Source organism: Allobosea sp. UC22_33, assembly GCF_042700715.1.
Taxonomy (GTDB): Bacteria; Pseudomonadota; Alphaproteobacteria; order Rhizobiales; family Beijerinckiaceae; genus Allobosea.
Genome location: NZ_CP170556.1, coordinates 3,689,884 through 3,800,386, shown reverse-complemented (window position 1 = coordinate 3,800,386; position 110,503 = coordinate 3,689,884). Strand labels below are relative to the sequence as shown.

Genomic DNA, 110,503 nt, shown 5'->3' with positions numbered 1-110,503 from the left:
ACCGGCAGCTTCCTTTGTGCCCGCGAGGCGGTGAAGCGGATGTCGACCCGCCATGGCGGGCAGGGCGGCGGCATCGTCAACCTGTCCTCCGCCGCTGCGGTGCTGGCCGGCGCAGGGCAGATCTCGACTATGCCGCGGCGAAGGCCGGCATCGACATCTTCACCCTTGGCCTGGCCCGCGAGGTCGCGGCCGAGGGCATCCGGGTCAACGCGGTCCGGCCCGGGATCATCGATACGGAGATCCATGCCAGCGGCGGCATGCCCGATCGCGTCGCTGCCTTGCGCGACCAGCTTCCGATGAAGCGCGAGGGCACGGCGCGCGAGGTGGCGCAGGCGATCGCCTGGCTGCTCTCCGACGAGGCCTCCTACACCAACGGAACCGTCTTGAACGTGACCGGCGGGCGCTGAAGCGCCGCCGCATTCGAACACAGGAAAGGAAGTCACCATGGCTGCGGCCTACGATCTCGTCGTCATCGGAACCGGCCCCGGCGGCTATGTCTGCGCTATTCGCGCCGCCCAGCTCGGCCTCAAGGTCGCGGTGGTCGAGAAGCGCAAGACGCATGGCGGCACCTGCCTCAATGTCGGCTGCATCCCGTCCAAGGCGCTGCTGCATGCGTCCGAGATGTTCGAGGAGGCCGGACACACCTTCGAGAAGCTCGGCATCGTCGTCGGCAAGCCGAAGCTCGATCTCAAGGCGATGATGGCCCACAAGCAGGAGACGATCGACGCCAACGTCACCGGCGTCGGCTTCCTGCTGAAGAAAAACAAGATCGACGCCTTCCACGGCACGGCCTCGATCCCCGCCGCCGGCAAGGTCGTCGTGACCGCCGAGGACGGCAAGACGCAGGAGATCGAGACCAAAAACATCGTCATCGCGACGGGTTCGGAATCGGCGCCGCTGCCGGGTGTGACCATCGACGAGAAGACGGTGGTGACCTCGACCGGCGCGCTCGAGATCGGCTCCGTGCCGAAGGAGCTCGTCGTGGTCGGCGCCGGCGTGATCGGCCTCGAGATCGGCTCGGTCTGGAGCCGTCTCGGCGCGAAGGTCACCGTCGTCGAATTCCTCGACCGCATCCTGCCCGGCATGGACGGCGAGGTCGCCAAGCAGTTCCAGCGCATCCTGGAGAAGCAGGGCTTCACCTTCCAGCTGGGATCCAAGGTCACCAAGGTCGAGACGGCTAAGAAGGGCGGCGCGACCGTCACCGTCGAGCCGGCGGCCGGCGGCGAGGCCAAGACCCTCAACGCCGATATCGTGCTGGTCGCGATCGGCCGCCGTCCGAACACCGATGGCCTCGGCCTCGACAAGGCCGGCGTCGCGACCGAGCGCGGCCGCGTCGTCATCGACGACCATTTCAAGACCAATGTCGCCGGCATCTACGCCATCGGCGACGTGGTGCGCGGGCCGATGCTGGCGCATAAGGCCGAGGACGAGGGCGTCGCGGTCGCCGAGATCATCGCCGGCAAGGCCGGCCATGTGAACTACGACGCCATTCCGGGCATCGTCTACACCGCGCCGGAAGTCGCCGCGATCGGCAAGACCGAGGAAGAGCTGAAGGCGGCCGGCGTCGCCTACAAGATCGGCAAGTTCCCGTTCACGGCCAATGGCCGTGCCCGCGCCATCCGCCATACCGAGGGCTTCGTGAAGGTGTTGGCCGATGCGGAGACCGACCGCGTGCTCGGCTGCCACATCATCGGCCCGCATGCCGGCGACCTGATTGCCGAGGTGACCGTGCTGATGGAGTTCGGCGGTTCCTCGGAAGACCTCGCCCGCACCTGCCACGCCCATCCGACGCTGGCCGAGGCGGTGAAGGAAGCCGCGATGGCGGTGGAGAAGCGCCAGATCCATATGTGATCGGCCTTGGAAGAGCGCGCGCTCGCGCGCTCTTCATCTGCGAGCCCTCATCCTGAGGAGCAAGCCGAAGGCTTGCGTCTCGAAGGATGCTCCAGAGCGTGCTGGACCATCCTTCGAGACGCCGCTTTCGCGGCTCCTCAGGATGAGGGCTTGTTTCTTTTGGAAGCCCTTGGCTCACCTCCGCCGGGCGTGGAATGCCGTCAGCGTGTTCTTGAGCAGGCAGGCGATGGTCATCGGGCCGACGCCGCCGGGGACAGGGGTAATCGCGCCTGCGACCTTCACGGCCTCCGCGAAATCGACGTCGCCGGTGAGCTTGCCGTCGGGCAGGCGGTTGATGCCGACATCGATCACGGTCGCGCCGGGCTTGATCCAGTCGCCCTTGACCATGCGCGGGCGACCGACGGCGGCGATGACGATATCGGCGCGCTTCACCACCGCGGGCAGATCCCGCGTGCGCGAATGGGCGATGGTGACGGTGCAATCGGCCTGGAGCAGGAGCTGGGCGACCGGACGGCCGACCAGTTCGGAGCGGCCGATCACCACGGCGTCGAGCCCCGACAGCGAGGGCAGGGCCTGCTTCAGCAAGAGCATGCAGCCCAGCGGCGTGCAGGGCACGAGCCCGTTCTTGCCGCCGGCGAGCAGGCCGGCATTGATCGGGTGCAGGCCGTCGACATCCTTGGCCGGATCGATGGCATCGATGATGCGGCCGGTGTCGATATGCTTCGGCAGCGGGAGCTGCACGAGGATGCCGTCGACATTGTCGTCGCCATTGAGCTCGGCGAGCTTGGCGAGGAGCTCGGCCTCGGTGGTCTCGGCCGGCAGCCGGTGGGCGACCGAGTTCATGCCCACCTCAACCGCGAGCTTCTCCTTCGAGGCGACATAGACCTTGCTGGCGGGGTCCTCGCCGACGAGGACGACATGGAGGCCGGGCACGATGCCGCGCGCCGCCTTGATCGCCGCGACCTCGCGGCCGATCTCGGCCCGGAGCGCAGCGGCCGTGGCCTTGCCGTCGATGATGCGGGCTTCGCCGGTCATGGGTCCGACCTCGTATTGGCTGATGACGCCGCCCTCATGCGCGATCCTGCCGGCATGGACAAGCCCGAATGCGCGGCTTTTCCGGCTGCGACGTCATCGGCGGGGGAGGAGGGACTGGTGCGGCTTGCGGCTGTTCCATCGGCCCGGTATCTCCGAACCGGAGCTTGAGAGGCAGGAGAGGCGAGACAACGTGACGACTGGTTTCGCCCGCCTGCCCGCTGCGTCTGCCTTCCGCCTGACCGATCTGCGCGTTCCCGCCTGCCTGATCGAGGGCGGCGATATCCTGGCCGATCGCAATGGGCTGGCGCGGGTCGATATCGCGATCGCGGATGGCCGTATTGCTGCGATCGAGCCCGCCGGGGCGGCTACAGGAGCCGGGCCGGCTCTGAATCTCGATGGCGGTATAGCCTTGCCGCGTCTCGTCGATGTGCATGTCCATCTCGACAAGGGCCATATCTGGCCGCGCAGCCCCAATCCGGATGGCACCTTTCCCGGCGCACTGAACACGGTCGGGGCGGATCGCGAGGCGAACTGGTCGGCGCAGGATGTGCGGGCGCGGATGGATTTCTCGCTGCGCGGCGCCTTCGCGCATGGCACGGCGGCGATGCGGACGCATCTCGATTCTCTGGGCAAGCAGATCGGCATCTCGTGGCCTGTTTATGCGGAATTGCGGGCGGAGTGGGCCGGGCGCATCGCCTTGCAGGCCTCGCCGCTCTTCGGCGCCGATGCCGCGCTGGACCCTGCCCATATGCAGGCCGTGATCGCCGCCGTGAAGGCGCATGGCGATGGCCTGCTCGGCTGCGTGACCTATATGATCCCGGAGCTCGACCGGGCGCTCGACATCCTGTTCCGGGCGGCGATCGAGAACGGCTTCGATCTCGATTTCCATGTCGACGAGACCAATGATCCGGCGGCGCGCTCGCTGGAGCACATCGCCGACGCGGCGTTACGGCATCGCTTTACTGGTCGCATCCTGTGCGGGCATTGCTGCTCGCTCGCCCTTCAGGCGCCGGAGGACGAGGCGCGGATCATCGCCAAGGTTCGCGAAGCCGGCATCGCCGTGGTCTCGCTGCCGCTCTGCAACATGTATCTGCAGGACCGTCAGCCCGGCCGTACACCGCGCTGGCGCGGCGTCACGGCCTTGCATGAATTGAAGGCGGCCGGCGTGCCTGTGATGATCGCCTCCGACAACACGCGCGACCCCTTCTACGCCTATGGCGATCTCGATCTCGTCGAGGTGCTGCGCGAGGGCACGCGCATCCTCCAGCTCGATCACTCCGGGCCGGACTGGGCCAAGGCCGTGGCGCGCACGCCGGCTCAGGTGATGGGTGTTCAAGCCGGCGTCATCACTGTGGGTGCGCCGGCCGATCTCATCCTCACGCGGGCGCGCGACTGGACCGAACTCTTCTCCCGGCCGCAGGCCGACCGCAGCGTGCTGGTCTCCGGCCGGGCGATCGACCGGACCTTGCCGGACTACCGCGAACTCGACCATCTGATGGGCAGAGCATCATGACCGCACGCTACGACATCGCCGCGCTGAAGACGCGCCTCGAAGGCATCCGCACCGAGGAGAACCCGGCGCTGGTGAAGCAGAAGAGCCGCGACTTCTTCTGGTATTCGCCGATCCTGAAGCGCCAGCTCGACCATGTCGTGGCCGATATCATCGTTTCGCCGACGAGCGAGGCGGAGGTCGTGCAGGTTCTCGCCGCCTGCCACGAACTCGGCATTCCCGTGACGCCGCGCGGCACCGGCACCGGCAATTACGGGCAGGCCATGCCGCTCTCGGGCGGCGTGCTGCTCGATCTCTCCGGCTTCAACAAGGTCAAGGAAATCGCCGCCGGCCGCTATGTCGCCGAGCCCGGCGCGATCATGGCCCGGATCGACGACGAGACCCGCGCCCATTCGCGGCAGGAGCTGCGCCTGCACCCATCGACCTATCAGACGGCCTCGATCGGCGGCTTCATCGCCGGCGGTTCGGGCGGCGTCGGCTCGATCAAATGGGGCGGCTTGCGCGACTGGGGCAACATCATCCGGCTCAAGGTCGCGACGATGGAGAAAAGCCCGCGCATTCTCGAATTCTCGGGCGAGGACCTGCACAAGGTCGCCCATGCCTATGGCACCAATGGCATCATCACCGAGGTCGAGATGCCGCTCGGCCCGGCCTATGACTGGGTCGATGTGATCGTCGGGTTCGAGGACCTGCGCGCCGCGACCGAATTCGCCAACGCGGTCGGCGAGCAGGACGGGCTCGCGCTGAAGAACCTCTGCGTCGTCGCCGCGCCTGCGCCGCACGACTATTTCCTGCGCCACCGCAAGTTCCTGCCGCGCGACAGCCATCTCGTCATCGTCATGGCCGCCGATTTCGCGGTCGATGCGCTCTGCGCCTATGCGCGGCGCTTCAAGGGCACGGAACTGCTGCTGCGCACCGACAAGCTCTCGCCCGAGGATGCCAAGGGCCTGCCGCCGGCTTACGAGCTCGGCTGGAACCACACGACGCTCAGGGCGCTCCGCGTCGATCCGGCGATCACCTATCTGCAGGTGCTCTATCCCTATCCCAATCAGGTCGAGCTGGTGGACAAGATCCATGCCCGCTTTGGCGACGAGGTGACCTGCCATCTCGAATTCGTGCGCTTCGACGGCAAGATCACCTGTTTCGGCCTGCCGCTGGTGCGCTTTACCAGCGAGGAACGGCTGGAGGAGATCATGGCTATTCACGAGGAGATGGGTGCGCCGATCTTCAATCCGCATCGCTACACGCTGGAGGAGGGCGGCATGAAGCAGACCGACGAGGCGCAGCTCGCCTTCAAGCGCGAGGCCGATCCGCAAGGTCTGCTCAATCCCGGCAAGATGATCGCCTGGGAAGACCCGTCCTACGATTACCGCTCGGGCAAGACCTTCCTGTTTCGCAGCCTCAGCGAGGCCGGGGTCGGCTAAGGATGCGCGTTCTCGTCCTCTATGCCCATCCGGTGCCGGAAAGCTTCGGCGCCGCCATCCACGAGACGGTCGTCGCCAGCCTCAAGGCGGCGGGGCATGAGGTCGACGATTGCGATCTCTATGCGGAGGGCTTCGATCCGGTCCTGAGCCGGGAGGAGCGACGCGGCTATCATGACCTTGCCAGCAATACATTGCCGGTCGCCGGTTATGTCGAGCGGGTGAGGCGGGCCGAGGCGCTGGTGCTGTGCTTCCCGGTCTGGAATTTCGGCTATCCCGCGATCCTCAAGGGCTTTCTGGACCGCGTCTTCCTGCCCGGCGTCTCTTTCAAGATGGTCGATGGCAAGGCACAGCCGGCTCTGCACAATATTCGCCGGCTGGTCGCCGTGACCAGCTATGGCGGCTCGCGCTGGCGCGCCTTCCTGGTGGGCGACCCACCGCGCAAGGCGGTCTGCCGGGCGCTGCGGGCGGTCTGCCATCCGCTGACGCGCACGACCTATCTCGCCCATCATGAGATGAACCTCTCGACACCGGCCAGCCGGGCGGCATTCCTGAAAAAAGTCGCGGCGAAACTCGCGCTCTCTTAGCTCTGACATCCGATTGTCATTTGTCTGTCATGTTCGCACGCGACTACGCAGCCGGCGAAGCGTCTGCTTACCCGTCCAAGGATCGGCCCGAAGGATCGACTCCATGACCAAGGCAATCGAGAAGAGTGTCGGCCGTGCCCTGCTCGTCACCGCGCGGCTGCACCGCTCGCGGATGGGCGAGAGGCTGAACGGTCTGGGTTTGTTCCCGGGACAGGAACAGGCGCTGAAGGCGCTGCAACCGGCCCCGATGACGATGGGCGAGCTCGCCGCGCTGCTGCGCGTCAAGCCGCCGACCGTGTCGAAGACGATCGGGCGGCTTTCGCTGCAGGGCCTCGTCACCCGCGAGGGAGGCAATCGCGATGGCCGCCTCGTGCAGGTCGCCCTGACCGAAGCCGGCCAGACCACCGCGGCCGAGCTCGATGCGGTCTGGAACGAGGTCGAGGAAGAATTGCTCGACAAGCTCGACGGCAAGGAGCGCAAGCAGTTGCGCAAGCTGCTGCGCAAGGCGGCCAAGGGCCTCTCCAAGGCCGGCGCCGACCATGACGATGCTGAAGGCGATCTCGACGAGGCCGACAGCGACGCCTGATTTCCGCATGGAGCGCATGCTCCAGTGTGCTGGCGGCACTGCTTAAATCGGTTCAATCTGCTCTCGTCATTCCTCCAGAGCATGGCGAGACTCGTTGTCCTCCCCTTCAGCCGCGCCTTCCGACACGGGCCGCGCGCGCATGGCCGCGATCGGCCTGATGTGCGCGGCCGTGCTGCTGTTCTCGCTGCTGGACACCAGCGCGAAATGGCTGGGCCAGTCGATGAACCCGCTGCAGGTGGTGTTCGCGCTCTATGCCGGCAGCATGATCCTGGTGCTGGCCGTCATCAATCCGTGGACGCATCCGGGCGTGCTGCGCACCAGCCGGCCCTGGCTGCAATGGGGCCGTTCGCTCCTGCTGCTCGGCTCGACCGCGCTGAACTTCGTGGCGCTGCGCTATCTCCAGCTCGCCGAGACGATCTCGATCATGTTCGCGACGCCCTTGCTGGTGGCGCTGGCCTCGGGACCGCTGCTCGGCGAGTGGCCGGGGCCGCGCCGGCTCGCGGCCATCGGCGTCGGTTTCCTCGGCGTTCTGGTGGTGACACGGCCGGGCATCGGCGGCATGCATCCGGCGGCGCTGCTGATCGTGCTGGGCTGCCTGTGCTACGCCTTCTACTCGCTGGCGACCCGGATGCTCTCCGGCCATGATTCATCGGAAACGACGATGATCTATTCGGGCGCGGCGGGGACGCTGGCAACCATCCCGCTGCTGCCCTGGGTCTGGGAGACGCCGCAGACCCTGCTTCCCTGGCTGCTGATGTTCGCGGTCGGCGCGCTCGGAGGCTTCGGCCACTGGCTGCTGATCCTGGCGCATCGGCTGGCGCCGGCGACGGTGCTGGCGCCCTTCATCTATTCGCAGATCGTCTGGATGCTGCTGCTCGGCTGGCTGGTGTTCGACCAGCTGCCGGACCGCTGGACCTTCGTCGGCGCCGGCATCGTGATCTCGTCCGGGCTCTACCTGCTCTATCGCGAGCGGGTGCGGCATGTGCCGCAGGAAGCGGCGTCGGCGCGGCTGGATTGAGAGACTACTCGGCAACTCTACTGCGGCGGCCGACTGACGGCGCTTTCTGCGCTTCCGGTGCCCACGTACTGATGTACGCTGCGCTCCGGTTCTCGAAAACACCGCCATTCGACTCGCCGCAGCGACTTGCCAAGCAGTCTCTGCCGCGAGCTACTCGATTATTCCGTAATGACGGCTTGAACCCCTCAGACGGTGACCTGCGTGCCGACCTCGACGACGCGGCCGGTCGGGATCTGGAAGAAGTCCGTCGCGTCGGTCGCGCTCTTGGTCAGGCCGATGAAGAGATTGTCCTGCCACATCGGCATGCCCGATTGCGGCGAGGCCTTGATCGAGCGGCGCGACAGGAAGAACGAGGTCGACATGATGTCGAACTTGAAGCCCTGCTTGCGCAGCATCGCCAGGCCCTTCGGCACGTTCGGGCTTTCCATGTAGCCGTAGACCATGTCGACCCGCCAGAAATCGTCGGTGATACGGGCGAGGCGCACCCGCTCCTCCTCGACGACGCGGGGCGTGTCGGCCGAGCGCACGGTCAGGACGACGTTGCGCTCGTGCAGGACCTTGTTGTGCTTGAGGTTGTGCAGCAGCGAGGCCGGTGCCGTCTCGGGGTCGCTGGTCAGGAACACGGCCATGCCCTTGACGCGGGCGGGCGGGCTCTTCGAGAGCATGGTGACGAGCTCGAGCAGCGGCACGTCGGTCTTGCGGGTCTTGTCGAACAGGATCTTGGTGCCGCGCATCCAGGTCCACATCACCAGCGTCAGGCCCATGGCGAGCAGCACCGGCACATAGCCGCCGTGGAATAGCTTCAGCATGTTGGCCGAGAAGAACGACAGGTCGACCAGGAAGAAGGGGAGGATCAGCGCGCCAGTCGCCAGCGGGCTCCAGCCCCAGTGACGGCGGATCACGATCGCCGCCAGCATGGACGAGACCACCATCGTGCCGAAGACCGAGATGCCATAGGCATGCGACAGGCTCGACGAGGTCCGGAACGACCAGACCAGGATCAGCACCACGACCAGCAGCAGCAGGTTGACGCGCGGCACGTAGATCTGGCCGGAGGTCTGCTCGGAGGTGTGGCGGATTTCCATGCGCGGCAGGAGGCCGAGCTGGATCGCCTGCCGGGTCAGCGAGAAGGCGCCGGTGATGACCGACTGGCTGGCGATGATGGTCGCGACCGTCGCCATGATGACGAAGGGCAGCAGCAGCTCCTGCGGCGCGAGGCGGTAGAAGGGGTTGTCGATCGCGCTGGGGTCGGAGAGGATCAGCGCGCCCTGGCCGAGATAGTTGAGCCACAAGGCCGGGAAGACGATGTAGAGCCAGGCGCCGCGGATCGGGCCGCGGCCGAAATGGCCCATATCGGCATAGAGCGCTTCGGCGCCGGTCACTGCGAGACAGACCGAGCCGAGCACGGCCAGCGAGACGCCGGCATGGTCGCGGAAGAAGAGCAGCGCGTACCAGGGGTTGATCGAGCGGAAGACGCTGAGATCGTCGGCGATATGGTAGATGCCGAGCCCGGCCAGCGTCAGGAACCAGACCAGCATGATCGGGCCGAAGAAGGTCGCGACGCGATGCGTGCCGTGGCTCTGCATCACGAACAGGCCGATCAGGATCACCGAGGCGATCCAGAGGATGTAATCGTTGAGCACCGGGGTGACGAGCTTGATGCCTTCGATCGCCGAAAGCACCGAGATCGCCGGGGTGATGACGGTATCGCCGTAGAACAGGCCGGCGCCGATCATGCCCAGCAGCAGAGCGACATGGCTGCGGGCACGGCCGAGGCTGCGCTGGGCGAGCGCGACGAGGGTGAGGATACCGCCTTCGCCGTTGTTGTCGGCGCGCATCAGCAGCACGACATATTTCAGCGTGACGACGATGACGAGCGACCAGAGGATCAGCGAGAGCACACCGATGACGACCGAGGCCGGCACCGCGGCGGTGGTATCGCCGCCCGTCGCGGCGAGGATGGTCTCGCGTAGCGCGTAGAGCGGGCTGGTGCCGATATCGCCGTAGACGACGCCGAGCGCACCGAGCGCCAGCGCCCCATAGCCCATCTTGCCATGCCCGTGGCCACCGTTCTGGCCGTGCCCGGCATCCATGCCGAAGCGTGAATCCTCCGGCCGGACGGTCGCAGGATTCGGGTTCTCATGCCCCATCAGGGATCTCCGCGCATGCTGCGGTGCAGCGAAAGGCCGGGGCCTCTAGCACGTTGCGGGCGGCGCGCAAAGGCGCGATCAGCCGGTGGCGCCGAGACCGACGCCGTAGCGCCGCTCGACGTAAGTGGCGACCATGGCCTTGAACTCGGCGGCGATGCCGGCGCCGCGGAGCGTCGCGACCTTCTTGCCGTCGACGAAGACGGGGGCCGTCGGCACCTCGCCGGTGCCGGGCAGCGAGATACCGATATCGGCGTGCTTGGACTCGCCGGGGCCGTTGACGATGCAGCCCATCACCGCGACGTTGAGGTTCTCGACGCCGGGGTACTGCGTCTTCCACTCCGGCATCGACGTCGAAATCCAGTCCTGGATGTCGCGGGCGAGCTCCTGGAACACGGTCGAGGTGGTGCGCCCGCAGCCGGGGCAGGCGGCGACCAGCGGCACGAAGGCGCGGAAGCCCATGGTCTGGAGCAGTTCCTGCGCCGTCTTGACCTCGAGCGTGCGGTCGCCGCCGGGCTCGGGCGTCAGCGAGAAGCGGATGGTATCGCCGATGCCTTCCTGAAGCAGGATGCCGAGCGCGGCCGAGGAGGCGACGATGCCCTTCGAGCCCATGCCGGCCTCGGTCAGGCCGAGATGGATGGCGTAGTTCGCCCGGCTCGCCAGCATGCGGTAGACCGTGATCAAGTCCTGCACGCCCGAGACCTTGGCGGAGAGGATGATGTATTCGCGGGCGAGGCCGAGCTCCTCGGCGCGCTCGGCCGAAAGCAGGGCCGACTGGACCATCGCCTCGCGCATGATGGCGCGGGCATCGAGCGGGCGGACGGCGCGGGCGTTCTCGTCCATCAGCGCCGTCAGCAGTTCCTGATCGAGCGAGCCCCAGTTGGCGCCGATGCGCACCGGCTTGCTGTGCTTGATCGCGAGCTCGATGATCTGGCCGAACTGCTTGTCCTTCTTGTCCTTGAAGCCGACATTGCCCGGGTTGATCCGGTACTTTGCCAAGGCCTCGGCGCAGGCCGGATGGTCGGCGAGCAGCTTGTGGCCGATATAGTGGAAGTCCCCGACCAGGGGCACGTCGACGCCGATCCGGTCGAGACGCTCGCGGATCTTCGGGACGGCTGCCGCGGCCTCGTCTCGGTCGACGGTGATGCGGACGAGTTCCGAGCCCTGACGGGCGAGCGCGGCGACCTGCGCGACCGTGCCGGCGATATCGGCCGTGTCGGTATTGGTCATCGACTGCACGACGATGGGTGCGCCGCCGCCGACCGTGACATGGCCGACCTTGACGGGGACGGTGAGCTGACGGCCCAGGGGGCCCGCACGTTCCGGCGTCAGATAGGAAAAGGCGCGCTCATTCATGCGGCTGCTCTATCATGAACCGGCATTCCGGCAATGCTCGCACCGGCCGACGATCTCGACCATCTGGTGCGAGGGTGAGAATTGCCGGTTTTCGGCGATCGCCGCCACCGCTTTCTTCATCGCGGGCGAGGAATCCTCGTCGACCCCGCCGCAGGACTCGCAGATCAGGAAGGCGACGACCTCGTTCGCGCCATGGCCGTGCAGGCAGGCGATATAGGCGTTCTTCGATGACAGACGGTGGACGAAGCCCTGCTCGACCAGGAAATCGAGTGCGCGATAGATCGAGATCGGCGCGAGACGGCGCCCGCCGGCCGGCGAGATGCGGTCCGCGAGATCATAGGCGCCGACGGGGCGGTGATCGGCATGGAGCGCTTCCAGCGCCTGGCGCCGGATCGGCGTCAGGCGCAGGCCGCGCTCGCGGCAGATGCGTTCTGCCCGCGCGAGAGCGTCCGCCGCATGGCGGGCGTGATCCTCGGCATGGCGGCAAGGGCCTTCGCCATGTGCGTGCGACGCATGGTCATGTTCGCCGTGGTGATGTGGGTTCGGCTGCATTTTCGTCATGTTGCGTTGCGAAGACTCATCGGGCACCCTGCGACGATATCCTGTCGGCGCATGGCCCGTTCGACCCCGAACCTAAGCATTTTCTCCCCGATTGTCAGGAGCCTTGACGCTCATGTTCCTCAAAGACCGTACTGCTGCGATCACCGGCTCGACCTCCGGCATCGGATTGGCCTATGCCCGCGCGCTCGCGGCCGAGGGAGCCAACCTCGTCATCAACGGCATCATGCCCCCCGCCGATGCCGAGAAGCTGCGCACCGACCTGGAACAGGAATTCGGCGTCAAGGTGGTGTTCTCCGGCGCGGACATGACCAAGCCGGCCGAGATCGCCGGCTTCATCGCCGAGGGCGAGAAGGTTTTCGGCGCCATCGATATCCTGATCAACAATGCCGGCATCCAGTATGTCGCGCCGATCGACGAGTTCCCGATCGAGAAATGGGACCAGATCATCGCGATCAACCTGTCCTCTGCCTTCCACACGATCCGTGCCGCCCTGCCGAAGATGAAGGCGAAGGGCTGGGGCCGCATCATCAACACGGCTAGCGCGCATGCCTTCGTCGCTTCGCCCTTCAAATCGGCCTATGTCGCGGCCAAGCACGGCATCGCCGGCCTGACCAAGACGGTGGCGTTGGAAGTCGCGACCCAGGGCATCACCGTCAACGCCATCGCGCCGGGCTATGTCTGGACGCCGCTGGTCGAGAAGCAGATCCCGGACACGATGAAGGCGCGCAACATGACCAAGGAGCAGGTCATGAACGACGTGCTGCTCGCGGCGCAGCCGACCAAGGAATTCGTCACGGTCGAGCAGGTCGCGGCGCTCGCGCTGTTCCTCTGCACGGATTCGGCCAAGTCGATCACCGGAACGACGCTGCCGATGGATGGCGGCTGGACCGCCGCGTGAGCGGGCGCCCCTCCCGCAAGGCCGAGCCGGTCAAAGGACTGGTCGGGCCGAAGGCGGAGAAGACGGTTTCGCTCGCGCTGCAGGGCGGAGGCGCGCATGGCGCCTTCACCTGGGGCGTGCTCGACGCCGTGCTGGAAGACGGGCGCCTGGGCATCGAGGCGCTGACCGGCACGAGCGCCGGCGCGATGAACGCCGTCGTGCTGGCCGAGGGCTGGATCGACGGCGGCATCGACGGAGCGCGCGCCAAGCTCGAGGCGTTCTGGCGGGCGATCAGCGTCGACGGCAAATATGGCGGGTCGGAGCGCTCGCTGCTCGACACCATGCTCGGCGCCTGGGGCAACAATGACGGCACGCCGCCGGGCATGCTGTTCTTCGAGATGTTCGCGAAGGTGGCGAGCCCGTACGACGTCAATCCGCTGAACATCAACCCGCTGCGCGGCGTCGTTGCCGATCTCATCGATTTCGAGAAGGTCAGAGCCTGCGACGCGGTGAAGCTGTTCATCGCCGCGACCAATGTCCGCACCGGCAAGATCGCCGTGTTCGAGGGCAAGGACCTGACGCCGGACCATGTGATGGCCTCGGCCTGCCTGCCAATGGTGTTCCAGGCGGTGGAGATCGACGGCGAGGCCTATTGGGACGGCGGCTATATGGGCAATCCCGCCCTGTTTCCGCTGTTCTACAAGGCGCATTGCGACGACATCCTGCTGGTGCAGATCAACCCGATCCAGCGCCGGGAGCTGCCGACCAAGGCGCGTGAGATCCAGGACCGGCTGAACGAGATCACCTTCAACGCCTCGATGCTGCGCGAGCTCCGCGCGATCGATTTCGTCAATCGCCTGATCGACGACGGCAAGCTGCCGCGCGAGGAATACAAGCGCGTGCTGATGCACCGGATCGACGGCGGGCCGCCGCTGGCGGAGCTGACCTCCTCGTCGCGGATGAACGCAGAATGGTCGTTCCTGCTGAAGCTGCGCGACATGGGCCGCACCGCCGGCAGGCGCTGGCTGAAGCGCAATTACGAGGCGATCGGCAAGAGCGGGACGCTCGACCTGCGGGAAGCGATCGGCTGAGCGGCTGCCCGGCGCGGTATTCTGGCATCGAACCCCTCCGTCATCCCGGGCTTGCCCCGGGATCCATCGAAGGGCGTTGCGCTCTACGATGGATCCCGGATCTCCGCTGCGCTGCGTCCGGGATGACGCGCATTTCTTGACAATGGGCTGTGCAAAGCCAACCCGACAGCGCGGGCATCCTTCACGTTCCGGCGTCTCACTTGTTCCGGGAGCGCTCTTGCGCGGGTCTCGGACCTGATGTCATTCAGCGGGTTCGAAACGCTTCCAAGAAGACGGGGATTTCATGAGCAAGCTGATCGTCACCGCCGGGCCGTTCAAGTTCGACGCCAAGTTCGAGTTGGAAGCCGCGCCGAAGACCTGCGCCGCCTTCAAGAAGCAGATGCCGTTCATCAGCAAGATGGTGCATGTGCGCTGGAGCGGCGAGGGTGTCTGGATGCCGCTCGGCGATCTCGATTTCGGCGTCGGCTACGAGAACAACACCGCCTATCCGGCTCCCGGGCATATCATCCTGTATCCGGGTGGCGTCAGCGAGACCGAAATCCTGCTCGCCTATGGCGGCGTGCAGTTCGCCAGCAAGGCCGGCGTGCTCTCGGGCAACCACTTCATCACCCTGACCTCGGGGCTGGAGAACCTCTACACGCTCGGCCGCAAGACGCTCTATGAAGGCGTGCAGGACGTGCGCTTCGACCTCGTCGACTGAGCGCGGTCAGCAATAGGATATGAAAAGGGCGGGGCGCCTGGCCGTCCCGCCCTTTTCTTATGCCGCAGCCGGGGGATCGGCCGGCGGGTCTTCCGCCGGCTTGGTAGCGGGTGGCCTGGGAGCCGGCAGCGCGGCTATCGCTTCGGGCTTAGCCGCTTCGGGAGAAGCCTCCGGCTCCACCCGTGCGGGTGCGGCGGTATCCTTGAGGTTCTGGCAGAGCGAGAGCATGGCGCGAGCGATCTCGGCCTCGCCCATGATCGTCAGCGTCGCCCCGCATTTGGTGAGATGCGCGACCTCGGCATCGGAATGGGCGCGGGCGACGATCGGCAGGGCCGGATTCTCGGCGCGGGCCTGCTCGCAGACCTGGCCGGCCTCGAAGCTGCCGGGGATGGCGACGAAGAGGCGCACGGCCCGGCCGACCGCGGCGGCAGAGAGCACTTCCGGATCGGCGGCATTGCCGACCAGAAGCTCGGCGCCGTCGCGTTTGGCGGTGGCGACCGCGTCGGGATTGTCCTCGATGACCAGCAGCTTGGCACCCTGCGAGAGCAGGCCGGCGCCGAGCAGGCTGCCGACGCGGCCATAGCCGACGACGACGATATGGTTGGTGAGGCCGGTCGGGGTGATGTCGCGTTCGGGCGGGGCTTCGGCCTCAGGCTCAGGGGCCTTGGCCTCGGGCTTGCTGGCTTCTGGAGCAGCGGCCGGCTTCGGCTTTGCGGCCGGGGCTTCCGGCGCCAGGCGCTCGGCGAAGGCGAAGACCACGGGATTGAGCAGGATCGACAGGATCGCGCCGGCGAGGATCAGGTCGCGCCCCTGCGCCGGCAGGATGCCCAGCGCCGTGCCGAGGCCGGCGAGGATGAAGGAGAACTCGCCGATCTGGGCGAGCGAAGCCGAGATGGTCAGGGCCGCGGTCTGCGAGCGGCCGAAGGCGCGCATGATCAGCCAGGCCGCGACGGATTTGCCGATCAGGATGATGGCAAGCGTGGCGATCAGCGGCCCCGGCGCACGCAGGAGGATGCCGGGGTCAAAGAGCATGCCGACCGAGACGAAGAACAGCACCGCGAAGGCGTCGCGCAGCGGCAGCGTCTCCTCGGCCGCCCGCTGCGAGAGCGGCGATTCCGACAGGATCATGCCGGCGAAGAAGGCGCCGAGCGCAAAGGAGACGCCGAACAGGGTCGCGGCCGCATAGGCGACGCCGAGCGCGACGGCCAGAACCGCCAGCCGGAAGAGCTCGCGCGATCCGGTATGCGCGACCCAGTGCAGAACCCAGGGGATGACGCGGCGGCCGATGACAAGCATGAAGGCGAGGAAGCCGATCAGCTTGGCGAAGGTCAGGCCGAGCACACCCCAGACGCCGAGATCGAAACGGGTGGCGAGCGGAGCGCTGCCGCCGGACGGCGTGCCGTTGATGATCTCGGCCAGCACCGGCAGCAGCACCAGCGCCAGCACCATCGCGATGTCCTCGACGATGAGCCAGCCGACCGCGATGCGCCCGCGCTCGGTTTGGACCAGCCGCCGCTCCTGCAGCGAACGCAGCAGCACGACCGTCGAAGCGGTGGAGAGTGCCAGACCGAAGACCGCGCCCGAAAACCAGTTCCAGCCGAGCCAGGTGCCGAGCCCGAGCCCGAGCAGCGTCGCGATGCCGATCTGGACGACGGCGCCGGGCACGGCGATCGCCTTCACCGAGAGCAGGTCTTTCAGCGAGAAATGCAGGCCGACGCCGAACATCAGCAGGATGACGCCGATCTCTGCCAGTTCATTGGCGAGGTTCTGGTCCCCGACGAAACCCGGCGTGAACGGACCGGCGGCGACACCGGCGAGCAGATAGCCGACGAGAGGCGAAATCCGCAGTTTGTGAGCGATTGATCCGAAGATGAAAGCAAGGCCGAGGCCCGCGACAACGATGGCGATCAGCGGGCCGTGATGCATGGGTCTCCCCGAATCCGAAAGGTCAGTAAATCAAGATTGTTTGAACATTCGGAGCATGGGGTTTCGGGGCTACGATTTCAACCGAAAGGCGTACGACTTTTCCGGCTCCGGTGCCGAAATTTGCAGCCGTGGGACATGCGGAGCGAGAGCGATCTGCAACGGCCGCGCCACGTGCGCCGGCAGTGGCTGGCGAAGGGCTTCAGGCCTTCGGCTTTTCCAGCAGGATCTGGCCCTGCTTCTCGACGCCGATCTTGAGCTTCTCGGCGAACATCGCGAGCATCCAGGGCAGCGTCACCTCGACACGGATCAGCTTGTCCTCGATCTCGACGCGGCCATGCACGGTTTGCCCGAGCGCACCGACGCCGAAATGCAGCGCGTCGCCCTCCCAGCGCTCCTCGACCAGTTGCATCCGGACCATGCCGAGCCGGTCGCGGATTCTGTCGACGCCGCCGCGCAGCCGCGCCAGAGCCGCGTCCCGGCCGAGGTCATGCGAGATGGTGATGGAGACGGGTTTGCCCATGACTGCTCATCGGAAAGGAAGGGAGGCCGCTATATGGCCATGGCGCGGGCACTTTGCCAGCGCACATGGAAAAGCCCGCCGAACGGGCGGGCCTGATGATCCATCGCTTCGCCGGAACTGCCGGCGTTCATCCGCCTCAGTCGCGGTTGTTCAGGCGCTTCTGTCCGGTCTGGGTGACCCGCCAGATGGCGCCGTCCGGTTCGACGAGGCCACGATCCTGCAGGGCATGCAGCATCGTCTCGTCGAAGATGAAGTGGCGGGTTTCCTCCTCGATACTCTCTAGCGCGATCCATTCGGGATCGGAGAGAACGAACGGGTGAGCGATCTGGAGGTGCTGAACATCCATGCGCGTCTCCTTCTCGTTGATTGCCCCTGTTCTTTGGTGACTCGCATCCAATCATGACGCGGTCGTGGCCGAACAGGTGAAGAATTGCGACCCAGTTGTTTTGTCGCGGGCCGGAACCCGGCCGCGCCCGCTTCGTTCTTAGGCCATGACCCCTTTCAGAAATGGAGACACCGCCATGGCGATCAGCAACAGCTTCCCGCCCGACGTTCCGAAGGCCGTCGACGACGCCGCTGAGCAGGTCGGCGCCACTGTCAGCACCCTGCGTGGCAAGGCTGCCGATCTCGCTGACAAGGCGACCGAAACCGTGAGGGACGGCTACGATCGCGCCAAGGAGGTCTGGGACGAGGCCGAGCCGCTCGAAACCGTCCGTGAAGGCGGACAGGCGGTGGTCAGGAGTCTGGAGCGCCATCCCCTCGCTGCGCTCGGCCTGGGCGTGGCCGGCATCGGGCTGGTGGCTTGGGCGATGCTCCGCAACCAGCCTTCATCCGGCTGGGAGCGTTACCAGCCGGATTACAGCCGCTGGCGTGGCTGGCTTCAGGACTATGGCTCCGAGGCGGCCGATGCGGGTAATCGAGCCTTGAAGTCGGGCCGCGGTTGGTTGCGCGCGCATCGCGATGACGTGGATGATTATGCCGGTAGCGCCAGCGACTATGCGGCGATGGCACGCGACTATGCCGACAGGGGCGGGCGCATGCTGGCGAAGCGGGCCGAGCGCGAGCCGATGGCGGTCGTGGTCGGGCTTGGCCTCGCAGCCTATGTGATCGGTTCGCTGCTGAGCTCGGCTCCGGCCAGCGAGCCGGCCGCCGCGCCGGCCCGCAAGCGCGCCGCCCGGCGCTGAGGACATTGGCCGAACAGGGTTTCGGCGCATGAAAAAGCCCTGCGGCGCGAAGCGCCGCAGGGCTCGGTATTTCGAGAGGGCTTCTCCGAAGAGAGGCCCTTATCTTACCACCAGTAGCCGCGACGGCCGTAGTAGCCGCGACCGTAATACGAGCGGTTATCGGCAGCGATCAGGGCGCCACCGATGACACCGGCGGCGACGCCAGCGGCGACGGCCGAACCGGTCTCGTTCGAGGCGCGGCGGTTCTCGACATAATTGGCCGAGCGGCACTGCTGGTAGGCGCGGGTGCCGGGGCGGAAGCCCTGGGACTCACAGGTCACTTCGGCGTCGGCCATCGACTCCTGCGCGGTCTGACAACCGGCGAGGAGAGCGGCCATGGCGCCAACGATCAGAATGCTACGCATATTTTATCCCTTTTCAGCCTCCCATTGGCCTGAAACGACTTAAGAGCAGCCGCGTCGGCAGGTCAAGAATGACGCGGGCTTTGCGTTAAAGTTCGCACGGTCAAATCGCGACAATTCCGCAGCAATTGTGACGTTTCAGCCGAATGGACGAGCGGCGAGATGGTTTCGAGCCGGCGCGGGCTTGCATTTGGAGCGAAGCGGCGGAACATGCGCGCAGACCCGATCAGCCCAGCCTGGACGCGACGATGCCCCGCTTTTTCATCCTTCTGCCGGTCCTGCTGCTCGGCGCCTGCACCTATCACAATTCGCGCAGCAGCATCGTCGTCGTCACCGATACGAAGAGCGTTGTGGAGAATTGCAAGGCGCTCGGCCAGATCGACGGGCAGGACAGTTCCCAGGCGATCATGCCGCTCGACAAGACGCGCGATTCGGTGGTCGCACGCCTGAAGATCGCTGCGGCGGAGCAGGGCGGGACTCATGTCTTCGCCACCGCGGCCGACATCAAGTGGAAGGGCCCGGATACGAAGGGCACCGTCTACAAGTGCAATCCGTGAGGCGCAGGCTGGCCACGCCCTCGTTTGCCGATTGCCGTCAGCCCTTCAGCAGCCATTCGTGCTCGGCAGCGTTGTGGAATTTCCAGGTCCGCTTCGGGCCAGCCATCACGTTGAGATAATAGAGATCGTAGCCGTGGCAGGTGGCGCAGGGGTGGTAGCCCTTGGGCACCAGCACGACGTCGCCGTCCTCGATCGCCATCGCCTCGTCCAGGCTGCGGTCGTCGGTATAGACGCGCTGGAAGCCGAAACCCTGCGGCGGGTTGAGGCGGTGGTAATAGGTCTCCTCCAGATGCGACTCGCGCGGCAGGTCGTCCCGGTCGTGCTTGTGCGGCGGGTAGCTGGAGGTGTTGCTGGCCGGCGTGATCACCTCGACCACGAGCAACGAATCCGCCGGGTCGCCTTCCGGCAGGATGTTGGTGACGTGGCGGGTGTTGGAGCCCTTGCCGCGGATCTCCTGGCCGAGATCGTCCGGCCCGATGACGCGGACGGGCAGGCCGCCCTTGAGGCCGGGCGCCGTGCAGACGGCGAGTTCCAGATCGGTGGTGGCCGTGACCGACCAGTCGGAGCCCTCGGGGAGATAGACCGACCAGGGCTTGCCTTCGAAGGGGCTCATGCGTTGGCCGAGTTCGCCCAGGGACTTGCCGCCGGCCGTGGTCGTGCCCTTGCCGGTGACGAAGACCAGGCAGGTTTCGCGGCTGCCGGTCTGGGCCGAGACGGTCTCGCCAGGCTTCAGGCGGTGCAGGTCGAAGCCGACATAGATCCAGCCGGCGCTTTCCGGCGTGACATGGGTGACGCGGCCGCTCTTGCCCTGCGGCTTGACCTTGAGATGGGACATGAGGGGCTCTCCAACGCGTTCCTGATCGGCTCGTCATGCTCGGGCTCGACCCGAGCATCTCTTGCAGGAGATTCTCGGGTCTGCGCTGCGCTCCGCCCGAGAATGACGGGGGTTATGTCAGCCCGGCTTCCTTGATGAAGCGCGTGAGATTGGCGTGGCCCAGCTTGGCATAGGTCGCGGGCTCCGCCTTCTTCGGGTCCTGCTCGGCCTCGACCACGATCCAGCCGGAATAGCCCTGCAACTCGCTGAGCACGCGGACATAGTCGATCAGGCCGTCGCCCGGCACGGTGTAGACACCGGCCAGCACGGATTCGAGGAAGGACCAGTCCTCGCGGTTCGAGCGCCACATCACGGTCTCGCGGATGTCCTTGCAGTGGACATGGTGGATGCGCGCCTTCCAGTGCCGGGCAATGCGGGCCGGGTCGCCGCCGCCCCAGGTGGCGTGGCCGGTATCGAGCAGCAGGCCGACCGCTGGGCTGGTGACACCCATGAACCGGTCGATCTCGGCCTCGGTCTGCACCACCGTGCCCATATGGTGGTGATAGACGAGCTGGAGGCCGTATTCGGTCTTCAGGGCCTCGGCGAAATTGGTGTAGCGCGCGCCGAAATCGTCCCAGCGGTTCTTCGGCAGGACGGGCCGGGCCGAGAGCGGCTTGGTGATGTCGGAGTGGATCGCGTTCGAGGTCTCGGCCGCGATCAGGACCGAGCAGCCCATGTCGCGCAGCAGCGTCGCATGCGCCTTCACCGCCACCATCTCGGCGGCGACGTCGCGGACGAGCAGTTCGGTCGAGTACCAGCCCGAGACCAGCGCGTGGCCGTGAGCATCGAGGATCGGCTTCAGTTTGCCGGCCTCGCGCGGGAACTTGTTGCCGAGTTCCATGCCGGTGAAGCCGGCCTCGCGGGCCTCCTTCAGGCAGGTTTCGAGCGGGATGTCGCCGCCGATCTCCAGCATGTCGTCATTCGACCAGCCGATGGGGTTCGCGCCGATGCGGATCATGTGTCGGGTCTTTCTCGCCTATGGGAACGGCTTAGTTGCCGATGGTCTGACGCTTGCGGCGTTCGTCGTAATTCGTCCGCGCCGTGCGGACCTCGGCACGCTCGCTCACTTCCGGCACCGCGACATCCCACCAGGCGCCGCCGGCACCGGTCGAGATCAGTGGATCGGTGTCGATGACGACGACGGTCGTGCGGGTGTTGGCCTTGGCCTGTGCCAGCGCGGTTTCGAGCTCGGCGATGGAGGACGCCTTTGTGGCAATCGCGCCCATGCTGGCCGCGTGCTGGACGAAGTCGATCTCCGGCAGGGTCTCGTGCCGGCTGTCCCTGAGCAGGTTGTTGAAGCTCTGGCTGCCGGTCGCCATCTGCAGGCGATTGATGCAGCCATAACCGCGATTGTCGAGCAGCACGATGGTGAGCTTCAGCCCCAGCATCACCGAGGTCGCGATCTCGGAATTGAGCATGAGATAGGAGCCGTCGCCGACCATGACGACAACCTCCTTGTCGGGTCGCGCCATCTTGGCGCCGAGGCCGCCGGCGATCTCGTAGCCCATGCAGGAGAAGCCGTATTCGGCATGGTAGGAGCCGGGCGCGCCGGCCTGCCAGAGCTTGTGCAATTCGCCGGGCAGGCCGCCGGCGGCATGGAGCAGGATGACGTCCGAACCCAGCGTGCGCTGGACCGCGCCGATAACCTGCGCGTCCGAGGGCAGGGCGGCATTGCTGGCGGCGGTCGCCTTGGCGGCTTCTTTCTGCCACTCGGCCTTGCCGGCCTTGGCATTGTCGGTCCAGCTTTCCGGCGCTTTCCAGCCGCTGACAGCCTCTGCCAATTCGGCAAGGCCTTCGCGTGCGTCGGCGACGAGGGGCAGGGCGCGGTGCTTGCCGGCATCGAATGCTTGGACGTTGAGGCCGATGATCGACTTCCGGGCCGCGCCGAACAGCGCCCAGGAGCCGGTGGTGAAATCCTGCAGGCGGGTGCCGATGGCGAGCACGAGATCCGCCTCGGCGGCGAGCCGGTTGGCGGCCTCCGTGCCGGTGACGCCGACAGCGGCCATGTTGAGTGCGTTGTCGTCGGGCAAGGCGGACTTGCCACCTTGCGTCTCGCAGACGGGGATGCCGGTCGCGGCCGAGAAGCGGGCGAGTTCTTCGCTGGCGCCGGAATAGAGCACGCCGCCACCGGCCACGATCAGCGGCTTCTTCGCAGATTTCAGGGCGTCGGCTGCGGCCTTGAGTTCGTCGCGATCGGAGCGGGGACGGCGCGGCGTCCAGAGGCGCTCGGTGAAGAAGCTCTCGGGGTAGTCATAGGCCTCGGCCTGCACGTCCTGGCAGAGCGCGAGCGTGACCGGCCCGCATTCGGCCGGGTCGGTCAGCACCTGCATCGTGCGGGTCAGGGCCGGGATGATCTGCTCGGGCCGGGTGATGCGGTCGAAATAGCGCGAGACGGGCTTGAAGCAGTCATTGGCCGAGATCGTGCCGTCGCCGAACGTTTCGACTTGCTGGAGCACCGGATCGGGTATGCGGTTGGCGAACACGTCGCCCGGTAGCAGCAGCACCGGCAGGCGATTGACATGGGCGAGTGCGGCGGCGGTGACGAGATTGGTCGCGCCGGGGCCGATCGAGGTGGTCGCGGCCATGAAGCGGCGGCGCATGTTCGCCTTGGCATAGGCGATGGCGGCATGGGCCATGGCCTGCTCGTTATGGGCGCGGAAGGTCGGCAGGCGTTCGCGCTCGTGCCAGAGCGCCTCGCCGAGGCCTGCGACATTGCCATGGCCGAAGATCGCCCAGACGCCGCCGAAGATCGGCAGGCGCCGCCCGTCGATCTCAGTCATCTGCGCGGCGAGATAGCGCGTCAGCGCCTGCGCCATGGTGAGGCGGATCGTGCGGGTCATGATGGTCTCCAAGCCGGAAAGCTATGCCGCCTTGCGGCCGCGGGTGGCAAGCCAGAGGCCGGTCAGCGCCTCGAAACGCTTGGCCATGTCGGCGATCGCCGCCTCGTCGTCGAGCTTGCCGGACAGCCAGCCTTCGGCCGCGCTCATGAAGATGGTGCGGCCGACGGCGAAGCCCTTGACGATGGGGGCTGAGGCCGTCGCGGCGAAGCCGGCCTCCAGCTCCTCGGCCGGGGCGTCGAGCCCGAGCAGCAGCACGCCGCGGCACCAGGGATCATGCTTGGCGATGGTCTTCTCGATCGCGGCCCAGGCGGCGGGGGAGGATTGCGGCTCCAGCTTCCACCAGTCCGGCTTGATGCCGAGCGCGTAGATCTCGTCGAGCGCCCGCGAAATCGTGTCGGGGCCGAGCGGGCCGTTCTTGCCGGCGATGATCTCGATCAGCAATTCGCGGCCGACCTTGCGCGCCGCCTCGAACAGGCCGCGCAGCTTCTCCTGCTGCTCGCGCTTCAGCTCCGCGGGGTCGTCCGGATGATAGAAGCAGAGCGCCTTGATGCAGTGATCGACCGGCCATTCCGGCAGGAGCGAGCCGATATCCTGGCTTACCTCGAAGCGCAGCGGGCGCGAGCCCGGCAACTCGACCGGACGGCCGAGCCAGGCGAAGGGATGGCGGGCGAATTCGAACATCGCCTCGCGGCCATGCTTCTCGTCGAGCAGCATGCCGTAGCCGGGGCGACCATCCGCGACGCGGGCGGCGGCCTGGACCGCCAGCACCTTGAACTCGCGGATACGGGCGGGCTCGGCGCCAGCCTTTGCGGCGAGGTCTTCGAGCTGCGAGCGATGGTCGCAGGCGAGCGCCATCAAAGAGGGAATGTCGCGGCGGCGCGTCGTCGCCCAGTGGATGTGGTTGATGTCCGCGTCCTTGCGCAGGGCGCGGTGCGGGCTGCCGTTTTTGAGGAAGTATTGCAGTTCCTCGAAGGTCGGGCTTTCCGGCGAGCAGAGCAGGCGCGAAACGGCAAAGGCGCCGCAGGCATTGGCCCAGGTCGCGGCGGTCTGGAGGCTTTCGCCGCCGAGCCAGCCGCGCAGGAAGCCGGACATGAAGGCGTCGCCGGCGCCCAAGACGTTGTAGACCTCGATCGGGAAGCCCTTGCCGACGATGCCCTCCTCGAGATCGTCGGGAATCGCGCCGTCATAGACGATGCAGCCCATCGGGCCGCGCTTGAGCACGATGGTGGCCGGCGTCAGCGCGCGGATCGTCTTCAGCGCCGGCAGCAATTCGCTCTCGCCCGAGGCGATCAGGACCTCTTCCTCTGTGCCGATGATGAGGTCGCAGCCGGGCAGGACCGTCTTCATCCGCTCGGAGACGGCCTGCGAGGCGATATAGCGGTTGTCGCCGGCATCGTGCCCGGCGAGGCCCCAGAGGTTGGGGCGATAGTCGATATCGAGCACGACCTTGCCGCCGTTGCCGCGCATCAGCTTCATAGCCTTGCGCTGCGCGGCCTCGGGGCCGGGCCGGGCGAAATGGGTGCCGGTGACGACGACGGCGCGGGCCTTGGCGATGAAGGCGGGGTCGATATCGCCTTCCTCCAGCGCCATGTCGGCGCAGTTCTCGCGGTAGAACAGCAGCGGGAACGACTTGTCGCTCTCGACCGAGAGGATGGCGAGCGCGGTCAGCCGTTCCGGATCGGTCTTGAGCCCGTCGAGGTTCACGCCCTCGCGGGCGAGCTGCTCGCGCAGGAAGCGGCCGAACTGCTCGTTGCCGACGCGGGTGAGCAGGGCCGAGCGCAGGCCGAGCCGGGCGGTGCCGATCGCGATATTGGCCGGGCAGCCGCCGACCGACTTGGCGAAGGAGGTGACATCCTCCAGCCGCGAGCCGATCTGCTGGCCGTAGAGATCGACCGAGGCGCGCCCGATGGTGATGACGTCGAGCGCGTGGCTCGATCCGCCGAGCGGTCCCGCCATGTCTTCCTCCCGGCAGCGATGATCATCGAAGCCGAGTGGCTCCGGTTGCGGGAATGAAATAATAATTCCAGTATTTCGTCAATGCGGAATATCTGTTCCTAAAGTTTTAGGTGGCCCCGCCACGACGGCCCTTGCCGCGCCCGGTCCGGCGGGCCTCGCCGACGCCGACAGCCAGCGCCATCGAGAGCGCCATGGTCGAGGCCAGCGTACGGAAGCCGCCGAAATCCGCCTCGGCGACTTCGAACCAGAGCTTGGCGATGCTGGCGAGCGGTGAGAAGGCGCTGTCGGTGATGGCGACGAGCGGCACGCCGCGCTCGGCGAGGCCGCGCGCATCCTCGACCGTGGCCGGCGCATAGGGCGAGAAGCTGATGACGAGGACGGCATCCTTCGGCGTGGCGAAGGCGATGATCTCAGGATCGAGGCCGGCGGCCGACTCGACGAGCTGGTTGCGGACTTCGAGCTTGCCGAGCGCATAGGCGAGATAGCTCGCCACCGGATAGGAGCGGCGCCGGGCGAGGATGTAGATCGTCTCGGCGCGGGCGAGCACGTCGATCGCACGGTCGAGCGTGTCCTCGTCGAGCGTGCGGCTCATCACGTCCAGCGACTTGCGCGAGGCGGTCAGGAAGCCGTCGAGGATGCGGTGGTTTCCGGCTGCCGTTCCGTCGCCGACGCGCAGCGTGTTGAGGCGTTCCTCATAGCTGGAATTGCGCTCGCGCAGCCGGGCGCGGAAGACGCCCTGCAGGCTGGTGAAGCCGTCGAAGCCGAGATGCTGGGCGAAGCGGATCAGTGTGGAGGGCTGGACGCCGGCCGAGACCGCGATGCTGGCGGCGGTGCCGAAGGCGATCTCGTCGGGATTGTCGAGGGCATAGGCCGCGATCTGGGCGATGCGCTTGGGCAGGCTCTCGCGCTGGGCGAGGATCGATGCGCGCAATTCGTCGAAGTCGCGCGGCAGTTCCGCAACGGCGGTTTCGCTCATCCTGAATTCCCGTTGCCGTCCCTGTTGCGACAGTTCTGGCAGCGAAGCGGAAATGGAGCAAGCGTTCCAGGGGAGGAATGAACGGTCGACGGTTAGGGCGCGTTCCAGTCTTCCCGTCATTCCGGGGCGGGCCACTGGCCCGAGCCCGGAATCCAGAGCCGATATCGTGCGGAAAGCAGGCTTCTATCGCGCGTTCCGTTTGGAAGGCGGCATCGGTTCTGGGTTCCGGGCTCATCGCTGCGCGATGCCCCGGAATGACGACGGAGCGAAACAATCAGCCCAGCGGCGCTGTCGTGCAGCTCTGGCCGCCATCGACCGGCAGGCAGACGCCGGTGATGAATTTCGCTTCGTCGGAGGCGAGGAAGACGGCCGCGTTGGCGATGTCCCAGGCGGTGCCCATCTTGCCCATCGGCACCTGCGCGTCGCGGGCCGCGACCATCTCCTCGACCGAGCCATATTGTGAGGAGATCTGCTTGTAGATCAGCGGCGTGTCGATCAGGCCTGGCATGATGCAGTTCGCCCGGATGCCCTGCCTGGCGTATTGCATCGCCAGCGCGACCGTCGCCTGGTTCACGGCCGCCTTCGTCGCGTAATAGGCGAAGTACGGATAGCCGGTCCAGCGGATGGCGGCGAGCGAGGAGATGTTGACGATGGCGCCGCCGCCACCCTTCAGCATCTCGGGGATCACGGCCTTGGCGCAGCGATAGACCGAGCCGAGATTAAGCTGGAGCGAGGCGTTGAACTGCTCCTCGGAGAGCTCGACCGGGCCGCCCATATGGGTCACGCCGACATTGTTGTGGAGGATGTCGATGCGGCCGAAATGCCGGGCGGTTTCGGCGACGCAGGCCTCGACCGAGGCGAGATCGGTGACATTGGCGGCAAGCGCCAGTGCGTTGCCGCCTTCGCTGGCAATGATCGCGGCGGTTTCCTCGGCGGCGTCGCGGTTCAGGTCGATACAGGCGACGCCGGCGCCTTCGCGGGCGAAGGCCACGGCCGCGGCCTTGCCATTGCCCCAGCCGGGGCCGGAGGAGCCGGCGCCGAAGACGATGGCGATCTTGCCCTTCAGCCGGTCGGCCATGGTGACTGGTCTCTCAAGGTCAGAAATAGGTGAGGGTCATCCCGGACAAGCGGCGAAGCCGCGCCGATCCGGGATCCATGCCTGAACTGTTCCGGCATGGATCCCGGGTCTCCGCTTCGCTCCGCCCGGGATGACCCGCGTGTGGTGGTGGCCGTGGATCAGCTCAGCGAGCTGCCGACCGCCTTCTCCAGGATCGCCCAGGCCTCGTCGCCGTACTTCTTCTTCCACTCGGCGTAGAAGCCGGCCTTGCGCAGCGCCTCGCGGAAGGCGTCGGCCTTGGTCTCGTTGATCGTCATGCCCTTCGAGGCGAGCTCGCCCTGAAGGCCGGCATTGAGCTTGGCGACGTCGTCACGCTCCAGCAGCGCGGCGGCGTTGATGTTCTTGGCGACGATGGCGCGAAGGTCTTCCGGCAGGCGCTCCCAGGCGCGGCGGTTGGCCAGGAACCAGAAGCCGTCCCACATGTGGTTGGTCAGCGAGAGGTACTTCTGGACTTCGAAGAGCTTGGCGGTCGCGATGATCGCGAGCGGGTTCTCCTGGCCGTCGACGACCTTGGTCTGCAAGGCGGTATAGACCTCGGCAAAGTTGATCGAGGCCGGAGCCGACTGGAAGGCGGTGAACATCGAGGTCCAGAGCGGCGAGACCGGCACGCGGATCTTGAAGCCCTTGAGGTCGTCGGGCGTGGCGACCGGGCCCTTGGACGAGGTGATCTGGCGGAAGCCGTTATCCCAGATCTTGTCCATGACGACGAGATTGGCCTTGTTGATCTGGCCGCGGACATAGGCGCCGAGCTCGCCGTCCATCGCCTTCCAGACGGCGTCGTAGTTCGGGAAGGCGAAGCCGATGCCGGAGAGCGAGGCGTTGGCGACCAGCGTCGACAGGATCAGCGGCGAGAGCGTGAAGAATTCGACGCCGCCCGAGCGGACCTGGCTCAGCATGTCGGTGTCGGAGCCGAGCTGGTTGTTCGGGAAGATCTGGATGTCGACCCGGCCGTTGGTCTCCTGCTTGATCTTCGCCACCGCCTCGTTGGCGCGGGCGTTCATCGGGTGCGCGACGGGCAGGTTGTTGGCGTACTTATAAGTGAACTCGGCGGCCTGGGCATTGGCGCGACCGATATGGAAGGTGCCGATCGCGGAAGCGGCGGCCGAAGCCTGGAGCAAAGTGCGGCGCGAGATGGTCATGAGCGTTTCTCCTCGGGGATTATCTGGTTTCTTGTTGTGAGTTTCACAGCACCCAGGTCGAGAGACCGGGCACCAGGGCGATGACGATAAGGCCGACGATCAGGGCGATGAGATAGGGCCAGATCGCGCCCATCGCCTCGTCCGGCGAGACGTTGCCGATCTTGCAGGCGATGTAGAAGCCGATGCCGATCGGCGGGGCCATCAGGCCGATATTCATCGCGGTGACCACGACCATCGCATAATGCACGTCGTTGATGCCGAGATTCTTGGCGATCGGGAACATCAGCGGCGCCATCAGCACGATTGCCGGCAGGCCTTCCAGCACGCAGCCGAGGATCATGAAGACGACGATGGTGACCGCCATGAAGGTGAGCCAGCCGCCGGGCAGGTTCGCCATGAAGGTGGCGAGGTCGCGGGCGAAGCCGGTCTGCGTCAGCGCCCAGGCCATGGCGAGCGCCGTGCCGAGAATGACCAGGATCGCGCCGGAGAGCGCCGCCGTCTCGACCAGCATCTGGTAGAATTTGCGCGGGCTGATGCCGCCATAGAGCACGATGCCGATGACCAGCGCGTAGAGGACTGCGATGGTCGAGACCTCGGTCGCGGTCGCGACACCGCCGCCGACCGCGGCGCGGATGATGAAGGGCAGGACTAGGGCCGGGGCCGCGACGAGCGCGACCTTGCCGATCACCGCGAGCGGGGCGCGGCGCACGCCCTTCATGTCCTCCGCCGCCGCCTTCCAGCGGGCGAGGCCGGCAAGCGCGACGAGGAGCACGCCGGCGATGACGAAGCCGGCGTTGAACAGCCCGGCGATCGAGACGCCGGCGACGGAGCCGAGCACGATCAGGACGATCGATGGCGGCACGGTGTCGGCCATGGCTGCGCCCGTCGAGAGCAGCGCGATCAGGTCCTTGGGCTTGTAGCCGCGCCGTTTCATCTCCGGGAAGAGAGCGGGGGCGACCGTCGCCATGTCCGAGACCTTGGAGCCCGAGATGCCGGAGACGAGGTAGAGCGAGCCTAGCAGCACATAGGACATGCCGGCGCGGACATGGCCGAGCAGCGATGCCAGGAAATCCACGATCGCCTTGCCCATGCCGGTGGCGTCGAGGATGCAGCCGAGCAGCACGAAGATCGGCACCGAGAGCAGGATGAGGCTCGACATGCCCTCGTCCATGCGCCCGATCATCACGATCATCGGGACATTGGTCGAGAAGGCGAGGAAGGCGAGCGTGCCCAGGCCGAAGCAGAAGGCGATCGGAACGCCCGCCACGAGGCAGGCGGCGACGACGCAGACCAGGAAGATCAGGATGTTGTAGTAGCCGAGGGTCTTCAGCGTCGGCCCCAGCAGCCAGAAGGCAAGGCCGAGCCCGCCGATGATCAGCACGGAAGCCGCGATATCCGCCGGGCGCCCGGTCTTGAAGGCATAGCGGATCGTCAACAGCAGCATCAGGGCGATGCCAAGGGCGATGCCCGAGACCCGCCAGCTGACGGGAATGTTGAGTGCAGCCGAAGTGACGTAGCTCTCTTCCACGGCGTAATCGATGGCCGGGTAGACCATCGCCGCCAGGAAGGCGGCAACGGCGACGAGCGCCAGTGTCTCGACGAATTCGCGCAGGCGCGGCGGCATCATGCCGACGAAGAGCGTCAGGCGCAGATGCTCGTTGCGATCGACTGCGATGGCGGCGCCGAGCATGGCGAGCCAGATGAAGGAAATCGAGGCGACCTCGTCGACCCAGACGAAGGGCAGCGAGAAGACATAGCGCGAGATCACGCCGAGCAGCAGCACGCCGATGATGAAGGCGACGAGGGCCGCTGCGACGACCTCGACCGGGCGCATGATGGCGGAGCCGGGGCGCGCGCCTTCGTTCTCGCTCAGGTTCTCGGGGATATGCAGCGTATCGACGACATCGGCCATGCGGCGGGCCTCAGATGCCGGTCGCGGGGCGCGATGCGCCCGCTGTGCAGGATGCCCTGAGGGCCATCGTTCCGTTCCTCCCTCCGCGCCGATCTTGTGAGGTCGTCGGCGTCGATTGCGGTCCACACTGTGAAAAGCCGGGCAGCGGGACGGGCGGCAGATTACACGAGGAGGGCGGCATTGCAATCCGCAAAGCACCCATCTACGGTTGGGAGATAAGAATAAGGTCCACATCATGGACCATCTGGAGGCGCGCTTGCCGCAGAATTCCATGCCGGAAGCCGGGTTGTCCGGCTCGCAGAGCGTCGACCGCGCTCTGGGGCTGCTCTCGCTGATCGGGCGGGAGCCGGCCGACGGCCTGCCGCTCGGCGAGATCGTCTCCGGCAGCGGGCTCAACAAGCCGACGACCCGGCGCCTGCTCATGGCCTTGATGCGGGCCGGGCTCGTCGAGCAGGAGCCGCAGACGCGGCGCTATTGCCTCGGCGAGGAGGCTTTCGTCCTCGGCGTGCTGGCGGCGCGGCGCCATGGCCTGCTCGAGATCGCCATGGACGGCCTGCGACGGCTCTCGGCCGAGACGCAGGATACGAGTTTCCTGACGGTGCGGCGCGAGAACTACGCGATCTGCCTGCATCGCGAGGAGGGGACCTATCCGGTCCGCACTCATGCGCTTCAAGCGGGCGACCAGCATCCGCTCGGCGTCGGCGCCGGCTCGCTCGCGATGCTGGCGGCGCTGCCCGACGACGATGTGGACCGGGTGATTGCGGCCAATGAAGCTGTGCTGCTGGCGCGCTATCCGGGCTTCGCGCCGGATGCCTTGCGGGCCGATGTCGCGGCGACGCGCGTGCGCGGATTCTCGCTCAATCCCGGCCGGCTCGTCGCCAGTTCATGGGGCATCGGGCGGGCCTTCCGCTATCCGGATGGCCGGGTCGCGGGGGCGCTGTCCATCGCCGCGATCGACAGCCGGATGACGCCTGGCCGGCAGGCCGAGGTTGCGGTGCCGCTGGCCCGCGAGGCCGAGCGGCTGGAAGCGCTGCTGGCCGAGATGTTCGTATCCAAACGGGCCGGCAGGCCCATGGCGGCCGCTGTGCCGCGATCCATCGAGACAGGGAGAGCCGCACGATGAGCTCTGCAAAACCAGCCCCGACCGGGGGCGTCGTGCCGATGACGCGGCGCGTGATGAACCTCGCCCATATCGCGACGCAGAATGCGCGGCGACTGCCCGCCCATCCCGCCTTCATCTGGGGCGAGAAGACCCTCGACTGGGCCGAGATCGATGCGCAGGTTTCGGCGCTGGCCGCGGGTTTGCGGGCGCGCGGCATCGGCAAGGGCGACCGCCTGCTCGTCCATTCCAAGAATTGCGACGCGATGTTCGTCTCGATGTTCGCGACCTTCCGGCTCGGCGCCGTCTGGGTGCCCACCAATTTCCGCCTGCTGCCCGACGAGGTCGCCTATCTCGCTACGGCCTCCGGCGCCAAGGGCTTCCTCTGTCATGGCGATTTCCCTGAGCATGCGGCGGCGGTCGCGGCTGCGAGCCCGGCGCCGGAATTCACCTGGCGGATCGGGGAGGGCGCTTTCGGCGAGGACGAGGTCGGCGCGGTCATCGCGCGCCATCGCGGCGAGAAGGTCGATAACGCTGCAGTCGAACATGACGATCCCTGCTGGTTCTTCTTCACCTCCGGCACGACGGGACGCTCCAAGGCTGCGGTGCTGACCCATGGCCAGATGGGCTTCGTCATCACCAACCATCTCTGCGACCTCGTGCCGGGCTCGACCGAGAAGGACGCATCGCTGGTGGTGGCGCCGCTCTCGCATGGCGCGGGCGTGCATCAACTGATGATCTCTGCACGCGGCGCGACCTCGATCCTGCTGCCGACCGAGCGCTTCGATATCGACGAGGCCTACCGGCTGATCGCGAAGCACCGGATCAGCAACATCTTCACCGTGCCGACGATCCTGAAGATGCTGGTCGAGCATCCGGCCGTGGACCAGCACGATCATTCCAGCCTGCGCTACATCATCTATGCGGGCGCGCCGATGTATCGCGAGGACCAGAAGGCGGCGCTCAGGAAGCTCGGCAAGGTGATCGTGCAGTATTTCGGACTGGGCGAGGTGACCGGCAACATCACCGTGCTGCCGCCCGCCCTGCACGAGCCCGATGACGGGCCGAATGCCCGCATCGGTACCTGCGGCTTCGAGCGCACGGGCATGCAGGTGCAGATCCAGGACGATGAGGGGAAAGAGGTCGAGGCCGGCGTGCAGGGCGAGATCTGCGTGATCGGGCCGGCCGTCTTCGCCGGCTATTACGACAACCCGGAAGCCAATGCGAAGTCGTTCCGCAACGGCTGGTTCCGCACCGGCGACCTTGGCCACATGGACGAACAGGGCTTCGTCTACATCACCGGCCGGGCCTCGGACATGTACATCTCCGGCGGCTCGAACATCTATCCGCGCGAGATCGAGGAGAAGATCCTGACCCATCCGGCGATCGCCGAGGTCGCCGTGCTCGGCGTGCCCGATCCGGTCTGGGGCGAGATCGGCATCGCGGTCTGCGTCAACCGGCCGGGCCAGAACGCGACGGAAGGCGAGATTGCGGATTTCCTCGGGCCGAAGATCGCCCGCTACAAGATGCCGAAGCGCTTCCTGTTCTGGGATGCCTTGCCAAAATCGGGCTATGGCAAGGTGCCGAAGCGCCTCGTCAAGGACGAGCTGGAGAAGCGCGGCGAGCTCGACTTCCTGAAGGGGAAGGCGTCGTGAGGCGCATCCAGCAGCCCGGCACCGGCACGCCCGAGCGCATCCAGTGGGTGGAATGCCGTGGGCGGGCCTTCTCGCTGACGCTGCCTGGCGGCGTGCCATTGCTGGAGGCCGCGAGGAGCGGCTTCGCGGCCGAGGGTTTCGCCTCGGGCGTGGTGAAGCTCGACGGACTGAAGCTTGCTTCCTTCGCCTATGTGATGCCGGCGCTGTCGAAGACGCCGGAGCATGCGGCCTTCTACAGCGAGACGTTTCGGCCTGAGGGCGGAGCGCGGATCGAGGTCGGCGCGATGACCTTCGGCCAGCGCGACGGGGCGCCGTTCTTCCATGCGCATGCGCTTTGGGTGGAGGGCGATGGCAAGCGCAGCGGTGGGCATATCCTGCCGGACGAGACGACGGTCGCCGAGACGATCACGCTGCAGGCGGTCGGGCTCGACGGCGCGGCTTTCACGGCCGAGCCGGATAGCGAGACCCATTTCAAGCTGTTCGGACCGGTCGCGGCGGCATCGGGCGGCGCGGGAGAAGGGCGATTCTTCGCGTTGCGGGTGAAGCCGAATGTCGATTTCTGCGGAGCGCTGGAAGCGTTCTGTGCGGAGCGCGGGATTGGCGAGGCGGTCATCCATGGCGGGGTCGGCTCGACCATTGGCGCGCGGTTCGTCGATGGCGGCGTGGTCGAGAATTTTGCGACGGAGGTCGCGATCACGGACGGACGGATCGTGGCCGGCGCCGGTGGATTCGAAGCGGTGATCGATGTCGCGCTGGTCGACTATAGCGGCGCGCTGGCGAGTGGGCGGTTGGTTCGGGGCGACAACCCGGTGCTGATGACCTTCGAACTGGTGCTGGAGGCGCGCTGACGCGGCGCCGCGTCAAACCAAAAGGGCGCAGTCATCCCGGACAAGCGGCTTCAGCCGCGCCGATCCGGGATCCATGCCGGAGCCCATCCGGAATAGGTTCAGGCATCGATCCCGGGTCTGCGCTTCGCTCCGCCCGGGATGACAGGGAGGTTGAGTTTACCCGCCCTTCTGCTTCGCGATCTCCCGATTCCGCAGATCCTTGCGCATGATCTTGCCGGTTGCGGTCAGCGGCAATTCCGTCACGAACTCGACCTCGCGCGGGTACTGGTAGGCTGCCAGCCGGTCGCGGACGAAGGCCTGGATTTCGGTCGCCAGGTCCGCCGTCGGCGTCACATCCGGCTTCGGCAGGACGAAGGCCTTGACGATCTCGGTGCGGACGGGATCGGGCACGCCGACGACCGCGACCATCAGCACCGCTGGATGGCGGATGATGCAGTCCTCGATATCGCCCGGCCCGATGCGGTAGGAGCCCGAGGAGATGATGTCGTCGTCGCGGCCCTGGAACCAGAAATAGCCGTCTTCGTCGCGGGCTCCGCTGTCGCCGGTGACGAGCCAGTCGCCGATGAATTTCGCCGCCGTCGCCTCGGGCTGGTTCCAGTATTCCAGCATCATCACCGGATCGGGCCTGTTGACCGCGATCAGCCCCTGCTCGCCATCAGGCAGTTCGCGGCCCTCGGGGGAGATCACTGCGACGCGATGGCCGGGCACGGCGCGGCCCATCGAGCCGGGCTTCACGGGATAGAGGCTCGCGCAGTTGGCGACGAGCAGGTTCGCTTCGGTCTGGCCGTAGAATTCGTTGACCGGGAAGCCGAAGGTCTCGCGGCTCCAGTCGAGCATATCGGCGCCGAGCGTCTCGCCGCCGGTGCCGATCGAGCGCATCGCGTAGCCGAAGCGCTGGGGATCGCGGACCTGCCGCATCAGCTTCAGCGCGGTCGGCGGCAGGAAGGCGTTGCGGACCTTGTGCTTGTTCATCAGGGCGAAGGCGGCCTCGGGATCGAACTTGCGGGCGCGCGATGCCAGCACCGGCACGCCGCAATAGAGGCTCGGCAGCAGCACATCGAGCAGGCCGCCGATCCAGGCCCAGTCCGCTGGGGTCCAGAACAGGTCGCCCGGCTGGGGGAAGAATTCCTGCGGCAATTGCACGCCCGGCAGATGGCCGAGCAGGACGCGATGGGCATGCAGCGCGCCCTTCGGCTTTCCGGTGGTGCCGGAGGTGTAGATGATCACGGCGGGGTCGTCGGCGCGCGTATCGGCGGTGGTGAAGCTGTCGGATGCCTTCGCCATCTCCGTCTCGAAATCGAGATGGCCGGCGCCGCCGACGACGAAGATCTTGCGCAGGTTCGGGAGGGCGTCGCGGATCGCCTCGACCTTGCCGATGTTCTCCGCGTCGGTGACCAGCACGCTGGCGCCGCTATGGCCGAGGCGGTGTTCCAGCGCCTCCGGACCGAACAGGATGAAGAGCGGCAGGGCGATCGCGCCGCGCTTATAGGCCCCGAGATGGGCGATCGCGGTCTGCGGCGATTGCGGCAGCAGGATGCCGACGCGCTCGCCCGGCCCGATGCCGTGAGCGCGAAGCAGGTTGGCGAAGCGGTTCGAGGCGCGGGCGAGATCGTCGAAAGAGAGCGTCGCGACCGTGCCACCGTCCTCCTCGAAGATCAGCGCCGGCTTGCCGCTGCCGTCGGCATGGGCATCCGAGCAGGCGGTGCCGATGTTGAAGCGCTCGGGGATGCGCCAGGCGAAGCGGCGCAACGTCTCGTCATAGGTATCGCCGCGTTCGAGCATGTCCTCACCAAGGCATTGTCGCAAGCGGGAGTTAGAGCCTTCATGCGGTCGCTCGGCAAGGTGCTCGCCCATTGTTTGCATGCACCTGCCGTTGCGGGAACCCGCGCCCCGTCCGGGCGTTCAGCCGCGGCGCCTGTGAGAAAGAAACCCGATGCCCCTACCGGCCTTGAACGCGCTTAACTTCTTCATGGCCGATGTCAGGGACGGGCTCGGCCCCTTCCTCGGGGTCTATCTGCAGGAGAAGGGCTGGGGGCCGCAGGAGATCGGCTTCGTCATGACGGTCGGGGGGCTCGCCGGCATGGTGGCAACCACGCCGCTCGGTGCCTTCGTCGATGCGACGCGCGCAAAGCGCGCGGTGATGATCGTCGCTTCCATCGCCGTCATCGCGTCGAGCCTGACGATGCTCTACGTTCCGAACCTCTCCGTGACGCTCGGCGCGCAGATCGTCCAGGGCATTGCCGGCGCCATCATTGCGCCGGCCATCGCCGCGATCACGCTCGGGCTCGTCCGGCAGGCCGGGTTTGCCGAGCAACTCGGCCGCAACGAGGCTTTCAACCACGGCGGCAACATGTTCGCCGCGCTAGCGGGCGGCGGGCTCGGCTATGTCTTCGGCTTGCAGGCGGTGTTCTGGTTCATGGCGGCGATGGCGGTCGGCGCGATCGCCGCGACGCTGGCGATCCCGGCTTCGGCGATCGATCACGATGCCGCACGCGGTCGCGAGGCTGCCGATGTGGAGGCGCACGAAGGCTCGGGCTGGCGCGTGCTGCTGACCTCCGGGCCGCTGCTGGTCACTGCGCTGGTGATGCTGCTCTTTCATCTCGGCAACGGTGCCATGCTGCCGCTGCTGGGACAGGCTATCGTCGCCCGCGGCGAGGGCGACCCCAGCGCGGCGACGGCGCTGACTGTGGTCGTGGCGCAGCTCACCATGATCCCGATGGCCCTGATCGCTGCGAGGCTGGCGCAGAAGCAGGGCTACTGGATCGTCATCGTACTGGCGTTGGTGGCGCTGCCGCTGCGCGGCCTGATCGCGGCGAGCTTCGAAGGGTATTGGGTCGTTGTTCCCGTGCAGATCCTCGATGGTGTCGGCGCCGGACTTCTCGGCGTGGCGCTGCCGGGGCTGGTGGCGGGCATCCTGCGCGGCAGCGGCCATTTCAATGTCGGGCTGGGCGCCGTGATGACCGTGCAGGGCATCGGCGCATCGCTGAGCCCGACGCTCGGCGGATCGGTCGCTGAAGCCTATGGATATCCGGCGGCGTTCCTGGCGCTGGGGGGCACTGCGATTTTTGCGCTAGTCCTCTGGCTTGTGGCGACGCTGGCTTTCGATGGAAGATGGGCGCGAAGGCCAGCCGGAATCACGCCGGCGGAACCGCAGGCCTTTGCCGCATAGCCTTTCGGGCAGGGTCGATCCCGTGCGGCTTGCTGCAAGGATCATCCGAATGACCAAGCCGATCTGGGTCGAGGCCGCGATCAACGGCCCCTGGGGCAAGGAGCGCCAGCCCGGCATTCCGATCAGCATTCCCGATATCGTCGCGGACGGCATTGCCGCCGTGGAGGGGGGCGCGGCGATCGTGCACCTGCATGTCTACGACATGGCGACCGGCCGCCAGCGCGACGACTGGGAGCTCTATGCCCAGGCGATCGAAGGCATCCGTGCCAAGGTCGATGCGATCGTCTATCCGACGATCCCGATCCTGGGTTCGGGCTATGCCGGCGACATGATCGGCTCCGGCCGCTACACCCATCTCGAAGAGCTTGCGAAGCGCGGGCTTGCCGAATGGGGCGTGCTCGACCCCGGCTCGTGCAACTGGACGACTTTCGCCGGCATCCCGCAGGGCGAGGCCGGCTTCATCTACCAGAATCCCGGCGAGCATATCCGCGAGGGGATGGAGGTGGCTGAGCGCCACAAGGTCCATCCGAGCTATGCGATCTACGAGCCCGGCTTCACGCGGCTCGGCGCAGCCTTGGCCAAGGCCTATCCGGGCATACCGATGCCGATCTACCGGTTGATGTTCTCGGATGCTTTCGCCTGGGGCTTTCCGCCGCGCGAATGGGCGCTGGAGGCCCATCTCAGGCTGCTCGCCGAGGATGCGCCCGAGGCGCCGGTGATGATCGCCGGGCTCGGTGTCGATCTCAGAGAGCTGATCGGCCCGGCCGTGGCGCGGGGCGTCCATGTCCGCGGCGGGCTGGAGGATGCGCCCTTCGGCTGCGACAAGACGAATCGTGAATTGATCGCGGACACCGTCCGCCTGGTCGAGGCTGCCGGGGGAAAGCCCGCCACAGCGGCCGAGGTGCGGGACTGGCTGTCGCGACAGGCCAAGGGAGAGGCGCTGTGAGCTTGCGCGATAAACTGCTTGAACGGTTCCTGCGCTATGTTGCGATCGAGAGCCAGAGCGACATGAAGGCGACGAGCCTGCCGAGCACGCCGGGCCAGCAGGTTCTGGCGGCGCTGCTGGCGGAGGAGTTGCGCGCGCTCGGGCTGGAGAATGTCGTCATCGACGACCACGCCACGGTGACGGCGCTGAAGCGCGGCACGAAGGCGGGCGCGCCGCGCATCGGCTTCATCGCGCATGTCGATACGGTCGATGTCGGCCTGTCGCCGGTGGTCAAGGCGCAGGTGCTGCGGTTCGCGGGCGAGGATCTCTGCCTCAATGCGGAGAAGGACATCTGGCTGCGTGTCGCCGAGCATCCGGAGATTGCTCCCTACAAGGGCAACGAGATCGTCTTCAGCGACGGCACCAGCGTGCTCGGCGCCGACAACAAGGCGGCGGTCGCGATCGTGATGACGCTGCTGGCGGAGCTGCGGCCCGAGGACGAGCATGGCGACATTCTCGTCGCCTTCGTGCCGGACGAGGAGATCGGCCTGCGCGGCGCCAAGGCGCTCGATCTCGCCCGGTTCGACTGCGATTTCGCCTATACGATCGACAGCTGCGAAGTCGGCGAGGTCGTCTGGGAGAATTTCAACGCGGCCATGGCCGAGATCGTCTTCACCGGTGTCACCGCCCATCCGATGTCGGCGAAGGGCGTGCTGGTGAACCCGATCCTGATGGCGCAGGATTACATGGCCGCCTTCGACCGGGCGCAGACGCCGGAGAATACGGCCGGCCGCGATGGCTATACCTGGTTCGTCGAGATCGTCGCCAATGCGGCGGAAGCGGTGCTGCGGGCCAATATCCGCGATTTCGACAAGGCCTCCTTCGCCGCGCGCAAGCGCCGGATCGGCGAGGTCGCGGCGGAGATCGCCAAGCGCTACCCGACCGGGCGCGTCACCTCGGAGGTGACGGATGTCTACGGCAACATCGCCGATAGCCTTGGCGAGGACCGGCGCTCGGTCGACCTGCTGATGGCGGCGCTATCCGAGTTGCAGATCACGCCGAAGCTGATCCCGATGCGGGGCGGCACGGACGGCGCGGCGCTCTCGGCGCGCGGGTTGCCGACGCCGAATTTCTTCACCGGCGCGCATAATTTCCACTCGCGCTTCGAATTCCTGCCGCTGCCGGCCTTCGAGACCTCCTATGAGGTCGCGCGGCGCATCTGCCTGCTCGGGGGGCAGGGCGCCTAGCGCCACACGGTTGTCATTCCGGGGCGTGCCACAGGCACGAACCCGGAACCCACGACCGGGTGAGACATCGCGTGTGCGGTTGCCGCTCGCCCAGTCGTGGGTTCCGGGTTCTTCGCTTTGCGAAGCCCCGGAATGACAAGGAAGCGCCCAGCGCGGCTTGTCGCATTGGCGCTGGCGTGGTCAGCACCTACATGAGGGGGGCAGGAACAGCGAAAGCACGATCCGCATGTCCGAACGCGACGCCGAAGCCAACCGATTCTCCGCCCGCGCGGCGCGCTATGCCCGCGTCGGTGCCAATGTCGGCGGGGTCGCGGCCCGGATCGCGGGTGCCAGGCTCTTCGGCGTCGAGGGGCGCGATGCCTCCAATGCCGAGGCGCTGGCCAGGGCGCTGGGCGGGCTGAAGGGCCCGATCATGAAGGTGGCGCAGCTCGTCGCCACCATCCCCGATGTCGTGCCGCCGGAATACGCCGCCGAATTGCAGAAGCTGCAATCGCAGGCGCCGCCGATGGGCGCGGCCTTCGTCAAGCGGCGGATGATGGCCGAGCTCGGCGCCAACTGGCGCGAGCGCTTCGGCGAATTCGACCTGAAGCCGGCGGCGGCGGCCTCTCTCGGACAGGTCCATCGCGCGACGACGCTGGACGGCACCGCGCTCGCCTGCAAGCTGCAATATCCCGATATGGAATCGGCTGTCGAAGCCGATATCGCGCAGCTGGAGGTGCTGTTCTCGCTGCACCGGCGCATGGGCGCGGTGATCGACACCACCGAGATCGCCAAGGAGATCGGCGCCCGCATCCGCGAGGAACTCGACTATCGCCGCGAGGCCAAGCATGCCGCGCTCTATCAGGCGATCCTGTCAGACACATCAGAGGTGCGCGTGCCGGCGCTCGAGCCGGGGCTGTCGACCGGGCGGCTTTTGACGATGCACTGGCTCGACGGCAGCCCGATCCTCTCGCACAAGCAGGACGGGCAGGCGGTGCGCGACCGGATCTCGACCGCGATGTTCAAGGCATGGTGGCGCCCGTTCAGCCATCACGGCGTCATCCATGGCGATCCGCATCTCGGGAACTATACGGTGTTCTCGGAAGGCGGTGAGCCTGAAGGCATCAACCTCCTCGACTATGGCTGCATCCGCATTTTCCCGGAGAGCTTCGTCGGCGGCGTGGTCGATCTCTACAAGGGCCTGCGCGATGGCGAGGAGGCCCGCGTCGTCCACGCCTACGAGACCTGGGGCTTCAAGGGGCTGACCAAGGAGCTCGTCGACACCCTGAACATCTGGGCGCGCTTCATCTACGGGCCGCTGCTGGAGGACCGGGTCAGGCGCATCGCCGAGGGGGTCAGCCCGGCCGAGTACGGCCGCAAGCAGGCTTTCCAGGTGCATCAGGCGCTGAAGGCGCGCGGGCCGGTGACGGTGCCGCGCGAATTCGTCTTCATGGACCGCGCCGCGATCGGGCTCGGCGGCGTCTTCCTGCATCTCGACGCCGAACTCAATTTCCACCGGCTGTTCGAAGCGGAGATCGAGGGATTTTCGGTGGAGGGCGTCGCGCAGCGGCAGGGCGCGGCGCTGATCGCTGTGGGCTTGAAACCTTAACCAGCGCGGATCAGTCGTCCCCGCCGCCGCAATCTCCGCCGCCGTCGTCGCCGAAGCCCCCGCTCCCTCCGTCGCCGCTGCCGGAGCTGCGGCGCCATGCGGCGATCTCCTCATCATCGCGTTTCGTCTGCGCGCGCCTCGGCGAACCAGCGCTTTGCCTTCTCGTGAAGGGCCGGGTCCAGGTTCAGGAGGTGATCCTTCGCCGCTTGCCTGCCCCGCTCGTCCAATGGCGTCTCCTGTCGCTGATCCAAGCATAGGCGGATCCATCGAGCGGCGCTGCAGCGGGCACGAGACGGCGTTAATGGGGCGATGAATCCGCTGGTAAGAGGAAAATTCCTCTATCTAAATCGATTGAAAATCGCTTTTTCCTGCGCTAGAGACAGGTGGTGCTGGCTGCGACGCCATACTCCACGGTTGCCGCAAGCTGCCGCGTTGCCCGTGCGTCGCGGGTGCGCTACAGGCTTAGAGAGACTGTGTCTTTTTCAGGATCGAGACCATGGCCGACCACGCCCATCACGCCGAAACCCCCGCGATGGACTATCCCGAGCATGAGCGGACCTATACCGGTTTCGTGCATTTCGCCGAAGTCGGGACGGTGGCCTGCCTGGCTATCGTCACGGCGCTCGCCGTCGGCGGCACCAAGCATGCCTGGGGCACGGCGCTGATCGGCACGCTGCTCGCCGTTCTCGGCACGGGCGTCGGCATCGCCGCCCCCTCGATCTCCTGGCGCGCGCCCCTCGTCTCCCTCGTGCTGATGCTGCTGGCGCTGCTCCTGCTCTGACCGTCTCCCTATAACGCCGGAAAGGCCTGTCCTCGCCATGCGCATTGCTGTCCCAGCCGAAACGCAGGGGGCGGAAACCCGCGTCGCAGCGACGCCGGAGACCGTCCGCAAGTTCAAGGGCCTCGGGGCCGAGGTCGTGGTCGAGACGGGGGCGGGCAAAGCCTCCGGCATTCTCGATGCGGAGTATGAGGCAGCAGGCGCGGCGATCGCGAAAACGGCGGCGGAGGCGCTCGCCGGCGCGAACATCGTGCTGAAGGTTCGCCGTCCGGGCGAGGCCGAGATCGCCGGTCTGCCGGCTGGCGCGCTCGTCGCCGCGACGATGGACCCCTATGGCAACGAGGCGCAGGTCGCGGCGCTGGCCAAGGCCAATGTCGCTGCCTTCGCGATGGAATTCATGCCACGCATCACCCGCGCGCAGGTGATGGACGTGCTGTCCTCGCAGGCCAACCTCGCCGGCTATCGTGCGGTGATCGATGGTGCCGCCGAGTATGGCCGGGCGCTGCCGATGATGATGACGGCGGCCGGCACCGTGCCGGCGGCGCGCATCTTCATCATGGGCGTCGGCGTCGCCGGCCTGCAGGCGATCGCGACGGCACGCCGCCTCGGCGCGATCGTGACCGCGACCGACGTGCGCCCCGCCACCAAGGAACAGGTCGAATCGCTCGGCGCCAAATTCCTCGCCGTCGAGGACGAGGAGTTCAAGCAGGCGCAGACCGCCGGCGGCTACGCCAAGGAGATGTCCGGGGAGTACCAGGCGAAGCAGGCGGAGCTGACCGCCAGCCACATCGCCAAGCAGGACATCGTCGTCACCACCGCGCTGATTCCGGGCCGTCCGGCCCCGAAGCTGATCTCGGCGGCGATGGTCGAGAGCATGAAGCCTGGTTCCGTGATCGTCGACCTCGCGGTCGAGCGCGGCGGCAATTGCGAGCTGGCCAAGCCCGGCGAAGTCGTGATCACCGATAACGGCGTCAAGATCGTCGGCCATCTCAACGTGCCCGGCCGCCTGCCCGCGACCTCGTCGGCGCTCTATGCCAAGAACCTCTTCGCCTTCGTCGAGACGCTGATCGACAAGGCCGAGAAGAAGCTCGCGGTGAACTGGGACGACGAGCTGGTCAAGGCGACCGCCCTGACGAAGGACGGCGCCGTCATCCATCCGAATTTCGCGCCGAAGGCCTGAGCGTAAGGAATTCCGACCATGGCAACTCCCTCCACCGAACAGGCTCTCGAACAGGCCCGCAACGCGGCGGCGCTTGCCAAACAGGCGGCCGAGCTCGCCGAACGCTATGCCGACCAGGCCGCGGCCGCGGCCAGCATCGCGACCGGCGGCGTCGATCCGACGGTCTTCCGCCTCGCGATCTTCGTGCTCGCCGTCTTCGTCGGCTATTATGTCGTCTGGTCGGTGACGCCGGCGCTGCATACGCCGTTGATGTCGGTCACCAATGCGATCTCTTCCGTCATCGTCGTCGGCGCCTTGCTGGCGGTCGGCGTCGAGACCCTGCCTGCGCTCGGCGACGGGCCGATCTGGGCCAAGGTCTTCGGCTTCCTCGCGCTGATCCTGGCTTCGGTGAACATCTTCGGCGGCTTCCTTGTCACCGAGCGCATGCTCGCGATGTACAAGAAGAAGGGCTGATCGCCGTGGCCGCGAACCTGTCAGCCCTGCTCTACGTCGTCTCCGGCGTCCTCTTCATCATGGCCCTGCGTGGCCTGTCGCACCCGACGACCTCGCGGCAGGGCAACCGCTACGGCATGATCGGCATGGCGATCGCCATCGTCACGACGGTGGTGTTCTTCCCGCCGTCCGGCTTCTCCGGCTGGCTGCTCGTCATGCTCGGCATCGCGATCGGCGGCGGCATCGGCGCCTTCATGGCCAAGCGCGTGCAGATGACGCAGATGCCGCAGCTCGTCGCCTTCTTCCACTCGCTGGTCGGCCTTGCCGCCGTGCTGGTGGCGGCGGCGGCGCTCTATGCGCCCGAGGCCTTCGGCATCGGGCATACCGGCTCGATCAAGGGCGCCAGCCTGTTCGAGATGGCGCTCGGCGTCGCCATCGGCGCGGTCACCTTCACCGGCTCGATCATCGCCTTCCTCAAGCTCGACGGGCGGATGAGCGGCAAGCCGATCATGCTGCCGCAGCGTCATGGCATCAATATCGGGCTCGGCATCGCGCTCGTGGTGCTGCTCGCGGTCTTTATCAAGAGCGAGAGCCACACCGTCTTCTGGATGATCGTCGCGGTCTCGCTGGTGCTCGGCGTGCTGCTGATCATCCCGATCGGCGGCGCCGACATGCCGGTCGTCGTCTCGATGCTGAATTCCTATTCCGGCTGGGCTGCCGCCGGCATCGGCTTCACGCTCGGCAACATGGCGCTGATCATCACCGGCGCGCTGGTCGGCTCGTCTGGCGCGATCCTGTCCTACATCATGTGCAAGGCGATGAACCGGAGCTTCATCTCCGTCATCCTCGGCGGCTTCGGCGGCGACGATGCCGCGGCGGGCGCGGGCGGCGCGGTCGAGGCCCGCCCGGTCAAGCAGGGCTCGTCCGACGACGCCGCCTACATCATGAAGAACGCCGCCAAGGTCATCATCGTGCCGGGCTACGGCATGGCGGTGGCGCAGGCGCAGCACACGCTGCGCGAGATGGCGGATCTGCTCAAGAAGGAAGGCGTCGAGGTCAAATACGCGATCCATCCGGTCGCGGGCCGCATGCCCGGCCATATGAACGTGCTGCTGGCCGAGGCCAACGTGCCCTATGACGAGGTCTTCGAGCTCGAGGATATCAACTCGGAATTCGGCCAGGCCGACGTCGCCTTCGTCATCGGCGCCAACGACGTGACCAACCCGGCCGCCAAGACCGACAAGTCCTCGCCGATCTACGGCATGCCGATCCTCGATGTCGAGAAGGCCAAGACCGTGCTCTTCATCAAGCGCGGCATGGCGGCGGGCTATGCCGGCGTCGAGAACGAGCTGTTCTTTCGCCCCAACACCATGATGCTCTTCGGCGACGCCAAGAAGGTCACCGACGAGATCGTCAAGGCGATGGCGCACTGAGATCGACCCGGGCGGTTCTGCCGCCCGGAACCGGCGCTGGCTTATGGTTTGATCGCCGGTCTCAGGCCGCCAGGATCAGGCAGCCGAAGCGCCAGCCGTTCGACCAGCGGACCTCGGCGCGCACCTCGCCGCGATCGGGCAGCTCGACGCTGACGATCGAGCCGACGAGGACGGTCTCCTCCGCCTCGGCCATGAAGCCCGCATCCGAGATGTTTCCGAGCCTGGCGAAAAGCTCGCGCCCGGCATGGTCGACCACGGTGATGTCGGCCGTGCAGTCCCAGCGTGCCGGGCGGTCGACATGCTTGTACTCCGTTGCTGCCATCATCGGTGCAATCCCCCTTGCCATTGTGCGGCCAAGATTGGCGCAAGAGCTTTCCGCCGGCTTAAAGCCGGCACGAGAGTTGTCCGGACATGACGTTTCACGTCCGGAAAGGTGTTCGACTGGCGCTTCAGGTGATCTCGGGACGAAACGGCACGGGCATGTATCGGATCTTCAAGCTTCTGGCCCTGGGCTGCCTCCTGGCCTATCTCGGCGTGCTGGCGACGCTCTATGCCAGGCAGCGCGAGATGATGTATCCGCGCGATCCGGCACGGGCCAAGATCGCCTCGGCCGGGTTGGCCGCCGCCGAGGAGGTGAGCGTCGCCACGGCCGATGGCGAAAGGCTCGTCGCCTGGGTGGTGCCGCCGCGCGCCGGCAAGCCTGTCGTTCTCTACTTTCACGGCAATGCCGGCAATCTCGGGCGCACCGGGCGGATCGAGCGCTTCCGGGGGCTCACCGAGGATGGCACGGGGCTCTTCGCCGTCAGCTATCGCGGCTATGGCGGCTCCACCGGCATGCCGAGCGAGGAGGGGCTGCTGCAGGATGCAAGGGCGGCCTATGGCGCCGCCGCGGCGCGTTTCGGTGCGGGACAGCTGATCGGATATGGGGAGTCACTGGGCACCGGCGTGGTGCTGAAGCTGGCTGCGGAGGTGCCGCTCCAGGCGGTGGTTCTGGAGGCGCCCTATCGTTCGACCCTGGCGGTGGCGCAGGGGCTCTATCCCTACCTCCCGCTCGGCCTGGTGATGAAGGACCAGTTCCGTTCCGACGCGGTCATCGCCCGGGTCCGGGCGCCGCTGCTCTTCCTGCATGGCGAACGCGACCAGGTCATCCCCTTCGCGCAGGGGCTGCAGCTCTATGAGCTCGCGAATGCGCCGAAACGCTTCCTGCGCTTTCCGGCGGGGCGGCATTCGGACCTGCCGCGCTACGGATCGATCGGCGAGATCAGGCGCTTCCTGGCGGATGTCGTCGCGGGCGCCATCGCGGGAGCGGAGAGTCGGACGATCGGGGAGGGCGCGCGTTCCTGACGGCGCCCTCTGTTCGGGTCAGCTCCGGAAGAAGCCGCCGCCACCGCCACCCAGGCGTGACGATCCCGCACGGGCCTGGGCATTGTTGCCGTCGATGGCGAGCGCGCGCTGATAGGCTTCGGAGGCCTCGGCCTTCTTGCCGAGCTTCTCGAAGGCGAAGCCGCGGCCGGCCCAGGCATCGGCATTGCGATTGTCGACATTGAGCGCGGCGGTGAAGTCTTCCTGCGCGGCGTCGTACTTGCCGAGGACGTTCAGGCTCTGCCCGCGCGCGATATAGGGCGGGGCCGTGTAGGGGTTGCGATCGATCACCGAGTCGAAATCGGTGACGGCATGCTGATGCTGGCCTTCCTTCTGGTAGACGAGGCCGCGGGCATGGAAGGCTTCCGCCGATTCCGGGTTGAGGCGGATGGCGGTGTTGAGATCGGCCAGCGCCTGCTGGCTGTTGCCCTGCTGGCGCAGCAGGTTGGCGCGCGCGATATAGGCCGGTGCATAGTTCGGATTGGCGGTGGTGGCGCGGTTGAAATCGGCCAGGGCCGAATCGGCACGGCCGCTCTGTCGCAGCGCGAGGCCGCGATTCGTGTAGGCCGAGGCGAGGTTCGGATCGAGCTGCACCGCCTTGGTGAAATCCCCGATCGCATCCGAGAAGCGGCCGACGCGGGCATAGGCCGCGCCGCGGGTGTTGTAGGCGCCGGGATCGTTCGGGTTGCGCGAGATGACGTCGCTCAGCGAGCCGATATTGACGCTGGCATCGGCGGTGTCGCGCGTGTCGAGCTCGGCGACGGCGGGCTGGGAGCCGAGATTGGAGACGGTGTCGCACCCCGCGAGCGCCAGCGCGATGCCGGCTGCGGCCAACCAGTTACTGCCTCGGATCATGCTCTGCCTCATCGGTTCCGTGCCTCGCCTGCCGCGATGCCCCCCGATTTCGGGAGATGGCCGGTCTTTCGGCTGTCGCGGCGTGATCGCGCTCCCCAACCGCAGCGCCCTATCGGAGAAAACGCCCGAAACCCGCCAAAACTTGGTTAACGTCGCTGAAAACACAACGCGCCCGGAGCGGGCTCCGGGCGCGAATCGCTATCGGGCCTGTCGTGGCGGCCCTTGCGGACCGCCAGGAGGATATCAGGGGCGCTTGGGCTTCACCGGCGCGGGCAGGAGGCCCTCGCGCTGGAGCTTCTTGCGCTGGAGCTTGCGGGCGCGGCGGACGGCCTCGGCCGATTCGCGAGCGCGCTTCTCGGAAGGCTTCTCGTAATGACCACGAAGCTTCATCTCACGGAAGATGCCCTCGCGCTGCATCTTCTTCTTGAGGGCGCGGAGCGCCTGATCGACATTGTTGTCGCGAACGAGAACCTGCACGTGAAACGTCCGTCCTTAGCGGGTTGATCCAGAAATTTGGGCCGGCGATAAGGCAGAGCCCACCGCGCGAAGATGCGTGCCGATAGCAGAATTCATTTCGGCTGTCCACGCCGCGATCCCTTGAAAATGCGGGGCCGCATGCAGTTCGGGCATGGGGGCCGGCCGGATGGTCAAGCGCGCTCGTCCGTGACGCGCGTGACATGGCCCATCTTGCGGCCCGGGCGGGCGTCGCGCTTGCCGTAGAGATGCAGATGCGCGCCGGGCTCGGCCAGCAATTCGCGCCAGCGCAGCGCGCTCGCGCCGATCAGATTCTCCATCTCGACGCGGCCACGCCGGGCGGTCGAGCCGAGCGGGAAGCCGCAGACGGCGCGGACATGCTGGTGGAACTGCGAGGTCTGCGCGCCTTCGCTGGTCCAGTGCCCGGAATTATGGACGCGCGGGGCGATCTCGTTGACGACGACGCGCTCGGCGAGGTCGCCCTCGGCCTCGAGCACGAACAGTTCCACGGTGAAGACGCCGACATAGCCGAGTGCCTCGCCGATGCGGCGGGCGGCATCGATTGCCTGCCGCGAAGCGCCTTCGGAAAGATTCGCCGGGATGCGGGTAAAGGCGAGGATGTGGTCGCGGTGCTCGTTCTCGCAGACGTCGAAGGCGGCGAAGGAGCCGTCGAGCCCGCGCGCCGCGACGACCGAGACCTCGCGTACGAAGGAGACGAAGCCTTCGAGGATCGCGGGGAAGCGGCCGATCGCTGCATGGGCCTCGGCGAGGTCGCTGCCCGGCGCAATCTTGACCTGGCCTTTGCCGTCATAGCCGAAGCGGCGGGTCTTCAGCACCGAGGGACGTCCGAGCTCGGCGGCGGCGGCCTCGAGATCGGCCAGCGTGTCGACGGCGCGGAACGGCGCGACCGCAAGGCCGAGCTCGGAGACGAAGCGCTTCTCGCTGAGCCGGTCCTGCGTCACCGCAAGCGCCCGCGCGCCCGGATGCAGCGGCACCCGCGCGCCAAGGAAGGCGGCGGTCGCGGCCGGGACGTTCTCGAACTCGTAGGTGACGACGTCGACGGCATCGGCGAAGCGGGCGAGCGCCTCCTCATCCTCGTATTCCGCGACGGTGTGGCGCGCCGCGACGTCGAAGGCCGGGCTATCGGCCTCGGGCGCGAAGATATGGCAGCGGATGCCGAGATCGGCGGCGGCCAGCGCCATCATCCGGGCGAGCTGGCCGCCGCCGAGGATGCCGAGCATGGCGCCGGGCGCGAGGCCGGTCGGAACGGGAGGGTTCATGCGTCGTCCCGGTTGGGGCGCTCGGCGATGCCGGCGCTCTGGCGGGCGCGATAGGCGTCGAGCCGTTCGGCGAGCCCGGCATCGGAGAGGGCGAGGACGGCGGCGGCGAGGAGGGCGGCGTTGACGGCGCCGGCCCGGCCGATGGCGAGCGTGCCCACCGGGATGCCGGCCGGCATCTGCACGATCGAGAGCAGGCTGTCCTGTCCGGAGAGGGCTTTCGATTCGACGGGGACGCCGAAGACCGGGAGCGGCGTCAGCGAGGCCGTCATGCCCGGCAGATGCGCCGCGCCGCCGGCCCCTGCGATGACCACCTTGAAGCCCTCGGCCTTGGCGCCCTTGGCGAAGTCGAAGAGCCGCTCCGGCGTGCGGTGGGCCGAAACGATGCGGGCATCATAGGGGATGGCGAGCGTGTCGAGCGCCTCGGCCGCATGACGCATCGTCGCCCAGTCGGACTGGCTGCCCATGATGATGGCGACGGGGGGGCTGCTGGCTGCCATGGAATGCGCTCGGGCTCGGCTCCGGAAGCGCGCGATCTAGACCGGCCGGTGCTGGAGAAGCAAGGGCGAATCGGCTTCAGGCCGCCGGAAAACGCCGCGTCAGGCGATGATATCGGGCGTCAGCGCGTCCTCGATCTGGGAGATGCGGTCCTTGAGGTAGAGCTTGCGCTTCTTCAGGCGCTGGACCTGGACCTGATTGATCGAGCCGACGCGCTCCAGCGCGTCGATGGCGCTGTCGAGATCGCGGTGCTCCTCGCGCAGCCGCGCGAGTTCGGAGGTGAAGGTCTCGACCTCTTCGGGGCTGAGCTCGAATCCCATGGGCATCTCATCATCGCCTTGATCGGGGGCGACTATGCGCGTGCCGCCCGGCGTCCTGCAAGTCCAGGCGAGGCGGCGCAGGCATAGGGAAGCCATCTATTCACGGCTTTCCGGAAACGGACCGGTCACGATCACAGAATCTCATGAATGCCGTGTGACGGCACGGGGAAGACGTGAAGCCGGCTCTATGCCAGATTGAGTCGTCAACCGCTCATCAGGAGGATCCAGATGTCGTTGCAGACCCGTCTTGCGGAACTTGAGCGCAAGCATCGCCAGCTCGAGGACGCCATCGCCCAGGCAGTGGCGAGTCCGTCTTCGAGTGACCTCGGCCTTGCCGAGCTGAAGCGGAAAAAGTTGCAACTGAAGGATGAGATCGAACGCGTACGGATGACCATGCCGGAGCGAACCTTGCACTGAGCCCGGCAGGCCAAAGCGGCCTGCAGACCAGAATGAAGGTTACGGATGAACCGGCCCGAAAGGGCCGGTTTTTCGTTGGCGGGCCTGGGGAAACGCTCGGTCAACGGAATGACACAAATCAGGGGGAACTTCTGTCGCGATGGCCGGTTGAGGCCGGGCGCGCATCGCGCGGGGGAGATCGTCATGGGCATCGTCTGGACCATCATCATCGGTTTCATCGCCGGCGTCGTCGCCAAGTTCATCATGCCGGGCTCCAACGAGCCCTCCGGCTTCATCCTGACGACCATTCTCGGGATCATCGGCGCTTTCGTCGCGACTTATCTCGGCCAGTCGCTCGGCTGGTACGCGCCGGGTCAGGGCGCCGGGCTGATCGGCGCGGTTGTCGGCGCCATCGTCGTGCTCGTCGTCTGGGGCGCGATCGCCGGCCGAAACCGCGCGGTCTGACCCTGAGCTTTCCGCACCGGCCCGAACTCATCCCGCTTCTCGGGCCGGTCCTTTCTCCCAGATGGAGTGATTGCCGTGAGTGACGACAACAGCAGCGGTTTCCCATCCCTTACCGCCCTTCTCGGGCTTCTCGCCGTCGCCGGCTACCAGAACCGCGACAAGATCTCGGAATGGCTGGGCGGGCGAGGCCAACCTGAACCGGGGCAGGCGCCTGTGACGCAGCCGGGCCAGGCAGGTGCCGCACCGCAGGGCGATGGCGGGCTGCTCGGTGGCCTTGGTGGGTTGCTCGGCGCCGGCGGCGTCGGCGGCATGCTGAATGGCGGCCTCGGCGAGCTCGCCGATCGCTTCAGGCAGTCGGGCCATGGCGAAAAGGTCGATTCGTGGGTTCAACAGGGCCCGAACCAGAACGTCGCGCCCAACGACCTCGAGCAGGCACTCGGCCCGCAGGTCATCGATGCGATCGCAAGCCGGACGGGCCTGTCGCGGGATGAGCTGCTCGACAGGCTGTCGCAGGTGCTGCCGGAGGCCGTCGACCGCTTCACGCCGAACGGGCGGCTCGATCGCGCCGGGGCTTGAGGGCACTCCCGTCATTCTCGGGCGAAGCGCAGCTTCGACCCGAGAATCTCAGGACCAGAAGACACTGGTTTCCGAGATGCTCGGGTCAAGCCCGAGCATGACGCGCGGGTTCAGAGCGCCCGCGCCATCTCGCGCAGACGAAACTTCTGGATCTTGCCGGTCGAGGTCTTCGGCACCTCGGCGAAGACGATCGTGCGCGGGCACTTGAACGACGCGAGCTGCTCGCGGCACCAGGCGATGATCTCGGCCTCGGTCGCGGTCTTGCCGGGCTTCAATTCGATGAAGGCGCAGGGCGTCTCGCCCCATTTCTCGTCGGGGCGGGCGACCACGGCGGCAGCCTGCACGGCCGGATGCTTGTAGAGGGCATCCTCGACCTCGATGGACGAGATGTTCTCGCCGCCGGAGATGATGATGTCCTTCGAGCGGTCCTTGAGCTGGATATAGCCGTCGGGATAGCGCACGCCGAGATCGCCGGTGTGGAACCAGCCCCCCGCGAAGGCGGCCTCGGTCGATTTCCGGTTGCCGAGATAGCCCTTCATCACGACATTGCCGCGCATCATCACCTCGCCGAGCGTCTGGCCGTCGCGCGGGACGGGCTGCATCGTCTCGGGATCGAGCACGTCGAGCCCTTCGAGCGCCGGGTAGCGCACGCCCTGGCGGGCTTTCTTCGCGGCCTGCTCGGCCGGCGAGAGGGCGTTCCAATCGTCGTTCCAGTCGTTGACGACGGAGGGGCCGTAGCACTCGGTCAGCCCGTAGAGATGCGTCACCTCGAAGCCGGCCTGCTTCATGCCGGCGAGCACGGCCTCCGGCGGTGGGGCTGCGGCGGTGAAGAAGGAGACCGTCTGCGGGAAGTCGCGGCGCTCCTCAGGCGTGGCGTTGAGCAGCGCCGACATCACGATCGGCGCGCCGCAGAGATGGGTGACGCCATGGTCGGCGAGCGCGTCGTACATCGCCTTGGCGCGGACCTGGCGCAGGCAGACATGGGTGCCGGCGACGATCGAGATCGTCCAGGGGAAGCACCAGCCGTTGCAGTGGAACATCGGCAGCGTCCAGAGATAGACCGGGTGCCGGCCCATATTGCCGGTGATGACGTTCGAGGTCGCCAGCAGGTTGGCGCCGCGATGGTGATAGACCACGCCCTTGGGGTCTCCGGTGGTGCCGGAGGTGTAGTTGAGCGCGATCGCGTCCCACTCGTCTCCAGGCATCAGCCAGTCGAAATCCGGATCGCCCGAGGCGATGAAATCCTCGTACGCGATCTGGCCCAGCCGCTCGCCGGGGCCGTCATAGACGGGGTCGTCATAGTCGATGACGATCGGCTTCGCCTTGCAGAGCGTCAGCGCCTCCTTGATCGTCTTAGAGAACTCGCGATCGGTGATCAGAACCTTCGCGCCGCCATGGTCGAGCGAGAAGGCGATGATCGCCGCGTCGAGCCGTGTGTTCAGCGTGTTCAGGACGGCGCCCGCCATCGGCACCCCGTAATGGCATTCGAGCATGGCCGGCGTGTTCGGCAGCATCGCAGCGACCGTGTCGTTCTTACCGACGCCGTGCTTCGCCAGCGCCGAGGCGAGGCGGCGCGAGCGGGCATAGAACTCGGCATAGGAGCGGCGCAGAGGCCCGTGGATGATCGCGGTGCGGTTCGGGAAAACCGAAGCCGCACGCTCGAGGAAGGCGAGCGGCGTCAGCGGCTGATAATTCGCCGGGTTGCGGTCGAGATCGATGTCATAAGCCGAACGGGTCATCGGGAGCCTTCCTCGCAAGCGCCGGAAGCCTTAGCGGCTGGCGCGCTCCCGTGTAATCCATCCCTTTTTCCGATGCGGCGCAATCGCGTGGCCATGCAGCTTGCGGAGTGCCAGAAACGGGCCGTCATTCCGGGGCGCCCCGCAGGGGCGAGCCCGGAACCCAGAGCCGATGTCGCCAATCCAGAAGGTGGTGTCGGATCGAACGGCAAACATTCGGCGGGCGTCGGTTCTGGATTCCAGGCTCGCCCCTGCGGGGCGCCCCGGAATGACGGCGTGGTTCCTCAGCCGAGAAGATGGAGACCTTGCAGGCCGTCATAGACGAGCTTCGTGCCGACCAGCAGCAGGAGCCAGTAGACGATCCCGTAGAAGCGTTCGGGCGGTACGCGCCTGACCAGCCAGACCCCGGCGAAGGTCGCGGCGACGGCGAAGGGCAGCAGCGCGGCGGAGGCCAGCAGGTTCTGGCCGTTGAGCTGGCCGAGCGCGAGATAGGGCACGAGCTTCACCAGGTTCATTGCGGCGAAGAAGACCGCGCCGGTGCCGACGAAGACGGCAGGCTTCAGCTTCTGCGGCATGACATAGATCTGGAAGGGCGGGCCGCCGGCATGGGCGACCATGCTGGTGAAGCCGCAGAGGAAGCCCCAGAGGCTGCCGGCGCTCCAGTTCGCTCGCGTCGCGACCGCCGGCTTTCGGCCGTCGCTCAGCATGCGGCGCAAGGCGAAGCCGACCGAGATCAACCCGACTGCCAGCACGATGGCGGCGTCCGAGACCTTCGCTGCCAGGAGATAGCCGACGAGGATGCCAAGCAGGGCGCCGGGCGCCAGCGTCGCGAGGTTGCGGCGGTCGAAATCGCGCCGGTAGGACCAGACCGAGACGACATCCTGCGCGATCAGCAGCGGCAGCATGATCGCGGCGGCCGTCACCGGCGAGACCACCAGCGCCATCAAGGGCAGCGAGAGCAGGCCGATGCCCGAGAAGCCGCCTTTCGCCAGGCCGGTCAGGATGACGGCCGGCACCATGGCGGCGAAGAAGAGCAGGTCGAAGGGCATGTGGTACTGCGTCGCAGGGCCGGGAAATGCAGATCGGGATCGGCGAAAGTCTTAAGGCTGCGCGCTTGCGTCGGGCGCGGGGAAGAGCGCAGGGTTCGCGCAAAACCAGCCCCGCCATCGCCGGCTCGCCGTGGGGCTTTAGGCTGAAACCCGGCGCAGAGGAACGCTTCCGATGAATGGCTCCCATGCGGCGCCCGCCCGCTCCGAAGGCTATCGCGAGACCTATGCACGCTGGCAGGCCGATCCGGATGCCTATTGGCTCGACATGGCCAAGGCGATCGACTGGATCAAGCCGCCTGAAAAGGCCTTCGATCCGGCCGCCGGCATCTATGGCCGCTGGTTCCCGGACGCGACGTGCAACACCTGCTTCAACGCGCTCGACCGGCATGTCCGGGACGGGCGCGGCGAGCAGGTCGCGCTGATCCATGACAGCCCGGTCACCGGGACCAAGACGAGCTACACCTACGCGCAGATGCTGGAAGAGGTCGCGACGCTCGGCGCCGTCCTGCAGGATCTCGGCGTCGGCAAGGGCGACCGCGTCCTGATCTACATGCCGATGGTGCCGGAGGCGGCCTTCGCGATGCTGGCCTGCGCGCGGATCGGCGCCGTGCATTCGGTGGTGTTCGGCGGCTTCGCGGCCAAGGAGCTTGCGACCCGCATCGACGATGCCGAGCCCAAGGTCATCCTGACCGCGACCTGCGGCATCGAGCCGACGCGCGTGGTCGAATACAAGCCGCTGCTCGACGGCGCGATCGAGATGGCCAGGCACAAGCCGCAGGCCTGTGTCGTGCTGCAGAGGCCGCAGGCCGATGCCTCGATGCATGTCACCCGCGACAGGAACTGGCGCACGCTGGTCGCTGCCGCGAAGGCCGCCGGGCGCAAGGCGGAGTGCGTCGAGGTCGCCGCCACCGACCCGCTCTATATCCTCTACACATCCGGCACGACGGGTAAGCCCAAGGGCGTGGTCCGCGACAATGGCGGGCACATGGTCGTGCTCAAGGCGACGATGGACCAGCTCTTCGACGTCGGGCCGGGAGAGGTGATGTTCTGCGCCTCCGATGTCGGCTGGGTCGTCGGGCACGGCTATATCGTCTATGCGCCACTGATCCAAGGCGCGACCAGCGTGCTCTACGAGGGCAAGCCGGTCGGCACGCCCGATCCCGGCGCCTTCTGGCGCGTGATCGCCGAGCATGGGGTGAAGGTGCTGTTCACGGCGCCGACCGCCTTCCGCGCCATCCGCAAGGAGGACCCGGAGGGCAAGCACCTCGCCGGGCACGATCTCTCGCGCTTCAGGGCGCTGTTCCTCGCCGGCGAGCGGGCCGATCCCGAGACGCTGAAATGGGCCGAGGCGATGCTTGGGGTGCCCGTCATCGACCATTGGTGGCAGACCGAGAGCGGCTCGCCGATCGTCGGCGATCCCATGGGGCTCGGCCTGCTGCCGGTGAAGCATGGCTCGCCGACCGTGCCGCTGCCGGGCTGGGACGTGCAGTGCCTCGACGAGGGCGGGCGGCCGGTCGAAGCGGGCAAGATGGGCGCGATCGTGCTGAAGCTGCCCTTGCCGCCGGGCGCGCTGCCGACGTTGTGGAACGACGATGCGCGCTTCAAGGAAGCGTATCTCACGACCTATCCGGGCTATTATAACACCTCGGATGCCGGCTTCATCGATGCGGACGGCTATGTCTTCATCATGGGCCGCACCGACGACATCATCAATGTCGCCGGCCACCGGCTCTCGACCGGCGGGATGGAAGAGGTGCTGGCGGCGCATCCGGCCGTGGCGGAATGCGCGGTGGTCGGCATCCGCGACGCGCTCAAGGGCGAGCAGCCCTGCGGGTTCGTCGTGCTGAAGGCGGGAGCGACCGTGACGCCCGAGCAGGTCGAGAAGGAGCTGGTCGCACTGGTGCGCGAGCGGATCGGGCCGGTCGCGGCCTTCAAGCTCGCGCTGACGGTCGCCCGGCTGCCGAAGACGCGCTCCGGCAAGATCCTGCGGGCGACGATAAAGAAGATCGCCGATGGCGAGGATTACGCCGTGCCGGCGACGATCGAGGATATCTCGGTGCTCGGCGAGATCGGCGTTGCGCTGAAGGGCAGGGGGATCGGGTAGTTCGCGTCCATGCCGCCATTCTCGGGCGAAGCGAAGCTTCGACCCGAGAAACTCAAGGCGAGTGGGCGCTGGTTTCCGAGATGCTCGGGTCAAGCCCGAGCATGACGGCTAACGAGAGCCTCAGCCCTCGTCGTCGTCTTCGTCGGCCGGGCGCTTGAGCTGCTTCAGCTTGGCGAAGACCGAGTCGACGTCGATCGCCGCTTCTTCCTCGCGCTTCGGCCGGCTCATGTCGGCGAAGGGCTGGCTCTCGTTGCGCGCGGGCTCCGGAGCGATCGCTTCTTCCACCGTGAGCAGGGTCGAGCCGGCCTCGGCCAGCGCGGCCGGGCGGTCCTTGGAGGCGCGGCCGACTTCGAAATCGAGGTCGATCTGCGAGCACAGGCCAAGGCTGACCGGGTCGATCGGGGTCAGCGACTGGGCGTTCCAGTGGGTGCGGTCACGGATCTGCGCGATGGTCGACTTGGTCGTGCCGATCAGGCGGATGACCTGCGCGTCCTTGAGCTCGGGATGGTTGCGCAGCAGCCAGAGGATGGCGTTCGGGCGGTCCTGGCGCTTCGAGACCGGGGTGTAGCGCGGGCCCTTGGTGCGCTTGATCTCCGGCACCTTGACCTTGCGCTCGGCGAGCTTGAGGTGATGGTTCGGGTTCTTGGCGGCGCGCTCCAGCTCCTCGCGGGTGAGCTGGCCGGAGGTGATCGGGTCGAGGCCCTTGATGCCGGCGGCGACTTCGCCATCCGCGATGCCGCGCACCTCGAGCGGGTGCAGCTTGCAGAACTCGGCGATCTGCTCGAAGGTCAGCGAGGTGTTCTCGACCAGCCAGACCGCGGTGGCCTTGGGCATCAGCGGGGTTTGTGACACGGGGACGGTCTCCTCTTCGCCTTCGCGCCGCCGCTCGCTGGGGGCTCATAAAGGCAGGGTCGCGGACAATAGCTCTCATGCGCCGACCGGCCTCCCCGGCCGGCCATCCAAATCATCGACGATGAGCAGGATGGCGCGCCTTATAGGCGAGGGCAGGGCAAGTGTCCATGAAAAGCAGCGTGATCGAAGCCGGTCAGACCGTCAGCACGATCTTGCCGATATGGGCGCTCGACTCCATCAGGCGATGGGCTTCCGCAGCCTTGGCCAGCGGGAACGTAGCATGGATCAGCGGCTTGCAGCGCCCGGCTTCCAGCAGCGGCCAGACTTTGGCGTGCAGCTCGGCGGCGATGGCGGTCTTCTCGGGCACGGTGCGGGGGCGCAGGGTCGAGCCGGTATGGGTCAGGCGCTTCAGCATCAGGCGGCTGAAATTGACGGTGGCCTTCGGCCCGTTGAGGAAGGCGATCTGGACGATGCGGCCCTGATCGGCCGCCAGCTCGTAATTGCGGTCGATATAGTCGCCGCCGACCATGTCGAGGATCAGGTCGGTACCGCGCCCGCCGGTCATGGCCTTCGCAGCGGTGACGAAATCCTCGGTGCGGTAGTTGATCGCGTGGTCGGCGCCGAGCTCGCGGCAGGCGGCGCATTTCTCGTCGGAGCCGGCGGTCGCGATGACGGTCGCGCCGAAGGCCTTGGCGAGCTGGATCGCCGTCGTGCCGATGCCGGACGAACCGCCATGGACGAGGAAAGTCTCGCCGGCCTGAAGCCGGCCGCGCTGAAAGACATTGTTCCAGACCGTGAAGAAGGTCTCGGGGATCGCCCCGGCCTCGGTCAGCGTCAGCCCCTTGGGCGCGGGCAGGGCATTGCTCTCGTCGACCACGGCATATTCGGCGTAGCCGCCGCCGGCGACGAGGGCGCAGACGGCCGCGCCGACGGGAAAGCGATTGGCGCCTTCGCCTTGCGCCACCACCGTGCCGGCGAATTCGAGGCCGGGGATGTCGGAGGCGCCGGGCGGCGGGTTGTAGCCGCCCTGGCGCTGCAGGACGTCGGGACGGTTGACGCCGGCGGCAGCGATGGCGACGAGGACCTGGCCGGGGCCGGGCTTCGGGACCGGGTGCGTTTCCGGCCTGAGAACGTCGGGGCCGCCGGGCGCCGCCATGCCGATCGCCGTCATCATCTCGGGAAGGTTGGTCATGGGTTCGTCCTTGATTGGTGCGTCGCAGCGTGACTGCGGTCGAAACTGAGTGTTCGCTTGGAGCATTGCTCCCTGCGAAAAACCGGTTCCCACTTTCTCGCGCAATGCTCTAGCGTGCCGCGCGCAGTTTGAGCAGATGCGAGGCCGCCATGTCGATATTCCCGGAGGACGATCGCCCCAAGCCGAAGAGCGTGCACGAGATCGGGCAGGACCTGTCGACGCTGTCCCTGACCGAGATCGACGAGCGCATCGCGGCGCTCAAGGCCGAGATCGAGCGCCTGATCGAGACGCGATCGCGCAAGGATGCCTCGCGCTCGGCGGCGGACGCGTTCTTCCGCAAGCCGGCCTGAAAAAGCGTCAAAAAGAAACGCCCGTTTACCGGGCGTTAATGATTCCAAAGTATGAATCGCATCATCCAGTTTGTCTGGATGTCGAGTGGCTCCTGCCCACTCTGTTTGACGCCTCCCTGTTGACCTTCGAGCCGCCTTTGGCGGCTCTTTTTTTGTCTGCGCGTTCCCCTGCGTCCGGCCGGTCGCGATGTCCTGTGGACCCGCCTGCCTTGTTGTCGCCACAGCGGTTTAGCCTCGTTAAGGTTAACGGCACCTTACCGGCGCCGGAAACCATGATCGGCGTTATCCTTGCGACATCGGCGACCATATCCGTGACGCGTTCCAGAGGCGCACGGGTTTGTGCCGATGGGAGACATCCATGAACGACGCCCAGTTGCTCGATCCGCAGACGGAAGAGGGCGCGATTTCCTTCGCACGGGGTTTCGTGCGCTCCGATGCCTTCATGCTGCTGTTTCGCGAGGGCATGGGACTGGTCGAGCAGACGGCGAGCTATCTCGACGGGGACGGACGCAAGGACTCTGCTGCCCTGCCGCGCGAGGCCTCGCTGACCTACGCGACCGAGAGCATGCGCCTGACGACCCGTCTGATGCAGATCGCATCCTGGCTGCTGGTGCAGCGGGCCGTGGCGGAAGGCGAGCTCACCGCCGAGCAGGCCCGCACCGAGCATAACAAGGTCAAGATCGGCGACCCGATGCCGGCGCCGGCCGCGCATATCGTCGCGCAACTGCCGGAGCGGCTGCGCGATCTGATGGCGCATTCCTTCCGTTTGCAGGAGCGCATCCGCCATCTCGAGGGCCAGATGTCGGGCGCGCCCACCGTCCGCGAGCGCGTGAATCCCGTCCTGAACCAGCTTGCCAGCCTGGAAGCGCGGCTGGGTTTCGGGCGCTGAACAGCGTCTTCGAAGGGCTGACGTCATTCTCGGGCGGAGCGAAGCGCAGACCCGAGAATCTCAGGCCGAATGGGGCGCCTTTCCTTCCTGGGATGCTCGGGTCAGGCCCGAGCATGACGGAGCGAGAAACGAAAACAAAAAACCCGGCCGTGAGGCCGGGTTTTTTGTTCGAGATCAATGACGGCGGCGCCGGAGCGCCGCAGCATCACTTCTTGCCGATGGCGCCGATGCCGCTGAAGCGCGAGTTGAAGCGCGAGACGCGGCCGCCGCGGTCCAGCATATGCTGGGTGCCGCCGGTCCAGGCCGGGTGGGTCTTGGGGTCGATGTCAAGGTTCAGCGTGTCGCCTTCCTTGCCGTAGGTCGAGCGGGTGGCATATTCGGTGCCATCGGTCATGACGACCTTGATGGAGTGGTAATCGGGGTGGATGCCGGCCTTGGCCATGACGAAATCCTCGGAGCTACAAAAACGGGCGCATCGACAAGCAGGCGAGCCTGCCCGGCCCGTCGAAAGAATTCGGATGAGCCTGTCGTGAATTTGCGTGCACATATCGTAGCCGGCGCTTCAGCGCAAGCGCGACGCACTCCCGGAGGGCTCCCCTGCGGCGTTGCGTCGTTTGCCAAGCCCGTCCCGATCGGCTTCACCGGGGCAGATTTGATATTAGTTGAAAGAGCGCGCACGACGCGTGCGCGAGATGCAGGAGTCCCCGTGCGTGGCCGAAGCTGACAAGAACGACAAGAAGGCCCGGCCCGATTTCCGCTCGCTCGCGACCTTCTGGCCCTATGCGCGGGCGCAGAAGCGCCGGATTGCGCTCGCGCTCATCGCCCTGGTCGTCGCCTCGCTGGCGACGCTGGCGCTGCCGCTGGCGGTGCGACGCGTCATCGATGTCGGTTTCACCGGCGGCGAACAGCAGCTTGCCAACAGCTATTTCATTCTGCTGATCGGCGTCGTCGGCGTGCTGGCGCTGGCGAGCTCGGCGCGCTTTTATCTGGTGATGACGGTGGGCGAGCGCATCGTCGCCTCGCTGCGCGCCGATGTCTTCCGCCACCTGACCCGGCTGGAGCCGGCCTTCTTCGATTCGAGCCGCGCCGGCGATCTCGTCTCGCGGCTCACCGCCGATACTACGCAGATCAAGTCGACCTTCGCCTCGACCGCCTCGATCGCTTTGCGCAACGCCATCATGGCGCTGGGGGCTTTGGCGATGATGGTGGCGACGAGCCCGCGGCTTTCCGCGATCGTCATCGGCGTTATCCCGCTGATCGTGATTCCGCTGGTCCTGTCCGGCCGCTCGGTCAGGCGGCGCTCGCGGGCAGCGCAGGACCGGCTTGCCGACGCCTCGGCCTTCGCGGCGGAAGCCGTCGGCGCCATCCGCACGATGCAGTCCTTCGGCGCTGCCGGCCAGAGCTCGGCGCGGTTCGAGGCGGCCTCCGACGGCGCCTATGCGGCCTCGCGGGAGGCCACGGCCTCGCGCGCACTGCTATCCGGCGTCGCGATCTTTCTGGTCAGCGCCAGCGTGGTCTGCGTGCTCTGGGTCGGCGCGACCGAGGTCTTCGACGGGCGGATGACCGGCGGGCGGCTGTCGCAGTTCATCCTCTATGCCGTGCTGGCCGCGAGCTCGCTCGGCCAGCTCTCGGAGGTCTATGGCGATATCAGCGCCGCCGCCGGCGCCTCCAGCCGGCTCGGCGAGATCCTGGCACTGAAGCCGGCCATCGCCGCGCCGCCGCATCCCAAGTCGATGCCGGCGCCTTCGCTCGGCGAGCTCGCCTTCGAGAACGTCTCGTTCAGCTATCCCGGCCGCGTCGGCCCGGCGTTGTCGAACCTGAACTTCTCGGTTCGGCCGGGCGAGCGGATCGCGCTGGTCGGGCCGTCCGGAGCCGGCAAGAGCACGGTGCTGCAACTGGCCTTGCGCTTCTACGATCCGCAGGACGGGCGCGTCGTCGTCGACGGCGTCGCCGGGCCGGAGGCCGATCCGGAGGTCTGGCGCGAGCGTTTCGCGCTGGTGCCGCAGGAGCCGACGGTGTTCGGCGTCTCGGTGCGTGACAACATCGCCTATGGCCGCCCCGGTGCCTCGCAGGACGAGGTCGAGGCTGCGGCGAAGCTTGCGGCGGCCGACGAATTCATCCGCGCCCTGCCTGATGGCTACGAGACGGTGGTCGGCGAGCGCGGCGTGACGCTCTCCGGCGGGCAGCGCCAGCGCCTCGCCATCGCGCGGGCGATCCTGAAGGACGCGCCGATCCTGCTGCTCGACGAGGCGACCTCGGCGCTCGATTCCGAAAGCGAGCGGGCGGTGCAGGACGCGCTCGACCGGCTGATGCAGGGCCGCACCACGCTGGTGGTGGCGCATCGGCTGGCGACCATCCTCTCGGCCGACCGCATCCTCGTGATGGAGGACGGGCGCATCGTCGAGGAAGGCAGCCATGCCGAGCTCAAGGCGCGGGGCGGGCTCTATGCCCGGCTGGCGGCTCTGCAGTTCGGGCTGGAGGCCGCCTAGGTCGTCTGGCTTGCTGCGAGGCGCGGGCGCGGGCGCGGAACCCGGAACCATGAGCCGCTGGCGACGATGACGCCGTTGGCGATGCCATAGGTCACCAGTGCGGCCGCCAGCGCGACGAAAAGCCCGCCGCCGTGGCCGAGGACGATCACCGCGAACCAGCCGCCGCCGGCCGCGATCGCGACCCGCAGCGCCGCGGCCAGAACCGGCCAGCCGACGCGGCCCGCGCCTTGCGAAGCGAAATAAAGCGTCAGGCCGAAGCCGAAGAAGCCATAGGTCGGGCCGACGATGCGCAGATAGTCCGAGCCTACCGCAATCATCTGCGGATCGTCGCCGAAGAGCGAAAGCCAGGCTTCCGGCATCAGGGCAGCCGCGATGCCGATCGCCTCGGTGATCAGGCCGGCGATGATGGCGCCTGTCCAGGCAACCTTCAGGGCGCGCTCACGTTTGCCGGCGCCGATGCAGGTGCCGACCATCGCCGCCGTGGGCGCACCCAGGCCGAAGACCAGCGGCACGAGGAGATATTCCAGGCGCGCGCCGGTGCCATAGCCGGCGGCTGCCGCCGGACCGACCAAGCCGGCGAGGCCGGTCGCCATCGCGACGGTCAGGTTGGTCGAGACGCTGACCAGCGAGGACAGCGCGCCGACGCGCAGGATGTCGCGGAGCGGCGGCCACGATAGGCGCGGCGGCAGCGGCGACGGCTTGAGCACGCCGCGGCCTGACCAGATATAGGCGGCGAAGACCACCGTTCCGACGCTGTAATAGAGCAGGATCGCCGCCGCGCCGCCGGCGACGCCGAGATGGGGCAGGGGGCCATAGCCGAAGATCAGCATCGGCGAGAGCGGGATCAGCACAAAGGCGCCGACGATGATCACCGTCGCCGGGAAAGCCATGTTGCCGGTGCCGCGGATGACGGCTGCGAGCGAATTGAACAGCCAGATCGGGATCGCGCCGGCGAAGACCAGGTTCGCGTAGATCACCGCGGCAGCGAGCGAGCCGTCGCGTCCGCCCATCGCGGTAAACAGGCGAGGGGCGAAGAGAAGCGCTGCCACGGTCACGGCAGCGCCGAGCAGGATCGTGATGGCGACGGCGTGCCAGACCAGGCCGTTGGCCTCCTCGCGACTGCCGGAGCCGAGCGCTCGCGCGATTGCGGAGAGGATGCCGCCGCCCATCGCGCCGGCGGCGACCATCTGCAGGAGCATCAGGAGCGGGAAGACCAAAGCCATGCCGGTCAGCGAATCGATGCCGAGCTTGGCGACGAAATAGGTTTCGATCAGGCCGATCGAGGCCTGCACCACCATCACCGCGACATTGGGCAGGGCGAGGCGGACGATCGTCGGCCCGACCGGGGCTTCCAGCAGGAGTCTGGTACGCGCGTCCATGGCCATCTCCCGAAAGCATGCATATGCACTTGTCTTCCCGATCGATACGCGCATATGCACTTAATTCCAAGCGCCGTTCGCGGTGCTGCGGCCCATGACCGGAATGGATGCCATGCAAAAAGCGCTAATGCCGGAAAGCCCGCCGACATCCTGCAACTGCCTCGCGCTGCGCCAGGCCTCGCGCCATGTCAGCCAGATCTACGAAAGCCATCTGGCTGCGGAGGGCTTGCGCGCCTCGCAATACTCGATCCTGTCGACCTTGGGGCGAGGTGGCGCGATCGCGATCGGCGCGCTTGCCAGGACGATGGTGATGGACCGGACGACGCTGGGGCGGGCCTTGCGGCCGCTCGAGCGGGATGGATTGCTGGAGATCGCGCCGGGCCCCGACGGCCGCACGCGCAGCCTTCGCCTGACGCCGGCCGGCGAGGCCAAGCTCGCGGCGGCGGCCGTCAGATGGCGTCAGGCCCAGAAGGAGTTCGAGACGTCTTTCGGTACGCAGCCGGCAGCCGAATTGCGCGCGACCCTGCGGCAGGTCATCGCGCTCACAGGAGAGCGCGGCGCCGACGAATAGGCGCTGCGGGGCCGCGCCTCAGCGCTCCGTGATCTTGAACTCGATGCGGCGGTTGCGGCGGTGGGCCTCGTCGGTATTGGCGATGTCGAGCGGCTGGTATTCGCCGAAGCCGGTCGCGGCGACACGGTCGGTCGGCAGGCCGCGCGAGACCAGGTACTCGACAACGGCGATGGCGCGGGCCGAGGAAAGATACCAGTTCGAGGGGAACTGGGCGGACTTGATCGGGCGGTTGTCGGTATGGCCGTCGACGCGCAGGATCCAGGGCAGGTCCGGCGGCATCTCGTTGCCGAGATCGAGCAGGATGGTGGCGAGCTTGTCGAGCTCGCCCTTGCCCTCGGGCTTCAGGACGGCCTGGCCGGCATCGAAGAAGACCTCGGACTGGAAGACGAAGCGGTCGCCGACGACGCGGATATCGGGCCGCGTGCCGAGCACCTGCCGCAGGCGCCCGAAGAAGTCCGAGCGATAGCGCGCCAGTTCCTGCACGCGCTGGGCCAGCGCGACGTTGAGCCGCGAGCCGAGCTCGGAGATGCGGGCCTGCGAATCCTTGTCCTTGGCCTCGGAGGCGGAGAGAGCTTCCTCCAGCGCCGCGAGCTGGCGGCGCATGGCCTGGATCTGCTGGTTGACGAGATCGACGCTGGCCTGGGCGCGGGCAGAGAGTTGTTTCTCGGCGTCGAGCGCCTTCTGCGTTTCGGCGAGCTGGGCGCCGGCATTGTTGCCGGCCTGCGTGTCGATCAGCCCCTGCAGGCGGCTGCGCTCACCCACGGCCTGGCTCAAGGTTGACTGCATGAGCTGGAGGCTCTCCTGCGCCTGCCGGTTGGAGGAACGCTCCAGGGCGAGCAGGTCGGTCAATTCGGAAATCTGCTTGTTGAGGCGCTCCAGCGCGGTGTCCTTGCCGGTCAACTCCTGCGACAGGAAGAACTGGCCGAGCACGAAGACCGTCAGCAGGAAGACGATGCCGATCAGCATCGTCGAGAGCGCGTCGACGAAGCCCGGCCAGAAATTCGGCTCCTCGCGGCGATGGGCTCGGGAGAGGGCCATGCGTCAGGCTCCTGCCATACCTGAAAGCATCATGGCTCGGTGACTTGGTCGGCAGTGAGGCGGTCGATCAGGCGCTTCAGGTCCTTCTCGCGGGCGGCCTGCGCCTCGACCCAATCGCGGATCATCTGCTGCTCGGAACGCATGTGCTGGACGAGGCCCTGGATGCCCTCCGCCAGATTGGACAGCGCCTGCGTCGCGGCGCGGTTGTTGGAGGCGCCGTCGGCCATCGCGGCGCTAAGCTGCTCGAAGCGGTCGGCGAGGGGGTTGCCGGCCGCCAGCAAGGCGGCGGGCGCCTCGGGCGTGCCGGTGCGGCTGCCGAGCCAGCTCTCCATCTCGTTGCGGAAGCGGCGCTGCGCCTGCCCGACCTGAAGATCGAGGAAGCCGAGGATCAGCGAGCCGGCGATGCCGAAGAGCGAGGACGAGAAGGACAGGCCCATGCCCGCCAGCGGGGCGGAAAGGCCGGCCTTGAGCTCGTCGAAGAGCACGCCGGCTTCGGCGCCGGTGCGCAGCGACTTGATGACGCCGCCGACGGAGCCGACCGTGTCGAGCAGGCCCCAGAAGGTGCCGAGCAGGCCGAGGAAGACGAGCAGGCCGCCGAGATAGCGCAGCACCTCGCGACCGTCGTCGAGCCGGACCGCGACCGATTCGAGTGTCGATGCCGCCTGGGCCGGGGCCAGCGTGCCGCGCTCCAGCGCCGGCAGCACGGAGCCCAGTGGGGCGATGACCTGGCCGCGGCGGATTTCGGCGGAGGCGGGAGAGGCGGCGAGGTTTGTCGCGGCGCGCGCCTCGCTATGGAGGCGCCAGAGTTCGCGCAATGCGATCAGGCAGCCGACGAGCAAGGCGCCCAGGATGAGGCCGTTCAGCCCCGGGTTGGTCATGAAGGCCTGGATCAGCCCGGCCTGGAGGATAAAGCCGAGGAAGCCGATCAGGGCGAGGAAGAGGACCGCGCGGACGACGTAACGGAGCGGTCTGGAGAAGCGGACCTGTGTCCGCACGGTTGCGGCCGTTGCCGGCTCGGCCGCGTAATCCTCAATCGCCATGCGTCGTCTTCCGTTCGCCTCGGAGTGCGGGGAGGACTGTCGCCTCCCACGCCGCCGGGATCAAGCACGAAAGAGCAACAGTTTGGTGGCGCTAAGGTTTCAGGCTGTTGCAGTCTTCAATGCGGCGCTCAGCGCGCGCTCGCCGGCCTCGTTGCCACAGATGATGTCCTTCGCGCTGGTCACCGGCTTGCCGTCGAGCGTGCCGAAGGTGCCGCCGGCCTCGCGGATCAGCACGGCGCCGGCCGCGAAATCCCAGGTGTTGAGGCCGCGTTCCCAATAGGCATCCATGCGGCCGGCGGCGACATAGGCGATGTCGAGCGCGGCCGAGCCCATGCGGCGGACATTGGCGAAGCGCGGCATCACCGCCGCAAGCTCGCGCAGGAACTGGCCGTGGCCACCCTTGCCGATATGCGGGATGCCGGTGCCGATCAGCATGTCGGTGGGCTCGTTGCGGCCGGAGACGCGCAGGCGGCGGTTGTTGACATAGGCGCCCTTGCCCTTCTCGGCCATGAACATCTCGTCCTTGGCGGCGTCGTAGATCACGCCGGCGATGAACTGGTTGTCGCGCTCGAGCGCGACCGAGATGTTCCAGTGCGGAATGCCGCGCAGGAAGTTATGGGTGCCGTCGAGCGGGTCGATATGCCAGCGGTTGCTCTCGTCGGTGCCGTGGACGACGCCGCTCTCCTCCATGACGAAGCCATAGCCGGGGCGGGCCTTCTCCAGGGATTCGCGCAGGATCTCCTCGGCCTTGTGGTCGGCCTTGGAGACGAAATCGCCCGGGCCCTTGGCGAGGACCTGCAGGTTCTCGACCTCGCCGAAATCGCGCTTCAGCGAGCGGGACGCCTTCATCACGGCGTCGGTCATCACGGTCATCAGGGGGGAGCGGATCATCGGAAACCTCTTGCGCGCTCGCGAGCACGGCTGGAAATGAAGAAACGGTCACGCCAGCCCTCATCCTGAGGAGCTGCGAAGCGGCGTCTCGAAAGGATACTCCAGAGCGCGCTGGAACATCCTTCGAGACGCGGGCTTAGCCCGCTCCTCAGGATGAGGGCTGTGTCTCGACCGTCGTAGCCCGTCACTTGCGCGGGTCTTAGGGCGCCGTCAAGACGGCGCTGCTGATCCGGCCGGCGGCCATGCGGGCGGCGCGGGCCTGCTGTTCGGGATTGAGCCGTTCGAACAGGTCGTCGAGCGCTGCGTCCTTGAGGCCTTGCGATCGAGCCGCGAGATGCCAGGCGGCGGCCTCGATCGTGTCCGGCGCGATACCGAGCCCGAACTGGTAGAGCTTGGCGAGGCGGTTCTGGGCGATCGGGTTGCCTTGCCAGGCGGCGCGCCGAAACAGGCTGGCCGCGGCGGCCTCGTCCTTCTCCACGCCGGTGCCGTTGAACAGCATGATGGCGTAGTCGAGCTCGCCGGGAACGTTGCCGGCCGCGGAGGCCTGCTTCATCCAGCGGGCTGCAACCTCCTCGCTCGCCGGCATGCCGCGGCCCTGCTTGGCCAGCACGCCGAGCGCATACATGGCGTCGCTGACCTGGGCCTTCGCCGCGATTTCGAGGCAGGCGACGGCGCGCTTGTCCTCGTCCTGCCGGTTGGCCGCGAGCAGGGCGATGGCGAGATTGTAATTGGCGGCGGGGTGGCCGGCAGCAGCAGCCTTCTCCAGCAAGGCGCCGGCCCGGGCCGGATCGCGCTTGCCGCTCTTCTCGTCGAGAAGCTGCGTCGCCAGCGCGAAGGCGGCATTGATGTCGCCGCGCGCCTCGGCCCGCTCGTACCATTCGGTCGCGACCTTCTGGTCCGGCGGGACGCCGAGGCCCTGGCGATAAAGCTCACCCAGCAGGGTCATGGCGGCGGCATCGGAGCTGTCGGCCTCGATGCGCTTGAGCGCTTCGGCCAGCGCACGGCGGTAATGGCCGGCCTGATAGGCGCCATAGGCGGCATCCGGCGTGAGCGCCGCCTCGGCCTGGCCTGCTAGGAGGAGACCGGCGAGCAGGGCGAGCCCGGCAAGCCGCTTCATCGCGCCGTTTTCCGCGCGGCGCAGGTGGCGATCGCGCTATTGGCCTGCTCGACCAGGGCGCGGATATCCTGGCCCTCATCGAAGGCCCAGGCGCCGAGCGCGACGAATTCCGCACCGGTCTCGACCAATGCCGGGATGGATTCAGCGTCGGGAGCGTAGGCGACGCAGGGCGTCTCGAAGATCTCGGCCCACCAGCCGGCGCGCTCGACCACCGCCGCCAGCGCCGGCAGCGAGCCGTCCGGGCGCGGTTCGCCGAACATTACATAATCGACGCTGGCCTCGCCGGCGTCCATCGCGTCGTGGCGGGCGCGCAAGGCCCCGATGCCGATGATGCGCTCGCTCTTGAGGCTGGAGCGGGCCTCGGCGACGGCAGCCGGGCCGCCGGTGAGATGGACGCCGTCGGCGCCGCCGCGGGCGGCCACGAGCGCGGTGTCCTCGACGACAAGGGCGACGTTGTTGGCCTGGACCGGGCCGGCGAGGCGCTTGACGCGCTCGATCCGGCTGCGGTCGTCGCCGGGCGCAAGGCGTAGCAGCACGGCAGCGACATCGCCGCCGGCCATGGCCTGCATCAGGCGAAAGGCCATGGCCTCAGCGTCCGCGACGGGAGGAGTGACGAGCATCAGGCGGGTGGGGGAGGATTGTGTGGTCATGATTTGCTGCGCAAACGGCCCGCAGCGAAGTCCAATGTCAAGACCGCAAGACCGGCAACGAGACTCCAGAAGGCCGAGCCGATGCCGAAAAGCGAAAGGCTGGAGGCGGCGATCGCGAAGGTAACGACGGCGGCGAAGCGCTCCTTGTCGGAGGCCATGGCCTGCCCGAGCGCGCCGGTGAGCGAGCCGACCAGCCCCAGGCCAGCCACGGCGACGATCAGCGCCTTGGGCAGCGCCAGCAGCAGGGCGATCAGCAGGCCGGTGCAGGCGGCGACGACGAAATAGGCGAGACCATAGAGAACACCGGCCTTCCAGCGCTGGGCCGGGTCCGGATGAGTGTCGCCACCGGTGCAGATCGAGGCCGATATCGCGGCCATGTTGGTCATATGGGCGCCGAAGGGGGCGGTGAGCAGCGAGGTCAGGCCGGTGACGAACAGCGAGGGGGCCGTCGGCGGATTGTAGCCGGCGGCGCGCAGCACGGCGAAGCCCGGCAGGTTCTGGGCGGCCATGGTGACGAGATAGAGCGGGACGCCGATGCCGAGCATGGCGGCAATATCGAAGCGCGGCGTGACGAATTCGAGGCCGCTCAGTGTCATGGCGCCGGCAGGCCAATGCGCCAGCCCTCCCAGGAAGCTGATCGCAATGCCGGCCACCAGCGCGGCGATGACGCCGAGGAACGGGTTGAGCAGTCGCGCCACGAGGAAGACGGCGAGCAGCGGCAGCACGAGGCCGGGCGAGAGGCGCATCTCGTCGAAGACCGCGACGACGAAGCGGAAGATCACGCCGGCGAGCATGGCGGCTGCGACCGGCATCGGGATCCGCTCGATCAGCCTGCCGAGCGGGCGGAAGGCGGCGGTCAGCATCATCAGCACGGCGGCGATCAGGAAGGCGCCCACGGCAGACGCCATGTCGAAGCCGGTGACGGCCGCGATCAGGGCGGCGCCGGGCGTCGACCAGGCGCAGATCATCGGCATGCGGTAGCGCCAGGACAGGAAGAGGCTGGAGGCGCCGGTCGCGAGGCAGAGCGCGGCGATCCAGGAGATGGTCTGGCCGGGCGTGGCTCCCAGCGCCTGGGCGGCCTGGAGGATGACGGCGACGGAAGCGGCGAAGCCGACGAAGACCGCGACCAGGGCAGAGAAGACGATCGACATGGTGCGGGAAGCCGGCTGGAACGGAAGCAAGCCAGCGTTGAACCAGAAAACGCGGGGCACGGAAAGGGTGGCGGGTGCAGGGACGCGGCCAGTCTCAGGCACGAAGCTTGCCCAAAGGTGGCCGGCCGGTGGACGGGGATGTCATGCGGCTGTCAAAGCCTAAGTCTAGCTGCGCATTATTCCAATCCGAAGCGACCGAGGCCGATCATGCGCGACGACGATCACGAATCCACCTTCGGCGCCAGCATGCTGGAGCATGAGGATGCCGAGCCGCGGAACCCGACCGACAATCCGACGATGGGCGAGCTGATCTCGCAGCGCTTCTCGCGGCGCGGGCTGCTGAAGGGCGCGCTCGCCGTCTCGGCGATCTCTGCGACGGTCGGCACGCTGGCGCTGGAGAGTGCCGCCGAGGCGCAGGCGCAAGGCGCGAAATCCGCCTTCTCCTTCAAGGAGGTCGAGGTCGGCGTCGATGCCGATCACCATGTCGCCGAAGGCTACGAGGCGCAGGTGCTATTGCGCTGGGGCGACCCGCTAACGGCCGATGCGCCGGCCTTCGACCCGGCGAAGCAGAGCGCGGAGGCCCAGAGCAAGCAGTTCGGCTACAACAACGATTTCGTCGGCTATGTGCCGATGACGGGTGCCGCCGACCCCTCCGCGCATGGGCTGCTCTTCGTCAATCACGAATACACCAACCCGCATCTGATGTTCCCGGGCGTCGTCGAGATGAAGGACGGCAAGCCCGTCCTGAAGAACGCGACGCCTGAGCGCTTCGCGATCGAGGCGATGGCGCATGGCGCGACGGTCGCGGAAATCCGCAAGACCGGCAGCGCGTGGGCGCTGGTCAAGGATTCCAAGTACAACCGCCGCATCACCGCCGCGACTGAGATGCAGCTCTCCGGTCCTGTCGCAGGCCATGAGCGCGTGCAGACCAAGGCCGATGCCAGCGGCCGCAAGGTGCTGGGCACGCTCAACAACTGCTCGGGCGCGCTGACGCCCTGGGGCACCTTCGTCTCGGGCGAGGAGAACTTCCACGGCTATTTCTCCGGCAAGCTGCCGGAGGGCCATCGCGAGGAGGCGAACTACAAGCGCCTCGCCGTGCCGTCCTCGCCCTACGCCTGGGGCCGTTTCGAGGAACGCTTCGACCTCGCGAAGGAGCCGAACGAGGCCAACCGCTTCGGCTGGGTGATCGAGGTCGACCCGTTCGATCCGAACTCGGTGCCGAAAAAGCGCACCGCGCTCGGCCGCTTCAAGCATGAGGGCGCCGACATGATCGTCGCCAAAGACGGGCGCGTGGTCGCCTATCTCGGCGACGACGAGCGCTTCGACTATGTCTACAAGTTTGTCACGGCCGGCCGGTTTGATCCGAACAACCGCGCCAGCAATCTCGTCCTGCTCGATGCCGGCACGCTGCACGTCGCCAAGTTCGCGGCGGACGGCACGCATGAATGGCTGCCGCTGGTCTTCGGTCAGGGCCCGCTCACGGCGGCCAACGGCTTCCAGAGCCAAGCGGACGTGCTGATCGAGGCGCGCCGCGCCGGCGATCTGCTCGGCGCGACCAAGATGGACCGGCCGGAAGACATCACGCCGAACCCGGTGACGGGGCGCGTCTATGTGATGCTGACCAACAATACGAGCCGCAAGGATGGCGAGGTCGACGCCGCCAATCCGCGTGCCAAGAACGCCTTCGGCCATATCATCGAGATCGCCGAGGCCGATGGCGATCACACGGCGACGAAGGGGCGCTGGGAGATCCTGCTGAAATGCGGTGACCCCTCGGTCGCGGCGGTCGGCGCGAGCTTCTCGACCGAGACGACCAAGAACGGCTGGTTCGGCATGCCCGACAATGCCGTAGTCGATTCCGCCGGGCGGCTCTGGGTCGCGACCGACGGCAACGGCATCGACGTGACCGGGCGCACCGACGGGCTCTGGGCCGTCGATACCGAGGGCGGCGCGCGCCGGACCTCAAAGCTGTTTCTACCGCGTGCCACATGGCGCGGAGCTCTGCGGCCCCTGCTTCACGCCGGACGACACCACCGCCTTCGTCGCCGTGCAGCACCCCGGCGACGACGGGCCGGACTGGCCGGAATTCGGCCGCCGCTCCTATTACGAGGACCTCTCGACCCGCTGGCCGGACTTCAAGCCGGACATGCCGGTGCGCCCCTCGGTGGTGGCGGTCACCCGGAAGGGCGGGGGCAAGATCGGGGTTTGAGCGAAGCCGTCATGGTCGGGCTTGACCCGACCATCTCTTGAAAATGGAAACGCCCGGCATTGCCGGGCGTTTTTACTGGTCGGCATGAGATTCCCGGGTCCGCGCGATGCGCAGTCCGAGAATGACGTCCCAATCAGGCCGCCTTCTTGGCGCCGAAGGTCGGGTCGAGCTCGCCCTTGGCGTAGCGCTTGGCCATGTCGGCCAGCGTGATGACGCGCTTGATCTTCGAGGCCTGGCCGGCGGTGTTGAACTCCTCCAGGCGCTGCTTGCAGAGCTTGGTCATCGCCTCCATGGCGGGCTTCAGGTACTTGCGCGGATCGAACTCGCCGGGGTTCTCGGACAGGATCTTGCGGATCTGGCCGGTCATTGCCATGCGGTTGTCGGTGTCGATGTTGATCTTGCGCACGCCGTGCTTGATGCCGCGCTGGATTTCCTCGACCGGCACGCCCCAGGTCTGGGGCATCTTGCCGCCATACTGGTTGATGACGTCCTGGAGGTCCTGCGGAACGCTGGACGAGCCGTGCATGACGAGATGCGTGTTCGGCAGCAGCTTGTGGATCTCCTCGATGACGTGCATCGCCAGGATCGCGCCGTCGGGCTTGCGGGTGAACTTGTAGGCGCCATGCGAGGTGCCCATGGCGATGGCGAGCGCATCGACCTTGGTCTCGGCGACGAACTTCACGGCCTCGTCGGGATTGGTCAGGAGCTGGTCGTGGCTGAGCTTGCCCTCGAAGCCGTGGCCGTCCTCCTTCTCGCCCTCGCCGGATTCGAGCGAGCCGAGCACGCCGAGCTCGCCCTCGACCGAGATGCCGCCGAGATGGGCCATGTCGGTGACGGTCTTGGTCACGCCGACATTATAGTCCCAGTCGCCCGGGGTCTTGCCGTCGGCCTTGAGCGAGCCATCCATCATGACGGACGTAAACCCGGCCTGGATCGCGGTCATGCAGGTCGCCGGCTCGTTGCCGTGGTCGAGATGCACGCAGACCGGGATATGCGGATAGATCTCGGTGACGGCGTCCATCATGTGCTTGAGCATGATGTCGTTGGCGTAGCTGCGGGCGCCGCGCGAGGCCTGGATGATCACCGGCGCGTCGGTCGCGTCGGCCGCCGCCATGATCGCCAGCGCCTGCTCCATGTTGTTGATGTTGAAGGCGGGCACACCGTAGTCGTTCTCGGCGGCATGATCGAGCAACTGGCGAAGCGTGATACGGGCCACGATGGCACTCCCCTTTGGTTCATCGGTCTGAGGGTGGATTTAGAGCGTCAGCGCCAGCCGCGCAAAGCGAAACCGGCGAAAACCTTAAAATGCGAGCGGCCGCCTCGTTGCCGAAGCGGCCGACGGTATCGTCCTGTCGAGGATCACGCCTTCCTGAGCGCCTCGACGCCCGGCAGGGCCTTGCCTTCCATCCATTCGAGGAAGGCGCCGCCCGCCGTCGAGACATAGGAGAGGTCGTCCGCGACGCCGGCATGGTTCATGGCCGCGACGGTGTCGCCGCCGCCTGCGACCGCGACGAGCTGGCCAGCCTTGACGCGCTTGGCCGCGGCTTTGGCGACGGCCACCGTCGCGGTGTCGAAGGGCGGCAGTTCGAAGGCCCCGAAGGGGCCGTTCCAGACCAGCGTCTTGACCTTCTCCAGCCGCAGCACGACCTCGGCGATCGAGAGCGGGCCGGCGTCGAGGATCATCTCGTCGGCTTCGACCTCGCCGACCGGGACGACGCGGTAGCTGGGATGAGCCTTGAATTCGCGCGCCACCAGCGCGTCGACCGGCAGAAGGATCTCGCAGCCGGCGGCCTTGGCCTTCTCCTCGATCTCGCGGGCGGTGCCGACGAGATCATGCTCGCAGAGCGACTTGCCGACGTTGATGCCGCGCGCGGCGAGGAAGGTGTTGGCCATGCCGCCGCCGATGGCGAGCACATCGACCTTCCTGACGAGGTTGCCGAGCAGATCGAGCTTGGTCGAGACCTTGGCGCCGCCGACGATTGCCATCACCGGGCGAGCGGGGTTGTCGAGGCCGGCGGAAAGGGCTTCCAGCTCGGCCTGCATGGTACGCCCGGCATAAGCCGGCAGGACATGGGCGAGGCCCTCGGTCGAGGCGTGCGCCCGATGGGCGGCCGAGAAGGCGTCGTTGACATAGAGGTCGCCATTGGCGGCGAGCGCCTTGACGAATTCGGGGTCGTTCTTTTCGTCGCCGGCGTGGAAGCGGGTGTTCTCCAGCAGCAGCACGTCGCCGTTCCTGGCGGCCGTCAGCGCCTTGGCGACGTCATCGCCGATGCAGTCCTCGACGAAGGTGACGGGGCGGCCGAGCGCCTGCGTCAGCGCCGGCACGACCTGGCGCAGGCTGTTCTTGTCGTCGCGGCCCTTGGGGCGGCCGAAATGCGCGAGCAGCACGACCTTGCCGCCCTTGTCGGCGATCTCGCGGATCGTCGGCAGGATGCGATCGATGCGGGTGGTGTCGCTGACCTTGCCGTCTTCCATGGGAACGTTGAGGTCGACACGGACAAGCACGCGCTTTCCGGCGAGATCGGCGTCGTCGAGGGTGCGGAAGGCAGTCATCGGGCTCTCTTATCGGATGCGTTCGAACAGGCTGGGATAATCGACGACGAGACCGTCCTCGTCGACAGGCAATTCGGCCTCGAAGCTGCCATCGGCCGCCTGATAGCGGAACAGGCGCGGAGCAAGGCAGGTATAGATCTGCCGGTCGATGATCGGCACGAAATCGTCGAAGGGGATGTAGAGCATCGCGAACTCGCGGCTCTGTCCGATCTCCCAGCGCTCCCGCCGGATCGGCAGGGTGTTGGTGAAGGGCGAGCCCTGCAGGTCGATGTCGATGCAGTCGTCGAAGGCGGGAAGCCGCGTGCCGGCGGCGTCATGCCAGCGGCCGGCACGGCGCTCCATCGCGAGGCGGCGGCCATCGGTCGTCGCGATGGCGAAGCTCGTCACCGCGAAATCGGCCGTGCAGTCGATGCGGTAGGAGACACCATAGGGCGGCTCGCCGCGCTCGCCGATGACCACGCCCTCGGCGCGGATGCCTGATTGCGTGGTGGCCAGCGTCAGATGCTCAAGGCCGACGCCCTCGACCGGCCGCCAGCGCAGGCTGCGCGGCACGGCCAGGAGGGCGACGTCCCGAAAGCTCATCGGGCGAGCAGGCCTCCGAACAGGCCGGGCACGCCGAATTTCAGCACGAGGATGGTGAGGATCACGGTCAGCACGGCCGTGACGATCGCGGTCATGAACAGCGTGCCGGCGCGCGGCGTCGCATCGACGCGGTTGCGGAGCGCATTGATCTCGCCGCGGATCGCCGCGAAATCCATGGTGCCGGCTGCGGCGTCGACCTTGTGGGCGCTGCGCTCCAGCGAGGCTTCCGCGCGGGTCAGAACGGCCTCGTAGCGGGCGAACTTCTCCTCGATGCGGGCCGCCTTCTCCTCGATGCGGGAGAGCTGGTCGAGCTTGCGCGGCTCGGTGACGGGCGCGGCGGTATCGTCAGCGGGCGCCGTTGCCACGATCGTGGGGCTGAAGGCGACGGGCTGCTCGGTATTCGCCGGGGTCACGACGGTCGGCTCGATCTTGGCCATAGGCGCTCCGTAGCTGGCAAGTATGGGGCGAGGCCGGGCTTGACCAGCACGGCCTCGCATTCGTGTGTCATGCCCTCAGAGAAGGGCATAAACGTGATGGATCAGAGCAGGGCGCCCATGGCGACGGCGGTGTCGCTCATGCGGTTCGAGAAGCCCCACTCGTTGTCGTACCAGGACAGCACGCGCACGAACTTGTCATCCATGACCTTGGTCTGGTCGAGGGCGAAGGTCGAGGAGGCCGGATCGTGGTTGAAGTCGATCGAGACGTTCGGCTGGTCGGTGACGGCGAGGATGCCCTTGAGCGGGCCGCGCTTCGACGCCTTGATGATGGCTTCGTTGACCTTCTCGACCGTGGTCTTGCGCTTCGAGATGAACTTGAAGTCGACGACCGAGACGTTCGGGGTGGGAACGCGGATCGAGGTGCCGTCGAGGCGGCCCTTCAGATCGGGGATGACGAGGCCGATCGCCTTGGCGGCGCCGGTCGAGGTCGGGATCATCGAGAGCGCCGCGGCGCGGCCGCGATAGAGATCCTTGTGCATCGTGTCCAGCGTCGGCTGGTCGCCGGTATAGGCGTGGATCGTGGTCATGAAGCCCTTGTCGATGCCCACGCTGTCGTGCAGCACGCGCACGACCGGCGCGAGGCAGTTCGTGGTGCAGGAGGCGTTCGAGACGACGACGTGATCCTTGGTCAGCTCGTGATGGTTGACGCCGAAGACGACGGTGAGGTCGGCGCCATCGCAGGGAGCCGAGACCAGCACGCGCTTGGCGCCGGCCGCGAGATGGGCGGCGGCCTTGTCGCGGGTGGTGAAGATGCCGGTGCATTCGAAGGCGATGTCGACGCCGAGCGCCTTGTGCGGCAGGTCCTTGGGATCGCGGATCGCGGTGACCTTGATCGGGCCGCGGCCGACATCGATCGTGTCGCCGGAGACGGTCACCGTGCCGGGGAAGCGGCCATGGACGGAGTCGAAGCGGAAGAGATGGGCGTTGGTCTCGACCGGGCCGAGATCGTTGATCGCGACGACCTCGATGTCCTTGCGCTTCGACTCGATGATCGCGCGCAGAACGTTGCGCCCGATGCGGCCGAAGCCGTTGATCGCTACCTTCACCGTCATGTCTTCCTCTCCTTCGCCGAGCGTCCGGCGTGAGCCGTCGCTATCCACGCGGGCAATTCGGCCAAAGAATGGCCGAATGCAAGATGTCTTCCGGGAATATCAGCCCTGCCTGCGCGAAACAGGAGGTCAGGCGTTGTGTTTCTTCATCGCTGCGTCGGCGATGGCCTCCGCCGTGATGCCGAAATGCTTGTAGACCTCCTTGTAGGGGCCGCTGGCGCCGAAGGAGTTCATGCCGATGAAGGTGCCGTCATGGCCGATCACGGCATCCCAGCCGAAGCGCACGCCGGCCTCGACCGCGATCTTGATCGGGGCCGAGCCGATGATCGAGGCTTGCGTGGCCTCGTCCTGCTCCAGCAGAAGCTCCAGCGAAGGCACGGAGACGACACGGGCGCGCACGCCCTTCTCGGCGAGCAGCTTGCGCGCGGCGACGGCGAGCTCGACCTCGGAGCCCGAGGCGAAGAGCGAGACCTGGGCCTTGCCGCCCTCGGCCGCGAGCAGCTCGTAGGCGCCGGTGGCCGAGCGGTTCTTCGCGGTGGCGTCGGTGCGCAGCTGCGGCAGGTTCTGGCGCGAGAGCGCGAGCACGGTCGGGCCGTCCGTGCGCTCCAGAGCGGCCTGCCAGGCTTCCGCGGTCTCGATCGTGTCGGCCGGGCGGAAGACACGCATGTTCGGCATGGCGCGCAAGCTGGCGACCTGCTCGACCGGCTGGTGGGTCGGGCCGTCCTCGCCGAGGCCGATCGAGTCATGAGTCATGACATAGACGACCGGCAGGCCCATCAGGGCGGCGAGGCGCATCGAGGGGCGGGCATAGTCGGCGAAGACCAGGAAGGTGCCGCCGCCGGTGCGGAAGCCGCCGTGCAGCGTGATGCCGTTCATTGCGGCGGCCATGCCGTGCTCGCGGATGCCGTAGCGGACATAGCGGCCCTTCGGGGTCTTCGGGGTGAAGTCCTCGGCGGCCTTGGTGCGGGTGTTGTTCGACGGGGTCAGGTCGGCCGAGCCCATCACCAGCTCCGGCATGATTGGAGTGATGGCTTCGAGCGCCATCTCCGAGGCCTTGCGGGTGGCCACAGTCTGCGGCGCGGCGATCAGGGCCTTCTTATGGGCGAGGATCGCCTTGTCGAGCTTGGCCGGGACGGTGTGGGCGAGGCGGCGGTCGAACTCGCCGCGCTTGCGCTCGGAGAGGGCGGCGAAGCGCTCGTTCCAGTCCTTATGCGCGGCAGAGCCGGCAGCGCCGGCGGCGCGCCACGCCTTGAGCGTGTCGGCCGCGACCTCGAACGGACCGCCGGTGATGCCGAGCGCCTTCTTGGCGGCGGCAAGCTCCTCGGCGCCGAGCGGCTCGCCATGGGCCTTGGAGGTGCCGGCCTTCTTCGGCGCGCCGAACCCGATCACGGTCTTGCAGGCGATCATGGTCGGCTTGTTGGACTTCCGGGCGCGGTTGATCGCAGCCTCGATCGCCTCGGGATCGTGGCCGTCGACGCGCTCGGAGCGCCAGCCGCAGGCCTTGAAGCGCGCGACCTGGTCGACATTGTCGGTGATCGAAAGCGGGCCGTCGATCGAGATGCCGTTATCGTCCCAGAGCACGATCAGCTTGTTGAGCTTCTGGTGGCCAGCGAGCGCGATCGCCTCCTGGCTGATGCCCTCCATCAGGTCGCCGTCGGAGGCCAGCACATAGGTGTGGTGGTCGACGACCTTCTTGCCGAACTCGGCGGCGAGCATGCGCTCGGCCATCGCCATGCCGACGGCGGTGGCGAGACCCTGGCCGAGCGGGCCGGTGGTGGTCTCGACGCCGGCGGTCTCGAAATTCTCGGGGTGGCCGGGGGTGTTGGAGCCGAGCTGGCGGAACTTCTCGAGATCAGCGAGCTCCATGCCGGGCGTGCCGGTGAGATAGAGCAGGGCGTAGAGCAGCATCGAGCCGTGGCCGGCGGAGAGCACGAAGCGGTCGCGGTCCGGCCAGCGCGGGTCCGCGGCATCGTACTTCATCACGCGGGTGAACAGCACCGTGGCGACGTCGGCGGCGCCCATCGGCAGGCCGGGATGGCCGGACTTGGCCTTCTCGACGCCATCCATCGCCAGGCCGCGGATGGCATTGGCGAGCTTGTCGTGCTGGGCGCGGTCGATGGTGGTCATGATGATCTCACGGGCTTAAGTCAGGCGGGCGGAGGACCGGGCCGGCCTGCGCGACAGCGGGCCGGCGAGGGGGAAGGCAGTGTTGCCGCCGCTTGCGGCAGGCTTGGAAAGGACGGGTGGATTAGGCCCGGCCCTCCCTGCGAGTCAATTCGCGAAACCCTGCTTTCGGGGTCGCAGGCACCGCTTTCGCTCGGTTTTCCGCAGATCGCGCCTGAGCTGCTTCGGGCAAGCCGTTGCAAGGACGTGTTTACAGGCTGTGAGATCGATTCCTGTTTTCCGGCGTTCTGCTGTAAAATGTGGCACGAATCGTGTGAGCCGGCTTCGATCTGAAAGGAGAGCGACGGTGGCGAGCCTGATGCTGGACAATGCTTTGGCGCGTCTCGACACGGCGCTGGGGCAGCTGGAAGCGGCGGCGCGGCGGCGGGTCGAGGCTGAGCGTGGACATGGCAATCTCGAAACCGAACTCGCCCTGATGCAGGACGACCGGGCGCGGCTGGCGGCCGAGCTCGACGGCGCGATGGCGCGCCTCGGCCAGGTCGAGACCGCCGCGGCCGATGTCGACCAAAGGCTGGAGCGGGCGATGAACGTCGTCGGCGCCGTGATCGCGCGGGTCGAAGCGCAGCAGCCGCCGGAGCCCGAGGCTCCAGCTCTTTGATGTCGTATCGGCTTTGTCCGAAAACCGCATTCCACTTTTCGGGCCGATGCGCGGCCAAAGCTAAAGCGGAACTGGAGACCGAATGCCGCAAGTCAACGTCATGATCTCCGGGAAGGCCTACCGCATGGCCTGCGGGGAGGGCGAGGAGGGCCATCTCGAAGGGCTCGCCCGGTTCTATGACGACAAGATCGGCGAGATGCGCCAGGCCTTCGGCGAGATCGGCGACATGCGCCTGCATGTCATGGCAGCGCTGATGGTGGCCGACGAGGTCCATGAATTGAAGCAGCGGCTGGCGAAGCTGGAAGCCGATCTCGCGGCGACGCAGGGCAATGCCGGCGCCGCCGACGAGCGCCTCAGCGAGGTCGAGGACCGGGCGGCGGAAGCGCTGGTGGCGGCGGCCGAGCGGATCGAGGGCGTGGCGCGGAGCCTGATCCCGACCGCCGTGGGCTGAACCTCGGCACGTGTCGATGCAACGTTACGCGATCTTCCTGAGCGGGCCGATCGGCGCCGGCAAGACGACGCTCGGGCGGGCTCTGGCCACGCGGGTCGGCGGTAGCTTCATCGACGGCGATGACCATGCCGATCCAGATTTGCCTTGGTACGGTTCGATTCTCTGCACCAGCCGCTCGGTCGTCCGGGAGGGCTTCTCCCTGCTGGCGGAGCGGCCTTACCTGGTCGTGGCCTACCCGCTCCGCTGCAGCGACTGGATTTTCTTCCGGCGTCATTTCGGCGATGACGGTGTGCGGCCGATCTTCGTTAGTCTTCGTGCTTCCTATGAACGCATCGTCGATGCCGGCCGCGGGCGGGTGTTCGATACCGAAGAACATGACCGCATCCGCGTGATGCTGGCGGAAGGCTATGGCGAACGCGGCTTCAGCGATTTGATCGTCGATACCGATCGCGAATCCTTCGCAGAGACGCTCGACGAACTGGAGACCAAGCTCAGTGGCTTCATGGCGGCCTGAGCAGTTTTCTGCTGGCGGGTTTCCGGAACGAACAAGGCCCCGGATGTTTCCATCCGGGGCCTTTTTGTCTACCTGCGCGGCGATCAGACGCCGGGCGCGCCGCCGGCGCCGTCCAGCACCGTGACCGAGCGGCGATTCTGCGACCAGCAGGAGATGTCGTTGCAGACCGCGACCGGGCGCTCCTTGCCGTAGGAGATGGTGCGCATGCGGTTGGGCGCGATGCCGCGCGAGGCGAGATAGTCGCGCACGGTCTGGCCGCGGCGGGCGCCGAGCGAATAGTTGTACTCGCGGGTGCCGCGCTCGTCGGCATGGCCTTCGACGGTGAAGGTGTAGCGCGGATAACGCTGCAGCCAGCCGGCCTGCTTGTCGAGGGTGGCGGTCGCGGTCGAGGTCAGGTCGGTGGAGTCGGTCTCGAAGAAGACGCGGTCGCCGACATTGACGACGAAGTCCTGGGCGCTGCCGGGCGTCGCGGCGCCGCCGGCGCCGAAGCCGGAACCGTTGGCATCGGCGTTCTGGTCCTTGGCGCAGGCGCCGAGCGCGAGCGTGGCGGCAAAGGCGGCGGCGAAACGGACGGCACGGCCGCCGGGAAGGAGAGTGGTCAACATGGCTGGACTCCGGGCAATCGAATTATGTGGCGGGGCACTTCGAGGAAGGCTTCGCGATGCCTCATCAATGAAGTGTCAACCTAAACGAGACCTTGCCAAATCAGGGCGAAGTGGCGGCATTGCGGCTTATGGTTAACCAATTATGGCGAAAGGCGTTTGCGGCGCCGGCTGTTGCGTCGGGAGCACAGGGGTAGCCTGTGCTTCGGGCGGAAATGCGTCGGCCTGTATTTCGCGTGCTTGCGGTGGTGGGCGCTCGCATCTGCCGGCCGACAATTGCTCCGCCACCGGGTTGACGAATTCATAGCTGAACGGTTATGAGATGATTCATAGCCAATTGGTTATGGATTATCGATGCCCGACACACCTGACCTGCTCTTCAAGACGCTGGCCGACCCGACCAGGCGGGGCATTTTCGAACGCCTGTGCCGCGAGGGCGAGCAGACCGTGGTGGCGCTGACCGCGCAGGCCGGCGTGTCGCAGCCGGCGGTCTCGAAGCATCTGGCCGTCCTGAAGCAGGCCGGACTGGTGCGGGACCGGCATCAGGGCCGCCAGACCCATTACAGCGCGCAGCTCGCGGCGCTGGCGCCTCTCGCCGACTGGACGAACCGCATGGCCGGATACTGGGAAAGCCGGTTCGACGATCTCGAAGACCTGCTCAAGAGGATGGACCAATGACCGAAACCCGCTCCGTCATCGTCGAGCGCGAGATGCCGCATCCGCCGGAGAAGCTCTGGCGGGCGCTGACCCAGCCGCATCTGATCGCGGAATGGCTGATGAAGAACGATTTCGTGCCGCGTGTCGGCCATCGCTTCAACCTGCGTGGCGACTGGGGCGGCGTGCTCGATTGCGAGGTGCTGACGGTCGAGCCGAACCGGTCGCTCTCCTATAGCTGGGACTTCGCGCATGACGACCCGGCCTATGCCCTCAAGAGCGTGGTGACCTTCACGCTCACACCCTCAGCGAAGGGCACGCATCTGCGCATGGAGCAGATCGGCTTCCGGCCGGAGCAGAAGCAGGCTTTCGGCGGCGCCAAGGCGGGCTGGCAGCAGTTCTTCGCCAAGCTGGAAGAGGTCGCGGCGCGCGCCGACTAACGGAGCGCACCACCTCAGCTTCTTACCAAAGGAGGTCTCCGTGACCTGGAACGCCGCAATCCGGCAGGGCCATCGCTGGCTCTCGATCATCTTCACCGCGACCGTGCTTGCGAATTTCGCCGCGATGGCGCGCGGCGAGCCGCCGGCGTGGATCGTCTATTCGCCCCTGCCGCCGCTCTTCCTGCTGCTGTTTAGTGGGCTCTACATGTTCATTCTGCCTTACGCCGCGCGGTGGCGCAGCCGGCGCGAGGCATGAGGGGCTGAGCCCAGGCTTTCGGCTGAGCGCGAAAAAATTGCGCAAACGGGGTGCTAAATTGCAGCGCAACTTTCGCGCTCCCCGGTTTATCGTGATCCTATGCGGCCGGTCACTGCCTCGGTCCGCCTTCCTGTTCCGACCGGAGATCGCGATGGCTCATTCCCTCAAGTCCGGCGCTGCAAACGTGATGCCCATCCGGGGGCCGAACCAGCCCGAGCTCGATTCCGATATCGTCTGGGAGGCGCGTCGTGATCTCGCCGCGACGTTCCGGATGGCGGCGCGTTACGGCTTTGAAGAAGGCATCTGCAACCATTTCTCGGCGCTGGTGCCGGGCCATGACGACCTGTTCATCGTCAACCCCTATGGCTGGGCCTTCCGGGAGCTCACCGCCTCGAAGCTGCTGATCTGCGATTTCCACGGCAATGTCGTCTCGGGCGAGGGGCAGCCGGAGGCGACGGCCTTCTACATCCATGCCCGGATTCACAAGAACATCCCGCGTGCCAAGGTCGCGTTCCATACGCATATGCCCTATGCGACGGCGCTCTCGATGACCGAGGGCGAACCGCTGGTCTTCGCCGGGCAGACGGCGCTCAAGTTCTACGGCCGCACCGTCGTCGACCGCGACTATAACGGGCTGGCGCTGGACGAGCGGGAGGGCGATCGCATCGCCGCCGCGGTCGGCGAGGCCGATATCGTCTTCATGAAGCATCACGGCGTGATGGTGCTCGGGCCGAACATCGCCGAAGCCTGGGACGATCTCTATTATCTGGAACGGGCCTGCGAGGTGCAGGCCCTGGCGCTTTCAACAGGGCGCGAGGTCAAGCCGGTGAAGCCCGAGATCGCCGAAGCCGCCTATCGCCAGATGCGCGAGGGCGACCCGGAATCGGCGCGGCTGCACCTGGCCTCGATCCGCCGGCAGCTCGACGCCGAGGAACCGGTCTATCGCGATTGAGCGGGTCGGTCGGGGGCAAAAGCAGCCGCTCCGTGCCGCACCAAGAGAGTCTGCACGTCATCCCGGACGTAGCGAAGCGTAGATCCGGGATCCATCGGAGGGCTTAGGCGCGCTACGATGGATCCCGGGTCAAGCCCGGGATGACGGTGTGTTTCCGAGGAAAGCCTGCTGGCCTCAACGCTGAGCGCTGAGCAGGGGCGACCAGGTCGGGTCCGAGGCGAAGGCCGGGGTCGGCACCGGCACTTCGACGCGGCCGGTGATGTCCACCATGTACAGCTTTCCGCCGGACTGGCCGCCGGGATCGCGGAAGAACATGATGTATTGGCCGTTCGGCGCCCAGTTCGGGGCCTCGTTGTGGAAGCCCTCGGTCAGGATGCGCTCGCCCGAGCCGTCCGGCCGCATCACGCCGATGGCGAAGCCGCCGCCGCCCTGGCGGGTGAAGGCGATGAGATCGCCGCGCGGCGACCAGGAGGGCTGCGAATAGCGGCCCTGGCCGAAGGAGATGCGCTGGCCCTCGCCGCCGCCGGCCGGCATCACATAAAGCTGCTGCTGGCCGCCGCGGTCGCTCTCGAAGACGATGCGCGAGCCGTCCGGCGCATAGGAGGGCGAGGTGTCGATCGCCGCCGTCGAGGTCAGGCGCGTGGTCGAGCGCGAGCCGATATCGATGGCGTAGAGATTGGCGTTGCCGCCCTGCTGCAGCGAGAGCACGACGCGCTGGCCGTTCGGGGCGAAGCGCGGGCTCGAGCTCATGTCGGGGAAATTGCCGACGATCTGGCGCTGGCCGGTCTCGATATTGAGCACCTGCACGCGCGGCTGCTCGCCCTGGCGCTGCGACATGAAGGTCACGTCCTGCGAGACCGGCGAGTAGCGCGGCGTCACCACCGAGGTGTCGCCATTGGTGAGGTAGCGCACATTGGCGCCGTCCTGGTCCATGATGCCGAGGCGCTTGCGGCGCGTTTCCTTCGGGCCGGATTCGTCGACGAAGACGACGCGGGTGTCGAAGAAGCCGCCGAGCCCGGTGACCTTGCTGAAGATCGCGTCGGAGATGATGTGGCCGACGCGGCGGTTGTTGCTCGGGTCGGTGAAATATTGCTGGCCGTCGGTCTGGGTTCCCGTGGCGACGTCCCAAAGACGGAACTCGGCGCGGATGCGGCCGGCATCGCGCGAGACGCGGCCGGTGACGAGGGCCTGCACGCCCGCTGCCTGCCAGGCCTGGAACTGCGGCGCGGCATCGAAAGGCGGGTTCTTCTCGGGGTGCCGGGCCTTGTCGATCGGGGTGAAGTAGCCGCAGCGCTTGAGGTTGTTGGCGATGACGCCGGAGACCAGCACGCCGCCTTCGCCGCCGAAATCGGCGATGGCGATCGGCATCGGTTGGAAGGCCCCGCCGGTCAGGTTGATGACGAGTTCGGCCTTGGCCGCGGTGGGCAACAGCAGGGCTGCGCCGGCCGTGGCGAGGAGGCGGCGGCGCGTCGGCGTGGCCGCAAGGAAGGGGAGGGGGCTTCTGTCGATCATCGGGGTCACATGACGTCCCTGGCGTCGAAATTGACGACGACATCACGCCAGTCGTCGTAATAGGAGGCGAATTGAGCCGGGATGCGCAACGGCGCGCAGCGGCGGGTGGCGGTCAGCGCCGAATCGGCGGCGACCCTGAAAAGCGGGTCCGCGGACGAATTGATCACGCCGGGCTGGCCGATGAGCGAGCCGTCGGTGTTGAGCTTCATCCGCACGGAGGGCACGACATTGCCGCTGCCATGGGCATTGGCGAGCGCGATCGGCACGTTCCAGCACTTCAGGAGCTGTTCCTGGATGATGCCGATGAGCTGGGCCCGGAGCGACGGGCTGAGCTTCTGCGACGACCCGCGCTCGGTGCCGAGCGAGGCCGTGCGATTGACCTGCGGCGCCGAGGAGCCCGAGGACTGCGCCTTCTCCTTGGACTGGAGCAGCTTGGCGATGTCGGTGGCGTTGAAGTTCTTGGCGATCTCCGCCTCCTTCTTCGCCTTGGCCTCGGCTTCCTGTTTGGCCTTCGCTTCGGCTGCGATCTTGGCCTTCTCAACGGCTTCGGCCTTCGCCTTGGCGGCGGCTTCCGCCTTTTCCTTCGCGGCCTTCTCGGCCTCCGCCTTGGCGAGCGCCTCGGCCTTGGCCTTCGCATCGGCGGCGCGCTTGGCGGCCTGAGCATCGGCTTCCGCCTTGGCCTTGGCGGCGGCCTTCGCCTCCTCCTCGGCCTTCTTCGCCTTGGAGGCGAGCTCGGCCTCTTCCTGAAGGCGGGCCTGCTCCTCGCGCTTCTGCTCGGCCTCCCGGGCGGCGGCGGCCTCGCTCTTCTGCGGCGGCTGCTTGGCAGGCTCGGGCGGCTTGGCCTCGGGCTTGGGCTGCTCGACCGGGCCGGCCGGCGGCGGAGGCGTCGTGGCGTTGTTCTCGGCGGTCTTCAGCTCGGGCGGGCGCGAGGGCGGGGCCGGTGTATCGGCCTTGGCCTCGCCGGCTTCCTTGCGCTCGACCGTTTCGGACTGGCGCTCGGCGCGCGGGGTCGGCTGGGCCTGGACCTTCTCGGCGCTGCGCTCGCCGCGCGTCACCTGATTGAGCGCGCTGGGGTCGATCACCTCGACGGCGATCGCCTCCTCGTTATCCGGCAGCGGCGCGGGCGACGAGAACGCCAGCAGCCCCGCGACGAGGAACGTCGCGTGGCCGAGCGCCGACACCAGCATGCCAGGTTCGGAGGTCGAAAGCTTCACGCTCTGAACACCCTTACTCTCACTATCTTCAGCGGCTCGGCTCGGTGACGAGCGCGACCCGCTTGAAGCCGGCGGCGGTGATGGTCGACATCACCGAGGCGACACGGCCGTAATCGACCTGCTTGTCGCCGCGAACATAGACGCGCTCGTCGAAGCCCTGCTTCGCCAGGGCCTGGAGCTTGGCGACGAGATCGGGCTCGAGCGTCGGTTCGTCCTGCAGGAAGATCTGGCCCTTGCTGTCGATGGCGATGGTCAGGGGCTTCTGGTCGACATTGATCGGCTTGGCGCCGGTCTGCGGCAGGTCGAGCGGGACGCCGGTCGCGATCAGCGGCGCGGCGACCATGAAGATGATGAGCAACACCAACATGACGTCGATGAACGGCGTCATGTTGATCTCGGCGATGGCGCCATGACGGCGTCCGCGCCGGCCCCGGCGGCCGGAACCGCCCTTTGCGCCTGAAGCGGCTGACATACCCATCGATCAGCCCCTCACGCCGCCATGCGCTCGTCGATCTGCCGCGACAGGATCGCGGAGAACTCGTCGGCGAAGGCTTCGAGACGGCCTTGCGCCTTGGCGACCTCGGACTGGAGCTTGTTGTAGGCCATCAGGGCGGGAATGGCGGCGAAGAGGCCGATCGCCGTGGCGAAGAGCGCTTCGGCGATGCCGGGCGCGACGACCGCGAGCGAGGAATTCTTGGAGACCGCGATGGCGGTGAACGAGGTCATGATGCCCCAGACCGTGCCGAACAGGCCGATGAAGGGGGCGGCCGAGGCGATGGTCGAGAGCACGAGCAGCCCCGATTCCAGCCGCTCCGTCTCGCGCTGGATGGTGACGTCGAGCACCTTGTCGATGCGCTGCGAGAGGCTGGCGACCGAGCGCCCGCCATTCTCGAAGGAGCGCTTCCACTCGCGCATCGCCGCGACGAAGACGGCGGCCATGTCGTTGACCGGCTTGCTGGCGAGGTCGCGATAGAGCTCCTCGAGCGAGCGGCCGGACCAGAACACCTCCTCGAAGGCGTCCATGTCCTTGCGCGTGCGGCGATAGAGCAGGGTCTTGTCGACGATGATCGACCAGCACCAGACCGAGGCGCCGAGCAGGCCCATCATAACCAGCTTGACGACGATATGGGCGTGCCAGAACAGCGTCCAGAACGACATGTCGATCTGCGGCGCGGCCTGCGCGACGTCGGCGGGGTTCATCCTGTCATCCTTCTCACCCAGGCGGTACGGCCGATGCTGGACTTGAGGCTCCAGCCCGGTCCAAGCCCCGCCGCTTGCGTCGCGGGAGACCCACGCCGCCGCCCGATCCGCGATCCGGGGAAATGCCGTATCCCTCCAATCGCGCGTGAATCCGGCGAAAGATGGGCCGAAACGGGGTTTCCCACGAAACGCATGCTCCAGACCGAGTTAAGCATCCGGCAAGGTTAATGTCGGGTATACGCCGGGCCGGACGAGCAGGAAGTTTCGGGACACCGGCGGTTCGTGCCCAGGCCGTTGGTGCTTTCCGTTCAAAGCGCCGCGAGACGAAAGGCCGCGCGCTCCAAGCCTCGCGTGAAAGCAGAATGCTTGACAGAAAATTTCAATTTGCAGATCTGTGCATGCCTTCGAGACAGGAAGGCCATTCGAAAATCATGAGTTATTTTCCGTATGTGGGCTCCGGCCCCTATTGCTACGCCAATTCATTTTCGATGATGTTTGGAGAGGCTTCGCTATCGCCCGCCGTCATTGAGTTCGCGACGGGAAGTCCTTTCGGCATGCAATTGCATGGCGGGGCGATGCCGTTCTTCGATCCCTATGGCTGGACGCCGGAAGCGGGCTTCGATGACGCGCTCGCCGCCATGGGCTGGACCTCCGTCGTGACGCGGGGCGGCAGAGAAGCAGAGGCGCTTGCCCGGCTCGCGAATGCTCTCGCCGCCGGGCCGGTCTGGGTCGGCCCGGTCGAAATGGGCCACCTGCGCCATCAGCCGGGCATGCGCGGGGCGATCGGCGCCGATCACTATGTCGTCGTCCTCGCGCTGCGTGACGGCTTGGTCAAGATGCACGATCCGCAGGGCCATCCGCACGCGACATTGCCGCTCGCCGATTTCATGGCGGCGTGGCGCGGCGAGACGGTGGATTATGGCGAGCCCTTCACGATGCGCACGGATTTCCGGCGTGCCGAGGTCATCACGGAGGAGGAGGCGATCCGGCGGGCGCTTCCGGCGGCGATCCGCTGGCTCGCCATGGACCGGGACCTCCAGCCGCCGCCGGGGACGCTCGGCAACGAGGCGGCGGTGCTGGCTCTGGCGGAGCGGGTCGCGGCCGGCTGCGACGACGATCTCAGGGGGCATCTCATCCACTTCGCGGTGCGGGTCGGCGCACGCCGGGCGGCCGATGCCGCGCGCTGCCTGACGCGGATCGGGCGCGACACCGCCGCCGGGGTCATGGGGCGCCAGGCGCGCCTGATCGGCGCCCTGCAATATCCGCTGGTCGCGCGGGACGATGCGATGGCGGCGGCTCATCTGAGGGCTCTGGCGCCGACCTATCGCGAATTGCTGGCAGCGTTGGAGTCCGCCGTCACTTCGTAGCGCGGTCGGTCGAGAGCCGCTCCGCGATCGCCAGACAAGAAAAAGCCCGCCCCGGTGAGGGGCGGGCCTGGTCTGTTGATGCCGACGATCAAGCCGCGTCAGGCTGGGCCGGGGTGTTGGCCGGCGGGTTGTTGCGGCGCTCGGTCATGAACTGATCGAACTCGGCCTTGTCGCGGGCCATGCGCAGGCGACCCAGGAAGTCGTGGAACTCGCGCTGCTCGTCCTCGAGGCGGCGCAGCGTCTCCGCGCGATACTCGTCGAAGGCGCGGTTGCCGCTGGAGGGACCGCCACGACCCCAGCCGCCAAAGCCGCTGCCGAAGCCGCCTTCGCGGCCGGCCATGCGCTCGCGCAGGCGCTCCATCTTGCCCTGCAGGCGGTTCATCCGGTGCTCATACCGGTCTCCGGCATATCCACAACCCATGCGTCCACTCCAGAAAAGAAAGACCAGGGTCGCAAGACCCAGCGGCCAGAACAGGATGAAGCCGAGGACCGCGAAGGCGATCCAGGCACCCTTTCCATATTCGTCCAGCTTCTCGACGATCGGCATTGCTCCCTCACCATCCAAAACGTGAATGTAAATCACATTTACATAGATGCTCCCGACCCTGCCGCTTGTCAAGAAGCGGGCTCGCGAAAATGAATCAGTCGGGCTTGGAGGCGCCGTTGCGGCCGATGCCGAGGCCCTGGAGATAGATCAGCATGCCGGCCTCCAGCAGCTCGGCGGCCGACATCGGCAAGGGGCGGCGCCCGCCATCGGCGCGGCCGAACAGGGCGGCGACGCCATGCGACATCGCCCAGACATGCAGGGCCATCATCAGGGCCGGGGGGCGCTTGCCCTGCGGAAGCTGAGCGATCAGGGCTTCGGAGGCCTGGCGCAGGCCGGCGAAGGCGCGGTCGGCGGCATCCCGCAGTGCCGGGCTGGCATCGAGCGGCACGCCGGCTTCGAACATCGCCGAGTAATAGGCGGGCTCGTCATGGGCAAACGCGAGATAGGCGCGCCCCAGCCGGTGGAAGGCGGTTTCGGGATCGGGCCTGCCCTGGTCCCAGGCGCGCGACAGTGCCGTCTCGAAAGCCTGGAAGCCGCGGGCTGCGACATCGGCCAGCAACTCGTCGCGGTCGCGGAAATGGCGATAGGGTGCTGCCGGGCTGACGCCGGCCATGCGAGCGGCCTCGGCGAAGGTGAAGCCGTTCGGCCCCTTCTCGCCGATCAGCCCGAGCGCGGCTTTCACCAGCTCCTCCTTGAGGTTGCCATGGTGATAGCCGCGGGGTGTCTCGGGGCGGTCGCGCTTCCAGCTCATGTAACGAGCGCTAACATGCGGGTGGGGCTGCGTCGACCGTCACTCGTCGAGCATCAGCCGCTTGCGCAGGCCGTCCGGGATGCGCCGGGCGCGGCCGCCACCGACGCAGGCGACCATGACCTGCGCCGTGATCAGCACGTCCTCGCCACGCAGCACGCGCTGTTCGAGATCCATGGTGGCGCCACGGGCCGCGATCGAGCGGGTCTCGACCGTCAGCAGGTCGTCCATCACGGCGGGGCGCAGGAAATCGATGGTCATCTTGCGGACCGCGAAGCCGAGCGCCGTCTCGCCGTCGAAGAGCTCGCGCTGCTCGACGCCGAGCGCGCGGATCAGTTCCGTGCGGCCGCGCTCCATGAAGCGCAGATAGGAGGCGTGATAGACGACGCCGGAGAAATCGGTGTCCTCGTAATAGACGCGAACCTCGAGGCGATGGACCCTGCTCATGACGCTCCGGAGCGGTTTCGAACGGCTGAAGCTGCCATAGACCAGGTGGTGCGGCTTCGGAAAGGCTGGAACTGCTTTGCCGGCAGGGCGTTGCCCGTTGCGTGATCACAGCAAGGGAGGATGCATCATGGCGCAATCCAGCAAAGCGACCGCGCGGCTGCTCGACAAGGCCGAGGCCGAGCTCGTCGCCCGCAGCCAGCGTGGCGCGATCGGGGCTCTTCCGGATGACGAGCTGCGCGATCTCGCCGGCAAGCTGCGCGAACGCCGCGACAAGGCGCGCGATGGCGCGCGGCGGCAGAAGCGCGAGATGCGCGGCAAGGCCGAGCCCAAGGGCGCCAAGGCGGCCACCGACAACGCCGGCACCAAGGCGAAGGCCGATGCGCTGACCGCGGCGTTGAAGCGCGTCGGGGCCGAGCGCACGCGCCGGGAGGAGAAGGCGAAGAAGCCGAGCCAGCGCAGCCTCGCGCGCAAGGCGCTCGCCCTCAAGCAGCGGCAGCTCGCGGCCGATCGGCCCGCCAGCCGCACGGCTGGCAAGGGCATGCGGCCGGTCGAGAATCCGAAGGCGGCGAAATCAGGTGCGCTGAACGATGCCGGCGCGCGACCCGCCATGATGCGCTCGAAGATCGCGCGGCAATCGTAGCGTTGGCGAGCCCTGCGGGCGCTCAGCGCTTGCAGGGCTTGTTCATGAAGGAGCCGCAATCATAGGGCTTCGACAGCATGTCGCGGACCGAATGGTCCTTGCCCTCGACGTTGTTGATGATGTCGTCGATACGCCAGCCGCCGCTTTCCTCGACCATGCGGAAGCGCACCGTGACGAGTTGCCTCTGGATGCTGCGGAAGGCGGCGTTCACCAGCGCCCGGCCGTTCTCGGGCTCCTCGATGACGGTGACCTTCAGGAACTTCACCTCGCCGTCCTGGCCGTTGATGAAGGGATCGGCCCCGATATGGCCGATTTCGCCAGCCTCGGCCTGATAGAGATCGTCGCGGGCGAAAAGGGCTGCGAGGCTCTTGCTCATCAGCTTGTCGCGATGCGGCGGACGCCAGGGCGGCTCGCCCTCGGTCGGTGATGCCAGCGTCTTGCGCGTGACGGCATAGGCATCCATCACGGTGCCGGAGGGGGTCTTGTCGGCAGCCTGGGATAGGCCCGCCGTGAGGAAAAATGCCAGTATGGCCGGGCCGGCGAGGCGGCTGAGGGACATTTTCGGTCTCCGAAGCGCTGGTCTGCCTGGTGAGGCTCGGATGGTTAGCCGTGCATCCCCCATTTGAGCGAGGAAGTCGAACGATTTCAATCGTCATGATCCGGATCGGCAGCAAACCGGCACCTGTCGGGATCCTCAGACGGTACTCCGCTCCTTTTCGGGGCTGCATCCCGCCTAGCTGAACTCTGGCTTCAGCTCTCATCCTCCGCATCGCCGAACAGCCCGAACTGCGCCGTCTCGCGCGAAGGCTCGGGCATGCCGAGATGGCGGAAGGCGTGGGGCGTCAGCAGGCGTCCGCGCGGCGTGCGCTGGATGAAGCCCTGCTGCAGCAGGAAGGGCTCGATGATCTCCTCGATCGCGTCGCGCGGCTCGGAGAGCGAGGCGGCGATGGTTTCGATCCCGACCGGGCCGCCACCGAAATTGACCGCGACCGTGGTAAGGTAGCGCCGGTCCATCTGGTCGAGGCCGATGGCGTCGACATCGAGCAGGGAGAGCGCCTTGTCGGCGACCTTGCGGGTGACGATCGGGTCGCCGTCGACGATGGCGAAATCGCGCACGCGGCGCAGCAGCCGCCCGGCGATGCGCGGCGTCCCGCGCGAGCGCTTGGCGATCTCGTTGGCGCCGTCGTCGGACATCGGCACGCCGAGCACGCGGGCGCCGCGGGCGACGATGCCCTGCAATTCCTCGACCGTGTAGAACTGCAGCCGGATCGGGATGCCGAAGCGGTCGCGCAGCGGCGTGGTCAACAGGCCGGCGCGGGTGGTGGCGCCGACGAGCGTGAACTTGGGCAGGTCGATCTTGACCGAGCGGGCGGCCGGGCCTTCGCCGATGATCAGGTCGAGCTGGTAGTCCTCCATCGCCGGATAGAGGATTTCCTCGACCGCTGGGTTGAGGCGGTGGATCTCGTCGATGAAGAGCACGTCGCGCTCTTCGAGATTGGTCAGCTGGGCGGCGAGGTCTCCGGCCTTGGCGATGACCGGGCCGGAGGTCGAGCGGAAATTCACGCCGAGCTCGCGTGAGACGATCTGCGCCAGCGTCGTCTTGCCGAGGCCGGGCGGGCCGACGAAGAGGACATGGTCGAGCGCATCGCCCCGGCTTTTGGCAGCGTTGATGAAGACCTGGAGATTGGCGCGCGCCGCCGCCTGGCCAGTGAAATCGGACAGCGACAGCGGACGCAGCGAGGTCTCGCTGTCGTCATTGCGGCGTTCGGCCGTCATCAGGCCGGAGCGTTTGGGTTCGCTCACAGCGCGATCTCCAGCTCGATGGCGTCGTGGATCGGAATGTCCTTGTATCCCGTCTTGATGATATCGGGCACGACTGAGCGATAGGCGTCGATCGCCTCGAGATAAAGCCCCGAGAGGCGGAAGCCTTGGCGCTGGTAGAAGGTCATGCCCGGCATGTTGTCATTGGTCAGCATCGCCTTGAGCTTTTTGGCGCCGGCCTTGCGCGCCGCGAAGATGACGGCGTCGAGCATCTGGATGGCCACGCCTTCGCCCGGCTTCAGCGAATGGAGCGCGCAGAGATAGGCGCTGTCGCCCCGCACCGTCCAGCTCGCCAGCGCTGCCGTCCTGCCCGCGCTGTCGAACAGGCCGAGCGCGTCGATCTCGGCGACATCGTAGACATGGAGGTCGATCATCATGCTGTGCGAGCCCCAGCTTGCCAGCATGATGCGGCAAAGCTCGGTCTTGTCGGTGACGATGCGCAGTTCGAGCTCTTCGGGCGCTTCGCTCACTTCGCCAGTTCCTTCAGGCCCAGCTTGATGAGCTGGGCCGTGCCGGCCCCATCGCCGGCGGCCTTCGCGGCAGCCGCGACGGCGGCCACCGCCTGCGCCTGAGGATAGCCGAGATTGGCGAGCGCCGACACGGCGTCGGCGATCGGCTGCGGCAGTTTCCTGTCCTCCAGCGCGCCCGCGAGCTGCGCCACGCCCGGATCGATATGGCCGAAGGCCGGGGCCTTGTCCTTGAGCTCGGCGCAAAGGCGTTGCGCCAGCTTCGGGCCGACGCCGGGGGCGCGGGCGATCGCGGCCTTGTCGTTGGTGGCGATCGCGGTGGCGAGCCCACCTGGATCGAGCGTCGAGAGGATCGCGAGCGCGACCTTGGCGCCGACGCCCTGCACGACCTGCATCAGGCGGAACCAGTCGCGCTCGACATCCGACATGAAGCCGTAGAGGCGGATCGCATCCTCGCGGACATGGGTCTCGATCGAGAGCGCGGCGGCCTCGCCGGGCTGGGGCAGGCGCTGGAGCGTGCGCGCCGAGCACTGCACGACATAGCCGACGCCCTGCACGTCGATGATGACGTGGTCCTCGCCATAGGAATCGATCAGGCCCTTGAGCTTGCCGATCATCGTCTCGTTCCCCCGGCCGCTGTCATCAACCCGCCACGCGCATCTGCGCGACCAGCGCCTTCATGCCGCGATGCTGGGCATGGCAGATCGCGACGGCGAGCGCGTCCGCCGCATCGGCCGAGGAGGTCTCGGCCTTGGGCAGGAGCACGCGGATCATCGCCTGGACCTGCTTCTTGTCGGCATGACCGACGCCCACCACGGTCTTCTTGACGAGGTTCGCGGCATATTCGGCGACATCGAGCCCGGCGAGCGCCGGCACCACCAGCGCGATGCCGCGGGCCTGGCCGAGCTTCAGCGCCGATTGCGGGTCGCGGTTGATGAAGGTCTCCTCGACGGCGGCCTCATGCGGACGATGCGCGGCGAGGACCTTGTTCAGGCCTTCATGCAATTGCCGCAGGCGTTGGCCGAGGGAGAGAGCGCCGTCGCTCTCGATGCAGCCGCAGGCGACGAAGGAGAGCTTGCTCCCCTCCGAAATCACGATGCCCCAGCCGGTTTTGCGGAGGCCGGGATCGATGCCGAGGATGCGAATCGGAGGTGCCATGATGTCTGCAAACTAGCGGATGTTTCGGATTTGTCCCGCGCCGAGAGGGGGCGACGGAACGGGGCGGGATGAATTCCCCTGATCGATGACATCAAAAAGGAAAGTTGTTCTTGCCGTGGGCCGGCGGGCATGGTTCGCCCCATCGTTCGTCTCCAGCGGGCTCCATGTCCTCGATCCTGTCTTCCTTCATGCCGGGCCTCACGGCCGACGGCATCGCCGTCCTGCTGGCCGCGACCTTGCTCGGCGGGCTGGTGCGCGGCTTCACCGGCTTCGGCTTCGCCATGGTGTTCATGCCGCTGGCCTCGGTCGTGCTCGGGCCGGTCGCGGCGCTCGGCCTGATCTGGTTCATCGATCTGCCCTTCGCGCTGCCGATCGCAGCGCGCAGCGCCAAGCAGGCCGAATGGCGCGAGATCCTGCCGCTGCTGCTGACCGCGACGCTGGCGCTGCCGGCAGGGATCTGGCTGCTGATCTGGCTCGACCGGGAGACGATGCGCTGGGTGCTCGCCTCGCTCGTGCTGATCGCGGTCGCGCTGATGGCGTCGGGCTGGCGCTATCACGGGCGGCCGACGATCCCGCTCTCGCTCGGGGTCGGGGCGCTGTCGGGCCTGTTCAACGGCATGGCCTCGATCGGCGGCATGCCGCTCGCGGTGTTCTGGCTCGGCGCGCAGCGCAACGACCGGCACAAGACGCGGGCCAATCTGCAGGCCTTCTTCGGCGTCTCGACGCTGATCAGCGGCGCGGTGCTGTGGTGGAAGGGCATCCTGACGGTCGGTGCGCTGACGATGGCAGTGCCGCTCTTTGCGGTCTACGGCATCGGGCTCTGGGCCGGAACGCACGGCTTCCGGCTGGCGTCCGAGGAGACGTTCCGGCGCGGGGCCTATCTGGTGATCTTCCTGAGCGCGCTGATCAGCCTGCCGCTCTGGGATGTCGTGATCGGGCGGTAGGACGCGGCCAAGCCGTCATGCCCGGGCTTGACCCGGGCATCTCAAGACGAGAAGGCCCGGGAGCCTCTTCCGGCCAGATATTCTCGGGTCAAGCCCGAGAATGACGCCAGCCAAGCTCAGGCGCTGAGCTTCGCCATGATGTCGTCGGAGATCTCGAAATTGGCGAAGACGTTCTGGACGTCGTCGTCATTGTCGAGGGCTTCCATCAATCGCATCATCGAGGCGGCCTTGTCCTCGTCGAGCGGGGCCGAGGTCGTCGGCCGCCAGACGGGCTTCGCCGAGGCGGGCGCACCCAGCGAAGCTTCGAGCGCCTTGGAAACCTCGTTCAGCGCGTCGAAGGCGCAGAGGATGGTGTGGCCGTTCTCGTCCGAGATCACGTCGTCGGCGCCGGCCTCGATCGCGGCCTCCATCAGCTTGTCGGCGTCGCCCGCCTCCGGCGGATAGCTGATCTCGCCAACGCGGTTGAACATGAAGGAGACCGAGTTGCTCTCGCCCAGCGCGCCGCCCGCCTTGGTGAAGTAGGAGCGCACGGCCGAGGCGGTGCGGTTGCGGTTGTCGGTCAGCGCCTCGACGATGACGGCGGCGCCGCCCGGACCGTAGCCCTCGTAGCGGACCTCGTCATAGTTGTCGCCTTCGCCGCCGGCGGCCTTGTTGATGGCGCGCTGGATATTGTCCTTCGGCATGTTCTCGGCGCGCGCGGCGAGCACCGCCATGCGCAGGCGCGGGTTCATGTTGATGTCGGGCATGCCCAACTTGGCGGCGACGGTGATTTCGCGGGCCAGTTTCGAGAACAGTTTTGAGCGCACGGCATCCTGCTTGCCCTTGCGATGCATGATGTTCTTGAACTGTGAATGGCCGGCCATGGGAGCTCGTTACCTTCAGAGGTTGCGGCGGAATGCGCTGGAAGCCGGCCTTATAGGCGCCGGCTCCGCCCGCGTGCAAGCGCTGCGCGCGCCGGGCAGCGTCAGGAAATCCAGGCCTCGGGCACCGCCTGGCTGAGATGCGGGCCGACGCGCACGGCCCAGACCGCCCTGGCCAGGCCAGTCGCATCGTCGATATCGACCGCGACGCCGGAGAGCGTGCCTTCGCCGGTCGCCGGTTCCAGCCTTGCGCCCGGCACTTTCTGCAGGAAGCGGCGCACCGGCTCGTCCTTCTGCATGCCGAGCACGGAATCGTAGTCGCCGCACATGCCGGCATCGGACTGATAGGCCGTGCCGCCGGGCAGGATGCGGGTGTCGGATGTCGGCGCGTGGGTATGGGTGCCGACGACGAGGCTGGCGCGGCCGTCGAGGAAGTAGCCCATGGCCTGCTTCTCGCTGGTCGCCTCGGCATGGACGTCGACGATGACGGCATCGGCGACTTCGCCGAGCGGGCAGGCCGAGAGCTCGCGCTCGACCGCCGCGAAGGGATCGTCGAGCGCATCCATGAACAGCCGGCCCATGACGTTGACGACGAGGACGCGGGCGCCGTTGCGGGCCTCGATCACGGTGGCGCCGCGGCCGGGCGTGCCGGGCGGATAATTGGCCGGGCGGATGAGGCGATCCTGCCGGGCGATGAAGACGAGGGCCTCGCGCTGGTCCCATGAATGGTTGCCGAGCGTCACGACATCGGCGCCGGCGGCGAGGATCTCGTCGCAGATCGCCTCGGTGATGCCGAAGCCGCCGGCCGAGTTCTCGCCGTTGATGATGACGCAGTCGAGCTTCCAGGCCTCGCGCAGGGCGGGCAAACGCTCCTGAACCGCAATCCGGCCGGGGCGGCCGACGATGTCACCGAGGAAGAGAAGGCGCATGGGGACTCCGAACGCGTACGGCCGCTCGCCACACGAGCCCTCATCCTGAGGAGCGCCGAAGGCGCGTCTCGAAGGATGCTTCAGATGGTTCGGGAGCCTCCTGGAGCATCCTTCGAGACGCGGACTTTACGTCCGCTCCTCAGGATGAGGGTTGTGCGGCGACAGCTTTCCATCTTCCCTCGCGCGAATGCCTGACGGAATCAACCGCAGCGAATGACTTCGCGCTCGGTCACGATCCAGTCGAGGCGCCGGTCGTGCGGCTCGTCGGGCACGGCCTCGATCTCCTGCGCGGCGTAGCCGATGCCGATGCTGACGGTCGGGCCGAGTTCGCCGAGGGCGCGATCGTAATAGCCCTTGCCGTAACCGATGCGGTAGCCGCGCCGGTCGAAGGCGGCGAGCGGCACGAGCAGGATCGCGGGCTTCACCTCCGGCTGGTCGGGGGCGGGGACGAGCGTGCCGAAGCCGCCCGGCACGATCGGCTCATAGGGCGCCCAGCGCCGGAAGATCATGCGCCTGTCGACGATGGCGGGCAGGCAGAGCGGCAGGCCGCGCTCGTGTAGGGCCTCGAGGATCGGCCGGGGATCGGCTTCCGAGCGCATCGGCCAATAGGCGGAGACCGGGCCGGCGCTGCCCTTCCAGACCGGCAGGGCAAGGGCATGCGCGGCGATCTCCGCATCCCATTCCAGCCGGTTGTCGAGATCGAGCGCGTCGCGGCGGGCCAGCGCGTCCGCGCGGAGCGCCGCCTTGCGCGGGGAGGGCGTTACCTGCGTGTCGGACGTCATAGTCATGAAGGTTGCGGAGCCACCTCGGCCGTGGAGTTTTGAATTCCCGGGACACCTACAGAAGTAGGTGGGCGCCGTGTGTCCGGATCCAGGGACCCGGTCAGGGACAGCTCCCTAGGGAGTCGTATGGGCCCGGGGAATGCTGTCTCGCACGCACCAGGCAGCCCCGCCCCGCCAATGTAGGGAGGTCGCCGGCAAAGCGCCAGTGGTCTTTGCGGGACGCAGCGTGAATTCCTCAGCAGTTTGAGCCTTCACCCTGAGGAGCCATTCCCTTGGGGATGGCTCCTCGCAGGAGGTTTCTGGAGGCTCCCGATCCTGCTGGAGCATCCTTCGCGACGCGGACCTTCGGCCCGCTCCTCTGGATGAGGGCTGAAAGGCCAAGTCGAGCTCTCCGGTCGATGGCGCGCCCTGTGATCGGACCAGCCATGAAAACGTTCATATTTTGGCCGCGGTAAGCTGATGGTATAGACACAGCGCGCGACATGTAAGGAAACCGGTTTCAGCGATGCTTCGTTCTCTCCTAGCCCGCTATCTCTCCCGCTCGGGGCTGGCTGCGTTGGCGTTGTCCGCTGCGCTCGCCGGTGGTGCAGTGCCGGCCTCGGCGCAGGATGCCGCCGACCTGCTGGTCCGCACGACGCGGCTGGAGAACCAACTGCGCCAGATGTCCGGCCAGATCGAGCAGCTCCAGTTCGAGAACCGGCGGCTCTCCGAGCAGCTCCGCAAGTTCCAGGAAGACGTCGATTTCCGCCTGAACGAGAAGGGCGGCGGGCGCCCGAACACGGCTGCGCCCGGCCCGACGGGCGCGCCGCCCGCCGGTGGGGCGCCGCAGCGGCAGCGCCGCGGCGACGTCTTCGACCCGACGACGCAGCACGGCTCCGCCGGCGCTCCGCAGCAGCTCGGCGGCGGCGGCGCGATCGCCGGCATCATCGAGGACGATTATGCCGGTGGCCCGGCGACGGGGCAGCCGCTCGATCTTCAGGGCGTGGGGCGGCCCGTGCCGCAGGGCGGGATGCCGCAGGACAGGCCGCGCGGCGGCGCGAGCGTCGCTGCCGCGAGCGGCCCGCAGACGGCGAAGGAAGCCTATGAACTCGCCTTCGCTTCGCTTCAGCGCAAGGAATACGAGCAGGCCGAGATGGGCTTCCGCCAGTTCCTGCAGAGCTATCCGCGCGACCGGCAGGCGGTCGACGCCACCTACTGGCTCGGCGAGAGCTATCTCCAGCGCCAGCGCTATCGCGAGGCGGCCGAGCAGTTCCTGAAGATTTCCCAGGGTTCGCCGAAGGCCGCCAAGGCGCCGGAGAGCCTGCTCAAGCTCGGCATGTCCCTGAACGGGCTCGGGGCCAAGGAGCAGGCCTGCGCGACCTATGCCAAGGTCGGTATCGACTACCCCACGGCCTCCAATTCGGTGCGCCAGGGCATCGCCCGCGAACGCCGCCGCTCCGGCTGCGCTTGAGCGCGGCCCCGATCGTCACGCATTCCGCGCCGGTCTCGCTCGCCGAGGCCGGCGTCGCTTTTGAAGGGCTGGCGCACGAGACGGCCCTGCTCGTTGCCGTTTCCGGCGGGCCGGATTCGGTGGCGCTGCTGGCGCTTCTCGCCATCTGGGCTCAGATGCCCGGCCGCCCGCCTCTTCATGCCGCGACGGTCGATCATGGTCTACGTCCGGAATCGGCGGCGGAAGCTGCCGCTGTCGCCACGCTTTGCGCGGAGCTGGGTGTCGGTCATGCGACCTTGCGCTGGGACGGGCTGAAGCCGGCGAGCGGTTTGCAGGCCGAGGCCCGCCGGGCCCGTTACGCCCTGCTGGCGAACGAGGCGCGGCGGCGCGGCGGCGCGACGCTGGTCACGGCCCATACGCTCGACGACCAGGCCGAGACGATGCTGATGCGGCTCGCCCATGGCTCGGGGCCGTCCGGGCTCGTCGGAATGCGCGGGTGGAGCGAAATCAATGGGGTTCCGTTGGCAAGGCCCTTGCTCGGTATGTCCAAGGCACGCCTCGTCGCGACGGCAGAAGCGCGCGGACTGTCTTTCGTCCGCGATCCCAGCAATCGCGACCAGCGCTTCGAGCGGGTGCGCTGGCGGGAGGTGATGCCGGTTCTGGCGGAGCAGGGGCTGACGGCAGAGCGGCTGAGGCGACTGGCCGCGCGAATGGAGCGCCTGGACGAGGCGGCTGCGCATCGTGCCGGCAATGTCATGGCAGAGGTCGTATTGCCGAACGAGGTTGTGGAAAGCCGTCTGCGTCTGAATTTTTCAGCGCTGATCATCGAGCCGGAGGAGATCGTGCTGCGGGTTCTCGGGCTGGCGCTCGATGCGGCCATGCCGGGCAGCGGCGAATATGGCCGGCTGGAGCGGCTGGAGGCGTGTGGTGCGGCCCTGATTCAGGCGGCGCGCGCCGGCCTCGCCCTGCGACGCACCCTGTCCGGCTGCGTTCTCTCGCTCGGTCGCGATGGCGTGCTGACGCTGCAAGTGGAGCCGCCGCGCAGACGTGGCATTCACCCTTCGGCGTCATAGTGCCGCCACGCCATTGCTTTCCCTTGGCAAGGGCATGTGCGACACCTAAATTGGTAGTCGGGAAACTCTAGGCCTCATCCGGCGATCCGGGAGGCCCGATCGGACTGGGAATGAATCCGAATTTTCGCAATTTCGCCCTCTGGGTGGTGATCTTCCTGCTGGTCCTGGCTCTCGTCACTCTGTTCCAGAGCCCGAGTCAGCGGGCCAGCACCAATGAAATCCCCTATAGCCAGCTGATCAACGAGGCCGAGGCCGGACGCGTTTCGAACGTGGTCGTCGCCGGCCAGGAGATTTCCGGCTCCTTCTCGGATGGTCGCAGCTTCGTGACCTACGCGCCCTATGGCGATCCGAACCTCTTGAAGACCATGGCCCAGAAGGGCGTGCAGGTCTCGGCCAAGGCGCCTTCGGAAGGCACGCCATGGTTCATGGCGCTGTTGGTCAACTCGCTGCCCTTCGTCATCTTCATCGGCCTGTGGATCTTCATGTCCCGCCAGATGCAGAACGGCGCCGGCCGGGCGATGGGCTTCGGCAAGTCGAAGGCCAAGCTGCTCACGGAAGCGCATGGCCGCGTCACCTTCGAGGATGTCGCCGGCATCGACGAGGCCAAGGAGGACCTGCAGGAGATCGTCGAGTTCCTGCGCGATCCGCAGAAGTTCCAGCGGCTGGGCGGGCGTATTCCGCGCGGCGTGCTGCTCGTCGGTCCTCCCGGTACCGGTAAGACCCTGACGGCGCGTGCCGTCGCGGGCGAGGCGAACGTGCCGTTCTTCACGATCTCGGGTTCCGACTTCGTCGAGATGTTCGTCGGCGTCGGCGCGAGCCGTGTCCGCGATATGTTCGAGCAGGCCAAGAAGAACGCGCCCTGCATCATCTTCATCGACGAGATCGACGCGGTCGGCCGTCATCGCGGCGCCGGTCTCGGCGGCGGCAATGACGAGCGCGAGCAGACGCTGAACCAGCTCCTCGTCGAGATGGACGGCTTCGAGCCGAACGAGGGCGTGATCATCATCGCCGCGACGAACCGCCCCGACGTGCTCGACCCCGCGCTGCTGCGTCCGGGCCGCTTCGACCGCCAGATCGTCGTGCCGAATCCGGATGTCGCCGGGCGCGAGAAGATCCTGAAGGTCCATGTCCGCAAGGTGCCGATGGCGCCGGATGTCGACCTCAGGATCCTCGCTCGCGGCACCCCCGGCTTCTCGGGCGCGGACCTGATGAACCTCGTCAACGAGGCGGCGCTTCTGGCGGCCCGCCGCGGCAAGCGCATGGTCACCCATGCCGAGTTCGAGGACGCCAAGGACAAGGTCATGATGGGCGCCGAGCGCAAGTCGATGGCCATGTCCGAGGAGGAGAAGAAGCTGACCGCCTATCACGAGGCTGGTCACGCCATCGTCGGCCTCTATGTCCCGGCCGGCATCCCCGTCCACAAGGCGACGATCATCCCGCGCGGTCGTGCGCTCGGCATGGTCAAGTTCCTGCCGGAGGGCGATCGCTACTCGATGAAGTTCAAGGAGTTCACCTCGCAGCTCGCGGTCGCCATGGGCGGACGCGTGGCGGAGGAGATCACCTTCGGCCGCGAGAACGTCACCTCGGGCGCGACCGGCGACATCCAGCAGGCGACCAAGATGGCCAAGGCCATGGTCACCCAGATGGGCTATTCGGACGAGCTCGGCATGGTTGCCTATGGCGACAACCAGGAAGAGGTCTTCCTGGGCATGTCGATGGGCCGCAGCCAGTCGCTGTCGGAATCGACCGCGCAGAAGATCGACGCCGAGGTGAAGCGCCTCGTCGACGAGGGCTATGCCGATGCCAAGAAGATCCTCACCGATCACCATGAGGAGTTCGTGGCGGTGGCCGAGGCGCTGCTCGAGTTCGAAACGCTGACGGGCGAGGAAATCCGCGACCTGATCGCCGGCAAGCGCCCGGTGCGCGATGCCGACGACACGCCGCACGCCCCGCGTGGCTCGGCCGTGCCGAGCGCCGGCAAGGGCCGCAAGCGCGGCGAGCCGGATGCCGGCCTGGAGCCGCAGCCGCAGGCCTAAGGGCCGGCTTGAACGGAATGCGAAAGGGCGGCCGAGAGGCCGCCCTTTTTCTTGCGCGCGAAGGCCGTGTCACGCTCCGTCACAATTTGTGAGAAGGCGGAAAGGTTTTTTGGCTATAGAACGCCCGAAACGGGCTTGATCCGCCCCCTCGGAACGGAATCACGATGACGCGCAAATATTTTGGGACGGACGGCATTCGCGGCCGGGCGAACGGCGTCATCACGCCGGACCTTGCCTTGAAGGTCGGCCAGGCCACGGGCATCGCCTTCCGCCGCGGCGAGCACCGCCACCGGGTGGTGATCGGCAAGGATACCCGCCTCTCCGGCTACATGATCGAATACGCCATGGTCGCAGGCTTCACCTCGGTCGGCATGGATGTGATGCTGCTCGGCCCGATGCCGACTCCGGCGGTGGCGATGCTGACGCGCTCGATGCGTGCCGATCTCGGCGTGATGATCTCCGCTTCGCACAATGCCTATGAGGATAACGGCATCAAGCTGTTCGGCCCCGACGGCTACAAGCTCAGCGACGAGGTCGAGCGCGAGATCGAGGGGCTGATCGACGGCGACCTGACGTCCCGCCTCTCCGGCTCGCCGAAGCTCGGCCGGGCCAAGCGTATCGACAGCGCCCATGCACGCTATGTCGAGTTCGCCAAGCGCACCATGCCGCGCAACATGAGCCTGGAAGGCCTGCGCATCGTGCTCGATTGCGCCAATGGCGCCGGCTACAAGGTGGCGCCGGAAGCACTGTGGGAACTGGGCGCCGAGGTCATCGTCATCGGCAACGAGCCTGATGGTTTCAACATCAACCACGATGTCGGCTCGACCCATCCCGCGACCCTGGTGGCGAAGGTCCGGGAATTGCGGGCCGATGTCGGCATCGCGCTCGACGGCGACGCCGACCGGGTGCTGGTCGTCGACGAGCAGGGGCAGGTCGTCGACGGCGACCAGCTGATGGCGGTGATCGCCCGCTCCTGGCTGGAGGATGGCCGGCTTTCGGCGCCCGGCATCGTCGCGACGGTCATGTCCAATCTCGGGCTGGAGCGCTATCTCGCGGGCCTTGGCCTCACGCTGGCGCGGACTGCGGTCGGTGACCGCTACGTGCTGGAGCACATGCGCAATCACGGCTTCAACCTCGGTGGCGAGCAATCCGGCCATATCATCCTCTCGGATTTCGGCACGACCGGCGACGGGCTCGTCGCGGCGCTGCAACTGCTCGCCGTGGTCAAGCGGATGGACAAGCCGGTCTCGGAAGTCTGCCACTGCTTCGAGCCGCTGCCGCAGATCCTCAAGAACGTGCGCTACAAGAAGGGCAAGCCGCTGGAGGAAAAGGCGGTGATCAGCGCGATCGAGGCCGCCAAGCAGCTTCTCGGCGAGAGCGGCCGCTTGGTGATCCGTCCGTCCGGTACCGAGCCGGTGATCCGCGTCATGGCCGAGGGCGACGACCGCGACCTGGTCGAGCGCGCGGTCGACGATGTCGTGGACGCCGTGACCAAGGCTGCGGCCTGATTGGGGCACTTAACGAGAGCGCTGGTCATCCCGGACAAGCGGCAAAGCCGCGCCGATCCGGGATCCATGCCTGAGCCGTTCCGGAATGGATCCCGGGTCTGCGCTCCGCTGCGCCCGAGAATGACGGCGAGACCTCACACCACCGAGGTCAGGCCGCCATCGACCATCAGCAGGTGGCCGTTGACGTAGTCCGAGGCTGCCGAGGACAGGAAGATCGCGGCGCCTGCCAGTTCCTTCGTCTCGCCCCAGCGCCCGGCCGGTGTGCGGCTGCAGACCCAGCTCGAGAAGGCCTCGTCGGCGATCAGCGCGGCGTTGATCTCGGTCGCGAAATAGCCGGGGCCGATGGCGTTGGCCTGGATGTTGTGCTTGCCGAGCTCGGCGGCGAGGCCCCGCGTCATCATCTTCACCGCGCCCTTGGACGCCGTATAGGGGATGATGGTGGCGCGGCCGAGCTCGCTCATCACCGAGCCGATGCTGATGATCTTGCCGCGCTTGCGCGGCACCATGCGCTTGGTCACGGCCTGGGTGACGTAGAACACCGAATGCAGGTTGGTGTTGATCACCTCGTGCCAGCCCTCGACCGGGAATTCGGTGATCGGCGCCCGCTTCTGCATGCCGGCATTGTTGATGAGGATATCGATCGGGCCGATTTCGGCCTCGATCATGGCGATGCCGGCCTCGACCGCCGCGTGGTCGGTGACGTCGAAGGGGGCGATAGAGGCCTTGCGGCCGGCCGCGGCCAGCGCCTGCTGCGCCCGCTCCAGCTTCGCCTTGTCGCGGCCGTTCAGCACGACATGGGCGCCCGCGTCAGAGAGACCTTCGGCCAGCGCGAGGCCGATGCCCTGGCCCGAACCGGTGACGAGCGCGATCTTGCCAGTGAGACTGAACAGCGACAGCGACATGGCATATCCTCGCAAAATGCCGGATGCGGCGATTTCGATTTGCGCTCGGGGCGCTGTCTTGGGTAAGCAGGTTTCAATCGATTAGACAATGGTGCCGTGCGCCTTCGTGCGGCGATTTCGGGAGCGTCCCATGCGTGCCGTCGTCATCCATGCCGAGAAGGATCTGCGGGTCGAGCCGACGACCGCGCCCGCGCTCGGGCCGCGCGACGTCCGCGTGCGGATCGAGGCCGGCGGCATCTGCGGCTCGGACCTGCACTACTACCTGCATGGCGGCTTCGGCACGATCCGCGTGCGCGAGCCGATGATCCTGGGCCACGAGATCGCCGGCCGGGTCGAGGCGATCGGCGGCGAGGTCTCGCGGGTGCAGCCGGGCGACCGGGTCGCGGTCAATCCGAGCCGCGCCTGCGGCCATTGCCGCTATTGCCAGATGGGCTTGCAGCAGCACTGCACGGACATGCTGTTCTACGGCTCGGCGATGCGCTTCCCGCATGTGCAGGGCGGCTTCCGCGACGTGCTCGTGGTCGAGGAGCGGCAGGCGGTGAAGGTCGCGCCGCACGTCACCGCGGCGGAAGCGGCGTTCGCCGAGCCGCTCTCGGTCTGCCTCCATGCCGCCAAGCGCGCCGGGCCGCTGCTCGGCAAGCGCGTGCTGGTGACGGGTGCCGGCCCGATCGGCGCGCTCACCATCCTCGCGGCCAAGGCGGCCGGCGCGTCCGAGATCGTCGCGACCGACGTGGTCGACGGCCCGCTGCCGGTCGCGCGCAAGATGGGCGCCACCGCGACGGTCAATGTCGCGGCCGAGCCGGAGCGGCTCAAGGCCGAGTATGGCGCGGAGAAGGGGGCTTTCGACGTGATGTTCGAGGCCTCCGGCAACCAGCATGCGCTGACCGGCGCCTTCGACGTCGTCAGGCCGGGCGGCGTCATCGTCCAGATCGGCGTCGGCGGCCAGTTCACCCTGCCGATGAACGTCGTCGTCGCCAAGGAATTCGACCTGCGCGGCTCCTTCCGCTTCCATGAGGAATTCGACTGGGCGGTGGCGATGATCGGCTCGGGCTCAATCGACCTGTCGCCGCTGCTCACTGCTTCGATTCCCGTGGACCGGGCGGTCGAGGCCTTCGACCTCGCTGCCGACAAGTCGAAGGCAATCAAGGTCCAGCTCGACTTCGCCTGAGCGTGTCATCCCGTGCGCATTGCGGCGCGAAGTGCCGCGGTGCAGGCACGGGACCGTCTTCAGGAAAAGGCGCCTTCTCGTCACGCGGTCCCGTGTCTGCGCAGCGGCATTCCATGCCGCAGTGCGCACGGGATGACGCGCTTCAGCCGTTGCTGCGCCGGCGGAGTGGAAGCTCTTGCGGCGGGCTGATGGCGAAGCCGTTGCGGCCGTTGCGCTTGGCGACATAGAGCGCCTCGTCGGCGCGGCGCGTGGCTTCGACCAGCGTATCTGAAGGCTCCAGGACGGCAGCGCCGACGCTGGTCGTGACCGGGGCGGTCTCGCCGCCGCTCAGGGTAACGGGCCGCTCCGCTGCGGCGGCGACGATTGTGGCTGCGATGGCCGACAATTCATCGCGGTCGACATTGTCCAGAAGCAGGATGAACTCGTCGCCGCCCCAGCGGGCGCAGATGTCGCGGTCTCGCAGGAGCTTCGTCATTCGCCGGGCGAGCTCGGCGATGACCTCGTCGCCGCTCTGGTGGCCATGGCTGTCGTTGAGTGGCTTGAGATTGTCGAGATCGACCAGCATCAGGCCCGTCTGATGGCCAGTTCGACCCGCACGGCTTCGGCTTTTCGCGAAGGCGCGTTCGAAGCCGCGCCGGTTGAACACGCCGGTCAGCGGATCGGCATGGGCGAGGCGCTCGAGCTGCTCGGTGCGCTCGCGCACGGCCTCCTCGAGCCGGGCGGTGTTCTCCTCGACGCTGCGGGCCATCGTGCCGAAGGCCTGCGACAACCGACCGATCTCGTCGCGGCCGGCATCGATCGCGACGGCGCGGAACTCGCGGGCGCGGACATGGCTGGCGGCATGCTCGACGCGGGCCAAACGGTCGAGCACGGCGCGCTGGAAGAGCAGGGTCATCAGGGCGGCCGCCGCCAGCAGGACGATGCCGAAGAGCAGGCCGAGCGGCAGGAACAGGCTGCGGTCTATGATGCGATCGATATCCATCACGGTGACGTTGAACCAGCCGAGGCGGTCGAGATAGCCGACGCCGACGAGCACGCGCTTGCCGTCGACCGTCATGAAGCGCGACTGCACGAGATCGTCGCCGGCCCCGACGCGGGCGATCATTTCGCCGAGCAGGGAGCGGTCCGGGTCGTTGTCGACGAGCTGGTAGATCGTCTTCTTGGAGGAGATGTCCTTGGTCAGGCTGTGGAAGTCGACGAGGCTGGCGTCGCGATGGGCCTGCACGGCGCCGCTGCGGTCGACGAACATGCTCTGGACGCCGGTCTGCGGGATGTCGACGACCTCGCGGATGAACTGCGTCAGGTCGAGCCCGGTGCCGATGATGCCGAGGACGCGATTATCCTTGCGGATGACGCAGTTGATCCAGACCTTGGTGACGCGGAGATTGTCGTCGTTGTCGACATTGAGATGGCAGCCGGACCCCAGCGCCGCTGTCTTGTAATACCAGCCGTCGCGCGGGTTGCTGGCCGAGAGCGTGTAGCGCTTGCGCTCGTGCTCGTAGCTGTTGTCCTTGTCGTTGAAATAGTAATTGCCGGAGCCGGCGAGGACGGTGAAATAGCTGCGGTCCCGGAAGGACTGGCGGTAATGTTCGAGTTCCGCCAGGCCGCGCTCGGCCTTCTGCGCATCGTCCTCGCTTTCGGCCCAGTCGACGATCGCGGGTGCGCGGGCGACCGTCTCGGCGAGCGAGACCTCGCGCATCAACGCTTCCAGTCCGCGATAGCGGTCGAACAAGATCTGCTTTTCGGCGACGAGCGTGCCGAGCTTCACCACGGTCGCGTCGACGATCCAGAGGAAGGCCGCGCCAGCCGGAATCGCAACCGCCACCAGGATGGCGAAGGTCCAGCCCATGACCCGGGCTTTCAGGCTATGCGTGCGGGGCAGACCGGTTTCGGCCTGGCTCATCGGGTCGGCTTCCTTGCGGGGTAGCGCAAGGTAGAAGCCCATCCGTTTCGTAAGCTTTAAGAAACCGCGCCGAAGGGCGGCCGGCCTTCCGGGGCTGTCATCCCGTGCGCGCTGCGGCGCGGAGTGCCGCTGCGCAGACACGGGACCGTCCTCAGGAAAAGGCGCCTTCTCGTCATGCGGTCCCGTGTCTGCGCAGCAGCGTTTCACGCTGCGGCGCGCACGGGAAGACGCCTTTCAGAACGATGACGTCCTTCAGAACAGCCCTTCGATGCGCCCCTGTGCATCGATATGGATGCGCTCGGCGGCGGGCTCGCGCGGCAGGCCTGGCATGGTCATGATGTCCCCGCAGATCGCGACGACGAAGCCGGCGCCGGCCGAGAGCCTGAGCTCGCGTAGCGGCACGGTATGGCCGGAGGGCGCGCCGCGCAGGGTCGGGTCGGCCGAGAAGGAATACTGGGTCTTGGCGACGCAGACCGGCAGGTCGCCGAAGCCGGCCTCCTCCAGCTCGGCGAAACGAGCCTGCAGCTTGGCGTCGACTCTGACGCCCTCGGCGCCATAGATCTCGCGTGCGATCGTCTCCAGCTTCTGCCGCAGCTTCATCGCATCGGGATAGAGCGGGGCGAAATCGGCCTCGCCCTCGTCTGCGAGCGCGGCGACCTTGCGGGCGAGTTCCTCCGCGCCGGCGCCGCCTTCGGCCCAGTGCCGGCAGATCACCGCCTCGACGCCGAGATGGTTGCGGCAATAGTTGCGGATGAGCTCGTGTTCGGCGGCCGTATCGGTGGTGAAATGGTTGATCGCCACGACCGGCGGCACGCCGAACTTCCTGATATTGTTGACGTGGCGGGTCAGGTTGGAAAGCCCCGCTTCCAGCGCCTTCAGGTCCTCGCGGCCGAGCGCGTCCTTGGCGAGGCCGCCATGCATCTTGAGGGCGCGGACGGTGGCGACCACGACGGCGGCAGCGGGTTTCAGCCCGGCCTTGCGGCACTTGATGTCGAAGAATTTCTCGGCGCCGAGATCGGCCCCGAAGCCGGCCTCGGTGACGACGTAGTCGGCGAGCTTCAGAGCGGCCTTCGTCGCGATCACCGAATTGCAGCCATGGGCGATATTGGCGAAGGGGCCGCCATGGACGAAGGCCGGCGTGCCTTCCAGCGTCTGCACGAGGTTCGGCATCAGCGCGTCCTTGAGCAGCACGCTCATCGCGCCGGTGGCCTTGATGTCGGCGGCGGTGACGAGGCGCTTGTCGCGCGTGCGGCCGACGACGATGCGGCCCAGGCGCGCTTCGAGATCGGCGGCATCGCGCGCCAGGCAGAAGATCGCCATGACCTCGGAGGCGACGGTGATGTCGAAGCCGTCCTCGCGCGGGAAGCCGTTGCTGGCGCCGCCGAGCGAGGAGACGATGGACCGCAGCGCCCGGTCGTTCATGTCCATGACGCGGCGCCAGGCGATATGGCGCGTGTCGAGACCGAGGCCGTTGCCCCAGTAGACATGGTTGTCGATCATCGCCGCCAGCAGGTTATGGGCGCTGGTGATCGCGTGGAAATCGCCGGTGAAATGCAGGTTGATCTGCTCCATCGGCACGACCTGGGCATAGCCGCCGCCGGCCGCGCCGCCCTTCATGCCGAAGCTCGGGCCGAGCGAGGGCTCGCGCAGCGCGATCATCGCGCGCTTGCCGATGCGGGAGAGCCCGTCGCCGAGCCCGACCGTGGTCGTGGTCTTGCCTTCGCCGGCCGGCGTCGGGCTGATCGCGGTGACGAGGATCAGCTTGCCGTCCGGCTTGGCCTGGAAGCCGGGGATCGCCTGCGTGTCGATCTTGGCGATGTGTTTGCCGTAGGGGCTCAGGGCCTCGGAGGGAATGCCCGCCTTTTCGGCGATCGTGGCGATGGGCTGCAGCGTGGCTACGCGCGCGATCTCGATATCGGTCGGCATTCGTCCTCTCGGAGGCTGTTCCTGCCCGCGTCTCCCGAGCGCGGCACCGCGCGGACACTGGCCCGAAAACCCCGCCGCCGCCAGCGCTTTCGCCGGCGGGGCAGGCATGATGCACAAGCCGATATGTCTTTTTACATGCGCGGGAACCGCAACGCCTGTTACTCGTTTGGAAGTGGTTTGGCTGCATGTGGCGGCCCGTGAAGCCTGCGCCGGGAGCGCGGCTTGTTCCGGTCGGTTGGGGGATACGACCTTGGAGAAGCGAACCTGGCCCGTCGGGCAGGGCGAGATGGCGGAGCGGTTGCGCGGCTGGACCGGCAGCGAGACCGGGCTCGGGCGACCCGATGACTGGCCGGCGCATCTGCGCAATGCGCTGCAACTCATGCTGCTGTCGCCGGCCGCGATGGCCCTGCTCTGGGGCCGTCAGGGGCTCATGCTCTATAATGATGCCTATGCGATCATCGCCGGCGCGCGGCATCCCGCAAGTTTCGGCATGAACGTCTTCGAGGCCTGGCCTGAAGTCGCTGAGTTCAATCGCGAGGTGATGGAGCGCGTCTTCGCCGGCGAATCGCCCTCCTATCGCGATCTGCCTTTCGTGTTCTACCGCAACGGCGCGGCGGAGAACGTCTGGCTGAATGTCGATTACAGCCCGGTTCTCGACGAGGCCGGCGAAGTCGGCGGCGTGCTCGCCATCGTGACCGAGACCACCGAACGCATGCAGGCCGAGCAGACCTTGCGCCGGCGCGAGGCGGAGCTGGCACAGGTCCAGAAGATCGGTGGAGTCGGCGGGCTGGAGGTCGACCTGCGCTCCGGCTTCCGGAACCGACGCTCCCCCGAATATCTGCTGATCCATGGGCTGCCGCCCGAGGCGGCGCAGGAGACGCATGAAGACTGGGTCCGGCGCATCCATCCCGAGGATCGGGAAGCGGTCGTGGCGCATTTTCAGGGGGCCGTGCAGGGGAGTGCCACGGCATATCAGGCCGAGTACAGGATCATCAGGCCGTCGGATGGCCAGGTTCGCTGGATCGCGGCGACCGCGCAGATCGAACGCGGCGAAAGCGGCGAGCCCCTGCGCCTGATCGGCGCGCATCGCGACATCACCGAGCGCAAGGAATCGGAGGCCGAGCAGCGCCTGCTGATGCAGGAGCTGGCGCATCGCGTGAAGAA

Annotated in this window: 107 protein-coding genes, 1 other RNA gene and 2 pseudogenes (2 of these 110 running past the window's edge); 49 read left to right on the top strand and 61 right to left on the bottom strand. The window is 67.2% G+C overall.

The window, feature by feature from the left end; translation table 11 throughout:
- Together ACFJGT_RS18545 and lpdA are read left to right on the top strand one after the other, a co-directional pair.
- Window positions 1–407 (top strand): annotated as a pseudogene (locus tag ACFJGT_RS18545) (SDR family oxidoreductase) (it extends 336 nt beyond the left edge of the window).
- A gap of 37 nt (window positions 408–444) precedes the next feature.
- The gene (gene lpdA, locus ACFJGT_RS18540) at window positions 445–1,851 is read left to right on the top strand and encodes a dihydrolipoyl dehydrogenase (RefSeq protein WP_377840725.1); all 1,407 of its coding nucleotides are present in this window, start codon (window positions 445–447) and stop codon (window positions 1,849–1,851) included.
- 174 nt (window positions 1,852–2,025) lie between these two features.
- Here the strand turns inward: lpdA and folD are convergent, their stop codons facing one another.
- Window positions 2,026–2,886: a bifunctional methylenetetrahydrofolate dehydrogenase/methenyltetrahydrofolate cyclohydrolase FolD gene (gene folD, locus ACFJGT_RS18535; protein ID WP_377840722.1), complete on the bottom strand. Its 861-nt coding sequence runs from the start codon at window positions 2,884–2,886 to the stop codon at window positions 2,026–2,028.
- Between the two features lie 190 nt (window positions 2,887–3,076).
- On the opposite strand from folD, the gene ACFJGT_RS18530 reads away from it, so the two are divergent.
- From ACFJGT_RS18530 to ACFJGT_RS18510, 5 genes are all read left to right on the top strand, one after another.
- Entirely contained in the window at window positions 3,077–4,399 is a 1,323-nt protein-coding gene (locus ACFJGT_RS18530; protein WP_377840720.1) for a cytosine deaminase, read from the top strand.
- Window positions 4,396–5,820, top strand: coding sequence for an FAD-binding oxidoreductase (locus ACFJGT_RS18525; protein ID WP_377840717.1), 1,425 nt, complete (start codon window positions 4,396–4,398; stop codon window positions 5,818–5,820). Before ACFJGT_RS18530 ends, ACFJGT_RS18525 begins: the two co-directional genes overlap by 4 nt.
- Window positions 5,821–5,822: 2 nt before the next feature.
- Window positions 5,823–6,404 carry an NAD(P)H-dependent oxidoreductase gene (locus tag ACFJGT_RS18520; RefSeq protein WP_377840715.1) on the top strand — a complete coding sequence of 194 codons (582 nt, stop codon included), beginning with the start codon at window positions 5,823–5,825 and terminating at the stop codon, window positions 6,402–6,404.
- A 103-nt stretch (window positions 6,405–6,507) separates the two neighbouring features.
- A complete protein-coding gene (locus ACFJGT_RS18515) occupies window positions 6,508–6,990 on the top strand; it encodes a MarR family winged helix-turn-helix transcriptional regulator (RefSeq protein WP_377840712.1) in 483 nt (160 codons plus the stop codon).
- A gap of 94 nt (window positions 6,991–7,084) precedes the next feature.
- Window positions 7,085–8,008 (top strand): DMT family transporter, encoded by a 924-nt coding sequence (locus ACFJGT_RS18510; protein WP_377840710.1) that lies wholly within the window; start codon window positions 7,085–7,087, stop codon window positions 8,006–8,008.
- 185 nt (window positions 8,009–8,193) lie between these two features.
- On the opposite strand, the gene ACFJGT_RS18505 is transcribed toward ACFJGT_RS18510, so the two are convergent.
- From ACFJGT_RS18505 to ACFJGT_RS18495, 3 genes are all read right to left on the bottom strand, one after another.
- Window positions 8,194–10,158: a potassium transporter Kup gene (locus ACFJGT_RS18505; RefSeq protein ID WP_377840708.1), complete on the bottom strand. Its 1,965-nt coding sequence runs from the start codon at window positions 10,156–10,158 to the stop codon at window positions 8,194–8,196.
- A 78-nt stretch (window positions 10,159–10,236) separates the two neighbouring features.
- Window positions 10,237–11,511 (bottom strand): flavodoxin-dependent (E)-4-hydroxy-3-methylbut-2-enyl-diphosphate synthase, encoded by a 1,275-nt coding sequence (gene ispG, locus ACFJGT_RS18500; protein WP_377840706.1) that lies wholly within the window; start codon window positions 11,509–11,511, stop codon window positions 10,237–10,239.
- A 12-nt stretch (window positions 11,512–11,523) separates the two neighbouring features.
- Window positions 11,524–12,072 carry a Fur family transcriptional regulator gene (locus ACFJGT_RS18495; RefSeq protein ID WP_377840703.1) on the bottom strand — a complete coding sequence of 183 codons (549 nt, stop codon included), beginning with the start codon at window positions 12,070–12,072 and terminating at the stop codon, window positions 11,524–11,526.
- Between the two features lie 112 nt (window positions 12,073–12,184).
- On the opposite strand from ACFJGT_RS18495, the gene ACFJGT_RS18490 reads away from it, so the two are divergent.
- From ACFJGT_RS18490 to ACFJGT_RS18480, 3 genes are all read left to right on the top strand, one after another.
- Window positions 12,185–12,970, top strand: coding sequence for a 3-hydroxybutyrate dehydrogenase (locus ACFJGT_RS18490; protein WP_377840701.1), 786 nt, complete (start codon window positions 12,185–12,187; stop codon window positions 12,968–12,970).
- Window positions 12,967–14,040, top strand: a complete 1,074-nt coding sequence (locus ACFJGT_RS18485) for a patatin-like phospholipase family protein (protein WP_377840698.1) — start codon at window positions 12,967–12,969, stop codon at window positions 14,038–14,040. Before ACFJGT_RS18490 ends, ACFJGT_RS18485 begins: the two co-directional genes overlap by 4 nt.
- Window positions 14,041–14,323: 283 nt before the next feature.
- Entirely contained in the window at window positions 14,324–14,740 is a 417-nt protein-coding gene (locus ACFJGT_RS18480; protein WP_047578809.1) for a DUF3830 family protein, read from the top strand.
- A 57-nt stretch (window positions 14,741–14,797) separates the two neighbouring features.
- Here ACFJGT_RS18480 and ybaL read toward each other — a convergent pair whose 3' ends face one another.
- The 3 genes from ybaL to ACFJGT_RS18465 form a co-directional block, all read right to left on the bottom strand.
- Complete coding sequence (gene ybaL / locus ACFJGT_RS18475) at window positions 14,798–16,666, bottom strand: YbaL family putative K(+) efflux transporter (RefSeq protein ID WP_377840695.1); 1,869 nt, start codon at window positions 16,664–16,666, stop codon at window positions 14,798–14,800.
- A 199-nt stretch (window positions 16,667–16,865) separates the two neighbouring features.
- Window positions 16,866–17,186 carry a polyhydroxyalkanoic acid system family protein gene (locus ACFJGT_RS18470; protein WP_377840692.1) on the bottom strand — a complete coding sequence of 107 codons (321 nt, stop codon included), beginning with the start codon at window positions 17,184–17,186 and terminating at the stop codon, window positions 16,866–16,868.
- A gap of 136 nt (window positions 17,187–17,322) precedes the next feature.
- On the bottom strand, window positions 17,323–17,532 hold the full coding sequence (locus tag ACFJGT_RS18465) for a hypothetical protein (RefSeq protein WP_377840690.1): 210 nt from the start codon (window positions 17,530–17,532) through the stop codon (window positions 17,323–17,325).
- A gap of 175 nt (window positions 17,533–17,707) precedes the next feature.
- Between ACFJGT_RS18465 and ACFJGT_RS18460 the strand changes: the two genes are divergently transcribed.
- Complete coding sequence (locus ACFJGT_RS18460) at window positions 17,708–18,370, top strand: hypothetical protein (RefSeq protein WP_377840688.1); 663 nt, start codon at window positions 17,708–17,710, stop codon at window positions 18,368–18,370.
- A 104-nt stretch (window positions 18,371–18,474) separates the two neighbouring features.
- On the opposite strand, the gene ACFJGT_RS18455 is transcribed toward ACFJGT_RS18460, so the two are convergent.
- Entirely contained in the window at window positions 18,475–18,774 is a 300-nt protein-coding gene (locus ACFJGT_RS18455; RefSeq protein ID WP_377840686.1) for a hypothetical protein, read from the bottom strand.
- 245 nt (window positions 18,775–19,019) lie between these two features.
- Between ACFJGT_RS18455 and ACFJGT_RS18450 the strand changes: the two genes are divergently transcribed.
- Window positions 19,020–19,328 carry a hypothetical protein gene (locus tag ACFJGT_RS18450; RefSeq protein ID WP_377840683.1) on the top strand — a complete coding sequence of 103 codons (309 nt, stop codon included), beginning with the start codon at window positions 19,020–19,022 and terminating at the stop codon, window positions 19,326–19,328.
- A 37-nt stretch (window positions 19,329–19,365) separates the two neighbouring features.
- On the opposite strand, the gene iolB is transcribed toward ACFJGT_RS18450, so the two are convergent.
- The 8 genes from iolB to ACFJGT_RS18410 form a co-directional block, all read right to left on the bottom strand.
- Window positions 19,366–20,163, bottom strand: coding sequence for a 5-deoxy-glucuronate isomerase (gene iolB / locus ACFJGT_RS18445; RefSeq protein WP_377840680.1), 798 nt, complete (start codon window positions 20,161–20,163; stop codon window positions 19,366–19,368).
- Between the two features lie 112 nt (window positions 20,164–20,275).
- Window positions 20,276–21,160 carry a myo-inosose-2 dehydratase gene (iolE, locus tag ACFJGT_RS18440; protein WP_377840677.1) on the bottom strand — a complete coding sequence of 295 codons (885 nt, stop codon included), beginning with the start codon at window positions 21,158–21,160 and terminating at the stop codon, window positions 20,276–20,278.
- Between the two features lie 31 nt (window positions 21,161–21,191).
- Window positions 21,192–23,042, bottom strand: a complete 1,851-nt coding sequence (iolD, locus tag ACFJGT_RS18435; protein ID WP_377840673.1) for a 3D-(3,5/4)-trihydroxycyclohexane-1,2-dione acylhydrolase (decyclizing) — start codon at window positions 23,040–23,042, stop codon at window positions 21,192–21,194.
- Between the two features lie 21 nt (window positions 23,043–23,063).
- On the bottom strand, window positions 23,064–24,998 hold the full coding sequence (gene iolC, locus ACFJGT_RS18430) for a 5-dehydro-2-deoxygluconokinase (protein ID WP_377840670.1): 1,935 nt from the start codon (window positions 24,996–24,998) through the stop codon (window positions 23,064–23,066).
- 106 nt (window positions 24,999–25,104) lie between these two features.
- Window positions 25,105–25,974 (bottom strand): MurR/RpiR family transcriptional regulator, encoded by an 870-nt coding sequence (locus tag ACFJGT_RS18425; RefSeq protein ID WP_377840667.1) that lies wholly within the window; start codon window positions 25,972–25,974, stop codon window positions 25,105–25,107.
- Between the two features lie 274 nt (window positions 25,975–26,248).
- Window positions 26,249–27,052 (bottom strand): SDR family NAD(P)-dependent oxidoreductase, encoded by an 804-nt coding sequence (locus ACFJGT_RS18420; protein ID WP_377840664.1) that lies wholly within the window; start codon window positions 27,050–27,052, stop codon window positions 26,249–26,251.
- Window positions 27,053–27,210: 158 nt separating this feature from the next.
- On the bottom strand, window positions 27,211–28,230 hold the full coding sequence (locus tag ACFJGT_RS18415) for a TRAP transporter substrate-binding protein (protein ID WP_377840660.1): 1,020 nt from the start codon (window positions 28,228–28,230) through the stop codon (window positions 27,211–27,213).
- A gap of 43 nt (window positions 28,231–28,273) precedes the next feature.
- The gene (locus tag ACFJGT_RS18410) at window positions 28,274–30,142 is read right to left on the bottom strand and encodes a TRAP transporter large permease subunit (protein WP_377840657.1); all 1,869 of its coding nucleotides are present in this window, start codon (window positions 30,140–30,142) and stop codon (window positions 28,274–28,276) included.
- Between the two features lie 271 nt (window positions 30,143–30,413).
- On the opposite strand from ACFJGT_RS18410, the gene ACFJGT_RS18405 reads away from it, so the two are divergent.
- From ACFJGT_RS18405 to ACFJGT_RS18395, 3 genes are read left to right on the top strand one after another with little or no spacing between them, the layout of a single operon-like run.
- A complete protein-coding gene (locus ACFJGT_RS18405; RefSeq protein ID WP_377849013.1) occupies window positions 30,414–31,265 on the top strand; it encodes an IclR family transcriptional regulator in 852 nt (283 codons plus the stop codon).
- On the top strand, window positions 31,262–32,896 hold the full coding sequence (locus tag ACFJGT_RS18400; protein WP_377840654.1) for an acyl-CoA synthetase: 1,635 nt from the start codon (window positions 31,262–31,264) through the stop codon (window positions 32,894–32,896). The genes ACFJGT_RS18405 and ACFJGT_RS18400 overlap by 4 nt, the downstream gene beginning before the upstream one ends.
- Window positions 32,893–33,744, top strand: coding sequence for a PCC domain-containing protein (locus tag ACFJGT_RS18395; RefSeq protein ID WP_377840652.1), 852 nt, complete (start codon window positions 32,893–32,895; stop codon window positions 33,742–33,744). Before ACFJGT_RS18400 ends, ACFJGT_RS18395 begins: the two co-directional genes overlap by 4 nt.
- A gap of 156 nt (window positions 33,745–33,900) precedes the next feature.
- Here the strand turns inward: ACFJGT_RS18395 and ACFJGT_RS18390 are convergent, their stop codons facing one another.
- Window positions 33,901–35,526, bottom strand: a complete 1,626-nt coding sequence (locus ACFJGT_RS18390) for an acyl-CoA synthetase (protein ID WP_377840649.1) — start codon at window positions 35,524–35,526, stop codon at window positions 33,901–33,903.
- A gap of 151 nt (window positions 35,527–35,677) precedes the next feature.
- Here ACFJGT_RS18390 and ACFJGT_RS18385 point away from each other — a divergent pair, with 151 nt between their 5' ends.
- The 8 genes from ACFJGT_RS18385 to ACFJGT_RS18350 all read left to right on the top strand — a co-directional run bounded on the left by ACFJGT_RS18385 (window position 35,678) and on the right by ACFJGT_RS18350 (window position 44,496).
- A complete protein-coding gene (locus ACFJGT_RS18385; RefSeq protein ID WP_377840647.1) occupies window positions 35,678–36,913 on the top strand; it encodes an MFS transporter in 1,236 nt (411 codons plus the stop codon).
- Window positions 36,914–36,962: 49 nt separating this feature from the next.
- Window positions 36,963–37,859: a 3-keto-5-aminohexanoate cleavage protein gene (locus ACFJGT_RS18380; RefSeq protein ID WP_377840644.1), complete on the top strand. Its 897-nt coding sequence runs from the start codon at window positions 36,963–36,965 to the stop codon at window positions 37,857–37,859.
- Window positions 37,856–39,085, top strand: coding sequence for a peptidase T (gene pepT, locus ACFJGT_RS18375; RefSeq protein ID WP_377840641.1), 1,230 nt, complete (start codon window positions 37,856–37,858; stop codon window positions 39,083–39,085). The genes ACFJGT_RS18380 and pepT overlap by 4 nt, the downstream gene beginning before the upstream one ends.
- Window positions 39,086–39,311: 226 nt before the next feature.
- On the top strand, window positions 39,312–40,673 hold the full coding sequence (locus tag ACFJGT_RS18370; RefSeq protein WP_377840639.1) for an ABC1 kinase family protein: 1,362 nt from the start codon (window positions 39,312–39,314) through the stop codon (window positions 40,671–40,673).
- Window positions 40,674–41,169: 496 nt separating this feature from the next.
- Window positions 41,170–41,454 (top strand): aa3-type cytochrome c oxidase subunit IV, encoded by a 285-nt coding sequence (locus tag ACFJGT_RS18365; RefSeq protein WP_377840637.1) that lies wholly within the window; start codon window positions 41,170–41,172, stop codon window positions 41,452–41,454.
- Window positions 41,455–41,491: 37 nt separating this feature from the next.
- Window positions 41,492–42,631 carry a Re/Si-specific NAD(P)(+) transhydrogenase subunit alpha gene (locus tag ACFJGT_RS18360; protein WP_377840634.1) on the top strand — a complete coding sequence of 380 codons (1,140 nt, stop codon included), beginning with the start codon at window positions 41,492–41,494 and terminating at the stop codon, window positions 42,629–42,631.
- Between the two features lie 18 nt (window positions 42,632–42,649).
- Window positions 42,650–43,084 (top strand): NAD(P) transhydrogenase subunit alpha, encoded by a 435-nt coding sequence (locus tag ACFJGT_RS18355; protein WP_377840631.1) that lies wholly within the window; start codon window positions 42,650–42,652, stop codon window positions 43,082–43,084.
- Window positions 43,085–43,089: 5 nt separating this feature from the next.
- Window positions 43,090–44,496 carry an NAD(P)(+) transhydrogenase (Re/Si-specific) subunit beta gene (locus tag ACFJGT_RS18350; RefSeq protein ID WP_377840629.1) on the top strand — a complete coding sequence of 469 codons (1,407 nt, stop codon included), beginning with the start codon at window positions 43,090–43,092 and terminating at the stop codon, window positions 44,494–44,496.
- Between the two features lie 61 nt (window positions 44,497–44,557).
- On the opposite strand, the gene ACFJGT_RS18345 is transcribed toward ACFJGT_RS18350, so the two are convergent.
- Complete coding sequence (locus ACFJGT_RS18345) at window positions 44,558–44,821, bottom strand: PilZ domain-containing protein (RefSeq protein ID WP_377840626.1); 264 nt, start codon at window positions 44,819–44,821, stop codon at window positions 44,558–44,560.
- 86 nt (window positions 44,822–44,907) lie between these two features.
- Between ACFJGT_RS18345 and ACFJGT_RS18340 the strand changes: the two genes are divergently transcribed.
- The gene (locus tag ACFJGT_RS18340) at window positions 44,908–45,840 is read left to right on the top strand and encodes an alpha/beta hydrolase (RefSeq protein ID WP_377840621.1); all 933 of its coding nucleotides are present in this window, start codon (window positions 44,908–44,910) and stop codon (window positions 45,838–45,840) included.
- A gap of 18 nt (window positions 45,841–45,858) precedes the next feature.
- Here ACFJGT_RS18340 and ACFJGT_RS18335 read toward each other — a convergent pair whose 3' ends face one another.
- The 5 genes from ACFJGT_RS18335 to ACFJGT_RS18315 form a co-directional block, all read right to left on the bottom strand.
- Window positions 45,859–46,713, bottom strand: a complete 855-nt coding sequence (locus ACFJGT_RS18335; protein WP_377840612.1) for a tetratricopeptide repeat protein — start codon at window positions 46,711–46,713, stop codon at window positions 45,859–45,861.
- A gap of 243 nt (window positions 46,714–46,956) precedes the next feature.
- Complete coding sequence (rpsU, locus tag ACFJGT_RS18330; protein WP_047579559.1) at window positions 46,957–47,190, bottom strand: 30S ribosomal protein S21; 234 nt, start codon at window positions 47,188–47,190, stop codon at window positions 46,957–46,959.
- A gap of 170 nt (window positions 47,191–47,360) precedes the next feature.
- Window positions 47,361–48,467 (bottom strand): 5-(carboxyamino)imidazole ribonucleotide synthase, encoded by a 1,107-nt coding sequence (locus ACFJGT_RS18325; protein ID WP_377840608.1) that lies wholly within the window; start codon window positions 48,465–48,467, stop codon window positions 47,361–47,363.
- Window positions 48,464–48,964: a 5-(carboxyamino)imidazole ribonucleotide mutase gene (purE, locus tag ACFJGT_RS18320; RefSeq protein ID WP_377840606.1), complete on the bottom strand. Its 501-nt coding sequence runs from the start codon at window positions 48,962–48,964 to the stop codon at window positions 48,464–48,466. Before purE ends, ACFJGT_RS18325 begins: the two co-directional genes overlap by 4 nt.
- A 99-nt stretch (window positions 48,965–49,063) precedes the next feature.
- Entirely contained in the window at window positions 49,064–49,282 is a 219-nt protein-coding gene (locus tag ACFJGT_RS18315; protein ID WP_047580734.1) for a YdcH family protein, read from the bottom strand.
- 228 nt (window positions 49,283–49,510) lie between these two features.
- Between ACFJGT_RS18315 and ACFJGT_RS18310 the strand changes: the two genes are divergently transcribed.
- The 3 genes from ACFJGT_RS18310 (at window position 49,511) to ACFJGT_RS18300 (ending at window position 50,719) form a co-directional block, all read left to right on the top strand.
- A complete protein-coding gene (locus tag ACFJGT_RS18310) occupies window positions 49,511–49,699 on the top strand; it encodes a YdcH family protein (protein ID WP_377840603.1) in 189 nt (62 codons plus the stop codon).
- 183 nt (window positions 49,700–49,882) lie between these two features.
- Window positions 49,883–50,143, top strand: coding sequence for a GlsB/YeaQ/YmgE family stress response membrane protein (locus ACFJGT_RS18305; protein ID WP_377840601.1), 261 nt, complete (start codon window positions 49,883–49,885; stop codon window positions 50,141–50,143).
- A 75-nt stretch (window positions 50,144–50,218) separates the two neighbouring features.
- Entirely contained in the window at window positions 50,219–50,719 is a 501-nt protein-coding gene (locus ACFJGT_RS18300) for a YidB family protein (protein ID WP_377840599.1), read from the top strand.
- Between the two features lie 110 nt (window positions 50,720–50,829).
- On the opposite strand, the gene ACFJGT_RS18295 is transcribed toward ACFJGT_RS18300, so the two are convergent.
- Together ACFJGT_RS18295 and ACFJGT_RS18290 are read right to left on the bottom strand one after the other, a co-directional pair.
- Window positions 50,830–52,458 (bottom strand): acyl-CoA synthetase, encoded by a 1,629-nt coding sequence (locus tag ACFJGT_RS18295; protein ID WP_377840595.1) that lies wholly within the window; start codon window positions 52,456–52,458, stop codon window positions 50,830–50,832.
- Window positions 52,459–52,739: 281 nt separating this feature from the next.
- The gene (locus tag ACFJGT_RS18290; protein ID WP_377840593.1) at window positions 52,740–53,504 is read right to left on the bottom strand and encodes a sulfite exporter TauE/SafE family protein; all 765 of its coding nucleotides are present in this window, start codon (window positions 53,502–53,504) and stop codon (window positions 52,740–52,742) included.
- A gap of 172 nt (window positions 53,505–53,676) precedes the next feature.
- Between ACFJGT_RS18290 and ACFJGT_RS18285 the strand changes: the two genes are divergently transcribed.
- The gene (locus tag ACFJGT_RS18285) at window positions 53,677–55,608 is read left to right on the top strand and encodes a propionyl-CoA synthetase (protein ID WP_377840590.1); all 1,932 of its coding nucleotides are present in this window, start codon (window positions 53,677–53,679) and stop codon (window positions 55,606–55,608) included.
- 120 nt (window positions 55,609–55,728) lie between these two features.
- Here ACFJGT_RS18285 and ACFJGT_RS18280 read toward each other — a convergent pair whose 3' ends face one another.
- On the bottom strand, window positions 55,729–56,460 hold the full coding sequence (locus ACFJGT_RS18280; RefSeq protein WP_377840588.1) for a DUF1013 domain-containing protein: 732 nt from the start codon (window positions 56,458–56,460) through the stop codon (window positions 55,729–55,731).
- 193 nt (window positions 56,461–56,653) lie between these two features.
- Window positions 56,654–57,652 (bottom strand): NAD(P)H-quinone oxidoreductase, encoded by a 999-nt coding sequence (locus ACFJGT_RS18275; protein WP_377840586.1) that lies wholly within the window; start codon window positions 57,650–57,652, stop codon window positions 56,654–56,656.
- A gap of 149 nt (window positions 57,653–57,801) precedes the next feature.
- Between ACFJGT_RS18275 and ACFJGT_RS18270 the strand changes: the two genes are divergently transcribed.
- The gene (locus tag ACFJGT_RS18270; RefSeq protein WP_377840584.1) at window positions 57,802–58,002 is read left to right on the top strand and encodes a DUF1192 domain-containing protein; all 201 of its coding nucleotides are present in this window, start codon (window positions 57,802–57,804) and stop codon (window positions 58,000–58,002) included.
- Window positions 58,003–58,360: 358 nt separating this feature from the next.
- The gene (locus ACFJGT_RS18265; protein WP_377840582.1) at window positions 58,361–58,891 is read left to right on the top strand and encodes a DUF1465 family protein; all 531 of its coding nucleotides are present in this window, start codon (window positions 58,361–58,363) and stop codon (window positions 58,889–58,891) included.
- A 205-nt stretch (window positions 58,892–59,096) separates the two neighbouring features.
- Here ACFJGT_RS18265 and rpmE read toward each other — a convergent pair whose 3' ends face one another.
- Window positions 59,097–59,333 (bottom strand): 50S ribosomal protein L31, encoded by a 237-nt coding sequence (gene rpmE / locus ACFJGT_RS18260; protein WP_377840579.1) that lies wholly within the window; start codon window positions 59,331–59,333, stop codon window positions 59,097–59,099.
- Window positions 59,334–59,583: 250 nt separating this feature from the next.
- Between rpmE and ACFJGT_RS18255 the strand changes: the two genes are divergently transcribed.
- Entirely contained in the window at window positions 59,584–61,380 is a 1,797-nt protein-coding gene (locus ACFJGT_RS18255) for an ABC transporter transmembrane domain-containing protein (RefSeq protein WP_377840576.1), read from the top strand.
- On the opposite strand, the gene ACFJGT_RS18250 is transcribed toward ACFJGT_RS18255, so the two are convergent.
- The gene (locus ACFJGT_RS18250; protein WP_377840574.1) at window positions 61,377–62,759 is read right to left on the bottom strand and encodes an MATE family efflux transporter; all 1,383 of its coding nucleotides are present in this window, start codon (window positions 62,757–62,759) and stop codon (window positions 61,377–61,379) included. The genes ACFJGT_RS18255 and ACFJGT_RS18250 overlap by 4 nt on opposite strands.
- A gap of 112 nt (window positions 62,760–62,871) precedes the next feature.
- On the opposite strand from ACFJGT_RS18250, the gene ACFJGT_RS18245 reads away from it, so the two are divergent.
- Window positions 62,872–63,330: a MarR family winged helix-turn-helix transcriptional regulator gene (locus ACFJGT_RS18245; protein ID WP_377840571.1), complete on the top strand. Its 459-nt coding sequence runs from the start codon at window positions 62,872–62,874 to the stop codon at window positions 63,328–63,330.
- 18 nt (window positions 63,331–63,348) lie between these two features.
- On the opposite strand, the gene ACFJGT_RS18240 is transcribed toward ACFJGT_RS18245, so the two are convergent.
- The 6 genes from ACFJGT_RS18240 to ACFJGT_RS18215 form a co-directional block, all read right to left on the bottom strand.
- On the bottom strand, window positions 63,349–64,368 hold the full coding sequence (locus tag ACFJGT_RS18240; RefSeq protein WP_377840568.1) for a peptidoglycan -binding protein: 1,020 nt from the start codon (window positions 64,366–64,368) through the stop codon (window positions 63,349–63,351).
- A gap of 29 nt (window positions 64,369–64,397) precedes the next feature.
- Window positions 64,398–65,408, bottom strand: a complete 1,011-nt coding sequence (locus ACFJGT_RS18235) for a flagellar motor protein MotA (RefSeq protein ID WP_377840565.1) — start codon at window positions 65,406–65,408, stop codon at window positions 64,398–64,400.
- A 99-nt stretch (window positions 65,409–65,507) separates the two neighbouring features.
- A complete protein-coding gene (locus ACFJGT_RS18230) occupies window positions 65,508–66,299 on the bottom strand; it encodes an inositol monophosphatase family protein (RefSeq protein ID WP_377840563.1) in 792 nt (263 codons plus the stop codon).
- 199 nt (window positions 66,300–66,498) lie between these two features.
- Window positions 66,499–67,416 (bottom strand): tetratricopeptide repeat protein, encoded by a 918-nt coding sequence (locus ACFJGT_RS18225; protein ID WP_377840561.1) that lies wholly within the window; start codon window positions 67,414–67,416, stop codon window positions 66,499–66,501.
- Window positions 67,413–68,066, bottom strand: coding sequence for a thiamine phosphate synthase (locus ACFJGT_RS18220; protein WP_377840557.1), 654 nt, complete (start codon window positions 68,064–68,066; stop codon window positions 67,413–67,415). Before ACFJGT_RS18220 ends, ACFJGT_RS18225 begins: the two co-directional genes overlap by 4 nt.
- Complete coding sequence (locus tag ACFJGT_RS18215; protein ID WP_377840553.1) at window positions 68,063–69,217, bottom strand: benzoate/H(+) symporter BenE family transporter; 1,155 nt, start codon at window positions 69,215–69,217, stop codon at window positions 68,063–68,065. Before ACFJGT_RS18215 ends, ACFJGT_RS18220 begins: the two co-directional genes overlap by 4 nt.
- A gap of 207 nt (window positions 69,218–69,424) precedes the next feature.
- On the opposite strand from ACFJGT_RS18215, the pseudogene ACFJGT_RS18210 reads away from it, so the two are divergent.
- Window positions 69,425–71,426: pseudogene (locus ACFJGT_RS18210) on the top strand (PhoX family protein).
- Window positions 71,427–71,559: 133 nt separating this feature from the next.
- Here ACFJGT_RS18210 and fba read toward each other — a convergent pair.
- The 6 genes from fba to tkt all read right to left on the bottom strand — a co-directional run bounded on the left by fba (window position 71,560) and on the right by tkt (window position 78,234).
- Window positions 71,560–72,642 (bottom strand): class II fructose-bisphosphate aldolase, encoded by a 1,083-nt coding sequence (gene fba / locus ACFJGT_RS18205; protein WP_377840550.1) that lies wholly within the window; start codon window positions 72,640–72,642, stop codon window positions 71,560–71,562.
- Between the two features lie 143 nt (window positions 72,643–72,785).
- Window positions 72,786–73,979 carry a phosphoglycerate kinase gene (locus ACFJGT_RS18200; protein WP_377840547.1) on the bottom strand — a complete coding sequence of 398 codons (1,194 nt, stop codon included), beginning with the start codon at window positions 73,977–73,979 and terminating at the stop codon, window positions 72,786–72,788.
- 9 nt (window positions 73,980–73,988) lie between these two features.
- The gene (locus tag ACFJGT_RS18195) at window positions 73,989–74,561 is read right to left on the bottom strand and encodes a putative glycolipid-binding domain-containing protein (protein ID WP_377840544.1); all 573 of its coding nucleotides are present in this window, start codon (window positions 74,559–74,561) and stop codon (window positions 73,989–73,991) included.
- Window positions 74,558–74,998 (bottom strand): hypothetical protein, encoded by a 441-nt coding sequence (locus tag ACFJGT_RS18190; RefSeq protein WP_377840542.1) that lies wholly within the window; start codon window positions 74,996–74,998, stop codon window positions 74,558–74,560. Before ACFJGT_RS18190 ends, ACFJGT_RS18195 begins: the two co-directional genes overlap by 4 nt.
- 101 nt (window positions 74,999–75,099) lie before the next feature.
- Entirely contained in the window at window positions 75,100–76,110 is a 1,011-nt protein-coding gene (gene gap, locus ACFJGT_RS18185) for a type I glyceraldehyde-3-phosphate dehydrogenase (protein WP_377840539.1), read from the bottom strand.
- A 126-nt stretch (window positions 76,111–76,236) separates the two neighbouring features.
- Window positions 76,237–78,234, bottom strand: coding sequence for a transketolase (gene tkt / locus ACFJGT_RS18180; protein WP_377840536.1), 1,998 nt, complete (start codon window positions 78,232–78,234; stop codon window positions 76,237–76,239).
- A gap of 343 nt (window positions 78,235–78,577) precedes the next feature.
- On the opposite strand from tkt, the gene ACFJGT_RS18175 reads away from it, so the two are divergent.
- The 3 genes from ACFJGT_RS18175 to ACFJGT_RS18165 all read left to right on the top strand — a co-directional run bounded on the left by ACFJGT_RS18175 (window position 78,578) and on the right by ACFJGT_RS18165 (window position 79,854).
- Window positions 78,578–78,889, top strand: a complete 312-nt coding sequence (locus ACFJGT_RS18175) for a DUF4164 family protein (RefSeq protein WP_377840533.1) — start codon at window positions 78,578–78,580, stop codon at window positions 78,887–78,889.
- A gap of 82 nt (window positions 78,890–78,971) precedes the next feature.
- The gene (locus ACFJGT_RS18170) at window positions 78,972–79,340 is read left to right on the top strand and encodes a cell division protein ZapA (RefSeq protein WP_377840531.1); all 369 of its coding nucleotides are present in this window, start codon (window positions 78,972–78,974) and stop codon (window positions 79,338–79,340) included.
- A gap of 10 nt (window positions 79,341–79,350) precedes the next feature.
- A complete protein-coding gene (locus ACFJGT_RS18165; RefSeq protein ID WP_377840529.1) occupies window positions 79,351–79,854 on the top strand; it encodes an AAA family ATPase in 504 nt (167 codons plus the stop codon).
- 83 nt (window positions 79,855–79,937) lie between these two features.
- Here ACFJGT_RS18165 and pal read toward each other — a convergent pair whose 3' ends face one another.
- Window positions 79,938–80,459 carry a peptidoglycan-associated lipoprotein Pal gene (pal, locus tag ACFJGT_RS18160; RefSeq protein WP_377840526.1) on the bottom strand — a complete coding sequence of 174 codons (522 nt, stop codon included), beginning with the start codon at window positions 80,457–80,459 and terminating at the stop codon, window positions 79,938–79,940.
- Between the two features lie 351 nt (window positions 80,460–80,810).
- On the opposite strand from pal, the gene ACFJGT_RS18155 reads away from it, so the two are divergent.
- The 4 genes from ACFJGT_RS18155 to ACFJGT_RS18140 all read left to right on the top strand — a co-directional run bounded on the left by ACFJGT_RS18155 (window position 80,811) and on the right by ACFJGT_RS18140 (window position 82,758).
- Complete coding sequence (locus ACFJGT_RS18155; protein ID WP_377840524.1) at window positions 80,811–81,134, top strand: ArsR/SmtB family transcription factor; 324 nt, start codon at window positions 80,811–80,813, stop codon at window positions 81,132–81,134.
- Window positions 81,131–81,550, top strand: a complete 420-nt coding sequence (locus tag ACFJGT_RS18150; protein ID WP_377840521.1) for an SRPBCC domain-containing protein — start codon at window positions 81,131–81,133, stop codon at window positions 81,548–81,550. The genes ACFJGT_RS18155 and ACFJGT_RS18150 overlap by 4 nt, the downstream gene beginning before the upstream one ends.
- A gap of 40 nt (window positions 81,551–81,590) precedes the next feature.
- Complete coding sequence (locus ACFJGT_RS18145) at window positions 81,591–81,806, top strand: hypothetical protein (protein ID WP_377840518.1); 216 nt, start codon at window positions 81,591–81,593, stop codon at window positions 81,804–81,806.
- Window positions 81,807–81,957: 151 nt separating this feature from the next.
- Window positions 81,958–82,758, top strand: coding sequence for an aldolase (locus tag ACFJGT_RS18140; protein WP_377840517.1), 801 nt, complete (start codon window positions 81,958–81,960; stop codon window positions 82,756–82,758).
- 174 nt (window positions 82,759–82,932) lie between these two features.
- Here the strand turns inward: ACFJGT_RS18140 and tolB are convergent, their stop codons facing one another.
- The 4 genes from tolB to tolQ are packed head-to-tail and all read right to left on the bottom strand — an operon-like array spanning window position 82,933 to window position 86,684.
- A complete protein-coding gene (gene tolB / locus ACFJGT_RS18135; protein ID WP_377840514.1) occupies window positions 82,933–84,270 on the bottom strand; it encodes a Tol-Pal system beta propeller repeat protein TolB in 1,338 nt (445 codons plus the stop codon).
- Window positions 84,271–84,275: 5 nt separating this feature from the next.
- Window positions 84,276–85,484, bottom strand: a complete 1,209-nt coding sequence (tolA, locus tag ACFJGT_RS18130; protein WP_377840511.1) for a cell envelope integrity protein TolA — start codon at window positions 85,482–85,484, stop codon at window positions 84,276–84,278.
- Between the two features lie 28 nt (window positions 85,485–85,512).
- Window positions 85,513–85,956, bottom strand: coding sequence for a protein TolR (gene tolR / locus ACFJGT_RS18125; protein ID WP_377849012.1), 444 nt, complete (start codon window positions 85,954–85,956; stop codon window positions 85,513–85,515).
- A 17-nt stretch (window positions 85,957–85,973) separates the two neighbouring features.
- Entirely contained in the window at window positions 85,974–86,684 is a 711-nt protein-coding gene (gene tolQ / locus ACFJGT_RS18120; protein WP_377840506.1) for a protein TolQ, read from the bottom strand.
- Window positions 86,685–87,115: 431 nt separating this feature from the next.
- Here tolQ and ACFJGT_RS18115 point away from each other — a divergent pair, with 431 nt between their 5' ends.
- Window positions 87,116–88,051: a hypothetical protein gene (locus tag ACFJGT_RS18115; protein ID WP_377840504.1), complete on the top strand. Its 936-nt coding sequence runs from the start codon at window positions 87,116–87,118 to the stop codon at window positions 88,049–88,051.
- Between the two features lie 88 nt (window positions 88,052–88,139).
- Here the strand turns inward: ACFJGT_RS18115 and ACFJGT_RS18110 are convergent, their stop codons facing one another.
- The 3 genes from ACFJGT_RS18110 to ybgC are packed head-to-tail and all read right to left on the bottom strand — an operon-like array spanning window position 88,140 to window position 89,793.
- Window positions 88,140–88,670, bottom strand: coding sequence for a DUF2852 domain-containing protein (locus tag ACFJGT_RS18110; protein WP_377840501.1), 531 nt, complete (start codon window positions 88,668–88,670; stop codon window positions 88,140–88,142).
- A gap of 22 nt (window positions 88,671–88,692) precedes the next feature.
- Entirely contained in the window at window positions 88,693–89,349 is a 657-nt protein-coding gene (locus ACFJGT_RS18105; RefSeq protein WP_377840499.1) for a TetR/AcrR family transcriptional regulator, read from the bottom strand.
- A 39-nt stretch (window positions 89,350–89,388) separates the two neighbouring features.
- On the bottom strand, window positions 89,389–89,793 hold the full coding sequence (ybgC, locus tag ACFJGT_RS18100; RefSeq protein WP_377840496.1) for a tol-pal system-associated acyl-CoA thioesterase: 405 nt from the start codon (window positions 89,791–89,793) through the stop codon (window positions 89,389–89,391).
- A gap of 127 nt (window positions 89,794–89,920) precedes the next feature.
- On the opposite strand from ybgC, the gene ACFJGT_RS18095 reads away from it, so the two are divergent.
- Window positions 89,921–90,433 carry a hypothetical protein gene (locus ACFJGT_RS18095; protein ID WP_377840494.1) on the top strand — a complete coding sequence of 171 codons (513 nt, stop codon included), beginning with the start codon at window positions 89,921–89,923 and terminating at the stop codon, window positions 90,431–90,433.
- A gap of 22 nt (window positions 90,434–90,455) precedes the next feature.
- Here the strand turns inward: ACFJGT_RS18095 and ACFJGT_RS18090 are convergent, their stop codons facing one another.
- The 5 genes from ACFJGT_RS18090 to ruvC all read right to left on the bottom strand — a co-directional run bounded on the left by ACFJGT_RS18090 (window position 90,456) and on the right by ruvC (window position 93,879).
- Complete coding sequence (locus ACFJGT_RS18090; RefSeq protein WP_377840491.1) at window positions 90,456–90,992, bottom strand: DUF3828 domain-containing protein; 537 nt, start codon at window positions 90,990–90,992, stop codon at window positions 90,456–90,458.
- A 191-nt stretch (window positions 90,993–91,183) separates the two neighbouring features.
- Window positions 91,184–92,209, bottom strand: coding sequence for a Holliday junction branch migration DNA helicase RuvB (gene ruvB / locus ACFJGT_RS18085; protein WP_377849011.1), 1,026 nt, complete (start codon window positions 92,207–92,209; stop codon window positions 91,184–91,186).
- Window positions 92,210–92,232: 23 nt separating this feature from the next.
- Complete coding sequence (locus ACFJGT_RS18080; RefSeq protein ID WP_377840489.1) at window positions 92,233–92,724, bottom strand: GNAT family N-acetyltransferase; 492 nt, start codon at window positions 92,722–92,724, stop codon at window positions 92,233–92,235.
- Window positions 92,721–93,338, bottom strand: a complete 618-nt coding sequence (gene ruvA / locus ACFJGT_RS18075) for a Holliday junction branch migration protein RuvA (protein WP_377840485.1) — start codon at window positions 93,336–93,338, stop codon at window positions 92,721–92,723. Before ruvA ends, ACFJGT_RS18080 begins: the two co-directional genes overlap by 4 nt.
- Window positions 93,339–93,363: 25 nt before the next feature.
- Window positions 93,364–93,879, bottom strand: coding sequence for a crossover junction endodeoxyribonuclease RuvC (ruvC, locus tag ACFJGT_RS18070; protein ID WP_257731179.1), 516 nt, complete (start codon window positions 93,877–93,879; stop codon window positions 93,364–93,366).
- Between the two features lie 164 nt (window positions 93,880–94,043).
- Here ruvC and ACFJGT_RS18065 point away from each other — a divergent pair, with 164 nt between their 5' ends.
- Window positions 94,044–94,823 (top strand): sulfite exporter TauE/SafE family protein, encoded by a 780-nt coding sequence (locus ACFJGT_RS18065; RefSeq protein ID WP_377840482.1) that lies wholly within the window; start codon window positions 94,044–94,046, stop codon window positions 94,821–94,823.
- 116 nt (window positions 94,824–94,939) lie between these two features.
- Here the strand turns inward: ACFJGT_RS18065 and ACFJGT_RS18060 are convergent, their stop codons facing one another.
- From ACFJGT_RS18060 to ssrS, 4 genes are all read right to left on the bottom strand, one after another.
- The gene (locus ACFJGT_RS18060) at window positions 94,940–95,686 is read right to left on the bottom strand and encodes a YebC/PmpR family DNA-binding transcriptional regulator (protein ID WP_377840481.1); all 747 of its coding nucleotides are present in this window, start codon (window positions 95,684–95,686) and stop codon (window positions 94,940–94,942) included.
- Window positions 95,687–95,787: 101 nt separating this feature from the next.
- Window positions 95,788–96,612, bottom strand: a complete 825-nt coding sequence (locus ACFJGT_RS18055) for a TIGR00282 family metallophosphoesterase (protein ID WP_377840480.1) — start codon at window positions 96,610–96,612, stop codon at window positions 95,788–95,790.
- 200 nt (window positions 96,613–96,812) lie between these two features.
- Entirely contained in the window at window positions 96,813–97,400 is a 588-nt protein-coding gene (locus ACFJGT_RS18050; RefSeq protein WP_377840479.1) for a 5-formyltetrahydrofolate cyclo-ligase, read from the bottom strand.
- Between the two features lie 6 nt (window positions 97,401–97,406).
- A non-coding RNA gene (gene ssrS, locus ACFJGT_RS18045) (6S RNA) lies at window positions 97,407–97,564 on the bottom strand.
- A gap of 335 nt (window positions 97,565–97,899) precedes the next feature.
- On the opposite strand from ssrS, the gene ybgF reads away from it, so the two are divergent.
- The 4 genes from ybgF to glmM all read left to right on the top strand — a co-directional run bounded on the left by ybgF (window position 97,900) and on the right by glmM (window position 103,440).
- Entirely contained in the window at window positions 97,900–98,844 is a 945-nt protein-coding gene (gene ybgF / locus ACFJGT_RS18040; RefSeq protein WP_377840478.1) for a tol-pal system protein YbgF, read from the top strand.
- Window positions 98,841–99,896, top strand: a complete 1,056-nt coding sequence (gene tilS / locus ACFJGT_RS18035; RefSeq protein WP_377840475.1) for a tRNA lysidine(34) synthetase TilS — start codon at window positions 98,841–98,843, stop codon at window positions 99,894–99,896. Before ybgF ends, tilS begins: the two co-directional genes overlap by 4 nt.
- A gap of 110 nt (window positions 99,897–100,006) precedes the next feature.
- Window positions 100,007–101,932: an ATP-dependent zinc metalloprotease FtsH gene (ftsH, locus tag ACFJGT_RS18030; RefSeq protein ID WP_377840472.1), complete on the top strand. Its 1,926-nt coding sequence runs from the start codon at window positions 100,007–100,009 to the stop codon at window positions 101,930–101,932.
- A 164-nt stretch (window positions 101,933–102,096) separates the two neighbouring features.
- Window positions 102,097–103,440, top strand: a complete 1,344-nt coding sequence (gene glmM, locus ACFJGT_RS18025; protein WP_377840470.1) for a phosphoglucosamine mutase — start codon at window positions 102,097–102,099, stop codon at window positions 103,438–103,440.
- A gap of 134 nt (window positions 103,441–103,574) precedes the next feature.
- Here glmM and ACFJGT_RS18020 read toward each other — a convergent pair whose 3' ends face one another.
- The gene (locus ACFJGT_RS18020) at window positions 103,575–104,342 is read right to left on the bottom strand and encodes an SDR family oxidoreductase (protein ID WP_377840466.1); all 768 of its coding nucleotides are present in this window, start codon (window positions 104,340–104,342) and stop codon (window positions 103,575–103,577) included.
- Between the two features lie 130 nt (window positions 104,343–104,472).
- Here ACFJGT_RS18020 and ACFJGT_RS18015 point away from each other — a divergent pair, with 130 nt between their 5' ends.
- On the top strand, window positions 104,473–105,510 hold the full coding sequence (locus tag ACFJGT_RS18015) for an L-idonate 5-dehydrogenase (RefSeq protein WP_377840464.1): 1,038 nt from the start codon (window positions 104,473–104,475) through the stop codon (window positions 105,508–105,510).
- A 142-nt stretch (window positions 105,511–105,652) separates the two neighbouring features.
- On the opposite strand, the gene ACFJGT_RS18010 is transcribed toward ACFJGT_RS18015, so the two are convergent.
- Together ACFJGT_RS18010 and ACFJGT_RS18005 are read right to left on the bottom strand one after the other, a co-directional pair.
- Window positions 105,653–107,413, bottom strand: a complete 1,761-nt coding sequence (locus ACFJGT_RS18010; RefSeq protein WP_377840461.1) for a diguanylate cyclase — start codon at window positions 107,411–107,413, stop codon at window positions 105,653–105,655.
- A 252-nt stretch (window positions 107,414–107,665) separates the two neighbouring features.
- Window positions 107,666–109,339: a formate--tetrahydrofolate ligase gene (locus tag ACFJGT_RS18005; RefSeq protein ID WP_377840458.1), complete on the bottom strand. Its 1,674-nt coding sequence runs from the start codon at window positions 109,337–109,339 to the stop codon at window positions 107,666–107,668.
- A gap of 250 nt (window positions 109,340–109,589) precedes the next feature.
- Between ACFJGT_RS18005 and ACFJGT_RS18000 the strand changes: the two genes are divergently transcribed.
- Window positions 109,590–110,503, top strand: partial view of a sensor histidine kinase gene (locus ACFJGT_RS18000; RefSeq protein WP_377840456.1) — the 5' portion only. The gene runs 550 nt beyond the window's last position; 914 of the gene's 1,464 nt are visible here — the first part of the coding sequence; its start codon is at window positions 109,590–109,592; the stop codon falls past the right edge of the window.

Bases quoted from the DNA above. Each gene is read 5' to 3' on its own strand.
- ACFJGT_RS18410 (WP_377840657.1), bottom strand. From the start codon at position 30,142: ATGGCCGATGTCGTCGATACGCTGCATATCCCCGAGAACCTGAGCGAG.
- ybaL (WP_377840695.1), bottom strand. From the start codon at position 16,666: ATGCATCACGGCCCGCTGATCGCCATCGTTGTCGCGGGCCTCGGCCTT.
- ybgF (WP_377840478.1), top strand. From the start codon at position 97,900: ATGCTTCGTTCTCTCCTAGCCCGCTATCTCTCCCGCTCGGGGCTGGCT.
- ACFJGT_RS18490 (WP_377840701.1), top strand. From the start codon at position 12,185: ATGTTCCTCAAAGACCGTACTGCTGCGATCACCGGCTCGACCTCCGGC.
- ACFJGT_RS18060 (WP_377840481.1), bottom strand. From the start codon at position 95,686: ATGGCCGGCCATTCACAGTTCAAGAACATCATGCATCGCAAGGGCAAG.
- ACFJGT_RS18385 (WP_377840647.1), top strand. From the start codon at position 35,678: ATGCCCCTACCGGCCTTGAACGCGCTTAACTTCTTCATGGCCGATGTC.
- ACFJGT_RS18460 (WP_377840688.1), top strand. From the start codon at position 17,708: ATGGCGATCAGCAACAGCTTCCCGCCCGACGTTCCGAAGGCCGTCGAC.
- ACFJGT_RS18055 (WP_377840480.1), bottom strand. From the start codon at position 96,612: ATGCGCCTTCTCTTCCTCGGTGACATCGTCGGCCGCCCCGGCCGGATT.
- purE (WP_377840606.1), bottom strand. From the start codon at position 48,964: ATGGCAGCCAGCAGCCCCCCCGTCGCCATCATCATGGGCAGCCAGTCC.
- ACFJGT_RS18415 (WP_377840660.1), bottom strand. From the start codon at position 28,230: ATGACCATCTCGCGCCGCACTTTGCTCCAGGCTTCGGCCGCCGCTTCC.
- ACFJGT_RS18050 (WP_377840479.1), bottom strand. From the start codon at position 97,400: ATGACTATGACGTCCGACACGCAGGTAACGCCCTCCCCGCGCAAGGCG.
- ACFJGT_RS18115 (WP_377840504.1), top strand. From the start codon at position 87,116: ATGAGTTATTTTCCGTATGTGGGCTCCGGCCCCTATTGCTACGCCAAT.
- ruvA (WP_377840485.1), bottom strand. From the start codon at position 93,338: ATGATCGGCAAGCTCAAGGGCCTGATCGATTCCTATGGCGAGGACCAC.
- ACFJGT_RS18015 (WP_377840464.1), top strand. From the start codon at position 104,473: ATGCGTGCCGTCGTCATCCATGCCGAGAAGGATCTGCGGGTCGAGCCG.
- iolC (WP_377840670.1), bottom strand. From the start codon at position 24,998: ATGGCGGGACCGCTCGGCGGATCGAGCCACGCGCTCGACGTCATCACC.
- ybgC (WP_377840496.1), bottom strand. From the start codon at position 89,793: ATGAGCAGGGTCCATCGCCTCGAGGTTCGCGTCTATTACGAGGACACC.
- pal (WP_377840526.1), bottom strand. From the start codon at position 80,459: ATGTTGACCACTCTCCTTCCCGGCGGCCGTGCCGTCCGTTTCGCCGCC.
- ACFJGT_RS18455 (WP_377840686.1), bottom strand. From the start codon at position 18,774: ATGCGTAGCATTCTGATCGTTGGCGCCATGGCCGCTCTCCTCGCCGGT.
- ACFJGT_RS18420 (WP_377840664.1), bottom strand. From the start codon at position 27,052: ATGGCCGACCGGCTGAAGGGCAAGATCGCCATCGTCTTCGGCGCCGGC.
- ACFJGT_RS18240 (WP_377840568.1), bottom strand. From the start codon at position 64,368: ATGGCCCTCTCCCGAGCCCATCGCCGCGAGGAGCCGAATTTCTGGCCG.
- tolR (WP_377849012.1), bottom strand. From the start codon at position 85,956: ATGTCAGCCGCTTCAGGCGCAAAGGGCGGTTCCGGCCGCCGGGGCCGG.
- ACFJGT_RS18450 (WP_377840683.1), top strand. From the start codon at position 19,020: ATGCCCCGCTTTTTCATCCTTCTGCCGGTCCTGCTGCTCGGCGCCTGC.
- gap (WP_377840539.1), bottom strand. From the start codon at position 76,110: ATGACGGTGAAGGTAGCGATCAACGGCTTCGGCCGCATCGGGCGCAAC.
- ACFJGT_RS18065 (WP_377840482.1), top strand. From the start codon at position 94,044: ATGTCCTCGATCCTGTCTTCCTTCATGCCGGGCCTCACGGCCGACGGC.
- ACFJGT_RS18195 (WP_377840544.1), bottom strand. From the start codon at position 74,561: ATGAGCTTTCGGGACGTCGCCCTCCTGGCCGTGCCGCGCAGCCTGCGC.
- ACFJGT_RS18305 (WP_377840601.1), top strand. From the start codon at position 49,883: ATGGGCATCGTCTGGACCATCATCATCGGTTTCATCGCCGGCGTCGTC.
- ACFJGT_RS18255 (WP_377840576.1), top strand. From the start codon at position 59,584: ATGCAGGAGTCCCCGTGCGTGGCCGAAGCTGACAAGAACGACAAGAAG.
- lpdA (WP_377840725.1), top strand. From the start codon at position 445: ATGGCTGCGGCCTACGATCTCGTCGTCATCGGAACCGGCCCCGGCGGC.
- tkt (WP_377840536.1), bottom strand. From the start codon at position 78,234: ATGACCACCATCGACCGCGCCCAGCACGACAAGCTCGCCAATGCCATC.
- ACFJGT_RS18505 (WP_377840708.1), bottom strand. From the start codon at position 10,158: ATGGGGCATGAGAACCCGAATCCTGCGACCGTCCGGCCGGAGGATTCA.
- iolE (WP_377840677.1), bottom strand. From the start codon at position 21,160: ATGATCCGCATCGGCGCGAACCCCATCGGCTGGTCGAATGACGACATG.
- ACFJGT_RS18515 (WP_377840712.1), top strand. From the start codon at position 6,508: ATGACCAAGGCAATCGAGAAGAGTGTCGGCCGTGCCCTGCTCGTCACC.
- ACFJGT_RS18495 (WP_377840703.1), bottom strand. From the start codon at position 12,072: ATGACGAAAATGCAGCCGAACCCACATCACCACGGCGAACATGACCAT.
- ACFJGT_RS18325 (WP_377840608.1), bottom strand. From the start codon at position 48,467: ATGAACCCTCCCGTTCCGACCGGCCTCGCGCCCGGCGCCATGCTCGGC.
- rpmE (WP_377840579.1), bottom strand. From the start codon at position 59,333: ATGGCCAAGGCCGGCATCCACCCCGATTACCACTCCATCAAGGTCGTC.
- folD (WP_377840722.1), bottom strand. From the start codon at position 2,886: ATGACCGGCGAAGCCCGCATCATCGACGGCAAGGCCACGGCCGCTGCG.
- ispG (WP_377840706.1), bottom strand. From the start codon at position 11,511: ATGAATGAGCGCGCCTTTTCCTATCTGACGCCGGAACGTGCGGGCCCC.
- ACFJGT_RS18230 (WP_377840563.1), bottom strand. From the start codon at position 66,299: ATGATCCGCTCCCCCCTGATGACCGTGATGACCGACGCCGTGATGAAG.
- ACFJGT_RS18090 (WP_377840491.1), bottom strand. From the start codon at position 90,992: ATGTCCCTCAGCCGCCTCGCCGGCCCGGCCATACTGGCATTTTTCCTC.
- ACFJGT_RS18225 (WP_377840561.1), bottom strand. From the start codon at position 67,416: ATGAAGCGGCTTGCCGGGCTCGCCCTGCTCGCCGGTCTCCTCCTAGCA.
- ACFJGT_RS18400 (WP_377840654.1), top strand. From the start codon at position 31,262: ATGAGCTCTGCAAAACCAGCCCCGACCGGGGGCGTCGTGCCGATGACG.
- ACFJGT_RS18140 (WP_377840517.1), top strand. From the start codon at position 81,958: ATGGCTCATTCCCTCAAGTCCGGCGCTGCAAACGTGATGCCCATCCGG.
- ACFJGT_RS18345 (WP_377840626.1), bottom strand. From the start codon at position 44,821: ATGATGGCAGCAACGGAGTACAAGCATGTCGACCGCCCGGCACGCTGG.
- ACFJGT_RS18190 (WP_377840542.1), bottom strand. From the start codon at position 74,998: ATGGCCAAGATCGAGCCGACCGTCGTGACCCCGGCGAATACCGAGCAG.
- ACFJGT_RS18520 (WP_377840715.1), top strand. From the start codon at position 5,823: ATGCGCGTTCTCGTCCTCTATGCCCATCCGGTGCCGGAAAGCTTCGGC.
- ACFJGT_RS18360 (WP_377840634.1), top strand. From the start codon at position 41,492: ATGCGCATTGCTGTCCCAGCCGAAACGCAGGGGGCGGAAACCCGCGTC.
- ACFJGT_RS18425 (WP_377840667.1), bottom strand. From the start codon at position 25,974: ATGAGCGAAACCGCCGTTGCGGAACTGCCGCGCGACTTCGACGAATTG.
- ACFJGT_RS18405 (WP_377849013.1), top strand. From the start codon at position 30,414: ATGCCGGAAGCCGGGTTGTCCGGCTCGCAGAGCGTCGACCGCGCTCTG.
- ACFJGT_RS18275 (WP_377840586.1), bottom strand. From the start codon at position 57,652: ATGACCAACCTTCCCGAGATGATGACGGCGATCGGCATGGCGGCGCCC.
- glmM (WP_377840470.1), top strand. From the start codon at position 102,097: ATGACGCGCAAATATTTTGGGACGGACGGCATTCGCGGCCGGGCGAAC.
- tolB (WP_377840514.1), bottom strand. From the start codon at position 84,270: ATGATCGACAGAAGCCCCCTCCCCTTCCTTGCGGCCACGCCGACGCGC.
- ACFJGT_RS18005 (WP_377840458.1), bottom strand. From the start codon at position 109,339: ATGCCGACCGATATCGAGATCGCGCGCGTAGCCACGCTGCAGCCCATC.
- ACFJGT_RS18365 (WP_377840637.1), top strand. From the start codon at position 41,170: ATGGCCGACCACGCCCATCACGCCGAAACCCCCGCGATGGACTATCCC.
- ACFJGT_RS18105 (WP_377840499.1), bottom strand. From the start codon at position 89,349: ATGAGCTGGAAGCGCGACCGCCCCGAGACACCCCGCGGCTATCACCAT.
- ACFJGT_RS18390 (WP_377840649.1), bottom strand. From the start codon at position 35,526: ATGCTCGAACGCGGCGATACCTATGACGAGACGTTGCGCCGCTTCGCC.
- ACFJGT_RS18150 (WP_377840521.1), top strand. From the start codon at position 81,131: ATGACCGAAACCCGCTCCGTCATCGTCGAGCGCGAGATGCCGCATCCG.
- ACFJGT_RS18265 (WP_377840582.1), top strand. From the start codon at position 58,361: ATGAACGACGCCCAGTTGCTCGATCCGCAGACGGAAGAGGGCGCGATT.
- ACFJGT_RS18310 (WP_377840603.1), top strand. From the start codon at position 49,511: ATGTCGTTGCAGACCCGTCTTGCGGAACTTGAGCGCAAGCATCGCCAG.
- ftsH (WP_377840472.1), top strand. From the start codon at position 100,007: ATGAATCCGAATTTTCGCAATTTCGCCCTCTGGGTGGTGATCTTCCTG.
- ruvC (WP_257731179.1), bottom strand. From the start codon at position 93,879: ATGGCACCTCCGATTCGCATCCTCGGCATCGATCCCGGCCTCCGCAAA.
- ACFJGT_RS18010 (WP_377840461.1), bottom strand. From the start codon at position 107,413: ATGAGCCAGGCCGAAACCGGTCTGCCCCGCACGCATAGCCTGAAAGCC.
- tolQ (WP_377840506.1), bottom strand. From the start codon at position 86,684: ATGAACCCCGCCGACGTCGCGCAGGCCGCGCCGCAGATCGACATGTCG.
- ACFJGT_RS18155 (WP_377840524.1), top strand. From the start codon at position 80,811: ATGCCCGACACACCTGACCTGCTCTTCAAGACGCTGGCCGACCCGACC.
- ACFJGT_RS18380 (WP_377840644.1), top strand. From the start codon at position 36,963: ATGACCAAGCCGATCTGGGTCGAGGCCGCGATCAACGGCCCCTGGGGC.
- ACFJGT_RS18480 (WP_047578809.1), top strand. From the start codon at position 14,324: ATGAGCAAGCTGATCGTCACCGCCGGGCCGTTCAAGTTCGACGCCAAG.
- ACFJGT_RS18525 (WP_377840717.1), top strand. From the start codon at position 4,396: ATGACCGCACGCTACGACATCGCCGCGCTGAAGACGCGCCTCGAAGGC.
- ACFJGT_RS18465 (WP_377840690.1), bottom strand. From the start codon at position 17,532: ATGGATGTTCAGCACCTCCAGATCGCTCACCCGTTCGTTCTCTCCGAT.
- iolB (WP_377840680.1), bottom strand. From the start codon at position 20,163: ATGTCCCATCTCAAGGTCAAGCCGCAGGGCAAGAGCGGCCGCGTCACC.
- ACFJGT_RS18285 (WP_377840590.1), top strand. From the start codon at position 53,677: ATGAATGGCTCCCATGCGGCGCCCGCCCGCTCCGAAGGCTATCGCGAG.
- ACFJGT_RS18170 (WP_377840531.1), top strand. From the start codon at position 78,972: ATGCCGCAAGTCAACGTCATGATCTCCGGGAAGGCCTACCGCATGGCC.
- ACFJGT_RS18095 (WP_377840494.1), top strand. From the start codon at position 89,921: ATGGCGCAATCCAGCAAAGCGACCGCGCGGCTGCTCGACAAGGCCGAG.
- ACFJGT_RS18270 (WP_377840584.1), top strand. From the start codon at position 57,802: ATGTCGATATTCCCGGAGGACGATCGCCCCAAGCCGAAGAGCGTGCAC.
- ruvB (WP_377849011.1), bottom strand. From the start codon at position 92,209: ATGACGGCCGAACGCCGCAATGACGACAGCGAGACCTCGCTGCGTCCG.
- ACFJGT_RS18370 (WP_377840639.1), top strand. From the start codon at position 39,312: ATGTCCGAACGCGACGCCGAAGCCAACCGATTCTCCGCCCGCGCGGCG.
- ACFJGT_RS18235 (WP_377840565.1), bottom strand. From the start codon at position 65,408: ATGGCGATTGAGGATTACGCGGCCGAGCCGGCAACGGCCGCAACCGTG.
- ACFJGT_RS18470 (WP_377840692.1), bottom strand. From the start codon at position 17,186: ATGGGCAAACCCGTCTCCATCACCATCTCGCATGACCTCGGCCGGGAC.
- ACFJGT_RS18020 (WP_377840466.1), bottom strand. From the start codon at position 104,342: ATGTCGCTGTCGCTGTTCAGTCTCACTGGCAAGATCGCGCTCGTCACC.
- ACFJGT_RS18250 (WP_377840574.1), bottom strand. From the start codon at position 62,759: ATGGACGCGCGTACCAGACTCCTGCTGGAAGCCCCGGTCGGGCCGACG.
- ACFJGT_RS18200 (WP_377840547.1), bottom strand. From the start codon at position 73,979: ATGACTGCCTTCCGCACCCTCGACGACGCCGATCTCGCCGGAAAGCGC.
- ACFJGT_RS18220 (WP_377840557.1), bottom strand. From the start codon at position 68,066: ATGACCACACAATCCTCCCCCACCCGCCTGATGCTCGTCACTCCTCCC.
- ACFJGT_RS18355 (WP_377840631.1), top strand. From the start codon at position 42,650: ATGGCAACTCCCTCCACCGAACAGGCTCTCGAACAGGCCCGCAACGCG.
- iolD (WP_377840673.1), bottom strand. From the start codon at position 23,042: ATGACCCGCACGATCCGCCTCACCATGGCGCAGGCGCTGACGCGCTAT.
- ACFJGT_RS18335 (WP_377840612.1), bottom strand. From the start codon at position 46,713: ATGATCCGAGGCAGTAACTGGTTGGCCGCAGCCGGCATCGCGCTGGCG.
- ACFJGT_RS18295 (WP_377840595.1), bottom strand. From the start codon at position 52,458: ATGACCCGTTCGGCTTATGACATCGATCTCGACCGCAACCCGGCGAAT.
- ACFJGT_RS18315 (WP_047580734.1), bottom strand. From the start codon at position 49,282: ATGGGATTCGAGCTCAGCCCCGAAGAGGTCGAGACCTTCACCTCCGAA.
- ACFJGT_RS18290 (WP_377840593.1), bottom strand. From the start codon at position 53,504: ATGCCCTTCGACCTGCTCTTCTTCGCCGCCATGGTGCCGGCCGTCATC.
- ACFJGT_RS18245 (WP_377840571.1), top strand. From the start codon at position 62,872: ATGCAAAAAGCGCTAATGCCGGAAAGCCCGCCGACATCCTGCAACTGC.
- ACFJGT_RS18215 (WP_377840553.1), bottom strand. From the start codon at position 69,217: ATGTCGATCGTCTTCTCTGCCCTGGTCGCGGTCTTCGTCGGCTTCGCC.
- ACFJGT_RS18340 (WP_377840621.1), top strand. From the start codon at position 44,908: ATGACGTTTCACGTCCGGAAAGGTGTTCGACTGGCGCTTCAGGTGATC.